Raw genomic sequence first — 114,422 nt, forward strand, 5'->3', positions numbered from 1 at the left:
GGATTGTCTCCTGGACGATGGCCGGACAGGGTCGCCTTTTACGTGTCGTCGATCTTCATATCCTTGCCGGGTTTCTGGCTCGGCATCGTGCTTGCGCTGCTGCTCTCCGTGAAGCTCGGATGGCTGCCGGCGATCGGCTACAAGGGCTTTGCCTACACCATCCTGCCGGCAATCGTGCTGGCAGTCGAACTTTCGCCAGTTCTTATCCGGACGCTGACCGGCTCGATTTCCTCGGCAATGATGATGCCGTTCATTGCAGTCGGCCGCGTGCGCGGGCTCAGCCAGCGCCGGATCATCTTCGCGCATGCGCTCCGCAACGCCTCGGTTCCGCTGCTCAATCTCCTCGGCATCCAGATCAGCGGCCTGCTCGGCGGCGTGCTCGTCATCGAATTCATCTTCGACTATCCCGGACTGGGGCTTCTGACCATCAACGCCGTGCTGCAGCGCGACTTTCCGCTGATTCAGGGCATCGCGATCGTCACCAGCGCCATCTTCGTCCTGATCAACATCGCGGTCGATCTGATCGCCACCCTGATCGATCCGAGACTGGAATACTGATGAGCGTCGCGCAAACCAACCTGAGCCTGAAGGTAACCGCGCCGGAAGCGCAGCGCGGCGCTTCGCTGTCCCGGCGGATATGGAAGGCGGCGCTCGCGTCGAACGAGTTCCGGGTCGGCCTCGTGATCTTCGCCGTACTCGGTCTCGCGGCGCTGCTCTACCCGGCCTTGAGCGGCATCGATCCCACCAAGATGAACGTTGCCGGCCGTTTGCAGTCGCCGCCCTTCCTCGGTGACAAATGGAGCTGGGCGGCACCGCTCGGCACCGATCAGATCGGTCGCGACATGCTCGTGCGCAGTCTGGTGGGATTGCGCTATTCGCTGCTGATCGGCCTGTCCACCGTGGTGGTGATGCTGATCATCGGCTGCTCGCTCGGCACGCTTGCCGGCTTTTATGGGGGCAGGATCGACATGGTGATCATGCGGATCACCGACGCGCAGCTCTCCATCCCGATGATCATCCTCGCGATCACGGTTCTCGGAGTATCGCGGCCGACGATTCCGGCGATTATCCTTGTGCTCGGGCTTTCGAGCTGGCCGGTCTATGCCCGCGTCACGCGCAGTGTCGTGATGACCGAACGCAAGAGCGAATATGTGCGTGCCGCCCAGGTCAGCGGCGCTTCGGATTTTCGCATCATGGTCTGGCTGCTCGCGCCGCTGGTGCTGCCGCCGATCATCTTCGTGTCGGTGCTCGACGTGGCGCGCATGATGATCTTCGAGTCGATCCTCGGCTTTATCGGCCTCGGCGTGCAGCCTCCAACGCCGACCTTCGGCAACATCATCTCCGATGGCAGGAAATACCTGCTCAATGCATGGTGGATTGCCACCATGCCGGGGGTGTTCCTGTGCCTTACCCTCACCAGCATCAATCTCATGGGCGCTTCGCTCGAGCGGGCCCGCAACCGGATCTACGGAGGCGTGTCGTGAACAGCAGCCCGGTCCTGTCGGTTAAAAATCTCGGCGTGGAAGTGGGCACGGGCGCCGGCGCCCGGCCTGTCCTCTCCGATGTGAGCTTCGATCTCGCTCCGCGCGAAATCGTCGGCATCATCGGGGCCAGCGGTTCGGGCAAGACCGTTCTAGCGCGAGCCCTGGTCAACTGGATCGACCCGCCGCTGCACATCTCGTCCGGCTCGGTCGAGTACAAGTCGCAGAACATCCTCGACCTGGCCGGCGGACGGATGCGCCTGCTGCGCAGGGAGATCGCCTATGTCGGTGCGAATCCCATGGGAGCGCTGGATCCCACTTTGCCGGTCGGCCGCCAGATCGTCGAGAAGCTGAGCGCCGTAGTGCCCGGCATCGATCCCTCGGAGGCCCGCAAGCAGGTCATCGACCTTCTTGGGGCGGTCCGCATTCCCTCGCCACGATTGCGTTTCGACGAGTACCCCTCGCAATTCAGCGGCGGCATGATGCAGCGCGCACTGATCGTCGACGCTTTGGTCAGCAATCCGGCTTTCCTCGTTGCTGACAATGTGACCCAGCCGCTCGACGTGACAGTCGCGGCGCAGGTCTTGCGCTTGATGCGCGAGTTGACGGAGCGTTTCGACACCGCGGTGGTGTTCGTTTCCTCTTCGCTGCCGACGGTCAAGGAGGCGGTCGATCAGGTCCTGGTGCTGTCCGAAGGCAGGATCGTTGAGCGCAACACTCCACAGCGGCTCATCGATGCGCCGCAGCATCCCTATACGCTGCAGTTGATCAGCCAGATACCGAAAATCTGGACGAGCGAAGCGGCCGCAGTTCCACGTACACCTAACGCTGCGAGGCCAACGATCAGCATACGCGACGCCACCCGCACCTACCGTGTCCGCAAACGGGGAACGTTCGCGGCCCACAGCGAGGTTCGCGCCGTGCGCAATGTCACCTTCGACGTGATGCCGGGCGAGAATTTCGGCGTGGTCGGCGAATCCGGTTGCGGCAAGTCCACGCTGATGCGGCTTCTCAGCCGCTTGGAGTTTCCCGACAGCGGCAGCGTCATCTGCAATGGAGAGGACCTCTCGAAACTGAGGGGAAAGAAGCTGCTGAAGTTCCGGCGCGATTTTCAGCTGGTGCTGCAGGATCCGTTCAATTCGCTGCCGCCGCGCACATCGATCGGCGCGATCCTGGAGGAGCCGCTGCGTGTGCACGGCATACGCAATGCGAAGGAAATTCGCGAACGCGTACTGGCGGTCATGGCCGAGGTCGAGCTTCCCGCGAAGTTTTATGATGAATTGCCGCTTGGGCTCAGTGCCGGTCAACGCCAACGCGTCAACGTCGCCCGCGCCATGGTGCTCGAGCCGAAGGTGCTCATCATGGACGAGACGCTATCGTCGCTTGACCAGACCGAGCAGTTCCGCTTGCTGGCGCTGTTCGAAAAACTGCAGGCCCAGCACGGCCTGACCTACGTCTTCATTTCACATGACCTTGCAATGGTCCGTCGCGTTTGCAACCGGGTCGCCGTGATGTATCTCGGCGAGGTGGTGGAGATCGCCCACAATGAGCGTCTTTTCTTCGATCCGGGGCATCCGTACACGAAGGCGCTGTTGAGCGCGGTCCCGACGCTGGAAGAGCGCCGTTACAAGCCGGAGGACTGCCTGCTCGAGGGAGAGCCGCCGAGCCCGATCGACCTGCCGCCGGGTTGCAGTTTCGCCAGCCGCTGTCCGCATGCCTTCGACCGGTGCCGTGCCGAGAGCCCGACGCTGACGGTGCGAAATCACGGCGAGTTGGCGGCCTGCTTTCTCGTTGAAATATCGGGGGCCCGCGCCGCCGCATGATGGACAAGAAAAGACGGGGAGGAACATACCGATGGAAGCGAAATCCGCATGAGCGATCCTGAAGATCGCTTGCAATACGCACTGGCTGAACTCGAAAGGCACGGGCGCGTATCGGTGCAAGCACTCGCGGAGCATTTCCAGGTCAGCCGGGAAACGGTACGTCGCGACCTGAAGCAACTGGAACTCGAGGGGCACCTGCGGTGCATCTATGGCGGAGGCGTCAAGCCGCGCCCGGACGCCGACGAACCCATCGCCGACCGGATGCGGCTGAACGCGCGCGAGAAGGCGCGCATCGCCGAATGCGCGGCGACTCTGCTCAGAGACCATATCAAGATCTTCGTCGACACCGGCACGACGACGCTGGCCTTCGCCAAACATCTGAGGAACTGGCCTGATATCACCGTCTACACCAACTCGCTCGATATCGTCGCGCTGCTCGCCGATGCCGGGCATCCCAATCTCGTGGCGGTCGGCGGCGACGTCAGGGCGAGCTACCGGGCCTTCATGGGTCAGGATCCGGTCGATCTCGTCACGCGGCATCTGTTCGACATCGCCTTCGTCAGCATTGCAACCGTCGATGGCAGGTTCGGCTTCATGGACCTTGGACAAGACGAGGCGAACATTCGCCGCGCGCTGCGAAAGCACTCCAAACAGTGCGTCATGCTGGCGGACAGCAGCAAGTTCGGCCGGCAGGGCTCCATCTGCACATACGAATTCCGGGACGTCGACATCCTGATCACCGACGCTCCCCTCAAGGCGGACTTCGCCGCGCAAATGGATCAGGCGCAGGTAAAGGTGCTCTATGCTTGAAATTCGCAAGGACCCGTCGGCTTTTCCCGGCATCGATGCCGAAGCCCTCCATCGGATGATGGATGAGGTTTCCGCCTTCGGCGGTGGTCCGGACGGCTCGACGACGCGACTGACCCTATCACGCGAGGATGGACTGGCACGCGACTGGCTGGCTGCATGGTTTGCGCAGGAAGGCCTGCGCCTTGAGGTCGACTCTATCGGCAACATGTACGGATTTCTCGACTGGGCCGGCAGGGATGCCCCCTGCATCATGTGCGGGTCGCATCTCGACAGTCAGCCGAATGGTGGACGTTTCGACGGCGCCTATGGAGTGATCGCAGCCTGCAGCGCGATAGAGGCGATCCGGCGCCGGGTGGCTGAAACCGGCATCACGCCGAAATGCAACTTCGTCGTCGTCAACTGGACCAACGAGGAAGGTGCGCGATTTCAGCCCAGCCTGCTTGGCAGCAGCGTCAATTCCGGCGAGGTCAACCTCGATTTTGCGCTGGCGCGTCGGGACGGTTCCGGCGTTTCGGTGGCTGAGGCGCTGGCGGAGATCGGCTATGCGGGCGACGCCGCTCGAGTCGTGCCCGACGCCTTGATCGAGATCCACATCGAAGGTTCGGCCCATCTCGAGAAGGCCGGCCTGCGGATCGGCGCATTCACCCGTTTCTGGGGCGCCGTCAAATATCGTCTCGCGTATGTTGGCCGGCAGGCCCACACCGGCCCCACACCGATGGCCGAGCGGCAGGATGCGCTGCTCGCTGCCGCCTATCTGATCGCCGAACTCAGGGACATGGCCGACAAGTCCGGTCCGGATCTGCACACCTCGGCGGCGCGGCTGGAAGTCTATCCCAATTCACCGAATGTGGTGCCGGGAGAAACGGTGATGTTCATAGAACTGCGGTCGGGAAGCGGCGAGCTTCTGGCTTCCGCCGAAGCGGAACTCAAGGAGAAGATCACAGCCTGCGCCGCGCGCGCCAACACGTCTTTCGAAGTCCGATCCATAGACCGCAGGCGAGCAGGAGAATTCGACGCGGGCTTGATTGATTTAACCGAACAGACCGCCAAATTGCTCGGGCAGACGGTGCTGCGGCTAGACACGATCGGTGGGCACGACGCTGTCAGCATGTCGGCGGTGACGCCGGCGATCGTCATCGGGGTGCCGAGCGTCGGCGGTGTCATCCACCACCCTACGGAGTTTACCACACCCGAAGACCGGCTCCTGGGGACGGAACTGCTCGCGGGGATGCTGTGGCGGTTCTGCGTTGACGGCAACATCCTGAAGAACTGAAGGACAGACAATGAAGACGCTCGGCGAAGCCTCGACCCCCGCGGAAGTTCGTGCCGAGGCGGCGCTCACTGCTGTTGTGGCCTGGACGGGAAAACAGATCGGTTATACCTCAGCTCCTCCGGGTATCGCATCGCCCTCGCATCGCGGCGTCGAAAGCGAAGCCTGGCGAGTGGCGGTCGACCAGCCGTCTCCGGCCTATTTCCTGAAGATCGTGAACTCCGACCAGAAGGCGTTCGTCGATCTGGAGGCTGTGTTTGAAGCCGCCTCCATCGCGGCCGGACTGGGCTGCACGCCAAGTCCACGGCACCTTGCGCGAGAAGCGGACGCGATCGTCTTCGATCTCCTGCCGCCCGGTTGGAAAACAGCGCGCATGGACCATCTGCGACGGGCGGACGTGATGGAACAGGTCATCGCGCTCAAAAAGGCGATCCACAGGGCGCGGCCGTTCACTTTGTGTTGGACGGTATTCGACAGGATCCGGGTGCTGGACAACGCCTGCAAAGCCGCTGGCATCGATCACCCGGACGATCTTTGGTGGATGCTCGACGGCGTCGGTGAGATCGAGCGTTCGATCACGGCTGCGGGTTACGATGTCCGGCCGAGCCACGCCGACGGCCTCGCCTCCAACGTCATGATAAGCCAGGACGGGGCGGTTCAGCTCGTCGATTTCGACGAAGCCCGCAATGTCGACCCTCTCTACGAGATCGGCATTCTACTCAACGAGACCTTTCCGTTCGAAGAAGAGATGCGGCCGGCGCTTGAGATGTTCGAAGGATCGTTCCGTCAGGCTTCCCTCGACCGGTGCCGTGCGTATGCGGCGGCCGACGATCTGATGTGGGGGCTCTGGGGGATGCTTATGAACTCGACATCGCCGCGCGGCGACATCGAGTTTCTGAAATACGCGCAGTGGCGCCTGCTGCGCTGCCGAATGGCTCTTCGCCATCCGGACTTCGAACTGAAATTGAGACGGCTTTGAGCGGCTGCATGGAGGTTCTACATGATTGAGAAGCGGCCGGGCGAGGCGGTGAGCGAAGCCGAGCGGGAGATCGAGGCCGTCATCTGTGCCGTCGAACCATGGGCCGGCCGCGATCTCCGCTACGGGCCGGTGCATGGCGGCATCAGCAATTCCAACTGGCGCGTTCGCATCGCGGGACAGTCGGGGAGCTATTTCGTGAAGGTTCCGGGCCGGGGCACCGAGATGTTCATCGATCGAAAGGCGGCGGCGGAGGCGAGCCGGCGCGCGCACTCGCTCGGTATCGGACCCGCGGTTTACGGCTATCTGGACGAACGCGGCGTCGAGATCGCCGATTTCATGGAGGGGCGGCGCTCCTGTACCAACCGCGATTTCCTCGACCCGGCTGTACGGCGCTCGGTGCTGGGTCTCTACCGGCGCTTCAACGATTCGGGCCTGCTGTCGCTGACCAAGACCGTCTTCGATATGATTGACGAGCATGTCGATCAGGTGCGCGAACTCGGAGGCGCGCTGCCCGCGGATTTTGCCTGGCTGCATCGCCAGTACGGGCTGGCGCGGGCGGCGCTCGAAGCTTCGGGTATCGACCTGGTTCCGTGCTTCAATGATCCGATGCCCGGAAACTTCATGATCGCGCCCGACCGGTCGATGATGCTGATCGATTATGAGTATGCGGCTAACAACGATCGCTGTTACGAACTCGGCATCTGGTGCGGAGAAATGTTCTTCTCCGATGCGGTCGAGGCCGAGGTCATCGAGGAATATTTCGGCAGGTTCGATCCACGGTTGAAGGCCCGCCTTGTGGTGCACAAGGTGCTCGCCGATGTGAAGTGGGGAACCTGGGCGATGGTGCAGAACGTGGTATCGGCGCTCGATTTCGATTTCTACAAATACGGGGCGTGGAAATATATGCGCGCGCGCTCGGTGATGCAGACCCCGCAATGGGTCGAGCATCTCAGGGCGGTCTGACGGGTGTGACTGGCGGAGCAATTCCGACCAGCGATATGTTACATATTTGTGATGAGCCAAAGAGGGCCGTCCGTCTCCAGCTGTCAGGTTGGAATGCAGACGGCATTGCGGTTAAGCCGCCGTGGTGATGGCCGGCATGTCTGCTGGGAGGGTTAGCGGCGGTCGTTGGCAATCAGTTTCGTCAGGCAATCACCCGCCTGGCTCTCAGGCACGCCGAGATCTCTGACACTGTCCATGTGGTTGCGGTTCGTGAGAACAAGCGACGTTGCCGGCGAACCCTGCTGCAGCAGGTTCTCTTTGAATCGATCTGCTTGCTGATGGAAAGGCGGCGTCTCATTGGCTCCGACCAGAACCGTCGCCCTGGTTTGAGGATCATGCCGATAGGCAAGAGGTGTAAACATGGCGACTTCCTCATCGGTGATTCCAATCTCGTTGGCGAGAAAGGAGTTCTGGAGTGGTTTCAAATCGTAGAGCCCGCCGAGCAGAAGAGCTGCCCGCACATTCGAAGGGGTATGCTCGCTGTTGAACAGAAACGTTGAAAGATGTGCTCCGGCCGAATGGCCGCTGACAGTCAGGTTTGCCGGGTCTCCGCCGTGGTCGGCGATATGGGCCAGAACCCACTGCTTGGCGCGGCGCACCTGGTCGACGATCGTGGCCATTCTGACCTTGGGCATCAGAGCATAGTCGACGATGGCGGCTATCGCACCGGCCTGGGTAATCGTCGTCGCCACGTATGAGTAGTCGCGCTTGGAGAACATTCTCCAGTAGCCGCCATGGATAAACATGTGCACCGGCAGGCCGCTTCTTTTGCCCGAGGGAAAGAACAGGTCGATGGTTTCGGTCTGATCCGGCCCATAGGCAACGTCGGCAGTCATTGGAATGGTTGCGCGAACGGCCTCGCTGCGGTGAACGATGTCCTGCACGATTTTGTCAAAATCCGCGACGTGGTCGCGGATGCGAAACGGATCGATTTGCACTCTTCCTCCGCTCAGATGCTGATGGCGAGGTATTTCGCCTCCATGAACTCGGCAATGCCGTGATGCTGGCCGCCCTCGCGGCCAAGGCCGCTCTGCTTCACCCCGCCGAAGGGTGCTGCCGGATCGGACATCAAGCCGCGGTTGAGAGCGATCATCCCGGCTTCGATCTTGGATGCCACCCGCATTCCACGCGCAAGATCGCGCGTGTAGATGTAGGCGGCAAGACCATATTCGGTGTCGTTGGCGCGCGCGATGACGTCGGCTTCCGTTTCGAATCTCGAGATCGGCGCCACCGGCCCAAAAATCTCCTCGTGCGCCATTTCCGCCTCGGCCGGGACGTCGCAGAGCACGGTCGGCGGATAGTAATATCCCGTTCCCGAGCCTGCCTTGCCCCCGCACAGCACCCGCGCGCCACGGGCGACAGCATCGTTGACCAGACGGTCGATCTTGTCGACGGCCTTCCTGGTGATCATCGGCCCGCACTCCGTGGCTGCGTCCGTACCAGCGCCGATCTTGAGTGCCGACATCCGCCTGGCGAGGCATTCGCCAAAAGCATCGTAAACGCCAGACTGGACATAGATGCGGTTTGCAGCCGTGCATGCTTCGCCGGCGTTGCGCATCTTCGCCACCATCGCCCCATCGACCGCCGCGTCAAGATCCGCGTCATCGAACACAAGGAATGGCGCATTGCCGCCAAGTTCCATCGAACACGAAACCACGTGCTTTGCGGCCTCGGCCAGCAGAACGCGCCCTACACCCGTCGAGCCGGTAAAAGAGAGTTTGCGCACCCGCGGATCGGCCAGCAGCGCGGCCGTCACAGGGCCGGGATTGGAGGTTGTCAGAACGTTCACCACACCTGGCGGAACGCCTGCTTCCTGGTAGAGCGCGGCAAGCGCGTAGGCCGTGAGCGGGGTCTCGCTGGCTGGCTTCAAAATTACGGTGCATCCGGCAGCCAAGGCGGGCGCGATCTTGCGCGTCGCCATGGCGGCAGGGAAGTTCCAGGGTGTGACAAGAATGCAGATGCCGATGGGCTCGTAGTCGACCACGATCCGGTTCGTGCCGGAAGGCGCCATTCCGAATTCACCGGTGATGCGAACGGCTTCCTCGGCATTCCAGCGAAAGAATTCCGCAGCATAGGCGATCTCGCCACGCGCGTCCCTGAGTGCCTTGCCGTTTTCCAGCGAGATCAGGGTTGCGAGCGTCTCGGAACGTTGCGTCATCAGCTCGAAGCAACGTCTGAGGATTTCGGAACGCTTGCGGGGTGCCGTTGTGCGCCAGCCATCGGCGGCCTTGGCCGCAGCCTCCACGGCGGCCGCGGCATCTTCGATCGTCGCATCGGGAACGGCGGCGATTACTGCCTCGGTGGAAGGGTCCACGACCTGGATTTCTTTGCTGTCGGCGGATTGCCTCCATTGGCCGCCGATATACAAGCCGTGGGAAAATCTATGGAAGTCGGCAGTGTCCTGCTCGTCCTCCAGCACCTGATGAGATATGTTCATGGCCTGCTCCTCTATTGCTCACACGACGTAGGTGGCGAGGTCGCCATCATAGGCAGCCTGGATCAGGCCCCGCATGGCTGCCAGATCGAATGGACGCGGATTGTTCTTGATGAGACGGTCAATGCCGAGCGCCTGTTCGGCCGTCCAATCGAGCTTGTCGGCGGGAAGCCCGAGCTTGGCCAGCGTAGGCGTGATCCCGATCGCTCCAAACAGCCGGCCGATCTCGTCGATCGCCGCGTCGGCCATCTCACCGGTACTCCGGTCCCCCCCGTCGAGACCAAGGGCAAGGCCGATCTCGGTCATCTCGGCGGCCGCGGCGGCCCGGTTGTACTTCATGACATACGGCAGCATGGTCGCGACACCCAGCCCGTGAGCGGTGTGGGTAAGGGCACCGACCGGATATTGCACCGCGTGCGCCGCCGCAGTTCCGGCCGTACCGAACGCACAGCCGGCTGCAAGCGCGCCCATCATCACATCGGCCCGAGCGTCCTCGTCGGCGGGGTCGCGGTATGCCTTCTCGAGACTGCGGCCAAGCAGCTTGATCGCGAGCAGCGCAAAATGATCGGTCAGCGCGCTCTTGCCAATGAAGACATGCTGTTGCGGCAGGCTGGGGTCAGTGCCGCGCCTGACGGCGGTAAAAGCCTCGATCGCATGTGTCAGCGCGTCTGCGCCCGCGATCGCCGTAAGTCCCGGGGGACATGTCATCGTCAGTTCCGGGTCGCAGATGGCGGCTGCCGCGATCAGATGCGGGCTGGAGATTCCTACCTTCATGGTGCGATCCGGATCGGAAATCACCGCGACAGGGGTCACTTCCGAGCCGGTGCCGGCTGTCGTTGGCACGGCGATCAACGGCAGCGTCGGACCGGGCACCTTGAACTCGCCGTAGTAGTCCTGGAGCAGGCCGCCGTGACTGATGAGCAACGCGGCGCATTTGGCCATATCGAGACAACTGCCACCTCCGATGCCGATCACCATGTCCGGCGCAAACTCTCGCGCCATCTCTACGCAGACGGCAACCGTGTCTCGTGGCACATCGGGCAGCACACGGTCGTGCACCAGCACATCGATCGATGCGCACTCGAGCGCCTCCAAGATCTCTGCGAAGGCGACAGTTGCGGCAAAGCGCTCGTCCGTACAGACAAGAGCGCGACGGCCCAGCCTGGCTGCAACGGTTGGAATGACATGGCGCTGGCCCTTCCCGAAGAGGATCTCACGCGGGAGCCTTACGGCAGCGAAGAGGCTCATGTTCGTCCCTCGATGATGTTGGGAGTGGAAAGCGAAAGCTCGCCGAGCTCGGCCCTAAATATCCTGTATTAAATCGTATATGATATAGGATTGTATTGAGCGAAGCATCGTGTTAGCCAGTGATCCTGTCAAGAGGCAAAGATGCAGGTCATGAACTTAAGCAATGCCCGAGAAGCCGACCCCGCTAGCGGACGCATCCAGCGATCCAACAGCCTGGTGGAGGACGTGTATGAAGCGATCTTCGCGCAACTCATGTCACTGAAGATCGCGCCTGGCTCACGGATCACCGTCGACAGTCTGGTCAAGGAACTCGATGTATCCCACACGCCAATCCGTGAAGCGCTTGGCCGCCTCGAAGGCGAAGGCCTTGTGCTGAAGACACATTTGATCGGCTACCGCGCCGCGCCGCAGATAACCAAGCGCCGATTTGACGAACTTTATGAGCTTCGCCTGCTGCTCGAGCCGCATGGGGCGGCCAAAGCAGCCGCATTGATGGATGAGGCGAAACTTGCGGTGCTTCAAGAGTCCGCAGGGGGCATGGCGCGCCGCGAAGGCAAGGATGAACGCCTGCGTTACTCAAACTTCGCGCGGCAGGACGCCATTTTCCACGACAGGATCATGGAATTTGCCAACAATGATCTCGTGCGCGAGACTCTCGCATTCCAGCACACGCACTTCCACATCTTCCGCCTGATGTTCCATTCACGCGTTACCGAGGAAGCGCTCGACGAGCATGAGGCCATCCTGGCCGCCTTCGCTGCCTCCGATCCCGCTGCGGCGGAACAGGCAATGCGCCGTCATATCGAGCATTCTCGTGATCGTTTGCTGCTGGCGTTCGATTGAGACTGTCACGATGTCCGTCACCGTCCACATCGGGAGCGCCGCCGTCAAGCTGGATGCATCGTTGATCATGCAGGTAAACGCCCGGGACATCCCGGATTCCCTTTTCTGAGACCCGCGCCGCCGGGCGAGTGCAATGCCCGCCGGACTTCCATCCACAAAACGAGGAAACCGACTATGCCAGGCAAGAAAATACTAATGTTGACCGGTGAGTTTACAGAAGAATACGAGATCTTCGTCTATCAGCAGGCGATGGAGGCTGTCGGCCACATCGTCCACGTTGTCTGTCCTGACAAGAACGCTGGAGACCTGATCAAGACGTCGCTTCACGATTTCGAAGGTGACCAAACCTACACCGAAAAACCCGGCCACTATGCTTTGATGAACAAGACCTTTTCGGAGGCGGAAAAACAGCTCGACCAATATCATGCCGTGTATTGCGCGGGCGGTCGTGGCCCCGAGTACATCCGCACGGATAAGCGCGTGCAGGCGATAGTCCGCCATTTCCACGAAAACAAGAAGCCGATCTTTACGATCTGCCATGGCGTCCAGATCCTGATCGCGGTCGACGGCGTCGTGCGTGGCAAGAAAGTGGGTGCGCTGGCTGCCTGCGAGCCGGAAGTGACCCTCGCCGGCGGAACCTATATCGACCTGTCTCCGACTGAGGCCTACGTGGACGGAACAATGGTCTCGGCAAAGGGCTGGACCGCACTTGCCGCGTTCATCCGCGAGTGCCTGAAGGTGCTGGGAACGGAAATCCGCCACAACTGAGTCAATCGGCCCGATGCATCCCAGACGGGATGCGTCGTGATTGCCAGGTCTGCCGCTACAGGCAGGGCTCGGCAGGCCTGAGATGCATCACGGCTGCGTCGGCCGCGTGGCGGCCGCCAGTGCGTCGATGTCGTCGTAGAGCGCTTGGCTGTGGTAGTAGAGCCGGTCGAAAACGGGTTGGGTGCGCCTGTAGGTCTCGGCCCATCTGGGGTCCGGCAGGATTTCGGCGCCGTAGCTCACGAAGCTCTCGGCCGCCTGTTCGACGCGCGAGAAGCGGCCGGTCGCCGTCGCGGCCATCGCGGCACAGCCGACAATGCCGCATTCGGGCTCCCGCGGAACCAGGATCGGAATGTTGAAGGCACTTGCCTTCATCTTCAGCCAGAGTTCGGTGCGCGCCCCGCCACCCGCGGCGATAACGCGCTCCAGCGGCTTGTTTGACGCGCGTTCCATGATGCGGATGTGACGCGTCATGGCAAAGGCGATGCCTTCCAGGATCGAGCGGTGCAGATGTTCCATGCCATGCCCGGCGCCCAATCCGAAGAACTGTGCGCGGGCGTTGCGATGGCGCCCCAGGCGCTCGCCGGTGAGAAAGGGCATGAAGAGCAATGCGTCGCAACCGGCGGGTGCCTCGGCGGCGCAGGCGACGATCTCGTCATAGGACAGCGCGTTGCCGTGGAAGGCGCGGCGTGCCCAGCGCATGCCGTCGCCACCGGTCTCCAGCAGCACGAATTGCGCCCAGTTGCCTTCGATCGTCGCAACGTTCGAGATTTCCGGGTCAAGCAGCGGCTTCTCTGCGATCGCCGTGATGATCGCGCCCGTGCCGGTGCTGTCGGAACCCATTCCCGGCCGACAAGCGCCTGAGCCGAGCAGTGCAACCGGATAGTCGGCGCCGCCGACCAGCACGGGGGTGCCTGACCGCAGGCCGGTGTCACGCGCCGCCTGTTCGGTGACGTGGCCGACGACATCCAGCGGGTTGCGAATTGGCGGCAACTTGGCGGCATCCAGACCCATGCGCTCGATCATCACCGGCGACCAGTCGAGCCGCTCTGGGTTCATCAGGAAGCTGCAGGACCCATCGCCAGTATCCATGGCAATCTCGCCGGTCAGCCGGTAGTTGATGTAATCCTTCGGCATGATGGCGACTGCGCTGCGGGCGTATGCGGCGGGATCGTTGTCTCGGACCCATTGCAGTTTGAAACCCGGCCATGCGGGGGTCGGCGTGTTGCCGCTTTCGGGCAGGTAGCTGTCCGGCTCATTCGCTTCCTCGAAGCGACGTACGAGATCGATGGTGCGCTTGTCGTTCCAGAGCGGCGCCGTCTCGCGCGTCAGCGCTCCGTGCGCATCGAGCAGGACCAGCCCGTGCATCTGCCCGCAGACGCAGATGGCGGAGATGCGTTCGCGGGCGCCATCGAGGCGGTCCAGCACCGTCTTGACGCTCGCTCGCGCACCCTCCCACCAATCGACCGGCCGCTGTTCGGCCCGGCCGAACTCCGGCACGATCTGGTCGTGCTCTCGCGACGCAAGTTCGAGGATATTGCCGGTGACATCGATCAGAGCGGCGCGGACGCTGCCGGTGCCGACGTCGATGGCGAGGAAAAGCTCGCCGCTCATTTCGGCAGATTCCTGAGATGGGCAAGCATGTGATCCTCTGTCTATCGGTCAGAGCAAGCGCGGCGTGACGAGAATGCGTTCCATGGCATTAGCCTTTCGCCGCTTCGATGGCGATGCGCGAAATCTTTTCGAAATCCGGCCCCGACACCGGGATCGCGATGTCGAAGACCTCTGCGATCACCTGCGTCCAACCATGCAGGAAATATGTCCAACCGTCCTCGATCTGCAACTGCTGTCGGGCCTGCTGCCGCCTTGCCTGGTCAAGGAAGATCAGGTCACCGCGATAGTTGAGATCCCAGGCAATGCCGCGCTGGGGGAACACGCCGTCATCAGTGATCGGCGAGCCTGCGGCGTCCTTGCCAAGTCCTGTCGCGTTGATCACCAGCGAGCCTGGTTTCAGCGCCGCCAACGTCTCATCATTGATCTCGGGTCTGTCTGCCAGGACATACTCGATCTCGACCGTCGACATCATCTCTCCGTGGATACGCTCGATTTCGTCGAGGCGCGGCTGCGAACGGTTGGTGACAACGATGCGCGAAGGTACGTCGGCGCCACGTTCCTTGCGCATCAGGTGCCAGGTGATCGCAATCGTCGATCCCCCGGCGCCCATCGACAGGACTTCCGCGCCGGTGTCTGCGAAGTATGCCGCCGGGACGAAACCATCTATCGCAAGGCCCGAAGAGATCGGATCCTTGGCATGGCAGATGAGTTTGCCGCCCCGCTTCGACAGGCAGCTGGTCTCGTGCATCAGGCGAGCGTGCGGATCGATCACGTCGAACAGGTCGCGCGCTGCGTTGAAGAGATCGATCTTGTGCGTGGTGACGAGCGCGCCAAGCGACAGCGGGTCGGAGTTTATGAAGGAGACGACCTCACGGTAGGCCTCCGGATCGGCATGAAGCGGAAAGTCGATGCCCTTGAGAACCGCATCCTTCAGCCCGAGGTGGCGCGCCCATGCAGGGAAAACCCGCATGATCGAACTGCTCGTCGTCGTGACACCGATAAAATAGAGTGTCGGCTGGGTAGCCGGCCGATAGCGGCTCATTTGCCGATCTCCCGGATTTCCCTCGCGCGCAGCACAGCCGCAGTAGTGCGAAGTGAAGCAGCGATCTCGAAGGGAGCCTTCATGCCGGCACCGTGCGGGATTGTTGCCCATACAGGGCGGAGATCAGCTTCGCGTCACGCGGTCGCCAATCCGGGTTGTCGACTTCCTTCCAGCCTCCATCGTCGGCGACCACGCGCGAGCGCATGCCTCCCGATTTTGCGATGATCTCGTAGTCCTGCCCTGAATCGGCCGGATAACAGAACAGCATCACCAGATCGTCTTCCCCGACATTGATCGAGCGGTGGATCCAGAAAGGGGGGACGTAACAGACGGTCTGCGCATCGACGGACAGGATCCGGACCTCGCCCTCCGGCGATTCCATCAGCATGAGGCCGTGCCCCTTCTGGCCACAGTAGATCTCGGGCCGGTCGGCCTGGTTGTGGATGTGACCGCGTGTCATGAAATACTCGTCGCCGACTTTTCCGGGCGCCATGCGCGTGACGCCGAAAATCAGATCGCCCGACTGCTCGGTCGGTCGGAACTCGGAGACCTCGTAGACGATGCGCTCGCCCCACGTCGCGCGCATGGCTTCGAAGGCAGCGGGGTCCGCGTAGAGCCCGTCCAGATCGCAGAAGCGTTTTTGGTAGCTGCCGGTTGCATTTGCCATCGCACCAGTCGACAGATCGACCTTGCATCGAATGGGCTCAAACAATCTTGTCAAAGGACTACCTCATATCGCGTTACTGTTGGCATCGGCGCTGATCTGGACTGCACCTCCTGCTTTTCGACAAGAACCACACTTGCTTTGCAGGGTACGATTTGCTCTCCCTATGCAGACCAGCTTGGAGGTTGCTGGATTATGGCAGATTTCGACTACGAAGCACACGACAGTGAATTGGGCGTTGTCGTCATGCCGCCCCCGCTTTCTTAAGCAATCCGAGAGAACCGCCTTGCTCCTCCAAGTCGCCTTCGACAAGCCTGAACACCTGGCCCTGCTCCCGCAGATGAAGGCGTTCGCCGACATTATCGAGATCGGCACGCCGTTGCTGAAACGCTTTGGCCTCTCTGCCATCACCACGGCGCGCGAGCTCTGCCCTGAAATCATGGTGTTGGCTGATACCAAGACCGTCGACGGCGGCCAGCTCGAGGCTGATATGGTATTCGGCGCCGGTGCCGCGTTCATGACGGTCCTGTCGTGTGCTTCGTCCGCCACGTACGAAGCAATAGGAAAACGTGCCGCCGCCTTCGGCGCGACGGTCATCGTCGATACCATCACCGAGTCGGGCGAGGCAGAATTGCTTCCCTTGAATGCTGTCTTTCCCGAAAGCTTCGGCTATGTCGCGGTCCACTTGCCAACGGATGCGCGGCTGGCGGGCAACACCTCCACGTCACATATCGACGCGCCGTGAGAAAGATGCACGATCGCGGCTTCCTGGTTTCGCTCGCCGGCGGGATCGGCCCCGACACGCTGGAGGCGGTGATCGCAGTCAAACCCGAAATCCTCGTGGTTGGCAGCGCCATTACAGAATCCGCAAGCCCGAAAGAGGTAGCACGATGGATTCGCGACAGATTGCCCAATCCAGGCCGTGGCTGGCCGTGGGACAGGAAATAACCGACCTTCTTGGCCGGATCGACGCCGTCGCCTTTGCAAGGCTAGTGCAGGCGTTCGATGACCCCGATCAGCGATGGTTCTTTTCCGGGCAGGGGCGTTCCGGCCTCATCGCGCAGATGGGCGCGATGCGCTTCATGCACCTTGGCCGAACGGTGCATTTCGTCGGTGAGGTATCGGCGCCGTCGATCCGCAAGGGCGATGCGCTGCTGATCATCTCCGGCTCTGGAGAGACACCGGTCAGTACAGGCTTTGCCCGCATCGCCAAGGCGGAAGGCGCCAAGATCGTTACGCTGACGCGTAAGCCGGCGGGGACCCTGGCCGGCATTGCAGATGTCACGCTGCATGTACCTGTCGAGAAATCGGAACAGTTTGGCGGCAGCCTGTTCGAGCAATCCTGCCTCATTCTGCTCGACAGCATTGTGCTCGGCTTGGCGCATCAGACTCCCGACGCGCACAAGCTGATGTTGTCCCGCCACACCAACTTGCAGTGACGCCCGTGCCGACGGTGCGAGCATCGGTGACGGGATTGTCGACGCGGTGGGATTTTCTTAGGCAAGATCGAGCGGTCTCCCGGCGACGCGCTCAAAGCCGCGCACCCTCGGGTCAGGCCCAGGGGTCACGCCCGAGGGCATCTCTTGGGCGATATGCAGTAGCCAGGAAGCTCGCTGGGCGCCTCACTTTCCGTAGCGGCAAGACACTGGACTCGCTGTGCGATGCCGATATTGTACTTGAGGAGCGTTGGTGCCGTGCTTTGGCGACGGCGACCGACGGGGAGATGCCGGCGGCTTGTTCGCAGGAACAGGTCCCCGGTCAATATGGGAGGAAGTCTGATGAGAATTGGGGCCTTTCTGGCCGGCTTTTCGGCCTTTTCTGCGCTTGTTGGCGCACCTGCCTTCGCGCAGGACAAGCCGTTTGCGGGAGTTACCGTGAACGTTATTACGCAAACCGGTGCGATTCAGGAGCCTCTACAGAGGCGCGCGCCCGAGTTCGAAGCGCTCACCGGCGCCAAGATCAATGTCATCGCGGTGCCCTTCTCGGATCTCTATCAAAAGATCCTCACCGACTGGGCGAGCGGCACCAACTCGGTCGACGCCGGCGTGTTCGCCCCGCAATGGATGGTCGACTACATCGCCGGCGGCTACCTCGAGGACCTGACGCCGCGGGTCGAGGCTGACAAGGACATCCAGCAGGAGGATGTGGGCGCGTTCTTCCGGGACTTCTCCGAGAAGTACAACGGCAAGACCTACATGATCACGCTCGATGGCGACTTCCACATGATGTACTACCGCAAGGACGTGCTGGAAGCGGCCGGCCTGGCGGTGCCGAAAACCTGGGACGAGTATCTCGAGGTCGCCAAGGCCACGCATGGCAAGGATATGAGCGGCGATGGCACGCCGGATTTCGGCTCGTGCATCGCCAAGAAGCGCAACGCGCAGAGCTATTGGTTCGTCACCGATGTGGTCGGCTCGATGACCCAGTCCAAGGGAACCAGCCAGGGCACCTTCTTCAACACCAAGGACATGACGCCGCTCGTCAACAACGACGCCTTCCGCAAGGCGCTCGACTTCCTGTCTGAATCGACCAAATACGGCCCGCCGGACGAGCTAAACCTCGATGTCAGCGACACAAGGCCGCTCTTCGCTTCCGGCCGCTGCGCGCTGAACCTCGACTGGGGTGATGTAGGCACCATCTCGATCGATCCGGCGCAGTCCAAGGTGATGGGCAAATGGGGCGCGGCGATCATGCCCGGATCCAAGGAGGTCCTGAACTGGGACACCGGCAAGCTCGAGGCCTGCACGGCAGAAAACTGCCCGCACGCGATCGACGGCGTGAACCATGCACCGTTCGCCGCCTTTGGCGGCTGGGGCGGCGGCATCAACGCGGCGGCCGATCCGAAGGTGAAGGACGCCGCCTACGCGTACTTCTCGTTCATGACGCAGCCGGCACAGTCGAATGCCGACGTCACCGTCGGCGGCACCGGCTTCAACCCGTACCGCACCTCGCAGCTCAGCTACAGCGACCTTTGGAAGAAGGCCGGCATGAGCGAGGACGAGGCTAAAGTCTACCTGGGCGCGATCAACGACAGCATGAGCAGCCCGAACATGATCCTCGACCTGCGCATCCCGCAAAATCAGAAGTACCAGCAGGTCGTGCTCGACGAGGCGGTCTCGCGCTTCCTCGCCGGCGAAATCGACAAGGAAGCGACCGTCGCGGCGGTCGAGGAAGGCTGGAATGAGCTGAACGAAGAGATTGGCAAAGACGAGCAGCTCAAACTTTACAAGGCGACTATCGGCGCCAAATAGGCGTCAAGCAATCGACCCGGCGTGGCATCGGTCCGCGCCGGGTCTCGTGCCTGCCACACTTTCCCGGGTTATGATGACCGCAACCGACACTATGCCAGAAGCTGCCGACCGCCGCAGCTGGGCCGAATGGCTGGACGGTCACTCGGGCCGGATCATGGTGCTGCCAGCCGTCGTCGTGCTTCTCTGTTTCGCGATTTTTCCGCTCATCATCTCGGCCTATCTCGCGCTTTCGCGCTTTGCACTCGCGTCGGGCGGATTCACGCTGAAATTCATCGGCCTTTTGAACTTCCGCAAGTTGCTGGTCGGCTCACAGCAGTATCACCTGCTCGGCAAGTTCGGCACGTTCGGCTTTGTCCAATGGGCTTTGCTGGCGTTGATAGCGGCAGCGCTGCTCTTTCTTCTCGCCCGCTATCTCTGGCGTGGCAGGCCGACGATCGCCGGCATGGTTGGTCGCCTTCTCGCGACGGCAACGGCTATGGCCCTGGCGGTACTTGCGCTGGCCACCATGGCGCCGGGCGGCGTGCCGGGGACCGTCGTCAACACGCTTCTCTACGTGTTCGTCGGCGTATCCGTGCAGTTCGCACTGGGGCTGGGCCTGGCGCTCCTCTGCGGCCAGCCAATCCGCGGCCGAAATTTCTTTCGCGTCCTCTTCTTCATCCCGTTGATGGTCACCCCGGTCGGCATCGCCTACACGTTCCGCATGCTCGCCGACATGCAGAAGGGCCCCTTCGCCCCGCTCGTGCGCGCTTTCGGCATCAGCGAGTGGTCATGGGCCACAGAGGCCTGGTCGGCGCGACTCATGGTGTTGGTTGGCGACACCTGGCAGTGGACGCCGTTCATGTTCATCGTGCTGCTGGCGGCCATTGAGAACCAGCCGCGCGATCAGGTCGAGGCGGCGCGGCTCGACGGAGCCAACGGCTTCCAGATTTTTCGCGACATTACCTGGCCAGCGATCGCGCCGATTGCCGCTACCGTCGTGCTGATCCGGCTGATCGAGGCTTTCAAGATCATCGACCTGCCGAACGTGCTCACCGGCGGCGGCCCTGGCCTGGCAACGGAATCGATGACGCTCCATTCTTTCATATCCTGGCGCACCCAGGATCTCGGCGGCTCGGCCGCTGTCGGCTACATGCTCCTGTTCATCTCGACCATCGTATGCGTCTCGTTCTTCAACTTCGTGGTCCGGCCGGCGCGCCGGTTCGAAGCATGAGCGCCGAGCCGCGCTCACTGGCGCGCCGGCTGTTCGAGCCGGCCTCGATCGACAGCCAGGCGCCGGTCACCAAGATCGTCACCTATGCGCTGCTGTTCCTGTGGGCGCTCGTTGTGGTGATTCCTCTCTACTGGGTGTTGATCACCTCCTTCAAGGGGCCTGGGGAGGTCGACAACGGGCCGTTCTATATCCCGTTCGTCGACTTTGCCCCCTCGCTGCAGGCATGGGATTTCATGCTCGTGCAGAATTACACACTGCGCCCTTATATGAATTCCGTCGTCGTCGCGGTGGCCAGCACGCTGCTCGCAGTCCTGATCGGCTCGCTGGCGGCCTACGCGCTCGTGCGTATCCGCTTCCAGGTGAAACTCGCCGCCGTTGCAATCTTCCTGATCCTGCTCACCGCAATCATCGTCGCAGTGGCCACTTTCGGCGTGCGGTGGGAGATCGCCATTGTCGTGGCGGCCGCTCTCTTCATCATTGCGCTGTTCACGCTCGTTGGACGCACAAAGCTTGCGGTCGGCAATAACGACATTGAGTTCTGGATGATCTCGAACCGTATCATGCCGCCGATCGTCGCCGTATTGCCGATCTACGTGATGTTCCAGCAGATGCGCCTGCTCGACACGCAGGTGGCGCTGATCGCCACCTACACCGCCATCAACCTGCCGATCGTCGTGTGGCTGACGCGCGATTTCTTCGCCGGCATCCCGCTCGACCTTGAGGAGAGCGCACAGATAGACGGAGCCTCCAAGTTTCGCGTGTTCTTCACTATCGCGCTGCCGCTGGTGCGATCCGGCTTGGTCGCGACTTTCCTGCTGGTACTGATCCTTGCCTGGAACGAGTATCTGCTGGCCCTCTTCCTCTCCAATGCCGATGCGCAGACGATGCCGGTGCTTGTATCGGCCCAGAACACGACCCGCGGTCCGCAATGGTGGAATATGTCGGTGTTGATCACCGTGATGATCGCCCCCGTGATCGTCATCTCCACCATCCTGCAGAAGCACATCGCGCGGGGGCTGCTGGTCGGCGCAGTGAAGGGCTAGTCGATATGCGGGTCACCCTGTCCGATATCTACAAATCCTTCGGCGCGGTCGAAGTCGTCAAAGGGCTCGACCTGGAGATCGAGGACGGTGAGTTCCTGGTGCTGCTCGGCCCTTCGGGCTGCGGCAAGACGACGGCGCTGCGCATGGTCGCCGGGCTTGAATCGGTGAGTTCCGGCCGCGTCCTCATCGGCGACCGCGACGTCACCCACGTTCTGCCCAAATATCGCGACGTGGCGATGGTGTTCCAGTCCTACGCACTCTATCCGCATATGACGGTTGCGGAGAACATCGCATATCCGCTGAAGCTGCGGGGCGTGCCGCGCACCGAACGCGACGCCTCCGTCCGCAGCGCCGCCGTCAAGGTCCACCTTGAGGAATTCCTCGACCGCTATCCACGGCAGCTTTCCGGCGGTCAGCGGCAGCGCATCGCACTCGCCCGCGCCATGGTGCGGCGGCCGAGCGTCTTCCTGATGGACGAGCCGCTCTCCAATCTGGACGCCAAGCTGCGCGGCCACATGCGCTCGGAGCTGAAACGCCTGCAGGCGGATCTGGGCGTGACGACGATATACGTCACCCACGATCAGATCGAGGCCATGACCTTGGCTCACCGTGTTGCCATCATGAACCGGGGTGTCGTGCAGCAGATCGCGACGCCCCGACAGATCTACGACGATCCGGCGAACCTATTCGTCGCCGGCTTCATCGGCTCGCCGCCGATGAATTTTCTCCAGGGCGAGCTGGTCCAGGGTGCGTTCGCCTGCGCAGAAGGGCGATTTGCGACCAGCGTTGCCGAAAGCCGGAAAAAGGTCACTGCCGGCCTCCGGCCCGAGGATTGCCGGGTCACGGGCGCATCGGAGGGCAAGATCGCGGCGCGGGTCTATGCCGTGGAACTGATGGGCGATCATACCTTGATCACCTGCCAATTCGGTGGGGCCACCGTAACGGTCAAGGCCGATAAATCGGCGCATTACGATATGGATGAGCCGATCGGGATCACTTTCCATGACACTGCGGTCTTCCTGTTCGATTCGGAAACCGGCACCCGCATCGGCGGCCGCGGCCGTGGAGAGGCGGCCGCGTGACTCTCGCTAATTCTCCTCCACGAACACCTCTTCGCGCTTCTTCTTGACCGCCGGCAGGAAGACGATGACGAGCACGGCGAGCGCGATGAAGAGCAGGCCGGCGCTGATCGGCCTCGTCACGAAGGTGCTCGGGTCGCCGCGCGCGAGAATCATGGCGCGGCGCAGGTTTTCCTCGAGCAGCGGCCCGAGCACGAAGCCGAGCAGCAGCGGCGCGGGTTCGCAGCGCAGCTTGGTCAGGAGGTAGCCGAGGAAGCCGAAGAAGGCGACGGCGTAGAGGTCGTAGACGTTGGTGTTGACGCTATAAACGCCGATCGAGCAGAACGCCATGATGATCGGGAAGAGCACGTAATAGGGGATCGTCAGGAGTTTAACCCAAAGCCCGATCAGCGGCAGGTTCAAGATGATCAGCATCAGATTGCCGATCCACATCGAGGCGATGATGCCCCAAAACAGCGCCGGCTGTTCGATCGCGACATTGGGGCCGGGCACGATGCCCTGGATGATCATCGCGCCGATCATCAGCGCCATCACCGGGTTGGCCGGAATGCCGAGCGTCAGCATCGGGATGAAGGAGGTCTGCGCGCCGGCATTGTTGGCCGATTCCGGTCCGGCGACGCCTTCGACGGCGCCCTTACCGAATTCCCCCGGGTTTTTCGATACGCGCTTTTCGACCGTGTAGGAGGCAAAGGCTGCAAGGATCGCACCGCCTCCCGGCAGGATGCCGAGCGCCGAACCGATGATCGTTCCGCGCACGATGGGCGCCGCCATGCGTCGAAAGTCCTCGCGTGTCGGCATCAGGCCGGAGACCCTTCGGATCAGCACGGAGCGCTCGTGCTCGTTTTCGAGGTTGCGCAGTATCTCGGCGACGCCGAAGACGCCGACCGCCACCGCGACGAAATTCAGCCCGTCGGCATATTCGCGGATGCCGAGCGTGAAGCGCGGTGTGCCGGTGTAGATGTCGGTGCCGACAATGCCGAGCAGCAGGCCGAGCACCACCATTGCCAGCGCCTTGACAATCGAGCCGTGGGCGAGCGCGACGGACGAGACAAGGCCGACGATCATCAGCGAAAAATACTCGGCTGCGCCGAATTGCAGCGCGATCGCCGTCAGCGGCGGGGCAAAGATGGCGACGAGGAAAGTAGACACCGTGCCGGCGAAGAACGAGCCAATTGCCGCGATGGCGAGTGCCGCACCGGCGCGGCCGTTCTTGGCCATCTGGTAGCCGTCGATTGCAGTGACGGCTGACGAGGATTCGCCGGGCATGTTGATGAGAATGGCGGTGGTCGAGCCGCCATATTGCGCGCCGTAATAGATGCCGGCGAGCATGATCAGGGAGGAAACCGGGTCGCCGATCTGGAAGGTGATCGGCAACAGCATGGCGATGGTTGCGGTGGCGCCAATGCCTGGCAGGACGCCGATCAGCGTGCCGAGAAGGACGCCGATCAGACAGAAACCGAGGTTTGCCAGCGACGTGGCCGTCGAAAAGCCAAGCCCGAGGTTGTCGAGGAGTTCCATGTTCAGCCCCTCACAATACCAGCCATGAGGGCAGCCACGGGCCGAAGCGCCGGAACGGCAGGCCGAGCGCATAGCTGAAGACGAGGAACGCAAACAGCGTCAGGCCGGCGGACAGCACGAGCGCGGTCAGCGGCCTCATGCGGCCGCTGGCAAAGGATGCGATCAGCGCCGTCAGGAAGATCGAGGGGATGAAGCCGAGGCCGCGCACGGTCAGGCCGAAGAAGATCGGAGCAGGGAGGATGAACAGCATGCCGCGCCAGGCTATATGCCCGATCGGCTCGCTCTCGAAGCGCACCGCCTGGATGAGGATGACGGCGCCGAGCAGGATCAGCACGATCGCCAGGACCAGCGGGAAATAGCCCGGTCCCATGCGGAAAGCAGTGCCGATTTCGAGGCCGAGCGACTGCAGCGCGAAGAATCCGCCGAGGAAGATGAACAGCGCGGCGCAGATGCCGTTGGTCGTGTCGATTGCGAAAGGTTTCATGTCGTCCTCCCAGGCCCGCGCCGCGGGCGCGCCGGTGCAGTGCGAAAACGCGGCCGAAGCGAAAACGGGGCGCTGGTGGCGCCCCGTTTCGAACCTCAGTCGGCGTACTGGCCGGCGGCTTCGATGATCGGCTTCCAGCGCGCGATCTCGCCTTCCAGCTTGGCCTTCAGCGCGGCCGGCGTCGCGTCGGCGTCGGACGACGGCTTGGTGCCGAGCTCGGCGAAGCGGGCGGCGACGTTCGGGTCCTTCAGTGCGACCTGAAGCGATTTCGACAGGCGCACGGTGACCTCGGCAGGCGTGCCCTTGGGCGCGTAGAGGCCATGCCAGATGCCGACCTGCACCTCAGGGAGACCGGCTTCCGTCGTCGTCGGGACATCCGGCAGAACATCGAGGCGTTCCGGCGAGGTCACGGCGTAGGCCTTGATCGTGCCGCCCTGGATCTGCTTGGTGGTATTGGTCGTCTGATCGCACATGATATCGACCTGACCGCCGAGAAGGTCGGTCATGGCCGGCCCGGTGCCCTTGTAGGGCACGGTGACCAGCGGAGTGCCGATCGCACTCATGAACAGCATGCCGCACAGATGCGAGGCCGCGCCTATACCGGCATTGGCGACGGTGACGGTATCCTTGTTGGCCTTGGCGTAGTCGACCAGCCCCTTCAGATCGGTCGACTCGAGGTCCTTGCGGGCGACGATGGTCATCGGCACCTCGGTGACGAGGCCGACATATTCGAAGCTGTTCAGCGTGTCGTATGCGAGCTTTCGGTACAGCGTGGCGCTTGTCGCCATACCGATGTGGTGGAGGAGCAGCGTATAGCCGTCCGGCTCGGCGTTCGCGACGCGACCGGCGCCCAGTGTGCCGCCGGCGCCGCCGACATTCTCGACGATGATCTGCTGGCCGAGATCCTTCGACATGGCTTCCGCGACGAGGCGCGTGACCGTGTCGGTCGGGCCGCCGGCCGAAAACGGCACCACGACAGTGATGGTGCGTTCGGGATAGGTTTGCGCGCCCGCAGCGAACGGATAAAGCGTGACGGCTGCGGCGGCGGCCAGAGCGGCGGCGAATTTTCTCATCGTGATTTCCTCCCAGGATACAAATTCCCAACCGTTGCCTAGAGTTCCTCTCAACACCGGCTGTGGATGGAGCAATAACTAGCGCAAGCTAGCGGATTGCAATCGGACTCAAACCGCAAACTGCTATTATACACAAGTCCGCGCGATAAGGTGGAAAGGTGCCATCGAGCCGGAGGCGGGCCGCGGAACGCCCAGTGGTCGAGACTGATGGCAAATTTAACGAGCACCGGTTGCGAACCGCCCCGCGCCCTTCTCCAGACTATGGGGTAGAGGTGGAGATCCGCTTGCTTGATGCCGAGTTGCGAATGGCATGTTCGACGCCGCGGAGTTCGGCCAATCCTTTGAGCCGCCCGATGGCCGGATAGCCGGGCTGGGCCCCACGCGTCAGGTCGTCGAGAATATCCTGGCCATGGTCGGGACGCATCGGGATGACCGCGTCCTGGCGTCCTTCCTTCTGACGCCGCGCTTCCTCGTGAAGCAGCGCCGCCACCACCGCCACCATGTCGGTGTCGCCGGCAAGATGCTCGTCCTCGTGGAACGAGCAGGGGGTGCCGGCTGCTTCCTTGCGCACATTGCGCAGATGCGCGAAGTGGATTTTGGGCCCTATCCGCCTGATCATGCCGGGCAGATCATTGTCCGGTCTTGCGCCGAGCGATCCCGTGCACAGTGTCGCTCCGTTGGCCGGGCTGTCGACTGCGTCCAGAATGTACCTGTAGTCGGCCTCGGTCGACATGATGCGCGGCAGGCCGAGCAGCGGAAACGGCGGATCATCGGGGTGGCAGCAGAGACGCAGGCCGAGGCGTTCGGCCGTAGGCACGACCTCCGCCAGGAAATCGACGAAATGCCGGCGCAGGATTGTTGCGCCGATGCGGTCATAATTTGACAGTTGAGCCGCGAGACCGTCGAGAGACGTGTCTTCGGTCGAGCCGGGCAGACCGGAATTGACGCTTCTTGCCAGAATCTTCCGCGCATCCTCATCCATCTGCGCGTATCGCCGCTCCGCCTCGGAGACGATCTCCGGTGTGTAATCGCCGAGCGCCCCTTGGCGTTTCAGGATATGGATGTCGAAGGCGGCGAAGTGGATCAGATCGAAGCGCATGGTGGTGCCGCCATGCGGCAGGCGCCAGGCAAGATCGGTGCGGGTCCAATCGAGCACGGGCATGAAATTGTAGCAGATGACCGAAATGCCGGCCCGCGCCAGGTTTTCCAACGATGTCTTGTAGTTGGCAATATGGCTGCGCCACTCGCCGACCTGCGTCTTGATCGCTTCGGAAACCGGCAGGCTTTCGACAATCTCCCAGTTCAGATCGCTTGCGCTTCCATCCGGCAAAGACGCGACTTCGCGCTGACGTCTTTCGATTTCGGCGGGCAGCCAGATGGCGCCGTGAGGAACGTGGTGAAGAGCCGTGACGATGCCTTGCGCCCCGGCCTGACGCGCATCCGCGATCGTCACCTTGTCGACCGGGCCGAACCAACGCCACACATGTCTCATTCGAACACTCCGTTAAAAGGGATCGCCATGCGGTCCTACGCCCGCGCATCCCGCCGCGGTGACCGACCCGCTGCTCCTCTTCGTGGGCTGCTATCAGATTCCGATGTATCTGACACCCATCCTGCCCGGAGGCCAACGGCGATGCTCCAACGACGCGAATGGCGATAGCGGCTGCCTCAACGAACGCCAGCGCGAAGCTCCTTGCTAGAGCAGCGCTTCGTATGCATCTCCGATCTTTTCAACTTCGAAATCCGCTGCTCTGCTCTTCAGGAGGGCGACAGAAGTGGGGTGGTCCAGCATCTCAGCCATCGCCTTTGCCAGGGCCGCGGCATCGCCGACCGGCACCAAGGCGCCGAAACGACCGTCACCGAGAATCTCGCGCGGGCCATGCGGCGCATCTGTGGAGACTACGGGGACGCCAGCAGCCATGGCCTCGACCAGCACATTGCCGAAGCCCTCGCTCGTCGAGGAAAGGACGAACAGATCGGCTGCGGCATAACAGGCCGCGGGATCGTTGACGTAGCCGGCAAAGAGCACATCGGCGGCGGTACCGGATTCCTGGGCAAAGGTGCGCAACTCGGCAGCCAGCGGACCTTCGCCGAAGATTACAAGCCGAGCGCGGCGGCCGGCGCGCAGGATAGCGAAAGCCCGCAGCAAGGTCCGATGATCCTTGACCGGCACCAGGCGCCCGGCGGTGGCGATGACCGGGCCATCGCCCATCGTCGCCAGCTTTGTCTGCCATGTATAGGAATCTTGCTGGAGCGCCGCAGCCGGTGGCAGCGGATTGTTGATGACGGCAACCTTGGATTTGGAAAAGCCGCGGGCCGCAATGTCGCGGCCGACACCCACCGAGACGGCGATGGCTTTGGTTGCGCGCGCTGCAACCAACGCGGAAAGCCAGACCGCTATTCTCGCGCCGAGGCTGCTGGAAGGCAGTGAGGCCGCCGCGTGGAAGCTTGGAAAGAACCGCGCTCGGCTTCGCGCCAAGAGAAGCGCCAGCGCCACGACCAGATTGGCAAATTCGGGGGCGCTATAGACCGCATGCGGACCAAGGCGGCTGAACAAACGTGCGCTTCGCACGATGCCTTTCAGCGTCTCCCACTTGCCGTAACCCTCGCCCCGGATGGGAAGGTCGAAATCGACAAGATGCACCGCGGGGGAGCGCAGCGCGGCGTTGGGTCCTTCAGCGTTCCAGGTAAAAAGTGTGACATCGTGGCCACGTGATGCCAATTCATTTGCCATGAGGACGAAGACACGCTCGGCGCCGCCGCCCCTGAGACTGGCAATGTGAAAAACAATGCGCTTCGCCATGCCTGGATTCAGGCTCGGCTGACGTCGATGCCTGATCGGTTCGTCGGCTGGCGCATGTCGCGAACGATGCCCATGGCAATGGCCAGCAGCATGCCCAGCGCAAAGCCGGCGAAAGCTCCCAGGCCTGCCATCAGGGGGGTGCGGGGCGGCCACGAGCGTCCCGGTGGCGGCACGGCGGTGGAAATCACCTGTACATTCGTGGTGTCGATCTGCTCGCGCTCGGTGATTTGGCGCGAGCGAGACAGGAAGCTTTCATAGACCGCCCTCCTCGAGGCGGCGTCGCGTTCCAGTTCACGCAGGGCGACCTGGGACTCGCTGTCGGTGAAAACATTGTTCTTCAGATCGTTCATCTTGGCGCTGAGAGAAGCCAATGAGGCGTTGGCCTTATCCAGGTTGGCTTTTGCGGTGCCGACCGTGCGGGCGAACTCTGCCTTGAGTTGAGAACTGACGGTCTCGAATTCTGTCCTAAGCCGGACAATCGTCGGGTGGCGCGGACCAAAGGTCATGGATTGTGAATCGATTTGCTGCCGCAGGCTATTTGCCTTGTCGCGCAGTGCTGCGAGTGCTGCCGAAACCGCGGGGTCGGGATTGGCTCCATTGACACCGGCGGCAACCAAGGCGTCGTAACTTGCCTGCGCTGCGATGACGCGCGATTGCGCCTCTCCAATTTCACTATTGAGCTGCGTCATCGTCTGCGAACTGACAAGCTGGCCATTGCTGGAGGACAGGTTGTGACTGCGCCTGTAGCTCTCGACCTTCTCTTCGGCCGCCTGCACGTCGCGCTTGAGTTGGCCGAGCCGGCCCTCAAGAGCAGCTGCGGCACGGCTGGCACCAGCAGCTTCGGCCTTGGCCAGTTCGTCCTGGAAAGCCTTCACTATGGCTTGCGAGATCAGGATCGCCTTGCCGGTGGTTTCTGCCGATACCGAGAGGGTTGTGACGAACGACGTTTCATCCGCAGCGACGCTGACCCGCTCCGCCAGGCTTTTCTGGGCGATAAGCTTCGGATCGGACTTGGCGCCACTCGCTGCAGCACCAGACGTGGAGGAGCTCTGGTCCGGGTCGAAAAACTCCGGATCCCTGGCTAGACCGAGTTCGTTCACTACCCGTGCAAGCACGTTGCCCGAGGTCAAGATGCGCTGCTTGCTGCGCGCGTTAAGTATTTGGCTGTCGACCTGGCCCGGCTGCGAGTAGAGATCGTTTTCCACAACCTGCAAATTGGCAGGATTGATGAGGATTTCTGTCGTAACGGTATAACGCTGTTTGCTCAGCAACCCATAGGCGGCGCCGATGACGCCGCCGGCCACTGCCAGCATCAATGCCAAGACGAGCCCGGCACGCAGCCAGACAAACAGGCGTCGAAAATCGAGCTCAAGGAAATCGCCGATCTTGTCGAGCGTCACCGTCGGGACAGGCTCGGGCGTGTGCGGAGTGACAGGGGCGGAGGTGCGTGCCATGACTGGGGCATCCTGTTGCAGCCTTGCCCTGCTGGCGCGCCGTGCATTGGCGATCCGCTCGAGTGCGCTGATATCGGAATCCGCTGCAGAGGGAGGGGTTGTGCCGGAAGCGGCGGACATGGTGCTAACTCTTGTTATTCGCTACGCGGGCCAGCACTACAGAAAGATCGTTAACATCTCATTTTCCAAGTTGGCATATTTTGCCGAGTCACACGCCGCGTCCGTTCGGCGGTCCCTTGAATGGATCTCGTTGGCCAGAATGCCGCTTGAATACTCGCATTTGGATGGGCCATGAGCTATCCCGCTGCCGCATCGGAACGATTGCTGTCCAGCCAGGCGCGCCGTCAGAACGCGCTGTCGATTCTGTTTTTCCTATGCGCTGCGTTGGCGTTCCTGCTCCGCTTCACGGTTTCACCGCAGATTATGAACATGGTCGTCGACTATACGGCCGACGGTGGTTCATTCTACGAGAAACTGCATTTCGGCACCTATGCTATCTTTCTGCTGCTTCCGTTCGTTCTTTTCAGCAGGCCGTTTCTGCTGCAGGGCGACGAAATTGGAATCTTCAAGGCTTTGCTGCTCTATTCTGCGCTGATTTTCGCGCTGGTGCCGTATCTGTTCATCACCGGCCGTGCGGGCTCCTCAGGGTTCATCATCGATACCTATCTGGTGGCGGGCGCCGCAGGCCTGTTGATGCTGGCCTTGAACGCGGAAGTACGGCGGGCGTTGGGAGACGTCGTGCTTGGAATGGTGATCCTCAGTGCCGTGATGGGCACGATCGAAGCGGTGACTCAACATCGATTTCTGCCTTACGGTCTCAACGAACTGCAGTTCAGGCCAATCGGGCTATCGGCGCACCCGTTGGCCCTAGGCGCGCTCTGCGCCACTGTCATCGGATTCGTACCGCTGACGCGCTGGCGCATATGGGTGCGGGTGCTGGCGATCTTCGTATTGCTCGTCGGTTGTGCTGCGTCAGGCGCTCGCGCCGCCCTGTTGCTAGCTGCCGGAGAAACCCTCATTCTGCTGATGTTCGTGCCTTGGCCGCGCCTGACCCTCAAGCATCAGCGGCAGGCCAAGTCTGTCGTGCTGCTGTTCGCCCTGGCGGCCGGCGCAGTGCTGGTGGCCATACTGTTTTCGGGCGGACTGCTGAACCGATTCGGCAACACGATCTTTGACGAAAATTTCATGGCTCGGGTGACGATCTACCAGGTGTTCGGACTTGTTAGCTGGAAAGACATCCTGTTTGGCATGAACGTCGACGACCTGCTGGCGATCGTCAACGAGAAGCTGCATCTGCCCTACATCGAGAGCGCGCCGGTGGTCATCATCATGCTCTTCGGCTTGCCCATAGCCGTGCTCTTCATCATGCTGGTATTCTGGTTCATTTTTCGGCTGCTGCGCGCGGCGCCGCTGCCGGCATGGATCGGCACCATGACGTTCCTGCTTGCTGCGCTGTCGAACAACGCGCTCTCGTCAAAATCGCCGGAGATCGCAATTATCGTGGTGCTGCTGCTTGCCTATAGAAACGCGCCGTATAGGAACCGGCCGAAGAGCACATCGTCGGCTGCGGCTGCATCCGAGCCGAAACCGGATCGGCTCGGATAAGCACAGGCTCCAGACGCGTCAGCCGGCGCTATCCACAACCTCGACGTTGCCTGCGCGATTAAGCGTGTGAATGCCCGTGCGGGCCCATGCCGGCCCCGGGCCGATCGGGCGGGGCGGCGCAAAACGGACGTCGAAATCGTCAAGCCTATCCAGCCGCATCAACCCGAGACCGCCGCCATAGGCTTTCGACCCGTTTTGCACCGGCAGAACTACGGCGTCACCCTGGCGAATAAAGGCGCCGCCGGGCCGAGCGGCCGAGTGATCGACGACGATGGGATTGAGCGCATGCGCGACCCACGGCCCGCGCAGCGAGGGTGCGGAATAGACCGTCATCGTATCCGACGCGCTGCCGTAACCGAACCGCTCCGTCCCCAACAGCCAGAAGCGCCCATCCAATTCGAGCAGCGTGGCGTCATTGAAATCCTTGTCCGTCATCAGCACGGTGTCGCGTACCCAGCGATCCGGAAACTGCGCGGCGCGGTAGAGCACAAGCTCGCGCGCCGCCCCACTTTCCGGAATCATGAAAATCTCGCCGGCCTGAGCTAACACCTGCGGATACGACAGGTGGTGCATTTCCTCCAGTACCACCCTCGGCACACCGAAGATGCCATCTTCGCCCAGCTCGGCGACAGAAATGACGCCGCGACCCGTAGCGTAGGGAAATTCCTCGACAAACAGATAGTGGCGGCCATCCCGCTCGAGGACGAATGGATCGGCATAGAATCGCTGGCCATCGTCCGGGAGGACGGTGAACGGCTTACCGTCAAGTTGCCCGGTTTCTGCGACACCTGACCCGTCGATCAGCCGATAGGCGACCTGCCAATAAAAGGGGCGCGTTCCACGTCTGAGTTTTTGCACGGCGCGATCGACCAACCCCCTGCAGAAAAAGGGCAGATAATGCCGGACAAAACCGCCGTTCCTTAGGATCGGTGCCGGGTTATCGACTACTGGCACAAGTTCGCCCGCGGAAAAACGGGCGACGCTTTGCGCAACCAGCGAGATGGCCCCAGCGAGCAGGTCGTTGCAGCTGCGAGATAGCCAGAGCCGGTCGCTGATCATCGGTCGCCCCCTGGCGACTGTGACGCCGTCGAGGCGAACGGCAAGTTCGGGCAATCGCCCGCTCGCCAGCATCTCGGCCACACCGGCGGGGAAGGTGCTGTGGCCGCAAAATTCGAGCGTCAGGACAGGCGTGCCTCGTCGAGCGGCAGTGCCGGTGAGATCGATTACAAGGTCCGCTGGACCAGAACCGCCAGACTGCAACGGCTCGGAGCGGCTTGCCAATGAGGGACCGAAGCGCCGGCTCTCCATCGCCAGCACAATATCCAGTCCGCGTGCGATCGGCGCAGGCGTCGGCGCGCGGCAGCTCGAAACCACGTGACTAGCTGCGTTCAACCGTACCAGGAGCTCATTTTCCCAGCGCCGAGATCCGATGGTGTGGCCGATAATTAAAATATTAGTCAATCGAATATGTTCTTTTTCAAGACTACTGTGCCAGGATACCTATCGGTTTAGGCTTTCATAAGAGTTACCGGGGAGAACGCGGGCTTGTCTGTTAATCATATATTAAGATTTAAGGTCACGAAGGCGGCTTCTGCAGCTAGTATAGCTCTTGTGGTGAATAATCAGCAGGTCGCGACGCCTTCTGGCGACCAGGATCAGCAATGAACGTCCTTTCACATCCGAAACTGCCGGTCAGGCAAAAATTGCTGATCGTGTTCGGCACGAGGCCGGAGGCGCTCAAATGCTTTCCGGTGGTGCGTGCCGCGCTTGCCCATCCGGGTTTAGTTACCGAGACATGCATCACCGGCCAGCATCGCGAGATGGTCGACCAGGTCATCGAACTGACCGGCCTGCCGGTGCATCACGACGTCAACATCATGCAGCCCGGCCAGACATTGTTCGACGTCACCTCGCGCGTGCTGCTGGGCATGGCCGAAGTGCTGGAGAAGGCGAAGCCCGATATCGTCCTCGTGCAAGGCGACACGACCACGGCGATGACTGCGGCTCTGGCTGCTTTCTACAAACGCATCCCGGTAGCCCATATCGAGGCAGGATTGCGCAGCCACGATATCAACTCTCCCTTTCCAGAGGAACTGAACCGCAAGATTGCCGGCGACATAGCGAAGTGGCATTTCGCGCCGACCATCCAGGCGCGCGACAATCTCATCGCCGAAGGAAAGGCTGCGAACACCATCTTCGTGACCGGCAACACGGTGATCGACACGCTGTTGCATTTTTCCGGCGCGATCGACGCCGACAAGTCGATGAGCGCCAAGCTCGCCGCCGATTTCCCGTTCCTCGATCCCGCCAAGAAAATGATACTGGTCACCGGCCATCGCCGTGAGAATTTCGACGGCGGCATCCATCGCATCTGCACGGCGCTGAAGGGGTTGGCGGTGCGCGAGGACGTGCAGATCGTCTATCCGGTCCATCCCAATCCCAACGTGCGCTCGGTGGTCAACGCAGAACTGGGTGGCGTGCCGAATATCCACCTGGTCGACCCGCAGGACTATCTGCCGTTCCTGTTCCTGCAGAAGCAGAGCTACCTGGTGCTGACCGATAGCGGCGGGGTGCAGGAAGAAGCGCCATCGCTCGGCAAGCCGGTGCTGGTGATGCGCGAGAATACCGAGCGGCCCGAGGGGATTGCGGCGGGTACCGCCCGTCTCGTCGGCACCGATATCCAAAAAATCCTGTCCAATGCCAACAGCCTGCTCGACGATAAGAATGCCTATCGCGGCATGGCGGAACGACACAACCCGTATGGCGATGGCCGGGCCAGTAACCGGATCGTTGAGGAATTGCTGCATCATGGCTGAGATCAAAACCGTTTCCGTTATCGGCATGGGCTATATCGGCCTGCCGACCTGTGCCATCTTCGCCAGTCGAGGGCTCGACGTCATTGGTATCGACGTCAACGAAGCGGTGGTCGAGAAGGTCAATCGCGGCGAAATCCACATCGTCGAGCCGGACCTCGATGGTTTGATCCAGAAGGTTGTAGCCAACGGCAAGCTTAGGGCATTCAGTACGCCGCAGCCGGCGGACGCGTTTGTCATCGCAGTGCCGACCCCGATGACCGAGGACCACAAGCCTGACGTGAGCTATGTGCTCGCGGCGGCACGAAGCATCGCCTCCGTGCTGAAGCGGGGAGACCTTGTGGTGCTGGAATCGACATCGCCGGTCGGCACGACGCGCATCATGACGGGACTGCTTGCCGAATTGCGGCCCGATCTCAAATTTCCTCTGGTGCATGGCGAAGAGGCCGATGTCCTGGTCGCCTATTCGCCTGAGCGCGTGTTGCCGGGAAAGGTCCTTACCGAGTTGATCAACAACGATCGGTCGATCGGCGGACTGTCGCGCAAGTCGTCGGAACGCACCGCAGCACTCTATTCAACCTTTGTTGCCGGCGACCTGTTCACGACCCAGGCCGAAAGCGCGGAACTGGTGAAGCTGACCGAGAACGCGTTCCGCGACGTCAATATCGCCTTTGCCAACGAGCTTGCGGCAGTGTGCCAGGATCTGTCGCTCAACGTTTGGGAGGTGATCGATCTCGCTAACCGGCATCCCCGCGTGAACATCCTGCAGCCGAGCCCGGGCGTCGGCGGCCACTGCATTGCGGTCGATCCGTATTTTATCATCGATGCCGCGCCTAACAGCACGCGGCTGATGGCTTCGGCACGCCGGATCAATTCCGAGCGTCCATTGTCGGTGGTCAGAGATATAGAAGCCTTGCTCGATCCTTCCCGCAAGCAGACGATCGCTTGTCTTGGCCTCAGCTTCAAAGCCAATATCGACGATATGCGCGAGAGTCCGGCTGTCGAGGTGGTGAAGCTTTTGTCAGATATTCCCAACCTGAAGATCATCGCGGCCGAACCCAACACAAATAGGCTGCCGCATGAACTCGAGGGTAAAGGCATCGTCTTTACCGATGCGCTTTCCGCCATCGACCAGTGCGATATCGTCGTCCTGCTGGTCGACCATCGGCAGTTTAATCTGGTTGATCCCGAAGCGCTCAAGGACAAGAAGCTCATCGACACAAGGGGTTTGTGGACCTGGCGCAAAGCACGCAAGCCCGACGCCCGCATCGAAGGCAAGAAATCAGCGCTCGAACACCTGGCACTTCCTGCAAGTGCCGAGGAGGCCGCATGAACGCGCACGACCCAGCATGGGCGCAGCATCGCCTATTGGCGTCACGGCGCCGGGAATTCCTTGGCGCGCCGATCCATGCGCTGACCATGGCCGAGACGCTGGCCATCGCCGATGAGGCGATGGCCCTGCGGCGGCCGCTGCATCATGTGGTCGTGAATGTCGCCAAGCTTGTGAACATGCGCAACAACGCCGAACTGCACGAGGACGTGGCAACGGCGGATGTAGTCAACGTCGACGGCATCGGCGTGCTTTGGGGGGCGCGTCTTTGCGGCGTCGCGCTTCCGGAGCGAGTAGCGGGTGTCGACATCATGATCAATCTGCTGAGCCTCTGCGACACGCGGGGCTACAGGCTCTTCCTCCTGGGCGCAGAACAATCCGTTCTCGATGCGGTTAGAATGCGACTTGCCAGGGATCATCCGGGTCTCGTCGTCGCCGGCATGCGCAATGGTTATTTCAAGCCGGAAGACGAGGCCGGCATCGTCGAGGCGATCAACGCCTCGGGCGCCGACTGCCTGTTGGTGGCGATGCCGACGCCGCGCAAGGAGCGCTTTCTCAAGCGCTATCGTGACGAACTCACTCCGAGTTTCGTCATGGGCGTGGGCGGCAGTTTCGACGTCTATGGCGGCAAGGTTGCCCGGGCGCCAAAACTGGTTCAAGCGGCCGGTCTGGAGTGGTTGTTTCGCGTGGCACAGGAGCCGCGACGCTTGTGGCGCCGCTACTATGACACCAACACTGCCTACGCAGCGCTGCTGTGCCGGGAGTTATGGGGCCGTCGGGGACGCCGAAAGGTCGATCTATAAGTAAGTAACGATTGCCCCCAACAAGCGGGCGGCCGCCTGGGGCTACAGCCTTGGCCCGAAGTCGGAACCGCTTTTTCTAGGACTACGGCACGGGTCTATGCGAGCCGTAGCCGCGCCCGCAGCTTGGCTATGAATTGCATCGCGGCGGCAGGATAGAACAGCCAGGTCAGCCCGAAGAAAACCACTGCGCCAGCGGTGCCGCCCGCGACGAGCGAGAAGATGGCCGGCATATCGCCGAGAAGAGCGCTGGCAAGACTGGCGGCCAGCCCCGTGCAGACCGAAATGACGATCGAAACGCCGATGTCGCGCCATGGCACCGGCACCGGCGTGAGCCGTTCGCTGATGATGATGCAGGCTAAAAGGCCTGCCAGCGATCCGCCCGCCAGCGCCAAAGCAGCGCCGACCTCCGCCATCGGAGGGATCAACAGCACGGACAGTGCGATTGTCGCCACCGAGCCGAAGGAATTGGCGATGATCAGCAGCCACGGCCGCTTGTGCGCGTGCACCACGGTGCCATAGACGAAGCTGGCGAGATTGGCACACAGCACGCTGAAGGCGATGATCGGAAAGAGCAGGCCGAAACGGCCGTGATATTCGGAGGGCAGCAGGAGCTGCGTGATATCGCTGCTGAGTGCGACCAGCATTGCTGCGACCGGCAGGCAAAGGCGCATCATCAAGGCCATCAATTGCGACAGCAGCTGGCCCGATGCCGCAGGACCGTCGTCGTCGAACCGGCTGACCACCTCGGGAAAGGCGCCCATGTTGATGGAATTGGCGACCATATCAATGGGCTGGCGGGCCAGTGCATAGGCTGCGGCGAAGATCGCCACTGCGCCGGCATCGTAATAGATCTTGAGGAATACACGCTCGGCGCTGTGCAGGCCGAAGCCTACCAGCGCCATGATGACCAGGGGCACGCCGAGGACGAAGAACTCCTTTTGGGTGAAGCGTGGCGGACCGGCAACGACGCGTCGGGATGCCATGATGCCTGCCACGATACCGGCAATCAGCACGCCGAGGCTCGAGCCGAGCGATACCGTCAGAAACGAATCTTGAAACATGACGATGGCACCGATCGGCAGCGCGAGTTGCAGCACGGCGCGCAGGAACTCGAGGGTCGAATAGACCGAATGACGCTGCTGCATCTGCAGCACCGTCAACGCGAAGCGGCCGATGGAACCGGCGATCAGGTAGCTGCAGACGGCGATCGCGAACTCGACCCAGCGCTCCGGCACGATCACTGCGGAGGCGGCCACGGATATGATCAGCGCCAGGGCCGTGCTGGCAAGCAACACCTGCCCGGCCAGCATCAGGCTGCCACGGCTGACGTCGCCTTTGCCCCCAAGCCTGAGCAAAGCGATGCGCAGCCAGTTGGTGACGGCAACGTCTGTCATTTCGCCCACGGTCACCACCAGGGTCAGCAGGCCATACTCGGTCTGATCGATCAGCCGCGTCACGATGACCAGCAGGAGCAGCGCGGAAATCCGCGTCAGCAGGATCGCCGGGGCATAGATGAGCGTGGAGCGCAGCAGCAAAGAGTTGTCCCCGGAAAATTCACCTTCGATTAACCGTCGACCGGCGGAAAATCCAGCGCGATGACGGCAAAGGGTGAACAGATTCAGTTTGAACTAACGGATTCGTCGTAAACCCTGTTTGAAACCTTTGCCTTGTCGTTCCGAATGGAGTCATGTTGCAGCGTCCGGTCCACAATCAAAAAGTCCATGTCCTTGTCGCGACGCCTTCGGGCGTTTCGGGGCAGGGTGGTATCGACCGCATCATGGGGGCGCTGAAGCAGGAGTTCGAGCGGCAGGAGATCGCCGACATCGATGTACGCTTCCTTGCCAGCCGCGGCTCGGGGCATGTCGCGTTTTCGATCTTCTATATGTTTGACTTTTGCTTGCGGATGCTCGCGGCGCGTTTGGCGAAGCGCGCCGATGTCATTCACATCAACATATCGGTTTCCGGCAGCACCTATCGCAAGATGGTGATCGCCGCCTGCGCACGGCTGCTGTCGATACCCTATGTCCTGCATTTGCATGGGGCGCAGTACGAGACATTCTGGAAAGACGATCGCAGTTTCATGAGCCGCCGCATCGAAGCTCTGTTCGAGCGTGCCGGTCGGGTGATCGTCTTGGGCAGGCTATGGCGCGACTTCGTCGCCAGCCGGGCACCGGGGGCGGCCGACAAGATTGTCATCGTTCCCAACGCCACGGCGGTTCCATCCTTGGCGCATGTCGGTGGCGGCGACCATGTGCATCTCCTGTTCCTTGGCCGCATCGGCGCCCGCAAGGGCGTCCCGCAATTGCTGGATGCGCTGCACTGCATGGAGCCGATCAAGAGCTGGCGCGCCACGATCGCCGGCGATGGCGACGTCGAGGCGGCACGGATGAGAACGGCCGAACTGGGCCTTGCCGAGCGCGTTACCCTTCCTGGCTGGGTCGGGCCTGACGAGGTCGCTTCGCTGATCGCTTCGGCGGACATTCTGGTGCTGCCCTCCTTTGCCGAAAATCTGCCCGTCTCGGTCATCGAAGGCATGGCTGCAGGTCTCGCGGTAGTGACGACGCCTGTCGGCGCCGTGGAGGACATCATCGCCAACGAGCAATCCGGGTTGCTGGTGCCGCCCGGCGATGTTGCGGCGTTGACCGAGGCGCTGACACGGCTGGTCGAAAATCCGGCATTGAGAGCCAGGCTTGGTGCTGCCGCGATGGCCGTGCATCGGGAACGGCTTGAGCTCGTACCTTTCGTCGGCGCGATCTGCGACGTCTGGAGGTCGGTCGCGTTAAAAGCTCAATCGGTCAAGCGCTGACGCCATCCTATGTAAACGTGGACGCTGAGCTTGCGCGCCGCGCAGGTGAGCCTAAGACGAGCAGCTGCGGGTCGAGCGCAATATCGATCCCGTTGGCGTCACTGCGGCGCTCCAAGCTCAAATTCGCGATGGAATATCTCCAAATTCAACAGCGCCCAAATTAGCTTTTCGTGGTCTGCGGCACCGCTGGTATGCTCCGAGACGATTTGATCAAGGTGTTTGGCGCTCAAATAGCTGCGAATGACGGACTGAGAGGAGCAAAGATGGTCGTCCACGTAGCTCCTCATTGACCCGCGAAACCATTCGGCGACGGGCACCTTGAACCCGACCTTACGGCGGTTGAGAATTTCCTCAGGAAGCATGTTGGCCATGCTGTTGCGCAAGATCAGCTTACCCTTCCGCCAACCCACCTTGTAGCGATCGGGCAATTTGCTGACGAACGCAACCAGATCGCGATCGAGGAACGGCATTCTTCCTTCGATTGAACCGGCCATCATCATCCGGTCGCCTCGTTCCAAGAGATTGTCAGGCAACCACGATGTCTGATCGAAAAACAGCGCGCGGCGAAGATGGGATGCCTTCGCGCTTGAGGAGAACGGGAAGTCGTTGCGTTCATTGCGGCAATTGGCCGGCGCACCGATGAGGCGACCGTGTTCCCGCGCTGTCATGGCCCCAAACCAGGAGATCATCCGAGTGGCAAAGTCCCTTTCGCCCGCGCTTCGGGCAAATGTATCGAACTTGGCCGATGCGCCAGGCATGGCGCGTATCAGAGGGGCGAGGACATTGTTGTGGAGCAAGGCTGGAACGAGCGACCGGTAGATTCCAGCCAGTGACTCCGCGCGATGTTTGGGATACCCGCCGAGAATCTCGTCTGCCCCTTCCCCTGTGAGCACCATCTTGACGTCCTGCGAGGCTCGCTCCGACATCAGGTAAATTGGAATGTCCGAACTTTGTGAAACAGGCGCCCCCAGATGGCGAATCAACTTGGGCAGGTGGTCAATCAGGTCGTCCGCCTCAATGACCAGTTCGCAATGATCGGTCTTGAAATGATCGGCGACGCGTCGGGCGAATGGAAGTTCACTGTAAGCCGGTTCGCTGAAGCCGACCGAAAATGTACGAATTGGCTTGTCGCTGTGCTTGGTCATCAGGGCAACGATCGCTGACGAGTCGAGGCCTCCGGAGAGAAAGGCGCCAAAGGGTGCATCGCTGCGCATTCTGATCTCGACGGAATGGTCGAGCAGTTCCAGAAATCGCCGCTTGGCGGTTTCGTCGTCGATGTCCTCGGTCAGATCGGTTTGATCTGGAGGCGTATAATAGCGCGTTTCCGTCACGGTCCCTTGCGACCAAACGGCATAGCTTCCGGGGTTGAGTTTGCGGATTTGTTTAAAAAGCGTGCGCGGTCCAGGCACGTAACGCCAGCGCAGATACTCGTGCACAGCGTCCAGATCGAGCTGCTGCGCGTTTGGCTGCGATGACAACAATGCGTTGATCTCCGAGGCAAACGACAGCAATTTTTCGCTTTCCATGAGGTAAAGGGGCTTTTTGCCGAAGGGATCGCGGCCGAGGATCAATTCGTGCCTCTGAGCATCCCAGAGCGCAAAAGCGAACATGCCGCTCAATCGGTCAAATACGGACAAGTGCCACTGATCATAAGCTCTGAGCAGCACCTCGGTATCGGAGCGCGTTCGAAAATGATGACCGAGGCCGATCAGTTCCTGGCGCAACTCGATATAGTTGTATATTTCGCCGTTGAAAATAATTCTGAGACGGCCGTCGTCGATATGCATCGGCTGATTTGAATCGGCGTTTAAGTCAATAATCGCCAGGCGGCGATGCACCAATGCCAATTGGTTCCCGCCGGTGTTCAAGTCCAAGAACTCGGTGCCTTCGGCATCGGGGCCACGATGCCGCAATGCGTTGGACATTCCGGCGGCCCGATATTGTGGGTTTTCGACTCTCGGCCCGATCCAGCCGGCAATTCCGCACATCATCTCTTCCCTGGGCGCGCGTGTTCGCGACGCTGTTTACGACGAATGTATTAAACACTTGGTTGCCGACGAACCGGATCGCCGAGAAAGCCGCCAAGGTGTTTCAAAGGCGGGGGCTTGACCGGTTCGATCAGAATCTGCCGGTCCTGAATGACGTGCCACCGACGGTTGCCGCGGAGACGGCAGCTCTTGCCGTCGCGTGATTGATCACTAGCTTGTGGCGGGGACAGGATTGGCGTTGCCGCCCGGCTGCTCATCCGTCAAGAGGCGCATGGCTACGGCAGGCCCAGTGCCCGCAACATCTCCTGGTCCGGGACCGCAGGCCCTTCGGGCCGGATGACGGTCATCCCATAGGGATTGGAGAATTCCCAGACAGACCATGGTATCGCGAAGCGTTCCGCCTGCTGGCGCACCGCCTTGAGATAGCGCAGACGGTCGGCGTCGAATGCGCCCATGCGGCCGTCCGCAGACATGAGGATCACACCGAATTCACCCATGAAGAGCCGTCGGCTTGGAATGCCATGCGCCTCCGCCCAGTCGACCGCCTGACGGAAGCTCGCCTCGAGTTGGCTCGAGCCCCAATTGTGCTCGAAATATCGGGCGATTGCTTCACGGGCCGCGACCATGTTCATCATTTGCTCGACCGGGCTCAGGCCGGCGGCGTCCATCTGCGCCTTAAGGGTTTCGGTCACCTTTTCGGGCGTACTGCTGTCGGCCGGCCAGGGCAGGCCGGAGGCGAAGGCGCCTGTCCCGTCGGGCCGCTGGTGCGTGAAACTGTGCGGCTCGTACATATGGAAGCTGTAGTAGAGGTTCGGATCGTCAAAGCCCGGGGTGAGATTGACCAGCCCGGCAATGCTGCCGCCACAGGCGCCTGTTGCGACGATGGTGAGTTCGCTGCTGACTGCGCGAATATCGCGGACCGTGTCTGCCATGATCCGCTGCCAGTCATCGCTGCCGCTCGAATCACAGGGGTAGTATGCCGGCTCGTTGTAAGGCTCGAAGGCTACCTTGTCGGTGCCAACCCTGGCCAGCATGGTGGCGACCGCCACAACCATTTCGCGATAGCTGGCAACGCCTTCGCTGTCGGCACCGTCATAGATCATCTCCATGCTGTAGGCCGGAACCTGGGTGACGCCGTGCAGGTCGAAAACCACCTTAAGGCCGGCCGACGTGACCCGCTCGACCGCTGCGGCAAGTATGTCCAGCGCCTGCTGCCGTTTGGCGCCCTCGCTGGCAAGCAGAGGGCCGGGGTCGACGCTCAGCCGGACGAAGTCGAAGCCCATCGATCGAATGCGCGCAAACACTTCGCCATCCGGCCAATCGGTGAGCGGCCTATGTCCAGCGCGCCACTCCTCCTCGCTGCGATAGGGCGGCCAACTGTAGGATCCATCGTCCTCGACCGGCGACCAGTTGAGCCATTCATGCACGCCGACGCCGCGCTGGAGCTGGATCGGCGCAGCGTTGGCGGCTATCGCCATGCCGAGCACCCACGCTGCAACCCACGCCATCCTTCTCATCGCCACTCTCCGCATCATGGTCGGAGATATTAACCGCAGGATCGGAAAAGGAGGATTGCCGTCGTGCGGCTTTTCGACAGCATGGTATATAAGAATCGAAACCTTGGCGGAGAGCGTATGAGAGTCGGCTGGTACATCAACCGGTTGCGCAGCATGGAGCCGGCCGAGGTGTTGCACCGGCTGGGCGAGCAGCGTCGAAGGATCGCTTCGCGCCGCCGCGACGACGGTTGGGAGCGTTACGCTTCGCCCCAGTTGCACCCGGTGCTGCATGCATTGCGCGATGCTGCGCTGGCTGCGACACCGGAGCAACGGCAAGCCATAGCGGCGGCGGCGCAAAACACGCTTGGGGGCCAGTTTTCCGCACTTGGGCGAACATGGCCACGGCGCGATCGAGATCGGCTGTTTCCTCCCGAGCTTTGGCGCCTTGATCCGGTGACCGGCAGGCTTTGGCCGGGTCCCGAGGCCCATACTTTCGATATCGATTTTCGCCATGGCGGCGGCCGCGGCGATGTTAAATACGTTTGGGAGATCAACCGGCTGCAGCAGTTGCCGCCACTGGGCGCCCACCTGCTTCTCGCCGGCGACGACCAGTCCCGGATGGCCATAGAGGCGGCGATCGACAGCTGGCATTCAGCCAATCCGCCGTTTCGAGGGGTTTGCTGGGCCTCCGGCATCGAAGTAGCGCTGCGAGCCATCAGCCTGATTGTCACCATGGACCTCGTCGGCGACCGATTAGGCGCGGCGACACGGCAGCAAGTGGGTGAAATACTGGCGGCAAGCGCCTATTGGCTGCCGCGGTTCCCTTCTCGATTTTCGTCCGCCAACAACCATCTCGTCGCAGAACTGGCTGGCGAGTATCTGATCGGCCTGGCGTTGGGGACCGAATCCAACGCTGTCCGCGGCGCCCTCCTGGCTGAGGCGCGCAAGCAGATTCTCGCCGATGGCGCCGGTGCCGAGCAGACCCCGACATATGCGGCCTTCACCGCCGAACTAATTTTGCTGTGCGCCGCTGCGGCACGCCAGGCCGGAACGCCGTTTCCCTCGCCCGTCGAAGCGCGTCTGGCCGCATTTGCCAATTTCGTCGCTTGGCTCTCCCCAGCTGCCGGCTTTGGCGACAACGATGAAGGTCGCGTGCTGACGCTCGGGGACGAGCCGGACTATGTCCGATCCGTCGCCGCCGCCATCCGTGGCTTTTTACAGATGCCGGGCAACGCGGCGGCGCCACACGATTTTCGGGCGCTTTTCTTTGGCAGGCCGTCGGAACCGGCACCGGCGTCGCACGGGCTGCAAACGTTCACGCAAGGCGGGCTCTCCGTCTGGCGCGGTGAGATGAATGGCCGCAGCATCGATTTGACGTTCGACCACGGCCCTCTCGGCTATCTCTCGATAGCGGCTCACGGCCATGCCGACGCGCTGTCGCTCACCTTGTGCATCGATGGCGAGCCGGTGCTGGTCGACCCCGGCACCTGGCTCTACGGTTCGGGGGGCGTCTGGCGCGACTGGTTCCGCTCGACACCGGCGCATAACACGCTGAATATCGAGGGCAAAAGCCAAAGCATCATCGCCGGGATGTTCAACTGGTCGCACAAGGCGGTTGCGGCATTGGTGGAGAGCGAGCCGGGAACGCACTGGAAGCTGCGCGCCCGGCATGACGGGTATAGAAGCCGCTTCGGTGTCGTGCATCAGCGCACCGTGACGCACCAGGCCGACGGGATCGTCGTGACCGACCAACTGCTCGGCGGCAGGCGCGTGGCCGAGGTCGTCTTTCAACTCGCAGCCGGCCTCGGCACCAACCGAGACGGAAGCACGATCATAGTGCTGCGCGGCGACGAGCCGCTGATGACCATTCGGTTTCCGGACGCTGCGGTCGACATCCGCGCCGGCGGCGGCGCACCGGGGCAGGGCGGCTGGGTTTCACCGCGTTTTGGCGCCAGGCAGCCAGCCGAACGCATCGCCTGGCACGGCGAAGTGGGCGAAGACGGAATTAAGATCCACCTCGCGGCAATCCCACCGTCGCAACGATAGCGATCGGCGCAGCAGCAGAGCGGGCCATCCGCTGTTCCGGCCGTATTCGAGATTAATTACGTTCCGACATTTAGCGTTTTGTTACGGTTGAACTGCTAATCTGGCGCAAATCCGGCATGCTTTTGCTCGTTGCAGCCGCAATAGCCACCTGGTTGCGGGCAACATGCAGTGGGTTTGGCAAGTTTTTTGCTTCGCAATTCGCCGGTAGCCATTTTACGGCCCAGGAGCCACCGCACCGATGTTTTCTGAATTCGCCAGAGTGATTGTGGAAAAGCTTTCGAACGTCAATCTGGTGACGCTCGGCCTCCTATTTCTCACGGCACTGGGGAGCGCGGTGGTCGCTTACTGGCGAACTGTCGAGCACAAGTCCCTCAGGGACTTTTTCGATTTCGCTTTCCCGGCGGAAGTCATCCTGCATCCGTCGGCGCGAGCGGATGTCCTATTTTGGGTCACAAAACGGGCGATAATGCCTTTCCTGCTCATCCCTGCCGGCGTCACCTTCGTTGCCGCCGTGGGCTATGGGACGCACCAGGCAATCGGCTGGCTCCTTGATATCCAGGCGCCGCTCATCGACGGCCCGGCCGGACCGGTGACGATCGTCATCTTCACGGCAACCATGCTGATCGCCTACGACATTTCGTACTATCTCTACCATGTCGCCCAACACCACTTCCCGTTCCTATGGGAATTGCACAAAGTGCATCATTCGGCCGAAGTGATGGTGGGAATCACCAAGGATCGGGTTCATCCGCTGGACGATCTGATGAACCGTATCTGGGATGGTATCATCCCGGGGATATGCTTCGGCATCTGGAGCCTGATCGCGCTCGATCCTGTAGAGATCGCTATCTTCGGCATCAACGTCTATGTCATTCGCAACATCCTGATGATGGACTTTGTTCGCCATACCCATTTCAAGATTTCCTTCGGCCGGTTGAACAACATCATCTTGTGTCCGCACTGGCACCAGGTGCACCACAGCATCGACCCTCGCCACTACGACAAGAATTTTGGCCTGTTGTTTTCGTTCTGGGATCGCCTGTTCGGGACGCAGTTTGTCCCGGATCCGGATGAAGACCTCAAATTTGGCCTGATAGATCGCGATGTGCGCGACTATCAATCGCTCTTTGGGCTTTACATCCTGCCGCTCAAGAAGATGGGAGGGCATGTCGCCAGACTGTTCCAGAGGCGTCTCGATGTCATCGCACAGCCACAGGATCGTTCCCCTTCATGAACACCATTGTTTCGATTGACGCTTCGAGCGCAGAGCGCCTGGAAGTTGTCCGCTCGGCGGATCGCCTGGCTGCGATCGAAGCCGATTGGATGCATCTTTGGCATCGCACCGATGGGCTGATCTTTCAGAGCCATGCCTGGATTTCGGCATGGTGGAGTACCGTAGCGGACCGTGACCAGCGCGCGCTGCGGATCGGGTTGGTCTGGAATGGTGACAGGCTCGTTGCCGTCTTTCCGATGGCGATCGGCAAGCGCAAAGGCCTGCGGTTTCTCGAATGGGCGGCCGGCAGCTATACCGATTACGGGGATATTCTCGTTGCTCCGGAATGCTCCTCATCGGCGCTGCAGGACGTATGGGCCCGGATCTGTGAAGCCGGTGGCTTCGATATTGCCTTTCTCAATCATCTCTTGCCGGGTGCGGCGGTCCGCAGAATTTTCACTCCGGATACCTCCGGCGGGATCAGGCTTCGCCCCAATCACAGAGAGGAAGTCAGCTATCGCGTCGCAGGACAATGGGAGAGCGGAGCCGCGTGGTTCGCGGAGCAATCGAAAAAGACGCGGCAGAACTATCGGCGCGGCGTCAAGACGCTGGAAGAAGCGGGGGAAATGAAATTTCGCCTGCTTGCGCCAGACGAGCCGCTACAGCCGGTACTGGACCGCCTCTCTGCCCTGAAGCGCAGATGGCTGGTGGAGCGCAAGCGTGAATCCCAACTTTTCGAAGAGGGAGCGCCGGTCCTCGCCGCACTCGTCGAGGCGCTGGCGCGCGCCGGCGTGCTGCACATTTTCGTACTTGAATGCAATGGCGCGATGGTCGCAGTCTCCATCAACTTCGTCCAGCACCACACCATGATGGCCTTCGTGACCACTTTCGATCCGGATTTCAGCCAGGCGTCGCCCGGCATGATCCTGATGATGGACTACATACGGTGGTCGATCGATCACGGCTTGGGCACGGTCGATTTCCTGTGCGGCGCAGAGTCGTTCAAGCACAAATTCGCAACGCAGGGCGTTGTCCTGCAATCCGTTCTTGGGACGCGCACGGCGCAAGGCTCGCTCGCTTCTCTTGCCGATCGTATGCGCCAGAGGGTCCGGCGTGTACGCGGGTGCGGACTGGTGCCGACAGCTTGATTTTCGGCTTGATCGGCGCCCGGAACACCGTGCCCGACAGGCAATGGCAAGTGGTGTCGTATCGCTTCCCTCGTCGGGTCGCCGGCAGCACGAACCGCTCAAAGTGCCGATTGCGTCTGAGATGGAACGACCCGCCAGACCTTGTTGCCGACATCATCCGCCACCAGCAGGGCGCCGCGACGGTCTATCGCCACTCCCACAGGACGGCCAAAGGCCTTGTCGTCCTCGCTCAGGAAGCCGGTGAGGATGTCCTGAGGCGGGCCTGACGGCTTGCCGCCGGTAAACGGCACGAAAATCACCTTGTAGCCGCTGCGCGGCTTGCGATTCCACGAGCCATGCTGGCCGACGAACGCGCCATTCCTGTATTGAGGACCGAACAGGTCGGCCGTGTTGAAGGTCAGTCCCAATGAAGCCGTGTGCGCCCCGAGCGCATAGTCCGGCTTGATCGCCTGGGCGACGAGGTCGGGCCGCTGCGGCTTGACGCGATTATCGACATGCTGGCCGTAGTAGCTGTAAGGCCAGCCGTAGAAGCCGCCATCCTTCACCGAAGTCATGTAGTCCGGCACGAGGTCGCTGCCGATCTCGTCGCGCTCGTTGACGGCGACCCAGAGTTCGCCGCTTTCCGGATTCCAGGACAGGCCGTTCGGATTGCGCAGCCCGGAGGCGAAGAGACGCGACTGCTTCGAAGCGAGATCGATCTCCAGCACTGCGGCGCGGTTCTCCTCTTCCTCCAAGCCGTTCTCGCCGACATTGGAATTGGATCCGACCGTCGCATAGAGCTTCGTGCCGTCCTGCGAGGCGGTCATGTCCTTGGTCCAGTGGTGGTTCCTCCCCGCAGGCAGGTCGACGATCTTCTCCGCCGGTGCGGTGATCTCGGTCGCGCCCTCCTGGTAGGGAAAGGCCACAATTGCATTGGCGTTGGCGACGTAGAGCTTGCCGTTAAGTAGCGTCATGCCGAATGGCGAGAACAGCCCGGTGAGGAAGGCCGTTTTGGTTTCCGCCACCCCGTCGCCATCCTGATCGCGCAGCAACGAGATGCGATTGGCGCTAGACGTTTGCGCGCCGGCCTGGCTCTGGAAGAGGTTTGTGAAGAAGCGGCGTATGCTGCGTAAGCTCTCTATGAAGAAGCTGCGTATGCTGCGTATTCTGAAGCCCTCGTCCGGCTTGGGCGGGGCATTGCTCTCGGCCACCAGCACGTCGCCGTTTGGCAGCACGTATAGCCAGCGCGGATGGTCGAGCCCGCCGGCAAACTCGTTTACTGCAAATCCCTGGGCCGCCGTCGGCTTCGTGCCCTGCGGCCATGGCGCGGCCTTGGCGACATGGACGGTCGGCAGCCAAGTCGGATTGGGCTCCGGCAGGGTCGGGTTGGGGCCATAGGTCTCCGCGATCGGAACCGTCGCCTCTTCGCGCGACAGGAAGAAGACCGCTCCGCCGGCGACGACGAAAAGAACGATCAGCATGAGAAGGGCGGCAAGCAACTTTTTCACCAGAACCTCGAAAATGTGAAAGAACGCAAACGCGCTTATCGCGTTCCGGTTGCGGATGGAGCGGCGGATAGGGCGAAGGAGGCCGCAAGCGCGCGGACGTCGTCGTCCGTGAGACCCTTCGCGGCATTGGCCATGAGATGGCCGAAGCGCGTTCCACCCCGCTTTCCCGCCGTGAACAGCCCAAGCTGTGCCTCGATATAGCGCTCGGGCTGGCCGGCGATGGAGGGATAGAGCGGGCTGCGGTCCTGTCGTCCGTGACAGCCGAGACAGGCTGGCACGCCGGCCTCCTTGATACCCCTCTCGGCGATTTCCCTGCCGCGCCGGACAAGTGCTGGATCGCCCTCGCCCCCGGGGTGCCTCGTCGGCAGGGCGGCGAAATGCTTGGCCAGATCCGGCCAGGATTGAGGCCCTGCCGCAATGGCGGGCAGGCTCATCAAGCCGCTTGCCCGACCTTCCTCGGCATAGGCACGCAGGCTTTCTAGGAGATAGGCCTCGCTCTGCCCGGCGAGAACGGGGATCGCAGGACCGCGCCCGAGACCGTCCCCACCGTGGCAGCGGCCGCAATCCGCGAGCGCCTGCCGTAGGGTTGCGGCAGCGCCTTCAGGAGGCGCAAGCCTTGCTCCATAGGCGAGGTCACGGTAGGTGGCTTCGTCCATCGACGGCAGTTCGCGCAGGAAGGCTACCATCGCCCAGACCTCGTCGTCGCGTTCCTGCGTCGGCCAGGCCGGCATGCCGGTGAAGCGCACGCCGTGTTTGACGATGCGAAAAAGTTCCGCGTCGGACCATTCGCCGACGGCCCCCGCAAGGTCAGGCGGCTGCGGCAGCATTCTCATGACGACAGGAGATCGCGGCTCGCCCGGCGCACCGTGACAGATGGCGCAGCCGCGCGCGAAATGTCCGGCGGCCGGCTGGATCGCATGACGCGGCAGAGCTTCTGGAACGTCGACCGCCAGCGCATAGGTGCGCACAGCCGATCGCATGGCGAATTGGAGAAACCATTCCGTGATCTTCCAGTGGCCGCTTGAGGCACCGACATTGAAAAAGCCGATCCAGGCGGCCAGCACCACGACGAAGGGCAGAATGGCAAGCGCGATGGCGAGCTTCTTCCAACTGATATGCATCAGACCGCCTTCCGCGGCGGGGCGGCGAGCAAGCGCGCGAAAAGCGTCACGCCGCCGGCCAGATAGACCGCTGCGCCGACCAAAAGCATGATTACGCCGCCAAGTTCCTGATCCTGCTGCGCGGAAAGCGCGACGCCGAAGCAGCTTATCTCGCCCGTCCCGTAAAGCGGCCTCGGGGTCAGCGCCAGCAGCGCCCCGAGCAAGGTCATATGGATGGACGTCAGAAGCAAGGCGAAGGCGCCGGCGGCATTGCCTGTGATGTCCGAACCGCGGCGCGGCAGGCAGGTCAGCCACAGGAACAGCCCGGCGGCGAGGAACGTGGCCTGCTCGATGGCGGTCGCAAACAGCGAGCTTTGCGCCAGCGTCCGCAAGGCCGGCGCGTGCCAGGACCAGACAATGATAAGCTCGACGAGGGAGGCGGGGAGGGCGAGGGTGAACGCCCGGTTTGCATCTGGTTTCGGGCGGAGCGGGATCCCAATCGCCATCAGCGGCGCAGCGATCGCTACCACTCCCATATGCGCCAGCATGTGCGCCGAAAACGAATCCCGCCAGGCATCGAGCAGCGGTCCGACCCAGACCAGGGCGAGGACGAGGAGACCGAGGATGAGGCAGGCGCGTCTCACCGGATACACCCCGTCAGGAACAATGCGGGCATCGCGGTGAAGATCACGGCGATGAAGCTGAGACCCGAGAGCAGCAGCGTCGCAAAGCCCTGGAACAGGGTCCGGTCGCGTCTCGTCGGATCGTCGTGCGGCGGATCGTCTGTGCCGAAGCCCCATTGCCGCCAGGCGAGCCATGCGGATAGCGCGATGAGCGAGAGGGCGATCAGAGTGGCGGCGGCGATGCCCGCGCGGACAGCGCTGAAACTCAGCCCGATAAGTTCGGGCTTAGCGCAATAGACCGCCGCGCCGATGTAGCAAACGAGGAAATGCGTAGCCCACACCACGGGCGCGGTAAACAGCGTCCAGAGCGTTTCAATCTGTTTCGGGATGAGCCGCATCGCCGCCTCACATCGCTGCCGGAAAGAGGCCAATGATGGCGAAGGTGATGACGGCGGTGACCAGCAGAAAATGCCAGTAGAGCACCACGTTGCTTAGATCCATGTCATGCTTCGGCGTCAGTCGGCCGGCCAAAGAGCGGGCCAGGCAATAGGCCTGCATTACCGTGCCGAGCGCGGCATGAGCGAGCACCCAGATCACGAGGATCCACACGATTGCAGGATAGACGTGGCGCGTCGGGTCCATGCCGGGAGACCACGGCGCGGCCAAGCCTGCGGCGGACGCGGCAACGGTGGTCAGCAGGGACGCTACCAGCAAGCCGCGCACAGTGGCCGTGGCGCCGCGCCTGTTGAACATGCGGGCCGCCACCATCAGGCCCCACGCTGCAGCGAACAGGACGGCAGCCAGCAGCGACCAGATCGCATCAGGCCCGGCAATCCCCGCGGTGAAGTCGGCATGGATCGTCCAGTAAAAGAAATAGCCGAAGACGAGGCTGGCGAAGGCCGTGCCGTCGCCCACCATGGTGATGAACATCGCCCACCAGCCGACAGAATTGGGGCCGGAGGCATAAAGCGGCAAGCTGAGGCCCAGGCCGACTTCCTTTTCCGGCTTCTCGGGGATTTCGCCAGTGCCCGTCCAGAGCCAGTAGATGACGGCGCAAAAGCAGGTGATTGCGGCCAGCGCCGTCGCAATCCACCAGTGGAAGGTAAGCGCGATGAAGGCGGCTCCGAGCGAAAGGGCCGAGACGATGGTCACATGGGAACTGCCGCCGACGCGCAGCACCTGGATGGGGTCGGCGTCGAGCACGGAGGTGACCAGTCCCTCGCGCCGTCCCTCTTCCGCGTCGGGCAGGTAACAGCGGCCATCATTGACCTCGCGCGCAAGATCCTTCTGGTCCCAGAGGGGATAGCGGCTGCGCACGATGGGTATCGAGCGGACGCCCCAGTCCTCCTCCGGCTCGGAAATCCATTCCAGCGTGCCAGCATTCCACGGGTTGAGTTCGTCGCGCGGCTCCCGGTGCTTCGGCCTGAGCACGTCGAAGACAACCACCAGCACGCCCGCGGCGAAAATGAAGGCTCCGGCCGTCGAGATCAGGTTCAGCCAATCCCAGCCGATTTCGGCCGGATAGGTGAAGACGCGCCGGGGCATGCCGCGCAGGCCGCTTAGATGCATGGGGAAGAAGCCGATGTTGAAGCCGCAGAACATCAGCCAGAAGGCGAGCCGTCCCAGACGGTCGGAGAGCTTCTTCGCGTCGATCAGCGGGTAATAGTAGTAGAGCCCGGCCACAACCGGGAAAAGCATGCCGCCGATCAGCACATAATGGAGGTGCGCGACGACAAAGTACGTGTCGTGCGCCTGCCAGTCGAAGGGTGCGAGCGCCACCATCACGCCCGTCAGTCCGCCAATGACGAAGATGGCAAGTCCTCCGGTGCCGAACAGCATCGGGGTCGAGAAGATCATCCGGCCGGCCAGCATGGTGGCGATAAAGACGAAGATCTGCACGCCCGTCGGGATCGCCACCGCCTCGGAGGCCGCCGAGAAGAAGGCCAGCGAGATCTGCGGCAGGCCTGTCGCAAACATGTGGTGTACCCACAGGCCGAAAGAAAGGAATCCCGTTCCCACTGCCGCGAGCACGATCCAGGAATAACCGACGATTGGACGCTGGGAAAAAGTCGGCACGATCATCGCCATCAGCGCGATAGCCGGCAGGAAGATAATGTAGACTTCCGGATGGCCGAATATCCAGAACAGATGCTGCCACAGCAGCGGGTCGCCGCCGCGCGCTGCGTCAAAGAACGGCCAATCGAACATCCGTTCCATCTCGAACAGGAGGTCGCCGGCGATCAGCGGCGGGAAGGCGAACAGGATCATTCCAGCAACGATCAACAGGTACCAGGCGAAGAGCGGCATCAGGTTGATGCGCATGCCCGGCGCGCGGCATTTCATGATGCCGACGATGAGCTCGACGGCAGCCGCGATCGAGGCGACTTCGATGAAGGAAAGGCCGAGCAGCCAGATGTCGGCGCCGATGCCGGAGAACTCCTTGTCGGTGGCGAGCGGCGGATACATGAACCAGCCTGCCGACGGCGCCGCGTTGAAGAAGATGGAGCCGCAGACGAAGATACCGCCGAGGACAAAGCTCCAAAAACTGAACGCCCCCAGGCGCGGAAACGGCATCTCGCGCGCGCCCAGCATCGGCGGTAGGAGGAAGATCGCGACTGCCTCGAAGATCGGCACCGCGAACAGGAACATCATCACCGTACCGTGCAGGGTGAAAGCCTGGTTGAAAAAGTCGGCCGACAGGAAGTCGTTGTCGGGCACGGCGAGCTGCAGGCGCATCAGCAGCGCGAGCGCGCCGGCGAACAGCATGAAGGCGAAAGCCGCCGAGCCGTACCAGAGGCCGATCTGGAAATTGTTCACCGAGGTCCAGTAGCGCCAGCCGGCCGGATTGGCCCAGACGGCGCGCAGCCGCTCCTCCTGCGCCTTGTATTCCTCCGGCGAGCGCTTCTTGATCGCAGCGCTCATTGCAGGCCTCTCAGCCAGGCGGCGATGGCGCGAATGTCGTCCGGCGGCAACATGTCGAAGGCCGGCATCCTGGAGCCGGGCTTGATTAGTTCGGACCGGGCGATGAAGCGGGCGACGGCGTCTTCTGTGTTGGGCAGGATGCCGGCTCCGACGGTGGCGCGGGAACCGAGATGCGAAAGATCCGGGCCGATCAGGCCGCGCGCATCCGTGCCCGCGACGAAATGGCAGGACCCGCAGCCATGGCGCAGAAACAGCGCGCCGCCGCTCGCGCCGGCGCCTTCCGCGGGAGTTGCCTGGGCGGCGAGCCAGGACCGGAATGCTTCGGGCTCCATCGCCACGGCCGAGAACGCCATCAGCGCGTGAGACGTGCCGCAATATTCCGCACAGGGCCCGCGGAAGATGCCGGGTTTCGTAGCCATAAGCGAAAGCCTGTTGGTGCGACCGGGGATCATGTCCATCTTGCCGCCGAGCGGTGGGATCCAGAAGGAATGGATCACATCGGCGCTTTTCAGGGTGAATTCGACGCGCTCGCCGACCGGCAGCCTGACCTCGTTGGCGGACGCGACCGGCGGTCCCTGAGCTGGGCGGTAGACAACTTCCCACCAGAACTGCCTGCCGGTGATTTCAATCCGCAGGCCGGCGGCGCCCGCCTGGGCGAAGGGCCGAAGGCCAGGCATCAGCCACAGTGCATAGGCGAGTAGGACACAAAGCGTGACCGACGGGAAGACCACGCCGCCCCAAAGGATGATCCTGCTGGCAGACTTTTCGGCCAGCCTGCGGCGGTTGAATAGGGCTGAATGAAGAAGCACGCCGACCACGCCCAGCCAGATGACGGCGCCACCACTTAGCATTATCCAAAACAGTATGGCTATCTGCTGCGCTTCCGCTCCCGCGGGCTCAAGTACCGACCGGGCGCCGACAAAGCCGCTCGCCAGCGATAATGACGCAGCGGACAGGCTGAAATATTGACCCATTTCCAACCCCTCCGCCGTAAACCGGCGAGAGGGGCGGAAGGTTCCGGGCAACTGAGCTTTCGAACTAGCTGCATTCGCCGTTGCTATTTGGGCAATTTTTCAACGAGTGACGAAACAATTGCGCTCGATCCTCGTTTGCCCGTCATAGTTAGCGTTAGGGCGAATGTTGGGGGCGAGCCTTGGGGTTGTCCATGCCAAAGCAGGCGACGATGAGCGCAACCGGCTTGGAAGTTTTTGACAAAAACCTGCAGACGACAAACATCTGGCTGGACGAGATCATGGCCGATTACGATAGGCGCGTTGCCTGGCATATGCTGGGAGCTGTTTGACGCACCTTGCGGGATTTGCTGCAGATCGAACTGGCTGCCAATTGGGGGCGGGGCTGCCGCTTCTCGTGCGTGGAGCCTACTATGATCGGTATCGGCCGCGTGATCTGCCGACCAGCAGCCGTTCATTGTAGGACTTCCTGCAGCGGGTGGCCGAGGAGATGAAATCCACTCGACCCGTGAATCCCGAGGATGCAACGAGATCCGTGTTCAAAGTTCTCGCCAGGCATGTCGACTTCGGCCAGTTGGTCAAGGTGAGAGACGCGTTGCCGAAGCAGATCCAGGCGCTTTGGCCCGAAAGTGTTGGAGTTTAGCAGCAGCAAGACAAAAGTCTGAGCTCTCGATACGGTTCTCAGCTGCCTCGGCCCGGCCGGTCCTTTTCCTCGCGATACAGTCGCTCAGTGGCCCGATCGCTTTCTCTGCGCTCTGCAGGCCCCCGACGGCGCCACGTGAGGAGTGCGTAAGCGATCACGATTGCTAGCAGTAGCGGGCCGCCAGCAACGACGATCAACCACATACTGTTCTCGAACATGGAACATCTCCTTCCCTCGTTGCCAGAAGGAGCGAAACCGTTGCTCCCGTCCGGTCCAGGGGTGGACAGTGCAGTGTAGATCTCTTCACCGAATGACCTGTGCGCCGCCAACTCAACTGCTGAGCGCAGGCGGCCTGGTTCATTCCTCCAGAAAACAGCTTGTTCGCGACGGGCTGTTGCACTCGGCACGCGCTGATGGAAGAATGGATATCCCTCGGAAACGTTCCATTGTGCGAGCCATTCGCTGGCTGGCTTTCAGGCGTTCACTATATCTGTCTCGACCCCTAACATCCGGTCGCAGACGCACTACGTGATGATAGGGAACCACAAAGGCTTTCCGATAGTTGAATGAAGGGCGAGAGCAACCAGACCGGCCGGGGCGAGGATACCATGCGCGAGAACCAGTCCGACGTCTTCGATCTGTTTTCGGAGATTTACACGAATGCGGCGCAGGAGGAGATAAGCATCCAGCAATATCTCCTTGCCTGCCGCGAGGATAAATCGATGTATGCCTCGGCGCCCGAACGGATGGTCGAGGCGATCGGCGAGCCTACCCTGATCGACACCAGCATGGATGAGCGGCTCGGCCGCATTTTCGCCAACAGGACAATCAAGGTCTATCCCACCTTCTCCGAGTTTTATGGTATGGAGGACACGATCGAGCGCATAGCCGGCTATTTCCGCTATGCCTCTCAAGGGCTCGAGGAACGCAAGCAGATCCTCTATCTGCTTGGCCCTGTCGGCGGCGGTAAGTCCTCGCTCGCCGAACGGCTGAAGAAGCTGATGGAGCAGCGTCCGATCTATACGCTGAAGGTGGGCGGCCAGATCAGCCCGGTTTTCGAATCGCCGCTCGGGCTTTTCAATCCTGACCGCATGGGCGACCTTTTGGAGGACAAATACGGCATCGCGCGGCGCCGGCTGAACGGCCTGATCTCGCCGTGGGCGGCCAAGCGCCTCGATGAACTGTCCGGCGACATCTCCAAGTTCAGCGTCGTGAAGCTGATGCCTTCGCGGCTGCGCCAGATCGGCATCGCCAAGACCGAGCCGGGCGATGAGAACAACCAGGACGTTTCGGCCCTGGTCGGCAAGGTCGATATACGACAACTCGAGAATTTCAGCCAATCCGATCCGGACGCCTATTCCTACAGCGGCGGCCTGAACCGGACCACGCAAGGGTTGCTTGAGTTCGTCGAGATGTTCAAGGCGCCGATCAAAGTCCTCCATCCGTTGCTGACCGCTACCCAGGAAGGCAGCTACAACGGTACGGAGAACTTCGGATCTTTTCCTTATCAGGGCATCGTCGTAGCCCATTCCAACGAGTCGGAATGGCTGCAGTTCAAGAACAACAAGAACAACGAGGCGTTCCTCGACCGCATCCTGGTGGTCAAGGTGCCGTACTGCCTGCAGGTCACCGAAGAAAGGCAGATCTACGAAAAGCTGCTGCGCGAAAGCGAGTTGGCTTCCAGTCCCTGTGCACCGGAGGTGCTGGACATTCTCAGCCGGTTCACCGTCTCGACCCGTCTGGCCGAGCACGACAATTCGCCGCTTTACACGAAGATGCGCGTTTATGACGGCGAGAACCTCAAGGACATAGATCCCAAGGCGAAGTCGGTTCAGGAATACCGCGATGCCGCCGGTGTCGACGAGGGCATGACCGGCGTCAGCACGCGCTTTGCTTTCAAGATCCTGTCGCAGACATTCAACTACGACACCAAGGAAGTGGCCGCCGATCCTGTGCATCTGATGTACATTCTGGAGGAGGCTATCAAGCGCGAGCAGTTCCCGAAGGAAACGGAGGCCGCCTATCTCGACTTCATAAAGTCGGAACTGGCGACGCGTTATGCCGAGTTCATCGGCCATGAGATTCAGAAGGCCTATCTGGAGTCCTACAGCGAATACGGCCAGAACCTGTTCGACCGCTACATCGCCTACGCCGATGCCTGGATCGAGGATCAGGACTACAAAGACCCCGATACAGGCCAGATCCTCAATCGCGAGGTACTGGACAACGAACTGTCGCAAGTCGAAAAGCCGGCCGGCATTGCCAATCCCAAGGACTTCCGCAATGAGGTCGTGAAGTTCGCGTTGCGCGCCCGGGCGAGGAACAATGGCCGCAACCCCTCATGGACAAGCTATGAAAAGCTGCGCGAAGTCATCGAGAAGCGGATGTTCGGCCAAGTCGAGGATCTGCTTCCGGTGATCAGCTTCGGCTCCAAGCAGGACAGCGTAACGGAGAAACGGCATACCGAGTTCGTGCATCGGATGGTCGGACGCGGTTACACCGAACGTCAGGTCCGCCGGCTGGTGGACTGGTACATGCGGGTGAACAAGGCGGGCTGAGTCCGGCCGGGATGGTTCCATGCCGATCTTTGTCGATCGCCGACTGAACCCGAAGGACAAGAGCCTCGGCAACCGCCAGCGCTTCCTGAAGCGTGCGCGCGAAGAGCTGAAGCGAAGCATCCGGGATCGGATTCGTACCGGCAAGATCGCTGATGTCGACAGCGAGCATGCCGTCTCGATGCCGGCGAGGGGCACAGCCGAGCCGAGCTTCAGCGATGCGAAAGACAGCGGCAAGCGGCAGCACATCCTGCCGGGCAATAAGCATTTCGCCCCGGGCGACCGGGTTCCCAAGCCCGGTCAGGGCGGCGGCGGTTCGTCTCCCGGGAAAACGGTCTCGGAGGACGATTTTCGTTTCGTGCTCTCGCGCGAGGAGGTGCTCGATCTCTTCTTCGAGGATCTCGAACTTCCCGACATGGTCAAGCTCAACCTCAAGGAGATACTTGCCTTCAAGCCGCGCCGCGCAGGGTTCGCCGCGACCGGTTCGCCGACCAACATCAATGTCGGGCGCACGATGCGAAACAGCCATGGTCGCCGGATTGCGCTCAGGCGCCCGAAGCAGGAGGAGCTTGATGCGATTGCGGAGCAACTCGCAATCCTGGAGGCAGAGCCCCAGAGCGCGGGGCCGGTACGCCAACGCATCGCAGCGTTGCGGGAAGAGCTTGAGCGACTTGAGCGCCGCCGTAAGCGGATCGCCTATGTCGATCCCGTCGACATCCGCTTCAACCGTTTTGACGCCCAGCCCGTGCCGAATGCCAATGCGGTCATGTTCTGTCTCATGGACGTATCCGGCTCGATGGGCGAACGCGAGAAGGATCTGGCCAAGCGCTTCTTCGTGCTGCTGCACCTGTTCCTGAAACGGCGCTACGACCGCACCGAAATCGTCTTTATCCGCCATACGCACGAGGCGCAGGAGGTGGACGAGGAAACCTTCTTCTACAATACGCAAAGCGGCGGTACGGTCGTTTCCACGGCACTCGAGGAGATGCGCCGCATTATCGAGCAACGCTATCCCAGCAACGAGTGGAACATCTATGCCGCCCAGGCATCGGACGGCGACAATTTCGTAACCGATTCCGAGCGCTGCATCGGCCTGATGGACGGCCAGATCATGCGCCTGTGCCAGTATTTCGCCTATGTCGAGATCATCGACGAGCGTGAGAGCCATATTTTCGGCAGCACCGACAATGGAACCTCGCTGTGGCGCGCCTACAGCGCTGTCAACCAGAGATGGCCGAATTTCCAGATGAGCCGTATCGCCAACGCATCCGACATCTATCCGGTCTTTCGCCAGCTCTTTGCCAGGCAGCCGGTCTTCCAGAAAAGCGCTTGAGGGGAGCCGATGGCGAACCAGACCGGCAAATCCGGCCAAACCAGCAAATCAGGCCAAACCAGCAAATCAGGCCAAACCAGCAAATCAGGATTGCTCTTTTCAGGGTCTGACTGGGATTTCAAGACACTGTCGCGCGCCTACCAGGCGATCGAGGCGCTCGCGATCGAAGAGCTTCACCTCGACGTCTATCCGGTGCAGATGGAGATCATCTCGTCCCAGCAGATGCTCGACGCCTATTCCTCGGTCGGCATGCCGCTGATGTATCGCCACTGGTCCTTCGGCAAGCATTTTCTCTACCAGGAATTGCTCTATCGCAAAGGCGGGCGGGGGCTCGCCTATGAACTGGTGATCAATTCCAATCCTTGCATCGTCTACCTGATGGAGGAAAACACCATGGCCCTGCAGGCCCTGGTGACAGCTCATGCAGCGCTTGGCCACAATCATTTTTTCAAGAACAATCATCTGTTCCGGCAATGGACGGATGCCAGCGCTATCCTGGGCTATCTGGACTTCGCCAAGGGTTACATTGCCCGTTGCGAGGAGCGGCACGGCGTCGCCGCGGTGGAGGCCATCCTCGATGCTGCCCACGCGCTGATGGAACAGGGCGTGTTCAGATACCGCCGACCGCCGAAGCTCTCGTCGGAGCGGCAGCGAGAAGGCGTTCGTGAGCGCCTGGAGTACGAAGAGCGTTCCTACAACGATCTGTGGCGCACGCTCCCGCCGTCGAAGGACGGGACCAAGGCCAACGAAACGGACACCGGCATCGCAGAGCGGAAGAAAACGCTCAACCTGCCCGAGGAGAACCTGCTCTACTTCCTGGAAAAAAACAGCCTGGTCCTGGAGCCTTGGCAGCGTGAAATCATCAGGATAGTCCGCGTCGTCGCGCAATACTTCTATCCGCAGCGGCAAACGCAGGTAATGAACGAAGGCTGCGCCACTTTCGTGCACTACACACTCATGAACATGCTGTTCGATCGCGGCCTGATCAATGAAGGCGCGATGCTGGAAATCCTGCGCAACCATTCGAACGTGATCTTTCAGCCAGGCTTCGACGATCCGCGTTTTTCCGGCATCAATCCTTATGCTTTGGGCCTCGACATGATGCAGGACATTCAGCGCATATCGACTGAGCCGACCGCCGAGGATCGTGACTGGTTCCCCGATATCGCCGGCAACGGCAATTGGCGCGAAACCCTGCTCGACGCGTGGGCGAACCATCGCGACGAATCATTCATCCGACAGTATCTGAGCCCCGCCCTGATGCGGAAATGGCGGTTCTTTATCCTCGCCGATGCCGCTGGCGAACCGCATTACGAAGTCGCGTCGATCCACAATGAGCGTGGCTACGAAAAGATACGCGCCGGGCTCGCCCAGAGCTACGACATCGGTGCGAGCCGGCCGGATATCCAAGTGGTGGATGTTGATCTGCTCGGTGACCGACAATTGCGGCTGGAGCACAAGGTGAAGAACGGCATCATGCTGGAGGAGGCCAGTCGCGACGCCACCCTCCGCCATATCCGCACCCTGTGGGGCTATGAGGTCAGCCTGGCGGCGATCGATGCGCAAACGGGCGGGACGCTCAACGAACGTTCGACCAGCCAAATCGGGGAGTGACCAGAACCTGGATGGCTGGCGACGGCGTCGTTCTACAGCCTGGTTTCCACTCTTGGGTCCGATGCTCTGGCCGTCGGACCCGGGAAGGTCGGTTTCGTCGGAATCTCGGATGGTGTCTCGGGAGGAATTTCGACGGGCTGCCTTTGCGGGCTGGGAACGGGATCGGGCGAAGGCGGAGGAACGCCCGGAGGCTCATCCGGCGGAGTTTCCGGCGGAGCAGGCGGCCGGGCAGGCTCAGGATTCGGATTATCCGGTATCGGCACGGGATTGTTCGGATCAGGATCAGGATCGGTCATGGGATACTCTCCGAAGCTTGCTTCACATCTCCTCCGCGCCGCGACAATCATAAATGCGCGCATGTGCTCCTCCCTGACCCTTGCCTCGTAACACGCAGCGACGCTACTTGTTCGTCCGCATCTTTTGCCTTGGATTGATCCCGCCAAGGGCGTTGGTGTCGTTCTCGACATCGCCTTCGATCGTGTTTTCGCCTTCGAGTGAGAGTTCGTCGCCTTCCTTGATCGTGCCCTTGGAGGTCCCGATACCGGGATTGTTCCTCAAATCGGCATCGCTCGGCTTTTTCCACTTTGGATGTTTGGTTCCGCTCATGGCACAACTCCTTCGAAAAGGGTCCTGTTGTAGAAAACAGCAGGGCGCGATGAATGTTCCGCCGAAACTCACCTTGATGCGGCGTTGTCGAGAGGGGCTAAAGCCCGAACGGATAGGTGTCGGGAACGCCCGGTCCCATATGCTCCGGCCCAAGCGGCGTCACCGCGACGGTTTCGTCAAACCAGACGAAGGCGTCAAACTGCCGGGAAAGAGAGGCAGCCGCGTAATGGCTGCGCAGTTCGGTTTCCGGCCGATAAATCACGCCGATGAAGCGCTCCAGCCGACGCTCCAGAAGCCGATCGCGAAGATCGTCGTCGCGCTTGATGTCGAGCAGGAAACGCGAGACGCCGCAATCATGGCACAGCCGCTCGTAGCTATCGCTATGCGAGGGCCGCACCCGCTTGATTTCCATCTCGCTGTCCCAGTCGGAGGCCGCGGCCACTGTCCCGGAATGCGTACTGAGCCCGATCAAGGCCGCCTCGTCGCCGAAACGCTGGCGGCAGAGCTGGCCGATGTTTACTTCGTCCCTGACAATCCCCATTTCGGTATAGCGTGCATCTCCGATGTGGGAGTTATGCGCCCACACGACCGCCTTGGCGTTCGGCCCGCGGGCTTCCAGCAGATGCTCGAGTGTCTCGAACATATGGGTGTCGCGCAGGTTCCAGGACTGCGCGCCGCCATAGTACATGATCCGATAGTAGCGTTCCGCGGAAGCGATCAGCCGGGCATTCTGGGTGGCATCCAGAAAATCAACGCCGTCCTGCTGCGCATAGTCGAGCTGCTTGGCAAGCAGTTCGCGGCATTGTTCAAGCACGGCCTGCTCGCATTTCTCGTAACCCGATGTGAGCGCGACGCGGCCGTAGGTGGATGGTTCGTGTTGCCAAGGCGTCAGGCAGCCATAGCGTTCACGCGCGATCTTTGCTGCCTGCGGATCGACCCGATCGAGATATTGCAGAACCGCGCCGATCGATCCGCTCATATTGTAGATGTCGAGGCCATAGAAGCCCGCCAGCCGGGACGATATCCTGATCCGCTCATTGTGTTGTCGCATCCAGTCGACAAACGCGGCAACGTCGGTGTTGCGCCACATCCAGGTGGGAAACCGCTGGAACGGCGGATCGGCGTCAGCCCGCGACGGCCGATGGCGGACGTGGCGGTCAATCGCCGCTGCGTCAGGCCAGTCGGCTTCGACCGCGACGATGGTGAAGCCGTGCTTCTCGATAAGCCTGCGGGTGATCGCCGCACGAGCCCGGTAGAACTCCGACGTACCGTGGCTCGCTTCACCAAGCAGGACGACGCGCCGGTCGCCAAACCGGTCGAACAATTCGCCGAACGCCGGATCGTCGAAATCCGGTAGCGGTTCGGCCGCTGCCGCGATCATCTCTGGCAGGCTGCGCGTGCGTGCGGGTCCGGACCGACGATCCGCGGTACGGCTGCCGCTCTCGGGCCAGCCCTGCTCGCCGATGAGCGGGACAAACCGCACGCCGCCGAAATCCTCCTCGCTGTAAGTTGCAGCGCCAGTTCGGGTGACCTTGAGAAGGCGCTGATCATGCGGTTCGTCGCCGACCGGGATGACGAGCCTGCCGCCGACGTCGAGCTGTTCCTGAAGGGCAAGCGGCGCACCGGGTCCGCCGGCGGCGACCAGAATGGCATCGAAGGGCGCTGCGTCGGGCCAGCCTTTGGTGCCATCGCCGGTGCGGACTTCGATATTGTCATAGCCAAGCTCTTCGAACCGCTGTCTCGCCGTTTCGGCCAACCCGGCGTGGCGTTCGATCGTGTAGACGCGTTCGACGATCCGGCTCATCACGGCAGCCGCGTACCCTGAGCCGGTGCCAACCTCCAGGACATGGTCGCCCGGTCCGATCTCTGCCATCTCGATCATCAAGGCGACGATGTAGGGCTGCGATATCGTCTGACCTTCGGCGATCGGCAGCGGCCCATCCTCGTAGGCGAATTCTTCAAAGCCGGGCGCGACGAAAGCCTCGCGTGGAACCTCACGCATCGCTTCCAGCACCTCGCGGTCATGGATGCCACGGCGGCTGAGCTGGACTTCGACCATTCGGTCGCGTGCATCGGGAAGATCGAGCATCTTTTGCTCCTCTTTCGAGCTGGCGGTCCTCCGCACTGATTGTCCCCCCAATCGTGCCTAACGGCTCCCCGGCGACAACCCCTCGATCGGCGTGCACTCTGCTCGGCAGCGCTTGATCTCATTTCGGCGGCTCGTCTCCTTAACCGTTGGCGAGCTTCCAGGTTCCTGCAAAAGAGCGATTGGCAGGCGCGGATGGCGGCTCCAGCCGAACTTATTTCCGTGAAAATCCTTTCTCCGAGGCGATCTCACTCCAGATATCGACGGGCGAACGCATCTGGAGACTTTTCCATGAACGACGAGGCTCAGAGAGCTGCGACCACAACAGGCCTTTATCAGGTCGATCTCATGGACCGTTATTGGCGGGCCGCGAACTATATTTCCGTTGGCCAGATCTATCTGATGGACAATCCGCTGCTGCGCGAGCCCCTGAAAGCCGAGCACGTCAAGCCGCGGCTGCTCGGCCATTGGGGCACGACACCTGGCCTCAACTTCATCTACGTCCACCTGAACCGCGTTCTCCGGGAACGCGGTCTCGACGTTCTGTTTATCTGCGGCCCAGGTCATGGCGGCCCGGCGATGGTGGCGAACACGTGGCTTGAGGGCACCTACAGCGAGATCTATCCTGAGGTCGGCCAGGGCGAAGACGGCCTGAGGAAACTCTTCCGGCAATTCTCCTTCCCCGGTGGAGTGCCGAGCCACGCTGCTCCGGAAACGCCCGGCTCGATCCATGAAGGCGGAGAACTGGGATATGCACTGGTCCATGCCTTCGGCGCGGCCTTCGACAATCCTGATCTGGTGGTCGCCTGCGTCGTCGGCGACGGTGAAGCGGAGACCGGTCCGCTCGCGGCGGCATGGCACTCCAACAAGTTCCTCAATCCGGCATCCGACGGCGCCGTGCTGCCGATCCTGCATCTCAACGGCTACAAGATCGCCAACCCGACGATCCTGGCCCGCATGGATGACGTGGAATTGCGGAGCCTGTTCGCCGGCTATGGCTACGAACCACTTTTCGTCGAAGGACACGAGCCGATTCCCATGCATCGGTTGATGGCCACGAAGCTGGACACCGCGCTGGACAGAATCCGCTCCATCCAGAAGCGCGCCCGAGCGTCGGGCTGGCAGGGAGAGCGTCCGCTGTGGCCGATGATCGTGCTGCGCAGCCCGAAGGGGTGGACCGGACCGAAGGAGGTCGACGGCAAGAAGGTCGAGGATTTCTGGCGCTCGCATCAAGTTCCGGTGTCGAACGCGCGCGGCAACGAGGCGCACCGCAAGATCCTCGAAAACTGGATGCGGAGCTACGAGCCGGAAAAGCTGTTCGACAACAGCGGGCATCTGCTTCCAGAGTTGGCGGCGCTTGCGCCAACCGGGTCAAAGCGCATGGGCGCAACCCGCTATGCCAATGGCGGATTGCTGAAGCGCGACCTCGTGCTTCCCGATTGGAAAAGGCTGGCGGTCGACGTGCCGCGTCCGGGAGGTGCCACAGCCGAGGCGACGCGGGTTCTCGGAAGCTATCTCCGCGACGTCATACGCCTGAATGCGGAGGCCAGAAATTTCCGGCTGATGGGGCCGGATGAGACGTCCTCGAACCGCCTTGACGACGTCTTCGAGGTTACGGACCGGGTCTGGACGCAGCGGATCGAGCCCTACGACGTCCAGCTCTCCCGTGACGGCCGTGTCATGGAAGTGCTCAGCGAGCATCTCTGCCAGGGTTGGCTGGAGGGCTATCTGCTGACCGGCCGGCATGGCCTGTTTTCCTGTTACGAGGCGTTCATCCACATCGTCGATTCCATGGTCAACCAGCATGCGAAATGGCTGAAGACATCCCGCGAGCTTGCCTGGCGCAAGCCGATCGCTTCACTCAATTACCTGCTGACCTCTCATGTCTGGCGGCAGGATCACAACGGCTTCAGTCACCAGGATCCGGGCTTTGCCGATTTTGTCGCCAACAAGAAGGCCGATACCGTCAGGCTCTATTTCCCGCCGGATGCCAACACGCTGCTCTGGATCACCGACCATTGCCTGAGAACCTACAACCGCATCAACGTCATCACCGCCGGCAAGCAGCCGGCGCCGCAATGGCTGTCTGTCGAAGACGCAGAAACCCACTGCAGGGCGGGGGCGGGGATCTGGGAATGGGCCGGAACGGTTGCCAAGGGCGAGGATCCGGATGTGGTGATGGCCTGCGCCGGCGACGTGCCGACACTGGAGACGCTCGCTGCCACCGACATTTTGCGTTCGGCGCTTCCAGACCTGAAGGTTCGCGTCGTCAATGTGGTCGACCTGATGACGCTGCAGTCGAATTCAAAGCATCCGCATGGCCTCATCGATGAGGATTTCGACGCGCTGTTCACGAAAACCAGGCCGGTCATCTTCGCCTATCACGGCTATCCCTACCTCATCCACCGGCTGACCTACCGACGCGCCAACCATGACAACATGCACGTGCACGGTTTTCGCGAGGAAGGCACCACCACCACGCCGTTCGACATGGTCGTACTCAATGAACTTGACCGTTTTCACCTGGCGCTCGCCGCGATCGAACGCGTGCCAGGTCTCGCCGAACGGGCGAAAAATCTTGCCGCCGAACTTCACGGGAAGCTTGCGGAACACAAGGCTTATGTCCGCGAGTACGGCGAAGACATGCCCGAGATTCAGAAGTGGAACTGGCCTGATAACAGTGCGACGAAGGTTGCCGATTGATGCGACACGCAATTCTTGCACTGAACGCCGGCTCCTCCAGTATCAAATTCGGACTATATGACCTTGAACCGTCGGCAGAACTGCAACTCGTCTCGCGTGGTACGCTGGACCTGGGCAATGCGCCGAGGCTCAGCGTGAAAGCGGCCGATGGAACAGTGCAGTGTGATCGGCCGCTTGCTGGAGACGCGCGCAATGCGGGCATCGACGCGTTGCTCGACTGGATCGAGAGCGAACTTGGCGGCAGAAAACTGGTCTCCGCCGGACACCGCATCGTGCATGGCGGGCGCGACTTCGTCGAACCCGTCCGCCTGACGCCTCACGTGATCGAGGCGTTGGACAGGCTGACGCCGCTTGCTCCGCTGCATCAGCCTCGCAGTCTCGCGCCGATCCGCACACTTGCGGCGCTGCGGCCGGATCTGCCGCAGGTCGGATGTTTCGACACAGCCTTCCATCAGACGATCGATCCGATCGTGAGCCGTTTCGCGCTGCCGCGTAGATTTGATGAGGACGGAATCCGCCGCTACGGGTTTCATGGTCTTTCCTACGAATACATCGCCGGGCGGCTCAAGGAGATAGCGCCCGGTCTTGCAGCGAAGCGGACGATCGTCGCCCATCTCGGCAACGGAGCGAGCCTGTGCGCCATGCGCGACGGAAGAAGCGTCGATACGACGATGAGCTTTTCCGCGCTCGACGGCCTGGTCATGGGCACGCGTTGCGGCGCTATCGATCCGGGGGTGCTTTTGTACTTCATCCTGGAGAGAAGTATCGCGGGGGAGGCTCTGCAGCACATGCTCTATGAGGAATCCGGGCTGCTCGGAATATCCGGCATCTCGGGCGACATGCGCACGCTGCAAGCGAGCGACGATCCCCACGCCCGCGAAGCAATAGATCTTTTTGCTTTCCGGGCCGCAAGGGAAGTTGCCGCACTCGCCAACACGTTGGGCGGCCTCGAATGCCTCGTGTTCACCGCCGGCATCGGCGAGCGCTCAGCGCCGGTCCGCAAGGCAATATGCGAAAGGCTTCATTGGCTTGGCGTGGCGATCGACGAGCCATCCAATGGCTCTCATGCCGAGATCATAAGCCGATCGGACAGCAAGGTCGAAATACGCGTCGTCGCGACTGACGAGGAGAGGATCATCGCTCGCCACACGCGCGTGCAGGGGAATGCTTGAGAACGCAATCAACGGTGCTGTTTTCCAAGAAAAGGAACCCTGCGCGCCTGCGACCGTTCCCCTGTCTGATACCAAAGGGAGAGATCCAATGGCCGAAACCCCTAACAACGCAGGCGCCTCAAAGGCGGCAAACGAAGCCCAGGAGGCGATGAAGAAGCAGATCGCTGAACTTCGCCGCGAGATCACGAAAATAAATCGGACCCTTTCCGACCGCGCCGAGGAGGCAGAGGGCTGGTACGACAGCGCCGCCGAACGGGCCTCGCGCGCAGCCCGGCAATTGCGTAGCCAGGCGCACACCGTGACTGAAACTGTCCAGCAGAATCCAGGCACAATATCTTCGGCGATGATGCTTGGCGGCGTGCTCGGTGTTGTCTTGGGAATTGTGATTGCAAAGAGTTCCGAACCTGAGCGGCGGTGGTTCTAAGGGGCAGATCACCACCCTTGCAGTGCCGAGCCTATCGGCATCAAGCATGGCTTTTGCGCTGTTGGCATCGGTTGCCATGAGCGTCGCCAACCTGACCCGCGCCACGCAAAAAGAATGCGGCGATCCACTGAACCGTGGCCGTCTACCGCGGCGTTGGGCTGTGCTGTGCAAACTGCCAAATTCAAACCCGTCACCACTAATTTCGTACAGCTCTTGTTTCATCGATCATCTTGCTGACAGTCTTCATGCACCAACTGACGGAGAAGAATATGCGGCAAGCGCTGATCGTATGGGGCGGCTGGGATGGACACGAGCCGGAAGAAGGTGCGCGCCTCGTCAAGGCGATGCTCGAAGAGGAAGGGTTTGGCGTGCGCGTCGAAACCACGACCGAGATATTCGCCGACCCGGCGATCGCCGATCTGAGCCTGATCGTCCCGATCTACACGATGGCCAAGCTTGCGAAGAACGAGGAGCTCAACCTGACAAAGGCAGTCGAGGGCGGTGTCGGCCTTGGCGGCTATCACGGCGGCATGTGCGATGCCTTTCGTGAAGCCACTGAATACCAGTTCATGTGCGGCGGTCAGTGGGTGGCCCACCCAGGCAACATCATCGACTACCGGGTCGACATCATCAGGCGCGACGATCCGATCATGAACGGCATCGATGATTTCCCGTACCGCTCCGAGCAGTACTACATGCATGTGGATCCATCGAATGAGGTGCTGGCGACCACCACCTTCTCCGGCGAGCACGCGTCCTGGATAGAAGGCGTGGTCATGCCGGTCGTCTGGAAGCGCCGGCACGGCAAGGGAAGGGTGTTCTATTCGGCACTCGGACATGCCGTCAGGGAGTTCGCGGTGCCGCAGATGCGAACGATATTTCGCCGCGGCCTGGTGTGGGCGGCGCGCTGAGAGCGCGACAGTCGGTCCTGCTGGTACTGGTCGCCACGCCAGGAATCCTGCCACGCCGTCAGAGATGGATTTGGAGCCCTGTGAAGGATGGCGCCGAACCTGAAACAAAAGCCCGCCTCGGCGGCGGGTCGTTGGCGCGAATAGGCACCGTAAACAATTTCATAGCACAGCTGCCGGCACAAACCAAGAACAAACGTGCTGCCGACAAACGCTCACGTTTCTTGCCGGAGCAAATGCCGAAGCGTTATCGCATCACCGAGCAATGCGGCGCAGGGCCAAGGCAGCGACAGTGGTGCCCGCTGCCAGAAGCGGCGGCCAGGCCTGCGGATCGCCCATGGCATGGAGCGTCAGGCCGCTGAGCAGCAGCCACAGCAGCGGGATCGCAAACAGCAGCGGCACAGGCCCGCCGCTCGCTGCAAGCAGGACGCCGAGCGTCGTGATCGCAGTCGGGTCCGGCGCGATGCCGAAGACCTCGGCGCTTGTCCATGGCCGCCGGAAAAGCGGCGGCAGGAGGGGATAGACGACGAGGCCAGCGGCCATGATCAGCAGCCCGAGCCTTGCTGCGATGTCCCGCCGCTCGAAGGCGAGGCCGCCGCGCGCGGCACCGCCGAACGCCAGCAGCAGCGCCTGCAGGCCGAAGGCCGGCGCGACATAGGCGATCGCCCAGTTGATCACCGCATAGCGGCTCGACAGGAAGGACCAGCCGACGAAGGCAAAGAGCGCGGCGAGGACGAGCGCAATCCAGAGGCCGTGGCGAGGCGGCCGCCGCAGCACGAGCAGGACAATGGCGAGGCCGGCGGCGAGCGTCAGGAGATGCAGCGGCCAGAAGGCGGCATTGGCCAACTCGAACATGCGCCAGTAGACGCGCGGCGAGAATAGCAGGAAATCTTCCAGCCGGTAGGTCCACCATTCCGACATCTAGAGATTCCGCACGTAGGCCGCCATCTGATCGCGCATGGCCGCGTCGGGGAGGGGACCAGTCGCCGCCAGCACGTTCTCGCGCACGTGTTCGACGCGGGTGGTGGCGGGGATGGCGACGGTTACGGAGGGATGCGAAAGGATGAACTTCAAAATGAACTGCGCCCAGGTCCCGGCACCGATCTCCGCCGCCCAGTCCGGCAGCGTCTCGCCTTCGAGCTGGCGCGTCAGCGCGCCTTGGCGAAACGGCCGGTTGACGATGACGGCCATCCTGCGCTCGGCCGCCAGCGGCAGGAGCCGCTCCTCCGCCTCGCGGTCGACGATGTTATAGGTGAGCTGCACGAAGTCGAGCGGATGCGCGCGCATGATTTGTTCGAACAGGTCGTGCCGTCGTCCTTCGGACGTCGTGATGCCGACATAACGGATCCGCCCGTCCGCCTTCTTGGCGAACAAGGTTTCGAGATGCGTTTCCCAGGCGACGAGGTTGTGGACCTGCACGAGATCGAAGCGCGGCACACCCCACAAGCGGCGCGACTGCTCGATCTGCGCGGGTCCGTCGGCGGCGGAGGAGGTCCAGACCTTCTCGGCGGAAAACAGCGCTTCGGGCCGGCCGAGCTTCTCGAGGCCATAGCCGATCACAGGCTGCGAGGAGCCGTACATGGGCGAGGAATCGATCATGCGGCCGCCCGCCGCGAAGAAGGCCGCCATCACCTCGGCGCACTCGTCGCGCAGCACCGGATCGTCGCCGACATTGAAGGTGATCCAGGTGCCCAGGCCCACAGCGGGAAGCATCTCTCCCGAGGAGGGCACGGCCCGCATCACCGGCGCAGGCGGCGCGCCGGGCGCGGTTCCCGGCAGCACCAGAGCCGCTCCGGAAGTAGCGGCAGCCTTCACGAACGTCCTGCGGGTGATGATCATCGTCTGCCGTCCCTGTACTCCCGACTACTTGTACTCCCGACCACAAGAATGGTTCCGGGCGATCGGCCTTCGCAAGGCTGATCGGCGGGGAGGTCGGTCTCTGGCAGCTGTTCGGAATATCGAACGCCTGCCTGAAATAGGAACGAACGGTGCAGGGCCTGGGGTGCGCCAGCCGGCCCGATTACCTGGAAATGGCTCCTGTCCTGACTTGATGGCGCTGGCGGGCATATGCCACGCAGCCGTCTACCGTGCTGACGCAGAGCGCATCGCGGTGGTTCTGCGTGTTGTTGTCGCCGGCGTAGGCGACCTCGGCAACACGGCCACCGACCATTCGGATTTGCGTGTTGCAATAGCCGCCAGGATCAACATTGAGCGATCCTCCAACCGTCGGGACCGCACCCACGGCCAAAGTTGGAATCACGACGTTGAGATTGCCGCGTTGAACGGTACGCTGATACGTCCAGATCTGGCTTCCGCCCGCATCGGCGGTGGCAGTCGGAAAGCCAGCGCACATTCGAACGTCCGCCTCGCTGAGACCGACCATCTCTTTGCGGGCTGCCGCCGTTGTGGCGTCTTCCTTTGAGAGGTTCGACGTGTCGTCAGGTGCGACGCAGGAGGACACGATCGAACTGCCGGCCAGGAGAACAACAACAAGGACAAGCGTTCGGATGCGGGAAGATATCATACCGACTGTAGTGATTTGCGCTGAGCCCCGAGAACCTAGTTAGGCAAGCAGATAATCGAGTCAACCTGCACAACTTCACGATGTCGTTTGTCATGACGCTCGGCCGACCTTGAGCCGACGGCGCCGATGCGATCGTCGCCGCGATCGAAGCCCAGATGGGCCACGCGCACGCGCCGCTATCGTGCGCGACGTAAACGAGGCGCGATGCGCCTTTTGCAGCACGTCAAGTTTCCGGAACCCCGAACTGACGCGCGACGGCCGGACACCTGCTCATGCCTGCTCTGGAAGCTTCGGCGTTATGCGACGTAAAATACGTACTTTCCTGACATCAGGCATAAACAAATGCTTTTCAGTCACACAAAATGATGAAACAATGAGATTGAGATTAGGGAAAATCCGATGCGCAACGTCAGCGGACATGGCAAGCGCCTGTCCTATTACGATTTCGGGCACACCTCGGTGTACGCCTCCCGCTTCGACCAGCGCTTCCCCTATTGTGCCTATGTGCCCGAGGACTATGACGAAGACGGCGGCAAGACCTATCCGCTGGCGGTGATCGTGCATGGCACCGAACGCGGCATGCTCGCCTACCGGGACGCCTTTGCCGACTTCGCCGAACAGAACGGCGTGATCGTGCTCGCCCCGCTCTTCCCGGCGAATATCTGTTTTCCGGGCGATCTTTCCTCTTACAAGATGCTGCGCCAGGGCGACCTCCACTACGATGCCGTGCTGCTCGACATGGTCGAGGAGATGCGCGAGCGTTATCGCATCCGCGGCGACCGTGTGCTGATGTACGGCTTTTCTGGGGGCGGCCATTTCACCCATCGTTTCCTGTTCCTCCATCCCGAACGTCTGCTGGCCGCATCGATCGGTGCGCCGGGCGTCGTGACGCTGCTTGACTTCGATCACGATTTCTGGGTCGGGGTGCGCGACTTCGAGAGAGTGTTCGGCAAGAACGTCGACCTCGACGCCATGCGCAAGGTCGCCGTGCAGATGGTGATCGGTGGTGACGATCTCCAAACCTGGGAGATCACCATCAAGCCGGAGGATGACTGGTGGATGCCCGGCGCCGATCTCGCCGGCGCGACCCGCAACGACCGGATCAGATCGTTGAAGGGCAGCCTGGAGAGACACGGCGTCGAGGTGCAGCTGGATGTCGTGCCTGGCATCGCTCACAACGACCGCGAGCTCATCGCCAAGGTCAAGGAGTTCTTTGCGCGGACATTGAATGCTGCGCCCGCCTGAAAAACTGCAGTCAACAAACTGGAGATAAAAAATGGGAACAGGATTGAGAATGGGAAGACGATTGATCCAGGTGCTGGCGGCAATCGCCGTGATGGCGTGTGCATTGCCGGCGACGGCGCAGGAGCAGCCGAAAACCGGCGGCACGCTCAAGGTTCGCATCAACGCCGACATCCGCGCCACCGACGGTCTCAGCCGAGACGCGAATACCGACACGGTGCTGCACCATATCTTTGAGACGCTGGTGGCATATCGCGCCGATCTCACAGTAGGGCCGGCACTGGCCGAATCCTGGAAAGTGTCGGACGACGGCAAGACCTATGCCTTTACGCTGCGCGACGGCGCGGCTTTCCACAATGGCGACGCCGTGACCTCATCCGACGTCAGCTGGAACTGGGATCGCCGCATGGACCCAGCCAACCAGTGGTTCTGCATTCCCTTCTTCGATGGGAGCCAGGGCCTTAAGGTCGAGCAAGTGGCGACGCCCGATCCACGCACCGTCGTCTTCACGCTGAACGCGCCGAATGCGCTCTTTTTGGCGCAGCTCGCCAGTATCCAGTGCAATGGCTGGGTCGCCAGCCCGAAGAATGTCGGCGCTGACGGCAAATGGATCGCCGATTCTGCCATCGGCAGCGGCCCGTTCACGCTGAAGGAATGGGTCAAGGGCCAGTATTTGGCGCTCGAACCCTTTCCCGACTACAAGCCGGTCAAGGAGGCGCCAAGTGGCTTTGCCGGAAGCCGTGAGGCCTATGTCGACGAGGTGCGCTTCATCGTCATCCCCGACACGGCGGCGGCGGAGACCGCGCTGTTTGCCGGCGAGCTCGACGTGCTTCCCGATCTTGAATCATCGCGTGTCGAGGAAGCCAAGTCGCGGGGCATGACGGTGCTGTCGACGCAAGGCCTGTCATGGACGGCGATCCTGCTGCAAACCAAGGACCCGCTGCTGTCGAATGCCAAGATACGCACGGCGCTGGCGCATGCCGCCGACATCAACCAGATCGCCGCCGCTCGCACCAACGGTGTCGCCACCGGAGATCCCTCGGCCGTCGCCCAGGCGAGCTCGTTCTTCGACGACGAATTCCTTAAATGGCCGGAATACGACCCGGTCAAGGCTAAAGCACTGCTGGACGAGGCCGGCTACAAGGGCCAGCCGATCAAGATCCAGACCAACACCCGCTACCAGGGGATGTATGAGAACGCGGTGCTGCTGCAGGCGATGCTGACGGCCGCGGGCTTCAACGCCCAGCTCGAAGTGCTGGATTGGGCGGCACAGCTCGACAATTACCTTGCCGGCAAATTCCAGATCCAGTCCTTCGGCTACTCGGCTCGTCTCGATCCGTCGCTGATGTATGGCGTCATCCTCGGCGACAAGGCGACCGACCCGACGGCGCAGTGGGACAGCAAGGAGGCCCTCGACCTCTACACGAGGTCGATGGCGACGACCGACCCAGCGCAACGCAAGGCGCTGTTCAAGCAGCTCCATGCCCTCATGGTAAAGGATGTGCCGATCCTTGGCCTCTATTACGAGCCATCGGTCGACGCGGTGTCGTCGAAGGTGAAGGGCTATTCGGTATGGCCGGCGGCAAACCCCCGCGTATGGGGCGTCTGGAAAAGCGAATAGCTGGCGATTGTCTGTTGCTCGAAAGATCGGAGGCGTGTTGTCCTCCGATCTTTCGTTTGAGGTACCCGGTGTGAAAACCTGACTCTTGGTTCCGGGACTGTAACCCGCTCAGGGTGGGAAGGATCCTAAACTCACCAGCTCTCCGACGGCGCGTGTGCGCCGATAGTGTTGAAAAAGTCCGCGACCGAGGCCGTAGGGCCGCGCGGAGAGAATTTCGTTCCGAAAATGAACTACCTTAGGACCTTGGTTCTAGCAATACGCCTGGCGGGAAATGCCTTTCTACTCCACGGGCATGCCCTCCCGAGCACCAGACTTTTTCAACACTTATCCGCCAGGAGCGGTCGTTCGACAGCGATCCGAGCAGCGATGGCCGTTGTGCGTGGCCGAAGTGCTTCTGACGTTTAGTATGAGGTGACGGTTGACCGTGGAGGTCTGTGACCTAGCTTTGTGACCTAGCTTAAAATTCAGGCGGACCGTCCAGAGCCGGAAATGGCGGAATGGTGCGCACCGTGGGAGAACTCTCGGGACGTTGAGATGCAGAGCTGCAAGTCGGCTTTCAGAGCCTGTGCGCCCTTGGCGACCGATAATCGGCGGCCACGGCATCTTCAAGTTTCGATTCAAATGAAAGTCAGCTGCGCCGGCCTGTCTATCAGCGCGCGACCGGCGCTCCGAGCACTGGAGGGATCTCGAAGCAAGTGACAGCTTCGAAAGCGATCGAAGGCTTTAGCCAGCACAAGGCGAGGACCAAACACCGCTTCACGAACTTGAGAATACACCCAAGAACGCACAGGCAAGGCAATGCCAAATCCTCTTGCCGAAATTTACGCAAACGACGCAGATCTCGCCATCCTGGGCGGGACAGCAACACTTGCCTCGGTGGGCCTCTATCTTGTGCTCCGGCGTATCCTTATCGCGGTGCAACGGCATCGCCTCAAATCAGATGTGAGCGAAGGCGGATCTGATCCCCCCGAGGTGGCATCTTGGGATTGGGAAAGCCCGGTCAATCTTGCAAACGAGCCTGCTTCTTCTTCTCAGGTGGCCGTGCCCTCAGACACCGCAGACCTGGACGTTCGGCGTCAGGATGCCAATTACCTTCGGTTCGGGGTGCGAATCGAGTATTTCGACGTGAGCTCCGAAGCTTGCGAGAGCTCGTCTGCGGCCCAGACCAACGCTTCCGCGACGAACATACCGCAATCCGGCCGCCCTGCGACATCGGTCAGAGAAATCGCTGGCTATATTCGTAGGCAGGTGGCGGCTAATCTTGCCGCCGTAAGTAGTCCAGTATTGAGGGCTTTGAGCCGTATGCCGACACAACTCGCCCCCGCGGAACGTGGGGAGCGAATTTGCGGGTCAGCATGGGACCAATTGGGTCATAAGGCTTCCCCGCGCAAAGTTGCTCAGTTGGCCAATCCGGCGCCTGGCGGTTTGAATGTCACAGCTCAAAGGGGAGGGTTCAGCCTGGATCCGACCATCGTAACGGCCTCCCCTCCTCGCCTTCGCAAGCCGATCGGTCTTGTGCCCCGCTTGGGCGTCGCCGCAATCTGTCTGGCCGTGCCGCTTAGCTATGCGATGACGAGACAAAACTGGGTCGAAAGCGCCCCCGCCATTTCGCGGGCCCAAGGCACGAGTGTCGACTTGCTCAGCCCGGATCTCGCGGCTGCCCGGGCGCAAGTCGGGGCAGCCGGTGGTCAGGCAGCCGCCGCAGGGGAATTGGGCGGCCAGGAGCACCGGGTGGCGGAAGGCGAACGCGCCAGGAGCGCTGCTCTGCAGGGAGCACTCCTCGAATCGCGCAAGCAGATCGATGCGCTGAGGGCAAGCATGGCAGCCTCCGACAACGCACGCGAGGAGCGATTGCGCAACGAGCTCGCGGCAGCCCGCACACTTGACGCATTGCGGCGCATAGCGGGAGATGCCCGCACAATGCTGAGCGAGGCCACCAATTATGTCTTTGCGGAGATGCCCGCTGCTTATCTGGAGCGTCAGCGAGCCGCATTGCGGGCGCGCGATCTGTCGCGAGCGCAGGCGAAAATTGAACAGCTTGAGGCCGAGGCCGCCGAAGATCGCGCCAAGGCCAAGGCTTCGCTGGCGCAAGCGAGCGGAATGCTCGACGACGAACGCCGGAAGTCAGAGAACCTTCGTGGCGACCTCGCCGAAGTGAAACTGTCCAATGCCGCACTCATGGAGCGCGCGGACGCGGCTGAGCAGGAACGGACCGGTGCAGTCACAGCGAGAGAAAGAGTGGAGCAGACCTCAGCCGAGACGGAGGGCGCGCTGGCTCGAGAACGCGCTGCAGCAGCGTCGATTCGTGAGGAGCTAAAAAAAGCTCGCCTCGAGCGCGACGCGTCTGAACAGGAACGAGCCAGAGCGGTGTCAGCGAGAGAGCGTGCCCAGCAGACTGCAACCGAGACGGCACAGGCTCTGGCACGAGAACGTGCTGCAGCAGCGTCGACGCGTGACGAGCTGCAAAAAGCTCGCCTCGAGCGCGTCGCGGCTGAACAGGAACGAGCCAGAGCAGTCTCAGCGAGAGAGCGTGCCGAGCAGACTGCAACCGAGACGGCGCAAGCGCTGGCACGAGAACGCGCTGCAGCAGTCTCGACCCATGAGGATCTCGATAAGGGTCGCCTCGAACGCGCCGCCGCCCGAGCACTTTTGGTACGGGTCACCAGGCTGAAGGAGGCTCTGGACAAGCAACGTGAAGCCAATGTTTCACTTGCCCGCGACCTGGCTGCGGCGCGCGCGGACAATGACAGGCTCAGGGCTGAGCGTCGCAGCGCGCAGGTTGAGCGGCCGCTGAAGCCGCGCTCCGGCCGCGCAGCAGCCGTTACCGGCCAGGTGAAGGCTGTCAGCCAGAAGACTGCACGTAGCAAGGTTCGCAACCCGTCGCGGATTACCCGGGTGCGTTCTCTCACGCTTCCCTATTCCCTCAGGCCAAGACACGCGACATTGGAGTGATTTCCAACGACTGCGCGGTCCTCTCGATGGCCTTCGGAACGCATTGCCTCGCACCCGCTCACGACGCCGCGGCCACTTTGGGCAAAACAAGGAGTTATGCCAGGATGAAATCACCCGTTCGAATTCATCCTGCTCTCGTCGGCGAGGAGTCTGCGCGATGCGCTATGTCAGCCCGATCACGCCGCCAGTCGCGTTCAATTCGCATTTGATCGGCGCCTGCCGCGTCTCCACCTTGCCCTGCCGTACATAGTCGATGCTGACCTCAATGGGAGCCGAGATCGTATCCGGGCTCAACTGATGTATGGCACCTGCGCTGCTGACGCGCACACTGGTCGCGCCAAACGGGGCGGCGGCCGACTCGATTGCATCATGGCAGGCGCGAACGACTTCATCCGGGACGCCCGGCAGCGCTTTGATCGGACTGACCGTTGATGGACTGTTGACGTCACTGGGTGGCTGGAGGCTGGCCGGAAGGCCGACTGACCGTCCGGCCTCTACGGACGGGACGACACTGACGGCAGTGGCGGTCGTAGTTGCCGCCACTGCCGCCGTTGCAGCGGTGCTGGTTCCATCGTCGTCCACCGGTGGACTACTGCTGGAGCCGCTGGGCTTGCCGCCAGGTCCTTTGTGCGGGCCGCCTTTTCGGCCTTCACCGTGATGGCTGCCAGCGCTATTGCCTCCGCCATGGCTGCCAGCGCTATTGCCTCCGCCACCGTGGCTGCCGGCGCTATTGCCTCCGCCACCATGGTCGCCAGCGCTATTGCCTCCGCCTCCGCCGCGCTGGCCGCCTTCTGCAGCTCCTGCGCAAGCTACCGCGATCGAGCAAACGAATGCGAAATATGCCCAGCTGGATTCGGGGGATTGACGCACGACCACCTCCATAAAGTGCGTCGGTCCAACCGTCTTTCCGCGGCATGCAGTCAGAACGGCGCAACCGCCGCCGCCCCAGGCAAACTCGCGACTAAGGCGCCCACGGAGGTAAACTAGGGGATGAATTCGGTGTATCAAGGACGCGGGTACCGGGTAGTGGCCTCGCACGGGACGCGAATTGACCGGACGGTCATGGTCAGGACCGGTCTCATGGATTGCCTCTCGATGACCATTCACCATCAAGAAGCCAGGTGCCATCGAACTCGGTAGTCCCGGCAGCCACATCGCACGATGCGATCACCGTCGTACGCGTGGCTCGCGCGCACGCAAGAACGGCGGCAAGCAAATCCCGATCCTTGCAAACATCGATATCGTCGATCAGAAGCACGGCTGCCGCTCGGACCAGCGCTCGCGCTGCCCGGATCCGGGCAGCCAGCATGGGATTGACGCTGTGAGGCGGCTCCACTCCCTGACCACATTCCGAAGCCCTAACGACCGCCACGCCGCACAGCGACGCAATGGCGACTATTTCTTCCTGGAGGGTCGCTGAGGGCGCGCCGATCGCGATGTTCTCGGCCATCGTTGCGCGTACCAGCGGGATCGTCGGAGACAAGAGGGTGATCACTCGGCGCCGGTCGCGTCGCGAGACCTTGTCGAGAGGAATGTCGTCAAGGAAAATCGCAAGACCGTTATTTTCCTCGATTCCGGCGATACTGGCAAGCAGGGCGCTGCGTGCTTCCGGTGTGTCGCCGCGAAGCAGAATCATGGCACCGGGCGCTGCCTCCAGAACACGTGACGGCTTGCCGTTCGAGCAACGAAGTTCGACGCGCAGCCGCCGGCCCACCGCCAATCGCGGCAGAGGAATCGGATCCTCAGGATCCGGAAGGACCGGCATTGCGAGGATCGACGCAATCCGGCGACGTGACTCGACATAGGCCAGCCGATAGTCGGCGGCGCGAGCAAGGTCGGAAAGTTGTGCAACCGTCAAGCCGGCAAGGAGCAGGAGAGTGCTGAACTCGCCGGCAGGCATCACCGGACCGCTCGGAGCCGCATAGGCCGCAAGGATCGCAATGATGACCGGTATGACGAAATCGCTGGATGAACGGGCGGCACCCGACCACCCGGCTCGGCGGACGAGCCACTCGTTGAGAGCCTCCGACATCCGGTCGATTTTGCGCGCGGCCGGTCCGCTTCTTCCGAAATGGGCAAATGTTGCTCGGGTGAGGACGACATCTCCGAGACGGCCGGCAAGGCGTCCCCGCCGACGGCGGCTTTCGCGAATGGCACGATGCAGGAACGGCAGGGCGACAAGGGTGACAGCGAACCAGACAAGAACGCCGGCAAACAGGAACGACGCAACGCCGGGCGCAAGCCAAAAAGCGCCAAGCACGATGAGGACAACGGAGGGTCCCGCTACAAAGAGGGAGGCGACGCCGTCCGCCAACCAGGACCTGATGGCGGAAAGGTCTGTGATCAGGCGAGTCATGACGAGGCCGAGTCGGGTGGGGCCGGCCGTCGGTGGTAGTGTGAAGAGTTGCTCGACCAGCAGCCCGCGGACCTCGCGCACATAGTCCAGCGCAAAAGCCGCCCCTTGCCGTCGTTGCAGCACCTTGAGTGAGAACAGGGTGATGCCGAGCGAAAGGCTGGCCGCACCGATCAGCCAGCCCTGACCGAGCGCCGGCCGCTCCCCGGAAACCGCCGCACCGACGATCGCGACAAGCGCGAGCGAGGTGGCGGCCTGAGCAAAGCCGTTGGCTATGAGAACCGCCAAAGCGCCCATTCGTGCGCGGGTCAGGATTCCTGGAAGGCGCATTGGGCACCTCCAGCGATCACCATCAGGCGCGGCTTCGAAATCTCGGAGACGATGCTTGCAGCAGTCGCCGGATCGGTGAGTTCCTCGACACCATAGACGGGGACGTTGGCAACGCCAGCCTCTCTCCGTGCCAGTGGCGAGCGCGTCAGCAGCCCACTGATCCCGAGCACGTCGTGGCCGAGGTCGCGCAGCCGTTCGCAGCCAGCAACCGCCCCCATCGCATCTCCGGCGGCAAACAGCACACCGCTGGTCAGCTTCCGGAATTCCAGAGACTTCGACAGAGCGGCCGTCTCAGGCTGGAATAGTCCGTCCGCGACCTCCAGGACCGCGATTTCTGCTCCGGCAGCGGCAAGAGAGTTGAGCAACTGCTGCGCGCCCTGCACGAGGGCATCGATCGGAGCAAGGTAGGTCGTGGCAAAGCCCGCATCGGTGAAATCGAGCGCGGCGCATGCTCCGGCATCCACCATGGCCCAGAGGTCATTGCCGGCGCCGGTTCCGGTCACCTTTGCCGCACCAACCGCGAAACCTGCCTTGACAAGTCCGTGCACGAGGCTTGCAGCTGTCGTCGTCTTGCCCGAATTCATAGAAGTTCCGTAGATAACGATTGCCGGCGGCGTGAGCCGCGCCGGCTGCGGCGCGACCGCAAAGTCAGCAGCGTTCAGAACGCGGCCGCTCAAATCGGTGACGAGGCCGAGCGGCACGATCGCGGTCGGAAACATAGTTTTGTCGTGCCACGCCGTCGCCCGCGAGGCCACTCCGCCTGCCGCCACCATATGGCACGGCCCGAGATCTCGCGGCACGATCGCCTCGAACTGATCGGGGGCGTAGCGGTTGCCGTAGGCCAGGACGATTTCGTCCGTTGCGGCAAGTGCCGCCTTGCGCCCCGAGAGCAGCTCGACTGCCTTATGGTGACCGAGCGCCTCAATCCGCGCGAGCACCAGGTCGCCTGCCTTCGGTTCGGCGGGAGGCGGAAGCAACATCTGCATGCGCTCGACGGGTACACGGCGGGTCGTGAAAGCCCGTTTGGCCTTGGCAATGCGTGCGGAGTCGAGAATTTCCATAGTGGTCTCCTCAATAGGCGCCCGAGGGGCGCGATGCGGGAGGGAGAACGTGGACGAACCAGGATTATTCTCGGCGAAGTTGCAATTTTTTCCGCGTTTTCAGAAGGCTCAGCCGGTCGGGTGTCTGCTTAGGATTCGATTTTGTACGCCGACGAATGCTTGGGGCAAAGGCGGTATTCCGTTTCGAGTACCAAGCGTCAGGTTTTGACCGCTAGCGCCATGACGTGCCGCCCTCCGGCATCGAAAGCTGGAAGAAGGTCAGGCTTCGTTCAAGGTGACCTGGTCGCCCAGCCTGATCTTGCCCGGCTGCACGACCTGGCAGAGCGCGCCGAAGCCGCCTTCGCCATGGCGCGCTATGGTTTGCAGCACTGCCGGTTCGAAGGCAAGATCGCCTTGCGCCAGCGCCGTGAAGGTGCAGCGCGCACAAGGCTCCGAAATCACGATCCGTGCCTCGCCGATGGAAAGCACTTTCCCAATGATCTGCTGCTCGACGAAACCGTCCTGCGAAGCGTCGGTTTCGATCACGATATTGGGCCGGAACCGCCTGGAATCCACTTGCGACGGATCCAGAACCAGGCCGGCAAGCCTGTCCATCGAGGCTGACGTGACGATATGGATGTCGGCGCGCTGATAGCGTGGCGCGATATGATCGTGGGCTTGCGAACCGAACGGGACATGTGGGTGCAGCGCCGCCGGGAAATCAAGTAAGGCCGAAACCAGCTCGCCTGCGAAGCTGGAGCCGGCATCGATCCAGGAGCCATCGTCCAATCCGATTTCCGGCCTGTCGCCCCGCAGCCTTGCAAGAAGGTTCGGCAGCGGCCGCCAATGTTTTAGCTTCTCCGGCGCGGCAACAATTCCGTCGCGCCGGTCGACGACGCCCCAGATCCGGTCGCCCGGAATCCCGCCTTCCGCAAGCTCCGTCCCGTCCAGCCCTTCGCCGCCCATCGAACTGACGGGATATCGCCAGATTTCCTTGATATGGCCGAACGGCGTCATGGTGCGGAGACGAGCCGTGTCGCTGTCATTGCGCCACTGCCTTACGTGCGCCCGCGCCGTCGGCGAAACGGCGATCGATCAGCATCGCCGCATCGAGAAGGGCGCGCGTATAGGCGTGGCGCGGCCGGTCGAAGACGTCGTCGCGGTCGCCGATCTCGACGATCCTTCCCTCCTGCATGACGGCGACCCTATCGGCAACCAGCTCCACCGCACCCAGATCATGCGAGACGAACAGACAGGCGAAACCGTAGCGTTCCTGCAACGACCGGATCAGGAGCAGGATCTGTTTCTGCACCGTCATGTCCAGCGCCGAAACCGGCTCGTCGGCAACGACGAAGGCCGGTCGCCTGACGATCGCCCGCGCGATCGCGACGCGCTGGCGTTGCCCGCCTGACAGCTGATGCGGGAAACGCCCGAGAAGGTCGCGCGCCAGTCCCACTTCCTCGATGACCTCATTCATGCGCGCGGTCCGCCGCTTGCGATCCAATTCGGTGTCGAGCTTCAACGGCTCGGTGACGATTTCCGCAATGGACTGGCGAGGGTCCAGCGAGGAATAGGGGTCCTGGAAGACGATCTGCATGTCGCGACGCTGCAATCGCGTGTCAGCCGGTCGTCCACTTGCAATCGCCTTGCCAAGAAACGAGATCGTTCCGCTGGACGGCCTGACGAGGCCGACAATGGCGCGACCGAGCGTCGTCTTGCCGGAGCCCGACGCGCCGACCAACGCCAGGGTTTCGCCACGCCGGATGGTAAGGTCGACGCGGTCTACGGCGCGCTTCGGCTGCGCGCGCGCAAACAGCCTGGGACGGCCCGGGTAGTCGATGACTACATTGCTGATCTCGACCAGGGGCGGGCCGTTGACGGATCTTCTCGATCCGCCGGCGCTGCGCTTGGGAAGCGCATCCACCAACCGCCTGGTATAGTCGTGCTGCGGTGCGTGAAGGACCTGGGTGCTGCTTCCCTGTTCGACCGCCTTGCCTTCGCACATCACCGTCACGTTGTTCACATAGTGCGACACCATGCCGAGGTCGTGGCTGATCAGCAGGACGGCGGTTCCATTCTCCCGCGTCAGCTCGACCATGAGGTCGAGCACGTCGCGCTGCACCAGCGTGTCGAGCGCCGTGGTCGGCTCGTCGGCGATCAGCAGGCGCGGCTTGAGCAGCATGACCGATGCCAGCATGATGCGTTGGCGCATGCCGCCCGAGAATTCGTGCGGATAGGCCGCAAGGCATTTGCCGGGATCCTTGATCTGGATCCTCTCCAGCATCGCCAGCGAGCGGTCCTTGATCTCGGCGCGCGACATGTCGCGATGCAGGCGAAGCCCTTCCGCCATCTGCTCGCCGATGGTGACGGCGGGATTGAGCGAGACCATCGGCTCCTGGAAAACCATGCCGATCTGTGCACCGCGTATCTGGCGCAGTGCCTTTGCGGCAAGGCCGGTGAGCTCCCGTCCTTCGAAGCGGATGCTGCTGTCAGCGGTCGTGACCAGCGGGGCAGGGAGCAAGCTCAGGATCGAGCGGGCCGCCATCGTCTTGCCCGAACCGGATTCACCGACCAGCGCCAGCATGTCGCCAGAGGCGAGATCGAAATTCAGCTCGTCGACGATCCGCTTTCCCGATGGTCCCACCGAGATCGACAGGTTGCGCACTGAAAGCATCGTGTTGTTGTCCCCGGCCGGCACGAGCATCTTTCCAGCACCTATATATTCGGGTCGAGCCAGTCGCGCACCGCGTCGCCCAGCATGTTGATGCCGAGCAGCGTGATCGAGATGCAGAGACCCGGAAGGATAATCAGATGCGGCGCCTGGCCGATATAGGGTCGCGCCGTCGATAGCATGTTGCCCCAGCTGGGCGCCGGAGGCGGGACGCCCAGTCCCAGAAAGCTCAGCGCGCTTTCCGACAGGATGATCCAGCCGAACATGGTGGTGGCGAGCACGATGATCGGGGCAACGCAATTGGGCAGCACATGCCGCGCCATGGTGATGATCTCGCTATTGCCCATCACGCGCGAGGCCTCGACATATTCCCGCTCGCGAATGGACATCACGGAGGCCCGCACCACGCGCACCACGATCGGCATGTAGGCAAGGCCGAGCGCAACGATGATGCCCTCGCGGCTGGCGCCGATCACCGCCATCAGGCCGAGCGCCAGAAGCAGGCCAGGGAAGGCGAGGAAGGCGTCGTTGACCATCATGATGGCGCGATCGACCCAGCCCCGCAGGAAACCGGCGAGAACGCCGAAGAGGGTGCCGGTGATCAATGCGAAGGCGACCGTCGCAAAAGCGATCCAGGCGCTGGTCCGCGCGCCGCTGGCGAGGCGGCTGAGCACGTCGCGGCCGAATTCGTCGGCGCCGAGCAGGTGCACAGGCGAGGGCCCGCTGAGGCGCGACGGCAGATCGAGCTTGAGCGGATCGAAGGGCGCGATCCACGGACCGAACACGGCCAAAAGGATCAATGCCCCGGTGACGGCGATCCCGAAGATCGCGTTGAATTTCAGACCGGGCCGGCCGAGCGCACGGGCGATCATGCGGTAACCCTCGGATCGAGCAGCGGGTAAATCAGGTCGACGAGAAGATTGACCGCGACATAGATGAAGGCGACGAACAGCATCGATCCCTGAATCACGGGATAGTCGCGGGCATAGATCGCGTCGACCAGCAGCCGGCCGAGGCCGGGAATGGTAAAGACGGTCTCGATGACGACGATGCTGGAAAGCAGGCTGCCGAGCACCAAGCCAATCAGGGTCAAGGTGGGCGCGAAGGCATTCTTGAAAGCGTGGCGCCACATCACCGCGCTTTCCGAAAGCCCCTTTGCCCGCGCATGGGTGATGTATTCCAGGCGCGCCACCTCGATCGTGCTGGCCCTGGCCATGCGCGCAATCGGGCCGGACTCGACGAGCACCAAGGTGACCACGGGCAGGATCACATACAGAGCGGCTTGCGCGAAGTCGCGGCTGAAGGGTACGTAGCCGACGACCGGCAGCCAGCCGAGATAGAGGCCGAAGATCAGCATCAGCATCAGCCCCAGCCAGAAACTGGGGATCGAGAGCAGGATGGTCGAGGTGGCGACGACCGTGACGTCGCGGAGACTGTCCTGCTTCCAAGCAGCCAGCATTCCGGCAGGCACGGCGATCGCCGAGGCGACAATCACGGCGAGAAAGACGATGGTCGAGGAGACGGCGAAACGATCGAGGATGAGCGGCAGCACCTCTTGCCCGCTGCCGATCGAGCGTCCGAAATCGCCTGAAAGGACGTTGCCGGCCCAGATCAGATATTGCACCACCACCGGCTGGTCGAGCCCCATCTGATGCCGCATCGCATCGACCTGTCCGGGCTGCGCGAGCTCGCCCAGCATCAGCGTCGCAGGATCGCCCGGAATGAAGCGCATCATCACGAAGACCGCGACCGAGACCAGGATGAGTGTCGGTACGGCGCTGGCGAGGCGGGTCAGGACAAAGCGGACCATCGTTTCTCCTGTGCTGATATCGAAGGTCTCTCCCGTGCGGGCACTGCCTTCTCCGCCCGCTCGAGGATCTCGTCTTCGATGGTGAGTTCGTAGCGGGTGAATTCACGGTTCTTGGCCGGCAACGGCGCGATCTCCATGACGCCGGCGGCTGGTTCGAAGACGATCATCGCCACCGTCGCCGAGAGATTGCCGCCTTCCTTCCTGATCTGCGGGCGACACACGCTGAACGGCGAAGCGAAGTTGTCGAACAGCGCTTCCTTCAGGTCGTCGATGGTTATGTCTCCATGCCGCGCCGACAGGTGCCGGCGCACGCGGTGGTCGCGATAGAGACTGTCCGGCACGTCGCGAAGTCCGGTTTCGCGCAGCTTAGACAACGCCACCGGGCTCTGCCAGTGATTGGCGTGGACGATCATGTCGTTGTCCGGATAGATGGTGAAGACCTCGTCCGGGGCGCATTCGAAATTGGCCGTGAACCCTTCGGCGGTGCTCAGGATCATGTTGTTGGAACCGGATTTCGGCGTCGTCGCCACCACCTTGATGGCATGGGCGAAATGCTGCGCTTCAAGAGCCCGGCGCCGGATGAAGGGAAGCGGAATTCCGATCCCGCGATAGTCGCGGTCCGATTCGAGATAGTTCGCGGTGATGCCGATACCGGCCGAGTTGAAGCCGCTGCGCGCCAGTCCGCCGGCTTCGGTGAAGGTGAGGAGGTCCGGCCCGTCCGTTCGCCGGATGCGCAACACCACCGAGGTCTCGGCGCATTCGGCCTTCCAGTCCCAGTTCTGGCCATGGATGAGCCTGCCGTTCCGGGTTGCCTCCGGCAGGATCGCCGCGCCCGTGCAGCCGTCGGGCTCGTCGTCGGAAATGCCTTTCTCGCGCCGGGCGAGCTGCAGGATTTCGGTACGCGCATTGACCAGGACGATCGAGGACAGGTCGACATTCGCGCCTGACGCAATTCCTTCCATTTCCTCGACGAGATCGGGCGCCCATTGCCGCAAGCGGGGCAGGAAGATGCCGGAGAACCGCCCGACATCGTCCCGCCTGAAGCCGAAACGGTCGAGCTGCGCGGCATAGAGCGCCACCGAAGCGCCGATGCGCCCGCGCGCCTGTTCGCCATAGGCCATGCCGCGCGCTCTCGGCGCTCCATCGATCTCGACAAGCGGAAATGGTGCGACTGTTGTCATCAAGCGGAAGCCTCAAACTGGTGTGAGTCCGGATAATAATGCATTTTGATTGAATGAAAAGCAGGAAAATTCGCTAGATTGCCAGTTCGAACTGCGTGGCGCATATCTATAATGCGAACGCTTGAGGAAGTGGATATGACCGAAACGATGATCGACCGGCCGGCACGCAGCGAGGCGGCCAGTCCACTGCAGATCGATCTGGCGCGGCGGATCCTGGAGCGGATCAGGGATTCAGGCTGGACGGTCGGAACCCGCGTCTCGGTGCCGGACCTTGCCCGCACGTTCGGCGTTTCGCGTTCCCCCGTCAGCGCGGCGCTGGAACTGCTGGTCGCCCAGGGCATCTTAAGTCCCTTCGAGACGAGGGGGCTGCAATTGGCGCGCGATGTCGCCGACCTCGACCCGGAGGATATCCTGCCCAGCTCTCCGCTCGAGGAGCTTTACCGCAGGATGATGCGGGAGCGCGCGCTTGGCCAATTGCCCCAGGAGGTGTCCGAGGCGGAATTGATGCCGCGCTATCAGGTGTCGCGCGGCGTCGTGCGCAAGCTCCTGCTCCGCTTTGCCGCCGAAGGGCTGGTGCAGCGCCTGCCGGGGCATGGCTGGCGTTTCGCCGACACACTTGTCGGCGAGGACGCCTACCGGGAAAGCTATGAATTCCGGATGGCCGTCGAATGCGCGGCGCTGCGGTCGCCCATGTTCAATGCGGGTCCTCAGCAGCTGGCGCCTGTCCGGCGCGCTCACGAGCGCATCCTGGCGATCGTGTCGACGGGCAAGACACTGATCGGCGGCGACGAATGGTTCCGGATCAATGCATCCTTTCACGAAGGACTCGCGGCCTGCTCCGGCAACCGGTTCCTGGCCGATGCGGTGCGCCAGCAGAACAATCTGCGCCGGTTGCAGGAATCAGCGGGTTTCGAGGAATTGCCGGCGGAACGCATCGAGCAGTCCTGCCGGGAACATCTGGCCATTCTCGATGCCGTCGAAGCGGGCGAGATCGAATGGGCCGAGGCGCTGCTGCGCCAGCATCTACGGCAGGCCTCCGAGTTCGCTTCGCCACAGCGCTCGATCTGATGCCTGCCGGCGACGGCATCGCGCATGCTGGCCACTCGGCCGCGCATGCCCCGACATCCGGCACTGAGCGATCTGGAACGAGCGTCTCCCCGATCGCTTGACGCCAACCCGCTCCGTCAAATGTCGGGATTGGATGCTTTAGGACCGATTTTCAGCGGCGCATCATTTTCATCCGGATTGGGGACGGGAGCTTCGTCGGGAAGTCTGTCCGGATCCGGCTCACGTACAGGCTTCGGTTCAGGAAATGGCGGTGGCGTGGGCGCCGGAGTGGGCGTTGGTTCGGGAGTGGGAAGAATGGCCATGGTGTGATTTCCTTCCGCTCGCTGCACTCTGCCTTGGCGGGTCGCCGACGTCCGCCGGATTTTTGACGCCTACCCGTTTCGACCGGTTTCGCTCTACGGGCCGATGCACGCAGAACGACCACGCTTGCCTATGGTTCCGATGGGAGCCTCCGATGACCCCGCAGGCATCGAGCGCTCATGGCAGGACGGTGCCGTCAGAAAAGTGATCGAATGGTCCGCGCATAAGGGCCTTGTCGGCGTCGTGGAGCGCCATAATTTCCATTTCAGGGTGGGACGAACTCACCTACTGAATAGGAGGCGGCCGTGAAGCACCAGACACTTGACCAACTGCATACCGTTGCCGACGTTCACGCCGAAGCAACAGACCTCGTAGCGACCCGAAGCCAGCGTCTCGAACGTTGGGCGAAACTGCTGGAGAAAAATCCCGATCGGCGTCTCGAAGCGCTGACGGGCACCGAATATAAGTCCCCTGAGATACGCGAAAAAATGCGTTACAACGACTCGCCTCTCACGGTTGCCTTCGAGGACCCAATCTTTCGTGCGCAAGGCTTGAGAGACGACACCTACGGTGAAGCCAGGCGCTTCTTCGAACTGACTGACTGGCAGTTGCACGAAATTGTCTGCCACTGCCATGTCGGCGCCACGATACGAGCGCGATGGGCTGCCTCTCGCGTCCGTGCGGCAATGTCCGAGAGGTTCGGTTTCTTCGCCTGGCTGCGAGGAACATTCATGCATTGACGCTAGGGCATTCACGCTGCCGGCATTCACACTAGGGGCCGGCATGTTCGGGTGATGGAGGCGGCGAAGCGATTTTCACGCCTCGCATCAGTGGTCGTTGATGTGCGGATATGCCGTTCGGCGGCGATCCGCCATCGGCGAAGATACAATGCGCCTCGATACGACAGGCATGGGCTGATTTCAGTCGGCGGGCGCCGTGTAGCGGCGATGGACCGCTTCCGCGATGGCGGCGCGGCTTCTATGCGGATCGAGACTCTCGTCATCCTCGATGACAGCCGCTTCCTCCGCAAGTCCCTTGTCCTTGACCTGATCGCGGAACCAGGCCGAATAGTCGCCCGCGCGCAAGTGATGCTCCCAGGTGCGGTCGTCGATCCCCTCGGCGATGTGGAGGAACATCATGAGATTTTGCGCTTTCAGGTTGAGCTTGCCGTCCGCGCCGCGGAAATAGAAACTATTGTCGCCAAGATCACCCTCGGCATACTTGCGGATATGGCGCTTGCGTTCCTGCCGGGGACGCTCGATCGAGATCGGTCTTGCGGGATCGCCTGTCGACCGGTTCCAATACAAGACCTTGTTTTCCGGTGGCGGCACGACGCCCTGCGGCACGTCTTCGCCTATTGCGCCACAGAAGCTTTCGACGACCTTGTCGGCTTCCGGGCCAAGAGCCAGCACCGTATCGACACCTGCCAGCACGTCCCGCGAAACCAGATCGGGATGAACTGTGACCAGAATGGTCGCCGAAAGGCTTTTTGGAAGCGCAAAGGATGTGCCATCCCGCGCATGCGGCAACAGGTGGTGTGCTTCGTCGATGATCAGCCAGTGCGGGCGTCCGGTGCGGGCGCGAAGCGCGGCAAGCTCCGGCAGCAGCTTGGCGAAGGCGTTTGGCCGCTCCGCGGTCTTGATCCCGAGCATGTTGACGGCGACATTGTTGGACGGTTTGGACAAGAGGTCGAAGATTTCGCGCGAGCTCGGCGGGCTTTTGGCGTCGCCAACCACCAGCACGTCCTCCAGTTCCTCGTAGTCGCCCTCCGGGTCGAGCACGCAAAACTGGAAGCCTTGCTCGACGAAGCGTTCGGTCAGGGCGGTGGCGAGGGTGGATTTCCCGATCCCCGACGTGCCGGCCAGCAGCACGCCGCCGCCGCGCGGTGAAAGGTGCATCACCGCGCCCGACCCGTCGTCCGCGCCAATCTCAATGCGTTGCCGCGCCGTGTCCAGCAAGGCGGCGTCATGCGAGATGAGGCCCTCAATCAACTCCCTCACGCCCGCGCCGCGGGCACCATTCGTCACGTGGCCCGCCGTCTCCCTTACCTTCGGCAGTGCATTGGCGACTGCAACTCCGAAGCCGACGGCGCGCAGAAAGGCATGGTCGTTCTCCGCATCGCCGATGCCGACGACATTGTGGGCAGACAATCCCAGATCCTCGAGGGCAGCCGCAAGACCGGTCGCCTTGTTGACTCCGCTCGGCAGCACCATGACGGCACCCTTGTTGAAGATGATCTCCAGCTCCAGGCCAAGGTCCTTGATCACTTCCAGCACGATGGTTTCGTTGGGCTCCCTGGTGGCGACGACGGAACGTCCTATCGACAGGGGCGCGATCTTGCGGATCATCAGCCTGTCGACGAATTCCGCCGGAGGCGCAGGCGCCAGGATGCGCTCCTCCTTCGAAGCCGGCGTGTAGACGAGCGCGCCATTTTCGGCGACGACCTTGTCGAAAATGCCAAGCTCCGGGAAAACGCTTTCGAGGTCGGCAAGCTCGCGACCGGTGACCATTATCAACTTGCGGCCGGTTTCCTTCAGCCGCCCGAGCGCGGCACGGGTGGCATCGGAAACGATCCCGTTTTCCGCGAGCGTGCCGTCGTAGTCAGTGGCTAGTGCAAGAGCATACATTGAACTGTCCGTTGGTAGTCCGAAGCTGACCCGAGAAGCTTTCTCGCCGAACTGAGCGGAAAGCCATCTGCTCCAGTGACTTTGTCTTGGCTGATCGGTTCAAACGGCGCTGGCTGCCGATTGTTCCCGGCGGCAGAAGGCAAGAGTCGCTGAGGCCTTGCTTTTGCTTAAGCATTTCCAAACCGGTACCCGCTTGCTAGCCGACAATCCTGAATCCGTTCGGCTCCTGGCCGGGATCGACGTCTTGGGTTTTCACGCTGGAGACCGACGCCCCGGTCGGCCCTTCCCACAACCGGTTCATCATCGTCGAAACCGCGCCCTCGGCTCCGACGATCAGTGCCGTTACGGATCCGTCATCCTCGTTGCGAACCCATCCGGACAGACCGAGCTTCTCGGCTTCGGTCCGTGTCCACACGCGAAAAGAGACGCCTTGCACCCTTCCACTCAGCCTGACGCGTACCGCTTTGCGCCCGTCCTCCATGGTCACCTCCGTGCAGCTGGTTTGTCCACACCTTCAACTCACTAGCGGCGAAAAAGGCTCCGCCTTGTCGGCAACGGAACCATGGGGCGGCGGCTTTGTTTAAAGACGGACAGTTGCAAGTTGCGGGTGCCTCGGAGCCACGATTTCATGACCAACGATTCTCCAAAGGGACGCGCCATCCCGGCATCGGTTCCGACGATCGACGCAAAAGCGGAGCCAACGCTTCGCTACGCCGAGGCCGAGGTATTCTACACCGAGGCGATCCGCGAGCTTGCCGCGACGGACATTCCCTTTCTTGTCGCCGGCACCTACGCGGTGAGCGCCTACACAGGGGTTACGCGCCAGACGAAGGATCTCGACATTTTCTGCAAGGCCGGCGATTACGCCCGCATTCTCGCTCATTTCAAGCAGGCCGGTTATGCGGTCGAGATATTGGATGACCGGTGGCTCGGCAAGGTCTTCAAGGGCACGCATTTCTTTGACGTCATATTCGCCTCGGCGAACGGAACCATGCCTGTCAGCGACCTGTGGCTGGAGCACGCAAGGCAAATCGATTTGCTGGGCAGTCGGGTGCGGATCGTCGGTCCGACCGAGCTTATCTGGTCCAAGTGCTTCATCCAAGACAGAGGCCGCCATGACGGCGCCGACGTCGCTCATACAATCCTCAAGGCGCAGGATCAGATCGACTGGCACCGGCTGCTTTCCTACCTCGAAGTTCATTGGGAGGTGCTGTTGATGCAGCTTCTCAATTTCCGATGGATCTATCCGAGCGAGCGCGATCATGTACCGGCCTGGCTGCTCGACGAATTGCTTGACCGTCTCGCCAAGCAGAGGGAGCTGCCCACTCCCCGAATGAAGATCTGCCGCGGACGGCTGCTTTCGCCGACTGACTACGAGATCGACGTCAAGGAATGGGGCTTTGCCGGCGTCGGTGGAACAGGAGAATTTCGTGATGGCTGAGAAGGGCATAACCGCCAAGGCAAGGGTTGGGAACGGCGACACGGTGAGGATTGCGGCTGTTGGCGACTTGCACGTGCAGGAAGACGCCGAGACCTCTTGTCGTGATCTCTTCGGCGAGGTCTCGCGCGAAGCGGACGTCCTCGTTCTCACTGGCGACCTCACCAATCTCGGCAGGCCCCGAGAGGCCGAAATCCTTGCTGAGGATTTGCGCGCCTGCGCAATCCCGGTCGTCGCCGTGCTCGGCAACCATGACTATGAATCCGGTGCGGTCGAGGACGTCGCCCACATCCTTCGGCAGGCAGGCGTCCATCTTCTTGACGGTCAGACGGCGGAAATCAAGGAGGTCGGCTTTGTCGGCGTGAAGGGTTTCATTGGCGGTTTTGGATCACGCATGCTCGGCTCGTTCGGCGAGCCGGCGATCAAGGCGATGGTCGCTGAAAGCGTCAGCGAGTCGATGCGGCTCGAAAACGCAATGCGGCAGGTTCGCACCAATCGTACGCTCGTCGTCCTGCACTACGCTCCGGTCGTCGAGACAGTCGCTGGCGAGCCATTGGAGATTTTTCCGTTCCTAGGCTCGTCGCGCCTGGCGGAGACGATCGATCGGTTCAAGGTCAGCGCCGTGGTGCATGGCCACGCGCATCGCGGCGTCTATGAAGGTCGCACGCCCGGCGGTGCCCCGGTATATAACGTCGCCATGCACGTGGCGAAGCCGACCGGCCGTCCTTACGCCTTGCTCGAAATCTGAAACGCCCTGTGGGTGGTCAGCGGTCGATCTCGCCGAACACGATATCGAGCGACCCGATGATCGCAGCGACATCGGCGATCATGTGCCCCCGCGACAGAAAATCCATCGCCTGCAAATGGGCAAAGGACGGCGCCCGGATCTTGCATCGATACGGTGTATTGCTGCCGTTCGACACCAGATAGACGCCGAACTCGCCCTTCGGCGCCTCCACCGCGGCGTAGACCTCTCCTTCGGGCACGCGAATACCTTCCGTGTAGAGTTTGAAGTGGTGGATCGTCGCTTCCATTGAGCGCTTCATCGACGCCCGCGGCGGCGGCGTGATCTTCTGGTTCGGGATCGCGACCGGCCCGCGGCCTTCGGGCGATCTCAATTTCTCCAGGCATTGCTTCATGATCCGGACCGATTGGCGCATTTCCTCCATGCGGACGAGATAGCGGTCATAGCAGTCGCCGTTCTTGCCGATCGGAATGTCGAAATCCATCTCGGGGTAGCATTCATATGGCTGTGCCTTGCGCAAATCCCATGCCGCTCCCGACCCGCGCACCATGGGGCCGGAGAAGCCCCAGGCCCAGGCGTCGTCCTGCCCGATCACACCGACATCGACATTGCGCTGCTTGAAGATGCGGTTGCCGGTGAGCAATTCGTCGAGGTTGTCGCAGACCTTGAGGAACGGGTCGCAGAAAGCCCAGATGTCGTCCAGAAGCTTCGCAGGCAAGTCCTGATGCACGCCGCCGACCCTGAAATAATTAGCATGCATGCGGGCGCCGGAGGCGCGCTCGTAGAAAACCATCAGCTTCTCGCGCTCGGCGAAACCCCAGAGCGGCGGGGTGAGCGCGCCGATGTCCATGGCCTGTGTCGTAACGTTGAGGAGATGCGACAAGAGCCGGCCGATTTCGCAAAAGAGAACACGGATGAGCTGTCCGCGCTTCGGGACCGAGATTTCGAGCAGCTTCTCGGCGGCGAGGCAGAACGCATGCTCCTGGTTCATCGGCGCCACGTAATCGAGCCGGTCGAAATAGGGCAGGGCCTGCAGATAGGTCTTGTACTCGATAAGTTTTTCCGTGCCGCGGTGGAGCAGGCCGATATGGGGATCGGCGCGGTCGACGATCTCGCCGTCCAGTTCCAGCACCAGCCGCAGAACGCCGTGAGCAGAGGGATGCTGCGGCCCGAAGTTGAGGGTGAAGTTGCGAACTGCTGCTTCGACCATGACGGTGTTCCCGCCGTACTGGGTTCTTACGGCCGAAGCCGAATGCTCCGGCCGCCACGCCCGGACCGCCGATCAGGTCGTTGTCTGGATGATCAGCGTCAGCGTGCCATTGCCATCGATGTTGGCGGCGACAACTTGCGAGGAATCCAGGCCGCTCGCCGCCAGCGCCGTTGCTGCCTGCGGCGACGCATCGATCGAGCTCTGCAGGGTAAGCAGATCTTCAACGCTGGTCTGGGTGATCACGGCCTCGGCTTGTGTTTTGAGCTCCGGAGGCAAATCCTCGAGGGCGACGATTGCAATGCCAGTAAAGTTCTGGTCGGTGAAACCTTGATCCGGCACGGCTTGGTCGGGCAGGGCCTGGTCAGGCGGCGTCTGGTCAGGCGGCGTCTGGTCGGGCAGGGTTGGACCGGGCAGGGCTTCCGGGGCAGTGGGCGCGATTTGGGGAAGCTGCGGGTCGGTGGATTGCGCGTGGATCGGCTGCGCCAAGGCCAATCCCGAAAGGGCGGCAATCGTCGTCAACATGCGCATGATCGTTCCTTCCGTTTTCCGGTTTGCTCGGGGAGGATCACTTGGTGACCACACAACCATTGTGCCGGATTATGGTTCCCGGTCCGTCAAGGATAAGGCCGTCGGTGAGTACTTGCGTCAGGCCGACGCTACGCAACGGCGAATCGATCGATGACCCATGGCCATGTCCAGTCGCCCTGGCGGCGGGCGACCTCGGCGGTTACGCTGCCATCGGGAAGGCGGGTTGGCGTGAGTGCGAAAATCTCCGCTGATAACAGGCGGGGACTGATTTTCCGGCCACAAATTTTCAGTCCGTTGCGGTGATGTCCCGCGAAGAGTGCCCGGATCGCTTCGCGGCCCAGCGTCAGTCGCCCCTCACCGCTGTCGACGACGGCATGCGGCTCAAAAAGCGCGGCCATGTCGTCGACGTTTCCCACCCACTGCCGGGAAATCAGCAGGCGCTCCAAATCCTGGGGCTCACGCGCCGGCTCACGGCCTGGCTCATCGGTCATGGCGACAATCCGCCGAAGTCCCCAGTCTCATCAACTAGAGGCTCTCATCAACTAGAGGCTACAGGTTCTCACGAACTGCAGGCTGCCGCGAAGGCCTTGGCGGCTTGGGCACTGCCCTTGAGGGAGACATCGTAGGTGGATTCGCCGCCAAGGTTGATGTGAAGACTGCTTCCGGATGCGATCCAGCTCAAGAGGGGGTCCTTGGCGCTGGCCTTGAATACCGGCATTGCGACGCCAAGCTTGTCGTCGATCACGCCCCGGCCGACATAGAGCCCCGAGCCGGACCGCCTGAGATGCCGACCGTGACATAGCTGCCGTCCTTCAGCCATTTCAGGGTGTTGGTCAGGGAAACCTGGATTTCCCCTGATGATTTGACACAACTGGCGACGAAGTCCCGATCGTCGGTTTCCCCATGCGTCAGAACGATCGGACCGCTGGCGTCCACAGACCAATTCTTGCCGGCATCCGCGGCCTTCGCCGCGTCGGAGTCATCTGGCGGGGAGCTGCTTTCCGGTATCGGCGAGACCACTTCGAATTTGAACGCCGTCGGCTTTCGCAGGTCCGGCGAAAGCGTGCAATCGAAGCGAATATTGGACCAGCCCTTGTCGTCCGAAAGGCTGCCCAGACCCGACAAGCGGTTGTCTTGGAGCGTGAGCGGCTGTTCGCTTCTGCTGGCACTGGCGTCGACCGTGCCCAAGAAGAATCGTGTCCGAACCGAGCCTTTCTGGCCCGAACCTTCCTGGAAAAACTGCGCTCCACCCTCGCAGGCCCATACGGCACGTTGCAGGTCGTTGGAATTCTTCGACAGATCGGCTGGCAGCGTTGGAGCCTCGGCAGCGAAGGCAATCGTTGAGGCCGACATAAGTGCTATCTGAATCGTTGCTAATATTGTTCGCTTGGTCATGTTCACTTTGGTCTCTCATCTTCACGTTGCAGCGAATGATGGTCGCCACGCCGTTATTATCTATCGATGTTCTGTACCAAAGCGTTCTATTCTTCGTTAAAGTTTGTGGCAAGACGAGATATCGCGGTCAGCAACGCGCCATTCGGGGGCGCCGGCGTGGCGCCGGTGGCTACGGCTGTCATTAAGGAAGTCGGCGATCCTTGCAGCCAACTTCGCCGAGGCGAAGGTGAGCAGCCGGTCGTGATGGACGACGGGCTCGCCGGTCTCATTGTCCCAGATCTCGAACCGGCAGCTTGGGTTCGGTATGGCTTCGAAACGGTTCTTCATATCGATGGTCCCGGTCGTTTGGTTGCCTTGGGCGGTCTACGGCGCCTGGGCCGTGCGGACGCGCTTTCGCAGGCGCTGTTGGCAAACAGCAGAAGGTCGGCCCTGGCCCACAGCAGGTAACAGGCAAGCAATGTCAGCGGCGCGGCAACAAGGGCAGGGGAACCGCCCACCCACACCTCAGGAAAGGCGGCGCCCATCGACAGCGCCGCCGCGAGCATCGCGGGCAGGCGGCTGGCCAGCACCGCGCTGCGGAAAGGATCGGGCCAGCCGGCCACCCGGGCGCGCAGGCGCCGGGCCTGTAGGCAGCGCTGCCGAATTTGCCGAGCGCGTGCAACAGTCCGGCGGTCGCGGCCAGCACCGGCTGGCCGAACAGGAACAGCGCTATGCCAAGCCCGATGGCGCCGATCCCCGATAGGAGATCGGCGAGGCGGTTAAAAGCCGGATCGGGGACGTCCCGCCTGGCCCAGGCGCGGTGATAGACTTCGCCGCTGCAGAAGAAGACCAGCGTCGCCAGCGTCAGCGCCACCGCACCGCTGCTGCCAGCGAAATAGTCGAACAGGCCGGTGCCGCCCATGCCGGACCCTTGGGGGGCGGTGAGCTGGATCGTGAGGCCCATCACCAGCCCGAGCGCGTTGCCAAGATTATAGTAGCCGCCAGGACCGGTCATACGCGCCCGGATCGCCGCCACAAATCGTGAAAGCGCCTCCGCGGTCCGGCCAGAAGCCGCAGCCTTCGGTTTCGCGTCAAAACTCGACGGTTCGAAGGACAAGAGATCGGCCAGCGCCGAGGCAGTGCGCCATTCGGATAGCGCGTCGTCCCGGCGGAATGGCCCGTGATCGTTGTCGAGCCGCATCGGATCCTCCTCGTCATGGAGCCGACGGTTCCGGAGAGCTTGAGGCCTCCGGTAATCGGCTGTGATCGACGGACCCAGGTTCTGCGACCCCGACTTACGGATGGCTTACGTGCGTTTTTGGCTATGCTTTTAGCAGCGGGCACGCTCGCTCGATGTCGCCTTCGGCGCGAGGCGCTGCGCGACATGGTCGGCGATCGCCAGGCTTGAGGTCAGGCCGGGCCTCTCGATGCCGAACAAATTGACGAGGCTCTCCACGCCGTGCACCGCCGCGTCCTGGATGACGAAGTCGGCATTGGCTTCGCCGGGACCGGAGAGCTTCGGCCGGATGCCGCTATAGGCCGGCTGCAGGCTGCCATCGGCGAGGTCCGGCCAGTATTTGCGGACCTCGTCGTAAAAGCGCTCGCCACGCGCTGGATCGACGCGATAGTCGAGTTGATCCGTCCATTCGACGTCAGGCCCGAAGCGGGCGACGCCGTCGAGGTCGAGCGTCAGATGCACGCCGAGCCCGCCGGGTTCGGGTATGGGATAGACCAGTCGCGAGAACGGCGCCCGGCCGGCGACCGAAAAATAATTGCCCTTGGCGTAGCGTAGTTCTGGCACGAATTGCCGGTCGAGCCCGTCAAGCGAGCCGGCAAGTGCCGTGGCGCCAAGCCCGGCGGCGTTGATGAAGCGCGCGGTGGCGATTTCAAAGCCGCCGCTGGTGCTGTCGACCGTGTCGAGCACGATGCGCCCACTCTCGATGCGGCCGGCGACGATGCGGGTGTTGAGGCTGAGTGTCGCCCCGTGCTTCTCGGCGTCGCCCAGCAGCGCCAGCATCAGGGCGTGGCTGTCGATGATGCCGGTTGCGGGAGACAAAAGGGCCGCCGTGCATCGCAGTTTCGGCTCCAGCCTGCGCGCCTCGGCGGCGGTTAAGGGCGTCAGGTTGCCCGCGCCGCAAGCAGAGGCGTTGGCCAGGATGAAAGCGAGCACCGGCTCCTGTCCGGCATTCGTGGCGACGATGAGCTTGCCGCAGCGCGCATGCGGCACCGCCCGCTCCTGGCAATAACGGTAGAGCTTTTCCCGGCCTGCCACGCAGAGCCGGGCCTTCAGCGATCCGGCCGGATAGTAGATGCCGGCATGGATGACCTCGGAATTGCGCGAGCTAATCCCGGTGCCGATGGCGTTCTCGGCTTCGAGGATCAGGGTGTCCATGCCGCGCTGCGCCATCTCGCGCGCGATCGCGAGGCCGACGACCCCGGCGCCGGCAACGATGCAGTCGACGCGGTCCATGATCAGGCCACCTCAGCCTTGTTGTTGTGCCTGCTGGTGAGCATTTCAACGATAACGACCCGGCGATGCGCACAGACGGCTTCGCGCAGGTCCTCGCGTTCTGCGGCCTCGAAGCTGAAATTCTGCATGTCTATGTCCATCCGCCAGCCCTTCCCGAAAGGGCTTGACACCCTTACGAGAAACAGATGCATCAAACAGCATAATGCAAGAGGCGATGCGCGCCGAACGGCGGCAGGACCCACGTCCCGGCATGCAGGACAGGAACCATCATGGACGCTCGACCGAATTCTCCCGAAGCTCGCGACATCAGCTACCACTTGCACGCCTACACCAATGCCCGCAAGCATGAGGAGGCAGGGCCGCTCGTCATCGAGAAGGGCGACGGCATCTATGTCGAGGATCTGGCCGGCAACCGCTACATCGAGGCGATGGCCGGGCTTTGGAGCGTCGCGGTCGGCTTCTCCGAGAAGCGGCTGGTGGACGCGGCGGTGCGCCAGATGTCCAAGCTGCCTTACTATCACGACTTCGGTTCCAAATCGCATTCGCCGCTGATCGATCTCGCCGAGAAGCTTGTGCAGATGGCGCCAGTGTCGATGAGCAAGGCGTATTTCACCAATTCCGGCTCCGAGGCCAACGATACGGCCATGAAGATGATCTGGTACCGGTCCAATGCGCTCGGCCAGCCGGCACGCAAGAAGATCATCAGCCGCAATCGCGGCTATCACGGCGTCACCATTGCCGCGGCAAGCCTGACCGGCCTGCCCAACAACCACATTTCCTTCGACCTGCCGATCTCCAATGTGCTGCACACGTCGACGCCGCACCACTGGCGCGAGGCGCTGCCTGGCGAGAGCGAAGAGCAGTTTTCGAGCCGGCTTGCCGACGACTTGGAAAAGCTGATCCTGGCCGAGGGCCCGGAAACCATCGCCGCCTTCTTCGGCGAACCGATCATGGGCGCCGGCGGCGTCATCGTTCCGCCGGCCGGCTACTGGGAGAAGATCCAGGCGGTGCTGTCGAAATACGACATCCTGCTCGTTGCCGACGAAGTCATCTGCGGCTTTGGCCGAACCGGCGAAATGTTCGGCTCGCAGACCTTCGGTATCCGGCCCGACATCATGGTGCTGTCGAAACAGATCTCTTCCTCCTACCTGCCGATCTCGGCCCTGCTGATCAACGAAAAAGTTTTCGAGCCGATTGCCGACGAAAGCAATCGCATCGGCACCTTCGGCCACGGCTTCACCGGCGGCGGCCATCCCGTTGCGGCCGCGGTCGCGTTGGAGAACCTGAAGCTGATCGAGGAGCGCGATCTCGTCGGCAATGCGCGCACGGTCGGCGCGCATATGCAGAAGCGCCTGCGCAAGTTCGCTTCGCACCCGCTTGTCGGCGAAGTGCGCGGCGTCGGCCTGATCGCGGCGGTCGAACTGGTCGGCGACAAGGCGGACAAGACGCCGTGGGAGACGGCCGGCGCGCTGGGCGGGCTCGTCAACGGTTTCATGCAGCAGAACGGCGTCATCTCGCGCAACATGGGCGACGCGCTGGCCTTCTGCCCGCCGCTGATCATCACCGAGCCTCAGGTCGATCGGATGATCGACGCGTTTGAAAGATCGCTCGAAGCCGCGGTCAAGCAGGTCGGACCTGAAACCTGAAACAAAAAACTGCCTCGGCGGACTGCTATGCCTGCTCGGGCCGCTGACAGCGCGTTCGGCTAAGGTTGCAGGTCGGGTTAAGGACGAACTTTAGGAACTAGTGCTAAAGACCTGTTTCCGTGTTCCAAAACGGGTGTGGTCGTCAAAGTCTTCGCGACCGGACATCTTGCTCGATTGGGTCGAACAATGAGAAGCCAACTTCGTTTCATTATGCATACGGATGACGAGGCTGCTCTGGTAACCGAACTTTTGCGCGATCCGGCTATCCTGTTCGTCGATGGCCCGCGGTGGAAGACGGTCACGCCCCCAACCACTCGAGACATTTCTGCTATCGGCAGCTACTGCATGATCTGGTCTCCCGAGGACCTGCCACGGCTTTCAGCGGAGTTCATTCAGGCACAGAACGATTGGTATTGCCGTGATGAGAATTCCACGATTCAATTCCTGCGATGCAAGATGACCGAAACAGTCATAGTGGAGGGCAGTTTCGCGATCTCGACGGGCCCTGCGGAAGCTAACGCCGCGGCCAACGTCGAACGCAGGTACAAGTTCCTGTGCCGTGCAATCAAGAGAACCTACCGGAACTCGGTCGTTCAGTGGCGCAATCCGCGACGGCCGGACGCACCGGCCGGACCATCCAGGTCAGCAAACCCAAGTGCGCCCGACCGGTCGCTGTGGGTTGGACCAGCGGCGATGACGTGGATGGCTGGCCATGCTGATCGACGGGTCAAAACCTTCCTCACTGGTTTTGTGGAGGGAGCGATAATCGAACCGGGCTGATGCACTGCTTTCTACCCACACGCGATGCGGGCAGACCTCGACTTCGTGTGGGGAACGTAGCGCTCGGCGACGCTGACGGAACTCATCAGGACAGGGCCCGCTCGCCGTGAGGCTGGAACATTCCCGGCGCTGATGGCAGCCGACGCTGTTCGTCGAAACGGACGCATCATCGAGCGTCGAAGGCGAAACCGCGATCTTAGTCCAACGTCATGAAACAGGACCGCGACCCGATCGGCCCGCTCTCTCCGCCAGAGGCGCGGGTGTTCATTTGTTCGGCCGGTGCGGCGGTCCGCTTGGGGGCGGAGATTGAAAATCTGCGGCGGTGTGTCGAGTACAGCGATGGGCTGCCTGGACAGCCGGCGCCTACCTTTCGGATGCTCTAAGGCTCCGCGCCGCCTCATCGAGTGCCAGCGGATCGTCACCGAGGCGGTCGATGAGGTCTTGAGCTTGGTCGCCGGTGATGCCTGTTCTCATCGCCAGCGCTTCCGCTGCCTCAACATCCGATTGACCAGCGGCGCGGTTGCCTGTCTTCACTCGGCTTCGGGTCTGCGTGGGAGCTGGCACATCGGCACCAGATATTGCCAGTGGGCGAGCACCAAGCGAGCGGACTTCGTTCTCGATTTCGACAGTCGCCTGATTCCAATGGCGCTCCTGCAGACCGTGCGTCTGGCCTTCTCGTTCCCAGATCTCATATGCGCGGCGCCGAATGCGTTCGTGTTTGTCGTCTGACATGGTCGTTCCTCCTTGTAGGTTTTCACCCAACGCGAAGGAGCGTCGGAACGATCCCACCCTGCAAGCGATTTCGGACAAAACAGGGGAAGGCTGGCTTCCGGAAGACCATGCCTGCGGCGTTGCGATGCTGCGATGCTTTAGGTGGCCCGGAGCAAATCCTAGTGCGGTGCTCGAGAGCAAGTCGTCCATCGCGCTGAAGGGTGCAGCATTGTTCTCCGTATGGAAAACGGGTTTGAGGAGAAAGTTCGGCTCCTGCAGCACGATGCCAGACTAAATTAGAGCTGGCCATTGCTTGAACATCGTTCGCGCAGCTGCTACGTCGCCCATATCGACAGGGGCGCTCCGTATTGCCGGGGCTGAGATGGAAGGTGCAAGCCTTCGGTCCCTCAAGCTGATCTGGGTAATGCCAGCGGAGCGAGGCGACTATGTTTTCAGGTGCACAGATTTCCCTGTATCCGATGTGCGATGATTTCGTCGGCGTCATCCTCAAGGCAATTTCGGCGATGGATTTCTATCGGCCAAATTTCCGCATTGAGACCGACGACATCTCGACGCTGATCGTCGGCCCGCCGGAACAGCTTTTTCCGGCCATACGCGATCTGTTCGCCTCGGCGGCGGCAAGTGGTGTGCATTGCGTGTTGTCGGCGACGGTGTCGCGTGGCTGCCCTGGCGAGCCTGACGATCCGATCTGCACACCGATTTCCGGCACCAGCCACGAGCTGTCCCTGGCCGAGCGCATCGGCGCGGCGCGGGCGCATGTCGACGGTGCGAAAAATCTCGGACAAGAGGTCGCCGCGCAGTTCTCGCTCTATCCGCTCGGCGAGGGCCACCACATGGACGAGATCTACGGCTGCATCGACTTCCTCAAGGCCTCGGGGGTCTTCGACAGGTCGAAGAATTTCTGCACGAAGCTGAGGGGCGACGCTGGACCGGTGTTCGCGACGCTGTCGGAAGCTTTCCTTCGCTTCGGCGCGCCGCAAGGCCATGTCGCGCTCGACCTTACCGTGTCGGCGAACAGCCCGAGCCCTCGTTAGCCTTGGCTGTCAACGGGTTGCAGCGAGATCCGAGACGGCATCCGGAACGACCACCAGCTTGCCGACGAAATCCTTGGCAATGAAATCCGCCTGGGCGCGGTGGAAATCGGAGAGCTTGTAGACGCCGCCGACCAGCGGTCGGATCTTCTTGTCCTCGATGTAGCGGACGATACGGCGGAAATCGTGTCGCGTGCCCTGACTGGACCCGTGCAGCTGCAACTGCTTGAGATACATAGTGCGCAGATCGAGCTGCACGACCGGGCCGGCAATCGCGCCGGCCGTCGTGTAGCGACCTTCGGGCCTGAGGATGCGCAAGAGGTCGTTGAACATGGCGCCGCCGACCAGGTCAGCAACCACGTCGATCGGCCGGCCCTCGGTCGCTGCGTTCACGGCGGCGGGCAGGTCGGCGATGCCACGAGTGATCACCGCTTCGGCCCCGATGTCGAGCACCGCCTGTTCCTTGCCCTTGCCGACGACGGCATAGGGGATGGCGCCGCGCGCCCGCGCCAGCTGCACGATGCCCGAGCCGACGCCGCCAGAAGCGCCAGTGACCAGCACACGCTCGCCAGCTCTTAGTGCGGCACGTTCCAGCATCTGTTCGCCTGTGAGATAGGCGCAGCAGAAGGTGGCAAGTTCGACATCGGTCAGGTCGGTAGCGACGACATGGGCATTTTCCGCCGGCACGGCCTGGTACTCGGCATAACCGCCGTCGCGGCCGTGGCCCATATAGTCGATGTCGGCGAGTGAATCATCGTCGCGGTTGTAGATGGAGAAATCGACCATCACCCGCTCGCCGATACGGTCCGGCGAGACGCCATCGCCGACGGCGACGATGTGGCCGACCGTGTCTGTGCCCTGGATGCGCGGGAAAGTCAGCGTGTTGCCTTGGCGGCGCCAAGTCGATACCGCGGCAGCATCTTCCTCCGTGCCATAGGCGCCCTGACGCACCCAGACATCCGTGTTGTTCATGCCGCAAGCGGTGACCTTGACCAGGACTTCACCTAGGGCGGGCGAGGGCACTTTCACGTCGGTGCGGTAGACGAGCTTTTCCGGCCCGCCGTGACCGGTCAGCTGCACGGCGGCCATGGTGGCGGGGAGGGTTTTGGTCATGGCGTTCATGTCGATCTTCAGATGTTTGCAAACACGCTTTTCACCGCATCGGCCGTCTTCGAGACGATGATGTCGGCCTCTTCGCGGGTGAGGCAGAGCGGCGGCGCAAAGCCGAGAATGTCGCCCTGCGGCATGGCGCGGCCGATGACACCGCTTGCGGCGAGGGCGGTTGCGACCTGCGGCCCGATCTTTTGCGATGCATCGAAGAACACGCGATCATTTCTGTCGGCGACGAACTCGATTGCCGCCAGCATGCCGTCGCCGCGCACCTCGCCGACGTTTTTGTGGCCGCCGACGGCTTTCGCCAGTTCGGCACGGAAATAGGCGCCTGTCTCGGCGGCGTTGGTCACCAGGTCCATCTCGTCGATCAGTTCGAGGTTGGCGACACCGGCGGCAACGCAGATCGGATGCGCTGAATAGGTCCAGCCATGGCCGAGCGAGCCGAGCTGGTCGGAACCCTGCACCAGCACCTGCCAGACCTTGTCCGAGACGATGACGCCCGACAGCGGCGCATAGGCCGAGGTCAGGCCCTTGGCGATGGTGATCAGGTCGGGCCTGATGCCGTAATGGTCGGAGCCGAACATGGTGCCCAACCGGCCGAAGCCGGTGACCACTTCGTCGGCGACCAGCAGCACATCGTACTTCTTCAGAACCGCCTGGATCTTTTCCCAATAGAGGGCGGGCGGCGGCACGATGCCGCCGGTGCCGAGGATCGGCTCGCCGATGAAGGCGGCAACCGTGTCCGGGCCTTCAGCCAGGATCATCTCTTCGAGCTTGTCGGCGCAGTGTTGGGAAAACTGCTCCTCGCTCAGCGAGCGGTCGGCACGGCGGAAATAGTAGGGCGCCTCGGTGTGCAGGATCGGCGCACGCGGCAGGTCGAAAGCGTTGTGGAACAGGTCGAGCCCGGTCAGCGACCCCGTCATGACGCCGGAACCGTGATAGCCGCGCCAGCGCGAGATGATCTTCTTCTTCTCCGGCCGGCCGAGCACGTTGTTGTAGTACCAGATCAGCTTGATGTTGGTTTCGTTGGCGTCGGAACCGGAAAGGCCGAAATAGACCCTCGACATGCCTTGCGGGGCGCGGTCGATGATCATCTTGGACAGCGTGATCGACGCCTCGGTGCCGTGGCCGACATAGGCGTGGTAATAGGCGAGGTTCTTGGCTTGCGCGGCGATGGCGTCGGCAATCTTCTGGCGGCCATAGCCGACATTGACGCAATAGAGTCCGGCGAAGGCATCGATGCTCTTGCGGCCATTGTTGTCCCAGATGGTGACGCCTTCGCCGCCGGCGATCACGCGGGTCGGGCTCTCGCCGCGCGCGTGCGTGCCCATATGGGTCGAGGGATGGAAGAAGTGGTCGCGGTCCCAGGCGGCGAGTTCGTTGGACTGGTCGAGCATCTTTTTTACTCCTGAGAAAAGTGTCGGGCGCGGTTCTAGGCCACGTCCAGGCAGAGATATTTGAGATCGGTAAAGGCTTCGAGCCCGTGGCGCGAGCCCTCGCGGCCGATGCCGGACTGTTTGACGCCGCCGAAGGGGATCGGCGCGCCGGTGATCTTCACGCGGTTGATGGCAACCATACCGTAGTCGAGCGCGCGGCCCATGCGCAATTGGCGGCCGCCGTTCTCGGTGACGACATAGGCGACAAGCCCGTATTCGGTGGCGTTGGCGCGGGCGACGGCTTCGTCTTCGCTATCGAAAGGCGTCACGGCGGCGACCGGACCAAAAGTTTCCTCGCGCATGATCAGCGCGTGGTCGGTGACATCGGCGAGCAGGGTCGGGCGGTAGAACAGCGGTCCTGCAGAATCGCGTTTGCCGCCGGTGAGGCAGCGTGCGCCATGGGCGAGCGCATCGGCGACCTGCTCCTCGACCTTCTTGACCCCGCGCTCATGCATCAAGGGCCCGATGTCGGTGTCATCAGCCAGGCCATTGCCGGTCCGCAGCGTCTCGATGCGGCTGGCGAAGGCGGCGCAGAAACGATCGTAGATCGGGCGCTGGACATAGATGCGGTTGGCGGCGAGGCAATCCTGGCCGGAAGTGGCGAATTTGGCATCGACGGCTATGGTCACAGCCTTGTCGAGATCGGCGTCGGCGAAGACGATCAGCGGCGCGTGGCCGCCAAGCTCCATCACCAGCCGCTTCATCGTCGGCGCACTTTGCGCGGCGATCAGCCTGCCGATCTCGGTCGAGCCGGTGAAGCTCATGGCCCGGACGCGAGCGTCTTCGCACATCCGCCCAACGATGGTCGAAGCCTTGCCGGTGAGAATGTTGAAGACGCCTGCCGGCAGGCCGGCGCGTTCGCCGAGCTCGGCCAGCGCCAGTGCCGACAGCGGCGTTTCCGACGAAGGGTGCGCGACGATGGTGCAGCCGGCGGCAAGGGCGGCCGCCGCCTTGCGGGTCAGCATGGCCGCGGGAAAATTCCACGGGGTGACAACGCCGACGACGCCGAGCGGCTCGCGCCGCACCATCATCTCGGCGTTTGGCAAGTGGCTGGTGACGCTTTCGGCGTTGAGGCGTTTTGCCTCCTCGGCATACCACTCGACGAAGGAGGCGGCGTAGTCGATCTCGCCAAGCGCTTCCCTAAGCGGCTTGCCCTGTTCGAGCGTCATCAACAGCGCCAGATCATCCTTGGCAGCGATGATCAGATCGAACCATTTTCGCAGAATTCTCGCGCGTTCCTGTGGGAGAGCCGCGCGCCAGGCGGGAAAGGCGCGGGAGGCCGCGTCGATCGCCTTGCTCGTCTGCCTGCTATCGAGCGCGGCAACCCAGGCAACGGTGGTGCCTGTGGCAGGATCGATCACCTCGAAGCTCTCGGCGGCTTCACTCGCAGTCCAGTGGCCGTCGACATAGGCGAGTTCGCGCAGCAGCCGGCGGTCGGCGAGGCGGTCAAGCGCTTCATGGCGCTGTGGGCGGGTAAAATGCGCGGACATGTTCGAGGTCTCCCGGTTCGGAGTGATATGGGAAGACTATCCGCGTGCAGCAGACAGAGAGGCTGTCTGGGCACCCGCCCGTAGAGAGATTGTCTCTATTGCATCGCTCGGGCAGACGATCTCTCTAGGGTCAGGACGCCGGCAACAAATCCGCCACCGGCAAGGCCATCTCCTCCTTCACCGTCTTGGTGACGATGTAGGTAAAATAGCGGTCGATGCCGATCTCGCGTTCGAGCAGGACGTCGACCAGCCGCTGGTAGGCGTCGATGTCGCGCGCCATCACTTTCAGCAGATAGTCGACGCCGCCGCCCACCGACCAGCAGGCGACGATTTCGGGGACGTCGCGGATGACGCGCTCGAAGCGGTCGAAATCGGCCTGGCGGTGGCTGGCCAGCGTCACCTCCATCAGTACGGTGGCGACCGGCGCGACGGCGCGCATCGCAACTTTGGCGTGATAGCCGGAGACGATGCCGGCCTTTTCGAGCTTGCGCAGCCGCATCCAGCACGGCGTCGGCGACAGGCCCACCTTGTCGGCGAGCGCCAGCTTGGTGATGCGCCCGTCGCGCTGGACCACGTCGAGGATTTTGAGGTCGATCTGATCGAGTTTCAATGCGGCCATGAGCGTCTGCTTTTTTCTTGCCCGACACCATGACGGCGCATTATTTCGATTGTCAATTGCACTGATTTCGATCTCTAATAAGTCATGACATTATGGCGTCCAGATCCCGCGCTCATCCGGCGGCCGGCCTATCAATCGCTCGCCGACCAGTTCGCGCGCGCGATCCATGATGGGCGGCTGGCCAACGGCGCGCGGCTGCCGACGCATCGCCGGCTGGCCGACGAATTGAAGCTTTCGGTGCAGACGGTCAGTCGCGCCTATGAGGAACTGATCCGCCGGGGCCTGGTCTCCGGCGAGATCGGCCGCGGCAGCTTCGTGCAGACGCAGCGCCGCGAGCCCGAGCCGCCATACCTGCCGGAGCGTCTTGGCGAGGTCATCGACCTCTCCATCCTGAAGCCGGTTTGCGAGCCGATGCATCTGGAGCGGCTGAAACAGGCGCTGGGCTGGCTTGCCGAGAACCTGCCGTCGAGTTCGGCGCTGTCGTTCCGGCCGAACATGGTGTTCCCGCGCCACCGCGCGGTGGCGGTCGAATGGCTGCGGCTGTGCGGTCTCGATGTATCCGCGCAGAATGTCAGCCTGACCAACGGCGCCACGGCCGGCATGACGGTGGCACTGATGAGCGTGGCGCCGCCCGGTTCGACCGTCGCCACCGAGGCGATCGGCCACCATACGCTGATCCCGCTGGCGCGCTATCTCGGCTTCAACCTCGAGGGCCTGCCGATCGACGATAATGGCCTGATCCCGGAGGCGCTCGACGAGGCGTGCCAGCTTTCCGACATCCGCGCCGTATTCGTGCAGCCCTCGGTGATCAATCCGACCGCAACGCTTATGGGCGCCGCGCGGCGCGAGCAAATCGCCGCGGTGGCGCGCAGGCACGACATCGCCATCATCGAGAACGACGTGCTCGGCCCGCTGGTCGAGGGTCGTCCGCCGCCGGTCGCCGCCTTCGCGCCCGAGCGCACGCTCTACGTCACCTCCTTCACCAAGATCGTGGTGCCAGGCCTGCGCATTGGTTATCTCGCGGCGCCCGACCGCTATGTCGCCGCCGTCGCCAACCGGCATCTCGTCTCCAACTGGATGGCGACGCCGCTGGTGGCGGAGATCGCGACAAAATGGGTGACCGACGGCACGGCGATGGAGCTTGTCGGCTGGCAACGTTCGGCACTGCGGCGGCGGCAGGAGATTGCCGCTCAGGTGCTTGCCGGGGTCGACTATCGTGTCCATCGCGACGGATTGCATCTGTGGCTGCGGCTACCCGGCGACCGCGCCGAGGAGAGTTTCGTCTCGCAGGCCCGTTTGCAGGGCGTGGCGATCGCGCCAGGCACATCCTTCCGTATTTCCCAGGAGCCCTGGCAGCCGGCAGTGCGCATCTCGCTGGGCTCGACTACCGAGGAGGAACTGCGCGCCGGCCTGAGCGTTGTCACCAAACTTCTGCTCGGCGATCCGGAGCATCTCCTGCTGGCGATCTAGGCAAAGATCGCCGCGGAATTGTGCGGAACCAGAAACATTGTCATGAGTTTATTTTCCTGATTGACATGATTTGGCGCGTTCCGCATCGTTGAAGGCACCAAGCTTCTCCAGCAACGGGGAATTCATTGTCCGCGCCCATCATCAAGATCGACGGCATTTCGAAAAGCTTCGGCACCTTCAAGGTGTTGGACGGCCTGTCGATGCAGGTCATGCCGCGCGAGAAGCTGGCGCTGATCGGCCCATCCGGCTCGGGCAAGACGACGATCCTGCGCATCCTGATGACGCTGGAGAGGATCGACAGCGGCCACATCCAGATCGACGGCGAGCAGCTCTACCACATGGAGCGCAACGGCCAGTTGCTGCCCGCCGACGAACGGCATCTGGCAAGAATGCGCCAGAAGATCGGCATGGTCTTCCAGCTGTTCAACCTGTTTCCGCACAAGAGTGTCATCGACAACGTCACGCTGGCGCCGATCTTGACCAAGGGCATGCCGCGCGCCGCCGCCGAAAAACGGGCGATGGAACTGCTCGACATGGTCGGCATGGCCGACAAGGCGAAAGCGATGCCGGCGCAGCTCTCCGGAGGGCAGAAGCAGCGCGTGGCGATCGCCCGGGCGCTGGCGCTGCAGCCCAGGATCATGCTGTTTGACGAGGTGACATCGGCGCTCGATCCGGAACTGGTCGAGGAGGTGCTGAACGTGTTGTGGCGGCTCTGCTCCGAGACAGACATGACCATGCTGCTCGTCACCCATGAAATGGGTTTTGCCCATGATTTCGCCGACCGGGTGCTGTTTTTCGACCGCGGGAAGATAGTCGAAGAAGGCAAGCCCGACGAGATTTTCCGCAACCCCAAGCAGGAGCGCACGCAAGGCTTCCTGAAGAAGATCATCGCGGCCGGACATCGCGTCTGACCGCCATGCCAAGGCGGCGAAGCCGTCCTCAAGGGGCGGCGAAGCCGTCCCGTAGAACGACCAAACCAAGAAGAGAAGCAAGGAGTTGGGAACAATGAAGAAACTTGGCATTCTGGCCGGCGTGGCCGGTGTTGCACTAACCGCAATTCTGGCCGCCTCGACCGCGGGATCGGCCGACGACAGCAAGCTCGAAGAGCTCAGGGCACAGGGCTTCGCCCGCGTCGCCATTGCCAATGAGCCGCCCTACACGGCGGTTGCGGCCGACGGCAAGGTTTCCGGCGCGGCGCCCGATGTGGCGCGTGAAATCTTCAAGCGCCTCGGCGTCAACGACATCGTCGCGTCGATCTCGGAATATGGCGCCATGATTCCCGGCCTGCAGGCCGGCCGTTTCGACGTCGTCACCGCCGGCCTGTTTATGAAGCCGGAGCGTTGCGCAGCCGTTGTCTATTCGGAGCCGGTGCTGTGCGACGCCGAGGCGATGCTGGTAAAGAAGGGCAACCCCAAGGGCTTCAAGAGCTACGAGGATGTCGCCAAGGATGCCACCGCGACGATCGGGGCGCCGGGCGGCGGCACCGAGGAGAAGCTGGCGCTCACCGCTGGTGTGCCACGTGACCGCGTCATCGTCGTGCCGGACGGCCAGAGCGGCCTGAAGATGCTGCAGGACGGCCGCATCGACGCCTATTCGCTGCCAGTGCTGTCGATCAATGATCTGGTCAAGAAGGCCAACGACCCGAACCTCGAAGTTGTCGCTCCGGTGGTCGGCGCGCCGGTCTATTGCGACGGCGCAGCCTTCAAGAAGGGCGACGAAGCGCTGCGCGACGCCTACGACGTCGAGTTGGCCAAGCTGAAGGAGTCCGGTGAATTCGCCAAGATCATCGAGCCTTACGGCTTCTCGGCAGCGGCAGCGATGTCGACAAGCCGCGACAAGCTCTGCTCGGCAAAGTAGGCGTCCTTTTCCTTCTCCCCGTTCACGGGGAGAAGGTGGCTCGAAGGGTCGGATGGGGGCAGCGCCATAGTTTGGTTGGTTCGCGCCGCCCCTCATCTGCCTGCCGGCATCATCTCCCCGTGAACGGGGAGCAGGACGCTGGAAACAACGTCTCGCTAGACATTCAACGCGGGAACTCTCGACCCAATGACCCAATGGTCCGGCTATTTCGGCCTGATAATGCAGGGAGCGCTTGTTACCATCGAGCTGACGCTGATGGGGTCGGTGCTTGCCCTGGTCATGGCGTTTCTCGCCGGGCTGGGGCGGCTGTCGCGTTTTTTCGCCATTCGGGCGCTGGCCACCGCCTATATCGAATTCTTCCGCGGCACCTCGATCTTCGTGCAGCTGTTCTGGGCCTATTTCGTGCTGCCCTTCATCGGCATTTCGCTGACGCCGCTGCAGGCGGGCGTGCTGGCGCTCGGCCTCAATGTCGGCGCCTATGCGGCGGAGGTGGTGCGCGGCGCCATCCAGTCGATCGGCCGCGAACAGTACGAGGCCTGCACCGCGCTTAATCTCGGCCGCTGGCAAGGCATGCGCCATGTCATCCTGCCGCAGGCGCTGCTGGTCATGCTGCCGACCTTCGGCAACAACGCCATCGAATTGCTCAAGGCCACCGCCGTCGTTTCGCTGATCTCGCTCGCCGATCTGACCTTCCAGGCGCAGGTGGTGCGCTCGCAGACCGGCAACACGCTGGTGCCGTTCACCACCATTCTCATCATCTATTTCGTCCTCGCGCTGATCATTTCCTGGGGCGTGAGATCGCTGGAACGCCGCATGGCGCGCGGTCTCGACGGGGTGCGCGTATGATGGATCGGGCCTCATAATGGAGTGGGATTGGAATTTCGTCTGGGAGATCATGCCGACGCTGATCCAGGGCGTGAAGATCACCATCCTGGCGACGCTGCTCGGCTCGGTTCTGGCCGCGATCGTGGGGCTGGCCATCGCGCTGGCGCGGCGCTCGCCGAACAAGGGCTTGTCGCGCACCGTCGGCTTCCTCGCCGAATTCATTCGCGGCACGCCGCTTTTGGTGCAGCTCTATTTCATCTTCTACGTGCTGCCCGATGTCGGTATCCTGCTGCCGCCGCTGGTGGCCGGCGTCATCGGCCTCGGCCTGCATTACGGCACCTACACGGCCGAAGTCTATCGCGCCGGTATCGAGAATGTGCCGCGCGGCCAATGGGAAGCCGCCAAGGCCTGCAATCTGAACGCCAGGCAGACCTGGACCCACATTATCATGCCGCAGGCGATTCCGCCGATGATCCCGGCGCTTGCCAACTACTTCATCGCGATGTTCAAGGAGACGCCGCTGCTGTCGGCGATCACCGTGCTGGAACTGATGAACCAGGCGAAGAGCGTCGCCAACACCTATTACCGCTATGTCGAGCCGATGACCTTGGTCGGCGCCTTCTTCCTCGTCATCAGTCTTTTCTCGGTCGTGCTGCTACGCTGGCTGGAACGCCGTTACGGCAAGATCGAGAGGTAGTCTTCATGAAAAACTCGCCCGAGATCAGACTGACGCCGACACGGCCGGGGCTCGACGCGCGTCCCCTGGAAAAGCGCGTCGGGTTGATCATCCTTGCGACCGACCATACGACCGAACCGGATTTTCGCCGCATGGTGGCGAGCGACCGGATCGGCGTTTATGTCGCGCGCATTCCCTACGCCAATCCGACGACGCCGGACAATTTGCGCAAGATGCAGCCGTCGCTTACGGCGGGCGCGGCGCTCATCCTGCCCGATGAGCCGCTCGACGCGATCTGCTATTCCTGCACCTCGGCCTCCGTGGTCATCGGCGATGCCGAGATCGAGGCGGCGGTGCAGGCGGCCAAGCCCGGCGTGCCGGTGGTTACGCCGCCGATGGCAGGCGTGCGTGGCTTGAAGGCGCTGGGCGCCAGGACGATCAGCATCCTTACTCCCTATACGGTCGAAACCAGCCGGCCGATGGCGGCCTATTTCGCGGCGCATGATTTCGAGATCGCCGGCTTCACCTGTCTCGGCTTCGAGGACGACCGCGAGATGGCGCGGATTGCGCCTGCGTCGCTGGTCGATCTGTCGCTCGATGCGATGGACGAAAAAGCCGACGCGCTGTTCGTCTCCTGCACTGCGCTGCGGGCAGCACTTGCCGTGGTCGGCATGGAAGAGGCGATCGGCCGTCCGGTCGTCACCAGCAACCAGGCGACGGCCTGGAACTGTCTGCGGCTTTGCGGGGACGACGAGCCGCGTGCCGAATTCGGCCGTCTGATGACGCTGCCTTTGAATTGATTGCAAAGCAAAGGTCATGACCGCGAACGACGTCACCCTCTCCGATATCCGCGCGGCGCGCGAGTGCATCGCAGCTAAGGTCGAACGCACGCCGACCGCGCTTTCTCCGAGTCTTTCCGGGCTCTTGGGTGCGCCTGTTTATCTCAAGCTCGAACATCGGCAGACCACCGGCAGCTTCAAGCTGCGCGGCGCCTCGAATGCCATCGCGTCGCTGAACGCCGAGGAGAAGGCGCGAGGCGTGGTCGCCGCCTCGACCGGCAATCACGGGCGGGCGCTGGCTCATGCGGCGAAGCTCGAAGGCATGCGCGCGACGATCTGCATGTCGCGACGGGTGCCGCAGAATAAGCTCGATGAAATCCGTCGGCTTGGCGCCGAGATCCGCATCGTCGGCAACAGCCAGGACGATGCGCAGCAGGAGGTCGACCGGCTGGTCGCGGAAGGGGGGCTGGTCATGCTGCCGCCCTTCGACCATCCTGGTATCATCGCCGGGCAAGGCACGCTCGGGCTGGAGATCATCGAGCAGGTTGCGGACGCCGCTTTGGTGCTGGTGCCGCTGTCCGGCGGCGGACTGGCAGCGGGTGTCGCCGCGGCCGTGAAGGGCGTCAGTCCGAGCACGAAGGTCATCGGCGTTTCGATGGCGCGGGGTGCCGCGATGAAGGCGAGCCTCAATGCCGGACATCCAGTTTTGGTCGAGGAACTGCCGACGCTGGCGGATTCGCTTGGCGGTGGCATCGGCCTCGATAACCGGCTGACCTTCTCGATGTGCCGCGACCTGCTCGACGACGTGATCCTGCTCGACGAGGGCGAGATCGCCGCCGGCATCCGCCATGCCTATGAACAGGAGCGCGAGATCGTCGAAGGCGCCGGCGCGGTTGGCATCGCCGCCGTGCTGTCCGGCAAAGTCAGGGCGAGCGGCCCCACGGTGCTCATTCTGTCGGGCCGCAACATCGACATGACGCTGCACAGGAAAGTCGTTTGCGGCGCAGCAATTGAGGAGAACGCCGCATGAGCCGAATGACGATACTCACCGAAGCCGAATTGCGCGCGATCGTGAAGCTCGATCTCGATGCCGTCGCCTGCGTCGAGAATGCGTTCCGCGCGCTTGCCACCTTGCCGGTGGCGATGCCGCCGATCCTGCGGCTCGACATTCCCGAGCATCGCGGCGAGGTCGACGTGAAGACCGCCTATGTGCCTGGGATCGACGGTTTTGCCATCAAGATCAGTCCCGGCTTCTTCGACAATCCGAAGCTCGGCCTGCCCAGCGTCAACGGCATGATGGTGCTGCTGTCGTCAAAAACCGGGCTGGTCGATGCACTGCTGCTCGACAATGGTTATCTCACCGACATCCGCACAGCGGCGGCCGGAGCGGTCGCGGCTAAACACCTTTCGCGGCCGGACTCCTCGATCGCCGCGATCTTCGGCGCCGGCGTCCAGGCTGGACTGCAGCTCGAGGCGCTTATGCTGGTGCGGCCGATCGCCGAGGCCCGCATCTGGGCCAGGGACGCCGCCAAGGCCGAGGCTGCGGCGGATGCATTGCGCGAAAGACTAGGCATCGCCGTGCGCGCCGACCCCGACGCGGCAAATGCGGCCGCCGATGCCGACATCATCGTCACCACGACGCCGTCGACCGAGCCGCTGATCAAAGCCGGCTTCGTCTTGGCCGGCCAGCACATCACCGCTATGGGCTCGGACGCCGAGCACAAGAACGAGATCGCTCCGGCGATCCTGCGCATGGCCGATCTCTACGTCGCCGACAGCGCGAAACAGACGCGGCTGCTGGGCGAACTGCACCATGCCATCGCGGCGGGCGTGATGGCGGCCGATGCCGAAGTGACCGAACTCGGCCAGATCATCGCCGGCGAAAAGCACGGCCGGCGCTCAGCCAGCGACATCACCATCGCCGACCTGACTGGCACCGGCGTCCAGGACACGGCGATCGCCACGCTCGCCCGTGACCGTGCGCGGGCGCGGAATGCCGGGACTATTTTCGAAAGCTGATGCTGGCCGCAAGGCCCAACAAACGAGGACCAAGAACAATGCAGCCCAATCTCAAATTCTCGCGCGGCGAATATGGGGATCGCCTCGCCAAGACACGGAAGGCCATGGAGGCCAAGGGTGTCGATCTCCTTATTGTCAGCGATCCGTCCAATATGGCCTGGCTGACCGGCTATGACGGCT

Annotated in this window: 102 protein-coding genes, 1 pseudogene and 1 riboswitch (2 of these 104 cut by a window edge); of the genes and pseudogenes, 51 read left to right on the forward strand and 52 right to left on the reverse strand. The window is 62.2% G+C overall.

The genetic code is table 11. The features are described from left to right. The 7 genes in view from ACWTU7_RS04675 to ACWTU7_RS04705 are tightly spaced (at most 48 nt apart) and all read left to right on the forward strand, a layout consistent with a single transcriptional unit that may run on beyond the window. A protein-coding gene (locus ACWTU7_RS04675) for an ABC transporter permease (RefSeq protein WP_287337603.1) crosses the window boundary here: on the forward strand, positions 1-558 show its 3' portion. It extends 423 nt beyond the left edge of the window; 558 of the gene's 981 nt are visible here — the last part of the coding sequence; its start codon lies off the left edge, out of view; it ends in the stop codon at positions 556-558. Further along, positions 558-1,484 carry an ABC transporter permease gene (locus ACWTU7_RS04680; RefSeq protein ID WP_455837720.1) on the forward strand — a complete coding sequence of 309 codons (927 nt, stop codon included), beginning with the start codon at positions 558-560 and terminating at the stop codon, positions 1,482-1,484. The genes ACWTU7_RS04675 and ACWTU7_RS04680 overlap by 1 nt, the downstream gene beginning before the upstream one ends. Further along, a complete protein-coding gene (locus ACWTU7_RS04685) occupies positions 1,481-3,304 on the forward strand; it encodes an ABC transporter ATP-binding protein (RefSeq protein WP_455837719.1) in 1,824 nt (607 codons plus the stop codon). The genes ACWTU7_RS04680 and ACWTU7_RS04685 overlap by 4 nt, the downstream gene beginning before the upstream one ends. Before the next feature lie 48 nt (positions 3,305-3,352). After that, positions 3,353-4,114 carry a DeoR/GlpR family DNA-binding transcription regulator gene (locus ACWTU7_RS04690; protein ID WP_029350429.1) on the forward strand — a complete coding sequence of 254 codons (762 nt, stop codon included), beginning with the start codon at positions 3,353-3,355 and terminating at the stop codon, positions 4,112-4,114. Next, the gene (locus ACWTU7_RS04695) at positions 4,107-5,387 is read left to right on the forward strand and encodes an allantoate amidohydrolase (RefSeq protein ID WP_455837718.1); all 1,281 of its coding nucleotides are present in this window, start codon (positions 4,107-4,109) and stop codon (positions 5,385-5,387) included. The genes ACWTU7_RS04690 and ACWTU7_RS04695 overlap by 8 nt, the downstream gene beginning before the upstream one ends. A 10-nt stretch (positions 5,388-5,397) precedes the next feature. Next, positions 5,398-6,363 (forward strand): aminoglycoside phosphotransferase family protein, encoded by a 966-nt coding sequence (locus tag ACWTU7_RS04700; protein ID WP_287329965.1) that lies wholly within the window; start codon positions 5,398-5,400, stop codon positions 6,361-6,363. Between the two features lie 21 nt (positions 6,364-6,384). Next, the gene (locus tag ACWTU7_RS04705; RefSeq protein WP_455837717.1) at positions 6,385-7,326 is read left to right on the forward strand and encodes a phosphotransferase; all 942 of its coding nucleotides are present in this window, start codon (positions 6,385-6,387) and stop codon (positions 7,324-7,326) included. Positions 7,327-7,478: 152 nt separating this feature from the next. Here the strand turns inward: ACWTU7_RS04705 and ACWTU7_RS04710 are convergent, their stop codons facing one another. From ACWTU7_RS04710 to ACWTU7_RS04720, 3 genes are read right to left on the reverse strand one after another with little or no spacing between them, the layout of a single operon-like run. Then, positions 7,479-8,303: an alpha/beta hydrolase gene (locus tag ACWTU7_RS04710; protein WP_455837716.1), complete on the reverse strand. Its 825-nt coding sequence runs from the start codon at positions 8,301-8,303 to the stop codon at positions 7,479-7,481. A gap of 11 nt (positions 8,304-8,314) precedes the next feature. Beyond that, positions 8,315-9,802: an NAD-dependent succinate-semialdehyde dehydrogenase gene (locus ACWTU7_RS04715; RefSeq protein ID WP_455837715.1), complete on the reverse strand. Its 1,488-nt coding sequence runs from the start codon at positions 9,800-9,802 to the stop codon at positions 8,315-8,317. A gap of 18 nt (positions 9,803-9,820) precedes the next feature. After that, positions 9,821-11,047, reverse strand: a complete 1,227-nt coding sequence (locus ACWTU7_RS04720; RefSeq protein ID WP_455837714.1) for an iron-containing alcohol dehydrogenase — start codon at positions 11,045-11,047, stop codon at positions 9,821-9,823. Between the two features lie 141 nt (positions 11,048-11,188). Here ACWTU7_RS04720 and ACWTU7_RS04725 point away from each other — a divergent pair, with 141 nt between their 5' ends. Together ACWTU7_RS04725 and ACWTU7_RS04730 are read left to right on the forward strand one after the other, a co-directional pair. Then, complete coding sequence (locus ACWTU7_RS04725; RefSeq protein ID WP_287085804.1) at positions 11,189-11,890, forward strand: GntR family transcriptional regulator; 702 nt, start codon at positions 11,189-11,191, stop codon at positions 11,888-11,890. Between the two features lie 174 nt (positions 11,891-12,064). After that, positions 12,065-12,658 carry a DJ-1/PfpI family protein gene (locus ACWTU7_RS04730; protein ID WP_065009308.1) on the forward strand — a complete coding sequence of 198 codons (594 nt, stop codon included), beginning with the start codon at positions 12,065-12,067 and terminating at the stop codon, positions 12,656-12,658. An 87-nt stretch (positions 12,659-12,745) separates the two neighbouring features. On the opposite strand, the gene ACWTU7_RS04735 is transcribed toward ACWTU7_RS04730, so the two are convergent. The 3 genes from ACWTU7_RS04735 to ACWTU7_RS04745 all read right to left on the reverse strand — a co-directional run bounded on the left by ACWTU7_RS04735 (position 12,746) and on the right by ACWTU7_RS04745 (position 16,032). Then, positions 12,746-14,269, reverse strand: coding sequence for a xylulokinase (locus ACWTU7_RS04735; protein ID WP_455837713.1), 1,524 nt, complete (start codon positions 14,267-14,269; stop codon positions 12,746-12,748). A gap of 88 nt (positions 14,270-14,357) precedes the next feature. Beyond that, entirely contained in the window at positions 14,358-15,311 is a 954-nt protein-coding gene (locus ACWTU7_RS04740; RefSeq protein WP_455837712.1) for a shikimate dehydrogenase family protein, read from the reverse strand. A gap of 79 nt (positions 15,312-15,390) precedes the next feature. Continuing rightward, positions 15,391-16,032, reverse strand: a complete 642-nt coding sequence (locus tag ACWTU7_RS04745) for a glucose-6-phosphate isomerase (RefSeq protein WP_455837711.1) — start codon at positions 16,030-16,032, stop codon at positions 15,391-15,393. 229 nt (positions 16,033-16,261) lie between these two features. On the opposite strand from ACWTU7_RS04745, the gene ACWTU7_RS04750 reads away from it, so the two are divergent. The 6 genes from ACWTU7_RS04750 (at position 16,262) to ACWTU7_RS04775 (ending at position 22,561) form a co-directional block, all read left to right on the forward strand. Beyond that, positions 16,262-16,720, forward strand: coding sequence for an orotidine 5'-phosphate decarboxylase / HUMPS family protein (locus ACWTU7_RS04750; protein WP_455837710.1), 459 nt, complete (start codon positions 16,262-16,264; stop codon positions 16,718-16,720). A 145-nt stretch (positions 16,721-16,865) separates the two neighbouring features. After that, complete coding sequence (locus ACWTU7_RS04755) at positions 16,866-17,414, forward strand: SIS domain-containing protein (RefSeq protein ID WP_455837709.1); 549 nt, start codon at positions 16,866-16,868, stop codon at positions 17,412-17,414. 339 nt (positions 17,415-17,753) lie between these two features. Then, the gene (locus ACWTU7_RS04760) at positions 17,754-19,226 is read left to right on the forward strand and encodes an ABC transporter substrate-binding protein (protein ID WP_051695713.1); all 1,473 of its coding nucleotides are present in this window, start codon (positions 17,754-17,756) and stop codon (positions 19,224-19,226) included. A 91-nt stretch (positions 19,227-19,317) separates the two neighbouring features. Then, positions 19,318-20,436, forward strand: coding sequence for a carbohydrate ABC transporter permease (locus ACWTU7_RS04765; protein ID WP_455837708.1), 1,119 nt, complete (start codon positions 19,318-19,320; stop codon positions 20,434-20,436). Further along, on the forward strand, positions 20,433-21,479 hold the full coding sequence (locus tag ACWTU7_RS04770; RefSeq protein WP_455837707.1) for a carbohydrate ABC transporter permease: 1,047 nt from the start codon (positions 20,433-20,435) through the stop codon (positions 21,477-21,479). The genes ACWTU7_RS04765 and ACWTU7_RS04770 overlap by 4 nt, the downstream gene beginning before the upstream one ends. Before the next feature lie 5 nt (positions 21,480-21,484). Further along, complete coding sequence (locus ACWTU7_RS04775) at positions 21,485-22,561, forward strand: ABC transporter ATP-binding protein (RefSeq protein WP_029350466.1); 1,077 nt, start codon at positions 21,485-21,487, stop codon at positions 22,559-22,561. Positions 22,562-22,567: 6 nt separating this feature from the next. Here ACWTU7_RS04775 and ACWTU7_RS04780 read toward each other — a convergent pair whose 3' ends face one another. The 6 genes from ACWTU7_RS04780 to ACWTU7_RS04805 all read right to left on the reverse strand — a co-directional run bounded on the left by ACWTU7_RS04780 (position 22,568) and on the right by ACWTU7_RS04805 (position 30,010). After that, the gene (locus ACWTU7_RS04780) at positions 22,568-24,076 is read right to left on the reverse strand and encodes a tripartite tricarboxylate transporter permease (protein ID WP_455837706.1); all 1,509 of its coding nucleotides are present in this window, start codon (positions 24,074-24,076) and stop codon (positions 22,568-22,570) included. A gap of 10 nt (positions 24,077-24,086) precedes the next feature. Then, a complete protein-coding gene (locus ACWTU7_RS04785) occupies positions 24,087-24,560 on the reverse strand; it encodes a tripartite tricarboxylate transporter TctB family protein (RefSeq protein WP_287329948.1) in 474 nt (157 codons plus the stop codon). A gap of 95 nt (positions 24,561-24,655) precedes the next feature. Continuing rightward, positions 24,656-25,633 carry a tripartite tricarboxylate transporter substrate-binding protein gene (locus ACWTU7_RS04790; protein WP_455837705.1) on the reverse strand — a complete coding sequence of 326 codons (978 nt, stop codon included), beginning with the start codon at positions 25,631-25,633 and terminating at the stop codon, positions 24,656-24,658. Positions 25,634-25,892: 259 nt separating this feature from the next. Then, positions 25,893-27,125 carry a mannonate dehydratase gene (gene uxuA, locus ACWTU7_RS04795; RefSeq protein ID WP_455837704.1) on the reverse strand — a complete coding sequence of 411 codons (1,233 nt, stop codon included), beginning with the start codon at positions 27,123-27,125 and terminating at the stop codon, positions 25,893-25,895. Between the two features lie 204 nt (positions 27,126-27,329). After that, positions 27,330-28,436 (reverse strand): glycosyltransferase, encoded by a 1,107-nt coding sequence (locus ACWTU7_RS04800; protein WP_455837703.1) that lies wholly within the window; start codon positions 28,434-28,436, stop codon positions 27,330-27,332. Positions 28,437-28,444: 8 nt separating this feature from the next. Further along, complete coding sequence (locus ACWTU7_RS04805) at positions 28,445-30,010, reverse strand: GumC family protein (protein ID WP_455837702.1); 1,566 nt, start codon at positions 30,008-30,010, stop codon at positions 28,445-28,447. Positions 30,011-30,181: 171 nt separating this feature from the next. Between ACWTU7_RS04805 and ACWTU7_RS04810 the strand changes: the two genes are divergently transcribed. Next, positions 30,182-31,495: a VpsF family polysaccharide biosynthesis protein gene (locus ACWTU7_RS04810; RefSeq protein WP_455837701.1), complete on the forward strand. Its 1,314-nt coding sequence runs from the start codon at positions 30,182-30,184 to the stop codon at positions 31,493-31,495. 18 nt (positions 31,496-31,513) lie between these two features. On the opposite strand, the gene ACWTU7_RS04815 is transcribed toward ACWTU7_RS04810, so the two are convergent. Next, a complete protein-coding gene (locus tag ACWTU7_RS04815) occupies positions 31,514-32,956 on the reverse strand; it encodes a glucosamine inositolphosphorylceramide transferase family protein (protein ID WP_455837700.1) in 1,443 nt (480 codons plus the stop codon). Between the two features lie 200 nt (positions 32,957-33,156). On the opposite strand from ACWTU7_RS04815, the gene wecB reads away from it, so the two are divergent. Genes wecB through ACWTU7_RS04830 form a run of 3 tightly spaced genes read left to right on the forward strand, consistent with a single transcriptional unit; the run spans position 33,157 to position 36,441 of the window. Next, positions 33,157-34,311 (forward strand): non-hydrolyzing UDP-N-acetylglucosamine 2-epimerase, encoded by a 1,155-nt coding sequence (gene wecB, locus ACWTU7_RS04820; RefSeq protein ID WP_455837699.1) that lies wholly within the window; start codon positions 33,157-33,159, stop codon positions 34,309-34,311. Continuing rightward, positions 34,304-35,641, forward strand: a complete 1,338-nt coding sequence (gene wecC, locus ACWTU7_RS04825) for a UDP-N-acetyl-D-mannosamine dehydrogenase (protein WP_455837698.1) — start codon at positions 34,304-34,306, stop codon at positions 35,639-35,641. The genes wecB and wecC overlap by 8 nt, the downstream gene beginning before the upstream one ends. Next, positions 35,638-36,441, forward strand: coding sequence for a WecB/TagA/CpsF family glycosyltransferase (locus tag ACWTU7_RS04830; RefSeq protein WP_455837697.1), 804 nt, complete (start codon positions 35,638-35,640; stop codon positions 36,439-36,441). Before wecC ends, ACWTU7_RS04830 begins: the two co-directional genes overlap by 4 nt. Positions 36,442-36,536: 95 nt before the next feature. Here the strand turns inward: ACWTU7_RS04830 and ACWTU7_RS04835 are convergent, their stop codons facing one another. Further along, positions 36,537-37,976 (reverse strand): lipopolysaccharide biosynthesis protein, encoded by a 1,440-nt coding sequence (locus ACWTU7_RS04835; RefSeq protein WP_455837696.1) that lies wholly within the window; start codon positions 37,974-37,976, stop codon positions 36,537-36,539. Positions 37,977-38,128: 152 nt separating this feature from the next. On the opposite strand from ACWTU7_RS04835, the gene ACWTU7_RS04840 reads away from it, so the two are divergent. Continuing rightward, positions 38,129-39,247, forward strand: coding sequence for a glycosyltransferase family 4 protein (locus tag ACWTU7_RS04840; RefSeq protein WP_455837695.1), 1,119 nt, complete (start codon positions 38,129-38,131; stop codon positions 39,245-39,247). 98 nt (positions 39,248-39,345) lie between these two features. On the opposite strand, the gene asnB is transcribed toward ACWTU7_RS04840, so the two are convergent. Then, complete coding sequence (gene asnB / locus ACWTU7_RS04845; protein WP_455837694.1) at positions 39,346-41,172, reverse strand: asparagine synthase (glutamine-hydrolyzing); 1,827 nt, start codon at positions 41,170-41,172, stop codon at positions 39,346-39,348. Between asnB and ACWTU7_RS04850 the strand changes: the two genes are divergently transcribed. After that, positions 41,160-41,438, forward strand: coding sequence for a hypothetical protein (locus tag ACWTU7_RS04850; RefSeq protein WP_455837693.1), 279 nt, complete (start codon positions 41,160-41,162; stop codon positions 41,436-41,438). The two genes, asnB and ACWTU7_RS04850, sit on opposite strands and share 13 nt — an antisense overlap. Positions 41,439-41,510: 72 nt before the next feature. Here the strand turns inward: ACWTU7_RS04850 and ACWTU7_RS04855 are convergent, their stop codons facing one another. Then, positions 41,511-42,752: a glycoside hydrolase family 5 protein gene (locus tag ACWTU7_RS04855; protein WP_287337637.1), complete on the reverse strand. Its 1,242-nt coding sequence runs from the start codon at positions 42,750-42,752 to the stop codon at positions 41,511-41,513. A 117-nt stretch (positions 42,753-42,869) separates the two neighbouring features. Here ACWTU7_RS04855 and ACWTU7_RS04860 point away from each other — a divergent pair, with 117 nt between their 5' ends. The 3 genes from ACWTU7_RS04860 (at position 42,870) to ACWTU7_RS04870 (ending at position 47,138) form a co-directional block, all read left to right on the forward strand. After that, positions 42,870-44,777 (forward strand): heparinase II/III family protein, encoded by a 1,908-nt coding sequence (locus ACWTU7_RS04860; protein WP_455837692.1) that lies wholly within the window; start codon positions 42,870-42,872, stop codon positions 44,775-44,777. Positions 44,778-45,015: 238 nt separating this feature from the next. Then, the gene (locus tag ACWTU7_RS04865; protein ID WP_455837691.1) at positions 45,016-46,011 is read left to right on the forward strand and encodes a sterol desaturase family protein; all 996 of its coding nucleotides are present in this window, start codon (positions 45,016-45,018) and stop codon (positions 46,009-46,011) included. 236 nt (positions 46,012-46,247) lie between these two features. Next, positions 46,248-47,138 carry a GNAT family N-acetyltransferase gene (locus ACWTU7_RS04870; RefSeq protein ID WP_455837690.1) on the forward strand — a complete coding sequence of 297 codons (891 nt, stop codon included), beginning with the start codon at positions 46,248-46,250 and terminating at the stop codon, positions 47,136-47,138. A gap of 98 nt (positions 47,139-47,236) precedes the next feature. Here ACWTU7_RS04870 and ACWTU7_RS04875 read toward each other — a convergent pair whose 3' ends face one another. From ACWTU7_RS04875 to coxB, 6 genes are all read right to left on the reverse strand, one after another. Then, positions 47,237-48,598, reverse strand: a complete 1,362-nt coding sequence (locus tag ACWTU7_RS04875) for a PQQ-dependent sugar dehydrogenase (RefSeq protein WP_455837989.1) — start codon at positions 48,596-48,598, stop codon at positions 47,237-47,239. A gap of 62 nt (positions 48,599-48,660) precedes the next feature. Then, entirely contained in the window at positions 48,661-49,746 is a 1,086-nt protein-coding gene (locus ACWTU7_RS04880) for a c-type cytochrome (RefSeq protein ID WP_455837689.1), read from the reverse strand. Then, positions 49,746-50,369, reverse strand: coding sequence for a cytochrome c oxidase assembly protein (locus tag ACWTU7_RS04885; RefSeq protein WP_287112566.1), 624 nt, complete (start codon positions 50,367-50,369; stop codon positions 49,746-49,748). The genes ACWTU7_RS04880 and ACWTU7_RS04885 overlap by 1 nt, the downstream gene beginning before the upstream one ends. Further along, positions 50,366-50,746, reverse strand: coding sequence for a hypothetical protein (locus tag ACWTU7_RS04890; protein ID WP_455837688.1), 381 nt, complete (start codon positions 50,744-50,746; stop codon positions 50,366-50,368). Before ACWTU7_RS04890 ends, ACWTU7_RS04885 begins: the two co-directional genes overlap by 4 nt. A 7-nt stretch (positions 50,747-50,753) precedes the next feature. Further along, positions 50,754-53,270, reverse strand: a complete 2,517-nt coding sequence (gene ctaD, locus ACWTU7_RS04895; protein WP_455837687.1) for a cytochrome c oxidase subunit I — start codon at positions 53,268-53,270, stop codon at positions 50,754-50,756. Continuing rightward, the gene (coxB, locus tag ACWTU7_RS04900) at positions 53,267-54,244 is read right to left on the reverse strand and encodes a cytochrome c oxidase subunit II (protein ID WP_455837686.1); all 978 of its coding nucleotides are present in this window, start codon (positions 54,242-54,244) and stop codon (positions 53,267-53,269) included. Before coxB ends, ctaD begins: the two co-directional genes overlap by 4 nt. A gap of 209 nt (positions 54,245-54,453) precedes the next feature. Between coxB and ACWTU7_RS04905 the strand changes: the two are divergent. The 4 genes and pseudogenes from ACWTU7_RS04905 (at position 54,454) to ACWTU7_RS04920 (ending at position 60,386) form a co-directional block, all read left to right on the forward strand. Further along, positions 54,454-54,884: pseudogene (locus tag ACWTU7_RS04905) on the forward strand (DUF2267 domain-containing protein). A gap of 608 nt (positions 54,885-55,492) precedes the next feature. Beyond that, positions 55,493-57,442 (forward strand): PrkA family serine protein kinase, encoded by a 1,950-nt coding sequence (locus ACWTU7_RS04910; protein WP_029350511.1) that lies wholly within the window; start codon positions 55,493-55,495, stop codon positions 57,440-57,442. 19 nt (positions 57,443-57,461) lie between these two features. Further along, positions 57,462-58,772 (forward strand): YeaH/YhbH family protein, encoded by a 1,311-nt coding sequence (locus tag ACWTU7_RS04915; RefSeq protein ID WP_029350513.1) that lies wholly within the window; start codon positions 57,462-57,464, stop codon positions 58,770-58,772. Between the two features lie 9 nt (positions 58,773-58,781). Then, entirely contained in the window at positions 58,782-60,386 is a 1,605-nt protein-coding gene (locus ACWTU7_RS04920) for a SpoVR family protein (RefSeq protein WP_455837685.1), read from the forward strand. A gap of 399 nt (positions 60,387-60,785) precedes the next feature. Here the strand turns inward: ACWTU7_RS04920 and ACWTU7_RS04925 are convergent, their stop codons facing one another. Beyond that, entirely contained in the window at positions 60,786-60,992 is a 207-nt protein-coding gene (locus tag ACWTU7_RS04925; protein WP_455837684.1) for a hypothetical protein, read from the reverse strand. Between the two features lie 97 nt (positions 60,993-61,089). Then, positions 61,090-63,081 (reverse strand): protein-L-isoaspartate(D-aspartate) O-methyltransferase, encoded by a 1,992-nt coding sequence (locus ACWTU7_RS04930; RefSeq protein WP_455837683.1) that lies wholly within the window; start codon positions 63,079-63,081, stop codon positions 61,090-61,092. Between the two features lie 288 nt (positions 63,082-63,369). Between ACWTU7_RS04930 and ACWTU7_RS04935 the strand changes: the two genes are divergently transcribed. The 4 genes from ACWTU7_RS04935 (at position 63,370) to ACWTU7_RS04950 (ending at position 68,288) form a co-directional block, all read left to right on the forward strand. Next, on the forward strand, positions 63,370-65,781 hold the full coding sequence (locus tag ACWTU7_RS04935; protein ID WP_455837682.1) for a phosphoketolase family protein: 2,412 nt from the start codon (positions 63,370-63,372) through the stop codon (positions 65,779-65,781). Continuing rightward, positions 65,781-66,953, forward strand: a complete 1,173-nt coding sequence (locus tag ACWTU7_RS04940) for an acetate/propionate family kinase (RefSeq protein ID WP_455837681.1) — start codon at positions 65,781-65,783, stop codon at positions 66,951-66,953. Before ACWTU7_RS04935 ends, ACWTU7_RS04940 begins: the two co-directional genes overlap by 1 nt. Continuing rightward, on the forward strand, positions 66,946-67,377 hold the full coding sequence (locus ACWTU7_RS04945; protein ID WP_455837680.1) for a hypothetical protein: 432 nt from the start codon (positions 66,946-66,948) through the stop codon (positions 67,375-67,377). The genes ACWTU7_RS04940 and ACWTU7_RS04945 overlap by 8 nt, the downstream gene beginning before the upstream one ends. 269 nt (positions 67,378-67,646) lie before the next feature. Further along, on the forward strand, positions 67,647-68,288 hold the full coding sequence (locus ACWTU7_RS04950) for a ThuA domain-containing protein (RefSeq protein WP_455837988.1): 642 nt from the start codon (positions 67,647-67,649) through the stop codon (positions 68,286-68,288). 252 nt (positions 68,289-68,540) lie between these two features. On the opposite strand, the gene ACWTU7_RS04955 is transcribed toward ACWTU7_RS04950, so the two are convergent. The 3 genes from ACWTU7_RS04955 to ACWTU7_RS04965 form a co-directional block, all read right to left on the reverse strand. Then, positions 68,541-69,206, reverse strand: a complete 666-nt coding sequence (locus ACWTU7_RS04955) for a DUF6064 family protein (protein ID WP_455837679.1) — start codon at positions 69,204-69,206, stop codon at positions 68,541-68,543. Further along, positions 69,207-70,124, reverse strand: coding sequence for an aldo/keto reductase (locus ACWTU7_RS04960; protein WP_455837678.1), 918 nt, complete (start codon positions 70,122-70,124; stop codon positions 69,207-69,209). A gap of 181 nt (positions 70,125-70,305) precedes the next feature. Beyond that, positions 70,306-70,746, reverse strand: coding sequence for a hypothetical protein (locus ACWTU7_RS04965; RefSeq protein ID WP_455837677.1), 441 nt, complete (start codon positions 70,744-70,746; stop codon positions 70,306-70,308). 462 nt (positions 70,747-71,208) lie between these two features. Between ACWTU7_RS04965 and ACWTU7_RS04970 the strand changes: the two genes are divergently transcribed. The 3 genes from ACWTU7_RS04970 (at position 71,209) to ACWTU7_RS04980 (ending at position 76,624) form a co-directional block, all read left to right on the forward strand. Further along, positions 71,209-72,054 (forward strand): hydrolase, encoded by an 846-nt coding sequence (locus tag ACWTU7_RS04970; RefSeq protein WP_029350534.1) that lies wholly within the window; start codon positions 71,209-71,211, stop codon positions 72,052-72,054. 49 nt (positions 72,055-72,103) lie between these two features. Next, entirely contained in the window at positions 72,104-73,672 is a 1,569-nt protein-coding gene (locus ACWTU7_RS04975) for an ABC transporter substrate-binding protein (RefSeq protein WP_455837676.1), read from the forward strand. A 798-nt stretch (positions 73,673-74,470) separates the two neighbouring features. Next, positions 74,471-76,624, forward strand: a complete 2,154-nt coding sequence (locus ACWTU7_RS04980; protein WP_455846495.1) for a hypothetical protein — start codon at positions 74,471-74,473, stop codon at positions 76,622-76,624. Between the two features lie 162 nt (positions 76,625-76,786). Here ACWTU7_RS04980 and ACWTU7_RS04985 read toward each other — a convergent pair whose 3' ends face one another. The 8 genes from ACWTU7_RS04985 to ACWTU7_RS05020 form a co-directional block, all read right to left on the reverse strand. Then, positions 76,787-77,206: a hypothetical protein gene (locus ACWTU7_RS04985; protein WP_455837674.1), complete on the reverse strand. Its 420-nt coding sequence runs from the start codon at positions 77,204-77,206 to the stop codon at positions 76,787-76,789. A gap of 496 nt (positions 77,207-77,702) precedes the next feature. Then, the gene (locus ACWTU7_RS04990; RefSeq protein WP_455837673.1) at positions 77,703-79,307 is read right to left on the reverse strand and encodes an ABC transporter transmembrane domain-containing protein; all 1,605 of its coding nucleotides are present in this window, start codon (positions 79,305-79,307) and stop codon (positions 77,703-77,705) included. Further along, the gene (locus ACWTU7_RS04995; RefSeq protein ID WP_455837672.1) at positions 79,286-80,368 is read right to left on the reverse strand and encodes a hypothetical protein; all 1,083 of its coding nucleotides are present in this window, start codon (positions 80,366-80,368) and stop codon (positions 79,286-79,288) included. Before ACWTU7_RS04995 ends, ACWTU7_RS04990 begins: the two co-directional genes overlap by 22 nt. Positions 80,369-80,626: 258 nt before the next feature. After that, positions 80,627-81,364, reverse strand: a complete 738-nt coding sequence (locus ACWTU7_RS05000; protein ID WP_455837671.1) for an MOSC domain-containing protein — start codon at positions 81,362-81,364, stop codon at positions 80,627-80,629. A 25-nt stretch (positions 81,365-81,389) separates the two neighbouring features. Continuing rightward, positions 81,390-83,021: an ABC transporter ATP-binding protein gene (locus tag ACWTU7_RS05005; RefSeq protein ID WP_455837987.1), complete on the reverse strand. Its 1,632-nt coding sequence runs from the start codon at positions 83,019-83,021 to the stop codon at positions 81,390-81,392. 41 nt (positions 83,022-83,062) lie between these two features. Beyond that, positions 83,063-83,890: an ABC transporter permease gene (locus tag ACWTU7_RS05010; protein WP_095518826.1), complete on the reverse strand. Its 828-nt coding sequence runs from the start codon at positions 83,888-83,890 to the stop codon at positions 83,063-83,065. After that, positions 83,887-84,828, reverse strand: coding sequence for an ABC transporter permease (locus ACWTU7_RS05015; protein WP_029350549.1), 942 nt, complete (start codon positions 84,826-84,828; stop codon positions 83,887-83,889). The genes ACWTU7_RS05010 and ACWTU7_RS05015 overlap by 4 nt, the downstream gene beginning before the upstream one ends. Then, positions 84,810-86,009 (reverse strand): C45 family autoproteolytic acyltransferase/hydolase, encoded by a 1,200-nt coding sequence (locus ACWTU7_RS05020; RefSeq protein ID WP_287350823.1) that lies wholly within the window; start codon positions 86,007-86,009, stop codon positions 84,810-84,812. The genes ACWTU7_RS05015 and ACWTU7_RS05020 overlap by 19 nt, the downstream gene beginning before the upstream one ends. Positions 86,010-86,144: 135 nt before the next feature. Between ACWTU7_RS05020 and ACWTU7_RS05025 the strand changes: the two genes are divergently transcribed. After that, entirely contained in the window at positions 86,145-87,077 is a 933-nt protein-coding gene (locus ACWTU7_RS05025; protein ID WP_455837670.1) for a GntR family transcriptional regulator, read from the forward strand. 116 nt (positions 87,078-87,193) lie between these two features. Here the strand turns inward: ACWTU7_RS05025 and ACWTU7_RS05030 are convergent, their stop codons facing one another. Then, positions 87,194-87,379 (reverse strand): hypothetical protein, encoded by a 186-nt coding sequence (locus ACWTU7_RS05030; RefSeq protein ID WP_036267210.1) that lies wholly within the window; start codon positions 87,377-87,379, stop codon positions 87,194-87,196. A 303-nt stretch (positions 87,380-87,682) separates the two neighbouring features. Here ACWTU7_RS05030 and ACWTU7_RS05035 point away from each other — a divergent pair, with 303 nt between their 5' ends. Further along, positions 87,683-88,117, forward strand: coding sequence for a hypothetical protein (locus ACWTU7_RS05035; protein ID WP_082982175.1), 435 nt, complete (start codon positions 87,683-87,685; stop codon positions 88,115-88,117). A gap of 180 nt (positions 88,118-88,297) precedes the next feature. On the opposite strand, the gene ACWTU7_RS05040 is transcribed toward ACWTU7_RS05035, so the two are convergent. Both ACWTU7_RS05040 and ACWTU7_RS05045 read right to left on the reverse strand, forming a co-directional pair. Next, on the reverse strand, positions 88,298-90,004 hold the full coding sequence (locus ACWTU7_RS05040) for an HAD family hydrolase (protein WP_455837669.1): 1,707 nt from the start codon (positions 90,002-90,004) through the stop codon (positions 88,298-88,300). 196 nt (positions 90,005-90,200) lie between these two features. Then, the gene (locus tag ACWTU7_RS05045; RefSeq protein ID WP_455837668.1) at positions 90,201-90,485 is read right to left on the reverse strand and encodes an acylphosphatase; all 285 of its coding nucleotides are present in this window, start codon (positions 90,483-90,485) and stop codon (positions 90,201-90,203) included. Between the two features lie 147 nt (positions 90,486-90,632). On the opposite strand from ACWTU7_RS05045, the gene ACWTU7_RS05050 reads away from it, so the two are divergent. Together ACWTU7_RS05050 and ACWTU7_RS05055 are read left to right on the forward strand one after the other, a co-directional pair. Beyond that, positions 90,633-91,445 carry a nucleotidyltransferase family protein gene (locus ACWTU7_RS05050; RefSeq protein ID WP_029350560.1) on the forward strand — a complete coding sequence of 271 codons (813 nt, stop codon included), beginning with the start codon at positions 90,633-90,635 and terminating at the stop codon, positions 91,443-91,445. Further along, positions 91,438-92,190: a metallophosphoesterase family protein gene (locus ACWTU7_RS05055; RefSeq protein WP_029350563.1), complete on the forward strand. Its 753-nt coding sequence runs from the start codon at positions 91,438-91,440 to the stop codon at positions 92,188-92,190. Before ACWTU7_RS05050 ends, ACWTU7_RS05055 begins: the two co-directional genes overlap by 8 nt. 16 nt (positions 92,191-92,206) lie before the next feature. Here the strand turns inward: ACWTU7_RS05055 and ACWTU7_RS05060 are convergent, their stop codons facing one another. The 9 genes from ACWTU7_RS05060 to ACWTU7_RS05100 all read right to left on the reverse strand — a co-directional run bounded on the left by ACWTU7_RS05060 (position 92,207) and on the right by ACWTU7_RS05100 (position 97,897). Beyond that, entirely contained in the window at positions 92,207-93,397 is a 1,191-nt protein-coding gene (locus tag ACWTU7_RS05060; RefSeq protein ID WP_287337686.1) for an NADH-quinone oxidoreductase subunit D, read from the reverse strand. Positions 93,398-93,469: 72 nt separating this feature from the next. Next, a complete protein-coding gene (locus ACWTU7_RS05065) occupies positions 93,470-93,883 on the reverse strand; it encodes a hypothetical protein (protein ID WP_455837667.1) in 414 nt (137 codons plus the stop codon). Between the two features lie 170 nt (positions 93,884-94,053). Next, complete coding sequence (locus ACWTU7_RS05070) at positions 94,054-94,416, reverse strand: hypothetical protein (protein ID WP_455837666.1); 363 nt, start codon at positions 94,414-94,416, stop codon at positions 94,054-94,056. A gap of 68 nt (positions 94,417-94,484) precedes the next feature. Further along, positions 94,485-94,670, reverse strand: coding sequence for a hypothetical protein (locus ACWTU7_RS05075; protein WP_455837665.1), 186 nt, complete (start codon positions 94,668-94,670; stop codon positions 94,485-94,487). Further along, positions 94,667-95,326, reverse strand: coding sequence for a hypothetical protein (locus tag ACWTU7_RS05080; protein ID WP_455837664.1), 660 nt, complete (start codon positions 95,324-95,326; stop codon positions 94,667-94,669). The genes ACWTU7_RS05075 and ACWTU7_RS05080 overlap by 4 nt, the downstream gene beginning before the upstream one ends. Before the next feature lie 90 nt (positions 95,327-95,416). Beyond that, positions 95,417-95,647 carry a hypothetical protein gene (locus tag ACWTU7_RS05085; RefSeq protein ID WP_455837663.1) on the reverse strand — a complete coding sequence of 77 codons (231 nt, stop codon included), beginning with the start codon at positions 95,645-95,647 and terminating at the stop codon, positions 95,417-95,419. A gap of 133 nt (positions 95,648-95,780) precedes the next feature. After that, positions 95,781-96,500 carry a hypothetical protein gene (locus ACWTU7_RS05090; protein WP_455837662.1) on the reverse strand — a complete coding sequence of 240 codons (720 nt, stop codon included), beginning with the start codon at positions 96,498-96,500 and terminating at the stop codon, positions 95,781-95,783. A gap of 129 nt (positions 96,501-96,629) precedes the next feature. Then, the gene (locus ACWTU7_RS05095; RefSeq protein ID WP_455837661.1) at positions 96,630-97,769 is read right to left on the reverse strand and encodes an NAD(P)/FAD-dependent oxidoreductase; all 1,140 of its coding nucleotides are present in this window, start codon (positions 97,767-97,769) and stop codon (positions 96,630-96,632) included. Between the two features lie 2 nt (positions 97,770-97,771). Then, a complete protein-coding gene (locus tag ACWTU7_RS05100; protein ID WP_455837660.1) occupies positions 97,772-97,897 on the reverse strand; it encodes a hypothetical protein in 126 nt (41 codons plus the stop codon). A gap of 141 nt (positions 97,898-98,038) precedes the next feature. Between ACWTU7_RS05100 and ACWTU7_RS05105 the strand changes: the two genes are divergently transcribed. Then, complete coding sequence (locus ACWTU7_RS05105; protein ID WP_455837659.1) at positions 98,039-99,415, forward strand: aspartate aminotransferase family protein; 1,377 nt, start codon at positions 98,039-98,041, stop codon at positions 99,413-99,415. Between the two features lie 186 nt (positions 99,416-99,601). Further along, positions 99,602-100,195 (forward strand): hypothetical protein, encoded by a 594-nt coding sequence (locus tag ACWTU7_RS05110; protein WP_287337695.1) that lies wholly within the window; start codon positions 99,602-99,604, stop codon positions 100,193-100,195. Between the two features lie 363 nt (positions 100,196-100,558). Here the strand turns inward: ACWTU7_RS05110 and ACWTU7_RS05115 are convergent, their stop codons facing one another. Further along, a complete protein-coding gene (locus ACWTU7_RS05115) occupies positions 100,559-101,116 on the reverse strand; it encodes a DUF2934 domain-containing protein (protein WP_455846499.1) in 558 nt (185 codons plus the stop codon). A 134-nt stretch (positions 101,117-101,250) separates the two neighbouring features. Continuing rightward, positions 101,251-101,362, forward strand: a riboswitch (TPP riboswitch). Between ACWTU7_RS05115 and ACWTU7_RS05120 the strand changes: the two genes are divergently transcribed. Then, positions 101,353-101,961, forward strand: coding sequence for a YkoF family thiamine/hydroxymethylpyrimidine-binding protein (locus ACWTU7_RS05120; RefSeq protein ID WP_455837657.1), 609 nt, complete (start codon positions 101,353-101,355; stop codon positions 101,959-101,961). Its footprint overlaps the riboswitch before it by 10 nt. Positions 101,962-101,970: 9 nt before the next feature. Here ACWTU7_RS05120 and ACWTU7_RS05125 read toward each other — a convergent pair whose 3' ends face one another. The 4 genes from ACWTU7_RS05125 to ACWTU7_RS05140 all read right to left on the reverse strand — a co-directional run bounded on the left by ACWTU7_RS05125 (position 101,971) and on the right by ACWTU7_RS05140 (position 106,607). After that, positions 101,971-103,080: an alcohol dehydrogenase family protein gene (locus ACWTU7_RS05125; RefSeq protein WP_455837656.1), complete on the reverse strand. Its 1,110-nt coding sequence runs from the start codon at positions 103,078-103,080 to the stop codon at positions 101,971-101,973. Positions 103,081-103,088: 8 nt separating this feature from the next. Next, positions 103,089-104,468: an aminotransferase gene (locus ACWTU7_RS05130; RefSeq protein ID WP_455837655.1), complete on the reverse strand. Its 1,380-nt coding sequence runs from the start codon at positions 104,466-104,468 to the stop codon at positions 103,089-103,091. Positions 104,469-104,503: 35 nt separating this feature from the next. Beyond that, a complete protein-coding gene (locus ACWTU7_RS05135; RefSeq protein ID WP_455837654.1) occupies positions 104,504-105,997 on the reverse strand; it encodes an NAD-dependent succinate-semialdehyde dehydrogenase in 1,494 nt (497 codons plus the stop codon). A gap of 130 nt (positions 105,998-106,127) precedes the next feature. Next, entirely contained in the window at positions 106,128-106,607 is a 480-nt protein-coding gene (locus tag ACWTU7_RS05140) for an Lrp/AsnC family transcriptional regulator (RefSeq protein WP_164759662.1), read from the reverse strand. A gap of 93 nt (positions 106,608-106,700) precedes the next feature. On the opposite strand from ACWTU7_RS05140, the gene ehuR reads away from it, so the two are divergent. The 9 genes from ehuR to doeA all read left to right on the forward strand — a co-directional run. Continuing rightward, positions 106,701-108,086 carry a MocR-like ectoine utilization transcription factor EhuR gene (ehuR, locus tag ACWTU7_RS05145; RefSeq protein ID WP_065006647.1) on the forward strand — a complete coding sequence of 462 codons (1,386 nt, stop codon included), beginning with the start codon at positions 106,701-106,703 and terminating at the stop codon, positions 108,084-108,086. 125 nt (positions 108,087-108,211) lie between these two features. Further along, entirely contained in the window at positions 108,212-108,997 is a 786-nt protein-coding gene (gene ehuA / locus ACWTU7_RS05150) for an ectoine/hydroxyectoine ABC transporter ATP-binding protein EhuA (RefSeq protein WP_065006648.1), read from the forward strand. Between the two features lie 94 nt (positions 108,998-109,091). Further along, entirely contained in the window at positions 109,092-109,943 is an 852-nt protein-coding gene (gene ehuB, locus ACWTU7_RS05155) for an ectoine/hydroxyectoine ABC transporter substrate-binding protein EhuB (RefSeq protein WP_455837653.1), read from the forward strand. A 186-nt stretch (positions 109,944-110,129) separates the two neighbouring features. Next, on the forward strand, positions 110,130-110,789 hold the full coding sequence (gene ehuC / locus ACWTU7_RS05160; RefSeq protein ID WP_455837652.1) for an ectoine/hydroxyectoine ABC transporter permease subunit EhuC: 660 nt from the start codon (positions 110,130-110,132) through the stop codon (positions 110,787-110,789). A 16-nt stretch (positions 110,790-110,805) separates the two neighbouring features. Beyond that, positions 110,806-111,465 carry an ectoine/hydroxyectoine ABC transporter permease subunit EhuD gene (gene ehuD / locus ACWTU7_RS05165; protein WP_455837651.1) on the forward strand — a complete coding sequence of 220 codons (660 nt, stop codon included), beginning with the start codon at positions 110,806-110,808 and terminating at the stop codon, positions 111,463-111,465. A 5-nt stretch (positions 111,466-111,470) separates the two neighbouring features. After that, positions 111,471-112,244 carry an ectoine utilization protein EutA gene (gene eutA, locus ACWTU7_RS05170; protein WP_029350595.1) on the forward strand — a complete coding sequence of 258 codons (774 nt, stop codon included), beginning with the start codon at positions 111,471-111,473 and terminating at the stop codon, positions 112,242-112,244. Between the two features lie 16 nt (positions 112,245-112,260). Further along, positions 112,261-113,253 carry a hydroxyectoine utilization dehydratase EutB gene (gene eutB / locus ACWTU7_RS05175; RefSeq protein ID WP_455837650.1) on the forward strand — a complete coding sequence of 331 codons (993 nt, stop codon included), beginning with the start codon at positions 112,261-112,263 and terminating at the stop codon, positions 113,251-113,253. After that, on the forward strand, positions 113,250-114,242 hold the full coding sequence (locus ACWTU7_RS05180; RefSeq protein WP_455837649.1) for a cyclodeaminase: 993 nt from the start codon (positions 113,250-113,252) through the stop codon (positions 114,240-114,242). Before eutB ends, ACWTU7_RS05180 begins: the two co-directional genes overlap by 4 nt. Positions 114,243-114,280: 38 nt before the next feature. Beyond that, positions 114,281-114,422: the beginning of an ectoine hydrolase DoeA gene (doeA, locus tag ACWTU7_RS05185; RefSeq protein ID WP_455837648.1), read on the forward strand. It continues 1,037 nt past the right edge of the window; 142 of the gene's 1,179 nt are visible here — the first part of the coding sequence; its start codon is at positions 114,281-114,283; the stop codon falls past the right edge of the window.

Source organism: Mesorhizobium sp. BHscii (assembly GCF_053848065.1).

Bases quoted from the DNA above. Each gene is read 5' to 3' on its own strand.
- ACWTU7_RS05070 (WP_455837666.1), bottom strand. From the start codon at position 94,416: ATGACCGATGAGCCAGGCCGTGAGCCGGCGCGTGAGCCCCAGGATTTG.
- ACWTU7_RS04865 (WP_455837691.1), top strand. From the start codon at position 45,016: ATGTTTTCTGAATTCGCCAGAGTGATTGTGGAAAAGCTTTCGAACGTC.
- ACWTU7_RS04760 (WP_051695713.1), top strand. From the start codon at position 17,754: ATGAGAATTGGGGCCTTTCTGGCCGGCTTTTCGGCCTTTTCTGCGCTT.
- ACWTU7_RS04930 (WP_455837683.1), bottom strand. From the start codon at position 63,081: ATGCTCGATCTTCCCGATGCACGCGACCGAATGGTCGAAGTCCAGCTC.
- ACWTU7_RS04875 (WP_455837989.1), bottom strand. From the start codon at position 48,598: ATGCTGATCGTTCTTTTCGTCGTCGCCGGCGGAGCGGTCTTCTTCCTG.
- ACWTU7_RS04915 (WP_029350513.1), top strand. From the start codon at position 57,462: ATGCCGATCTTTGTCGATCGCCGACTGAACCCGAAGGACAAGAGCCTC.
- ACWTU7_RS05030 (WP_036267210.1), bottom strand. From the start codon at position 87,379: ATGGCCATTCTTCCCACTCCCGAACCAACGCCCACTCCGGCGCCCACG.
- asnB (WP_455837694.1), bottom strand. From the start codon at position 41,172: ATGTCCAACGCATTGCGGCATCGTGGCCCCGATGCCGAAGGCACCGAG.
- ACWTU7_RS05095 (WP_455837661.1), bottom strand. From the start codon at position 97,769: ATGGACCGCGTCGACTGCATCGTTGCCGGCGCCGGGGTCGTCGGCCTC.
- ACWTU7_RS05040 (WP_455837669.1), bottom strand. From the start codon at position 90,004: ATGTATGCTCTTGCACTAGCCACTGACTACGACGGCACGCTCGCGGAA.
- ACWTU7_RS04890 (WP_455837688.1), bottom strand. From the start codon at position 50,746: ATGCGGCTCATCCCGAAACAGATTGAAACGCTCTGGACGCTGTTTACC.
- ACWTU7_RS05130 (WP_455837655.1), bottom strand. From the start codon at position 104,468: ATGCTCGACCAGTCCAACGAACTCGCCGCCTGGGACCGCGACCACTTC.
- ACWTU7_RS05005 (WP_455837987.1), bottom strand. From the start codon at position 83,021: ATGCTTTCAGTGCGCAACCTGTCGATCTCGGTGGGACCATCGGGAAAG.
- ACWTU7_RS05115 (WP_455846499.1), bottom strand. From the start codon at position 101,116: ATGGACGACTTGCTCTCGAGCACCGCACTAGGATTTGCTCCGGGCCAC.
- wecB (WP_455837699.1), top strand. From the start codon at position 33,157: ATGAACGTCCTTTCACATCCGAAACTGCCGGTCAGGCAAAAATTGCTG.
- ACWTU7_RS04735 (WP_455837713.1), bottom strand. From the start codon at position 14,269: ATGAGCGGCGAGCTTTTCCTCGCCATCGACGTCGGCACCGGCAGCGTC.
- ACWTU7_RS05045 (WP_455837668.1), bottom strand. From the start codon at position 90,485: ATGGAGGACGGGCGCAAAGCGGTACGCGTCAGGCTGAGTGGAAGGGTG.
- ACWTU7_RS04715 (WP_455837715.1), bottom strand. From the start codon at position 9,802: ATGAACATATCTCATCAGGTGCTGGAGGACGAGCAGGACACTGCCGAC.
- ACWTU7_RS04920 (WP_455837685.1), top strand. From the start codon at position 58,782: ATGGCGAACCAGACCGGCAAATCCGGCCAAACCAGCAAATCAGGCCAA.
- ACWTU7_RS05120 (WP_455837657.1), top strand. From the start codon at position 101,353: ATGTTTTCAGGTGCACAGATTTCCCTGTATCCGATGTGCGATGATTTC.
- ACWTU7_RS05135 (WP_455837654.1), bottom strand. From the start codon at position 105,997: ATGTCCGCGCATTTTACCCGCCCACAGCGCCATGAAGCGCTTGACCGC.
- ehuC (WP_455837652.1), top strand. From the start codon at position 110,130: ATGACCCAATGGTCCGGCTATTTCGGCCTGATAATGCAGGGAGCGCTT.
- ACWTU7_RS04755 (WP_455837709.1), top strand. From the start codon at position 16,866: ATGGATTCGCGACAGATTGCCCAATCCAGGCCGTGGCTGGCCGTGGGA.
- wecC (WP_455837698.1), top strand. From the start codon at position 34,304: ATGGCTGAGATCAAAACCGTTTCCGTTATCGGCATGGGCTATATCGGC.
- eutB (WP_455837650.1), top strand. From the start codon at position 112,261: ATGACCGCGAACGACGTCACCCTCTCCGATATCCGCGCGGCGCGCGAG.
- ACWTU7_RS04855 (WP_287337637.1), bottom strand. From the start codon at position 42,752: ATGAGAAGGATGGCGTGGGTTGCAGCGTGGGTGCTCGGCATGGCGATA.
- ACWTU7_RS04880 (WP_455837689.1), bottom strand. From the start codon at position 49,746: ATGCATATCAGTTGGAAGAAGCTCGCCATCGCGCTTGCCATTCTGCCC.
- ACWTU7_RS05015 (WP_029350549.1), bottom strand. From the start codon at position 84,828: ATGGTCCGCTTTGTCCTGACCCGCCTCGCCAGCGCCGTACCGACACTC.
- ACWTU7_RS04730 (WP_065009308.1), top strand. From the start codon at position 12,065: ATGCCAGGCAAGAAAATACTAATGTTGACCGGTGAGTTTACAGAAGAA.
- ACWTU7_RS04960 (WP_455837678.1), bottom strand. From the start codon at position 70,124: ATGATCATCACCCGCAGGACGTTCGTGAAGGCTGCCGCTACTTCCGGA.
- ACWTU7_RS05085 (WP_455837663.1), bottom strand. From the start codon at position 95,647: ATGAAGAACCGTTTCGAAGCCATACCGAACCCAAGCTGCCGGTTCGAG.
- ACWTU7_RS04995 (WP_455837672.1), bottom strand. From the start codon at position 80,368: ATGGAAATTCTCGACTCCGCACGCATTGCCAAGGCCAAACGGGCTTTC.
- ACWTU7_RS05110 (WP_287337695.1), top strand. From the start codon at position 99,602: ATGAGAAGCCAACTTCGTTTCATTATGCATACGGATGACGAGGCTGCT.
- ACWTU7_RS04790 (WP_455837705.1), bottom strand. From the start codon at position 25,633: ATGAGAAAATTCGCCGCCGCTCTGGCCGCCGCCGCAGCCGTCACGCTT.
- ACWTU7_RS05055 (WP_029350563.1), top strand. From the start codon at position 91,438: ATGGCTGAGAAGGGCATAACCGCCAAGGCAAGGGTTGGGAACGGCGAC.
- ACWTU7_RS04940 (WP_455837681.1), top strand. From the start codon at position 65,781: ATGCGACACGCAATTCTTGCACTGAACGCCGGCTCCTCCAGTATCAAA.
- ACWTU7_RS04910 (WP_029350511.1), top strand. From the start codon at position 55,493: ATGCGCGAGAACCAGTCCGACGTCTTCGATCTGTTTTCGGAGATTTAC.
- ACWTU7_RS05025 (WP_455837670.1), top strand. From the start codon at position 86,145: ATGACCGAAACGATGATCGACCGGCCGGCACGCAGCGAGGCGGCCAGT.
- ACWTU7_RS05100 (WP_455837660.1), bottom strand. From the start codon at position 97,897: ATGCAGAATTTCAGCTTCGAGGCCGCAGAACGCGAGGACCTGCGCGAA.
- ACWTU7_RS05105 (WP_455837659.1), top strand. From the start codon at position 98,039: ATGGACGCTCGACCGAATTCTCCCGAAGCTCGCGACATCAGCTACCAC.
- ACWTU7_RS04700 (WP_287329965.1), top strand. From the start codon at position 5,398: ATGAAGACGCTCGGCGAAGCCTCGACCCCCGCGGAAGTTCGTGCCGAG.
- ACWTU7_RS05050 (WP_029350560.1), top strand. From the start codon at position 90,633: ATGACCAACGATTCTCCAAAGGGACGCGCCATCCCGGCATCGGTTCCG.
- ACWTU7_RS04775 (WP_029350466.1), top strand. From the start codon at position 21,485: ATGCGGGTCACCCTGTCCGATATCTACAAATCCTTCGGCGCGGTCGAA.
- eutA (WP_029350595.1), top strand. From the start codon at position 111,471: ATGAAAAACTCGCCCGAGATCAGACTGACGCCGACACGGCCGGGGCTC.
- ACWTU7_RS04740 (WP_455837712.1), bottom strand. From the start codon at position 15,311: ATGAGCCGCTATCGGCCGGCTACCCAGCCGACACTCTATTTTATCGGT.
- ACWTU7_RS04810 (WP_455837701.1), top strand. From the start codon at position 30,182: ATGAGCTATCCCGCTGCCGCATCGGAACGATTGCTGTCCAGCCAGGCG.
- ACWTU7_RS04695 (WP_455837718.1), top strand. From the start codon at position 4,107: ATGCTTGAAATTCGCAAGGACCCGTCGGCTTTTCCCGGCATCGATGCC.
- ACWTU7_RS04970 (WP_029350534.1), top strand. From the start codon at position 71,209: ATGCGCAACGTCAGCGGACATGGCAAGCGCCTGTCCTATTACGATTTC.
- ehuR (WP_065006647.1), top strand. From the start codon at position 106,701: ATGACATTATGGCGTCCAGATCCCGCGCTCATCCGGCGGCCGGCCTAT.
- ACWTU7_RS04975 (WP_455837676.1), top strand. From the start codon at position 72,104: ATGGGAAGACGATTGATCCAGGTGCTGGCGGCAATCGCCGTGATGGCG.
- ACWTU7_RS04770 (WP_455837707.1), top strand. From the start codon at position 20,433: ATGAGCGCCGAGCCGCGCTCACTGGCGCGCCGGCTGTTCGAGCCGGCC.
- ACWTU7_RS05010 (WP_095518826.1), bottom strand. From the start codon at position 83,890: ATGATCGCCCGTGCGCTCGGCCGGCCCGGTCTGAAATTCAACGCGATC.
- ACWTU7_RS04830 (WP_455837697.1), top strand. From the start codon at position 35,638: ATGAACGCGCACGACCCAGCATGGGCGCAGCATCGCCTATTGGCGTCA.
- ACWTU7_RS04800 (WP_455837703.1), bottom strand. From the start codon at position 28,436: ATGGCGAAGCGCATTGTTTTTCACATTGCCAGTCTCAGGGGCGGCGGC.
- ehuB (WP_455837653.1), top strand. From the start codon at position 109,092: ATGAAGAAACTTGGCATTCTGGCCGGCGTGGCCGGTGTTGCACTAACC.
- ACWTU7_RS04925 (WP_455837684.1), bottom strand. From the start codon at position 60,992: ATGAGCGGAACCAAACATCCAAAGTGGAAAAAGCCGAGCGATGCCGAT.
- ACWTU7_RS04785 (WP_287329948.1), bottom strand. From the start codon at position 24,560: ATGAAACCTTTCGCAATCGACACGACCAACGGCATCTGCGCCGCGCTG.
- ACWTU7_RS05000 (WP_455837671.1), bottom strand. From the start codon at position 81,364: ATGACGCCGTTCGGCCATATCAAGGAAATCTGGCGATATCCCGTCAGT.
- ACWTU7_RS05090 (WP_455837662.1), bottom strand. From the start codon at position 96,500: ATGCGGCTCGACAACGATCACGGGCCATTCCGCCGGGACGACGCGCTA.
- ACWTU7_RS04780 (WP_455837706.1), bottom strand. From the start codon at position 24,076: ATGGAACTCCTCGACAACCTCGGGCTTGGCTTTTCGACGGCCACGTCG.
- ACWTU7_RS04860 (WP_455837692.1), top strand. From the start codon at position 42,870: ATGAGAGTCGGCTGGTACATCAACCGGTTGCGCAGCATGGAGCCGGCC.
- ACWTU7_RS04850 (WP_455837693.1), top strand. From the start codon at position 41,160: ATGCGTTGGACATTCCGGCGGCCCGATATTGTGGGTTTTCGACTCTCG.
- ACWTU7_RS04765 (WP_455837708.1), top strand. From the start codon at position 19,318: ATGCCAGAAGCTGCCGACCGCCGCAGCTGGGCCGAATGGCTGGACGGT.
- ACWTU7_RS04945 (WP_455837680.1), top strand. From the start codon at position 66,946: ATGCTTGAGAACGCAATCAACGGTGCTGTTTTCCAAGAAAAGGAACCC.
- ctaD (WP_455837687.1), bottom strand. From the start codon at position 53,270: ATGAGCGCTGCGATCAAGAAGCGCTCGCCGGAGGAATACAAGGCGCAG.
- ACWTU7_RS05020 (WP_287350823.1), bottom strand. From the start codon at position 86,009: ATGACAACAGTCGCACCATTTCCGCTTGTCGAGATCGATGGAGCGCCG.
- ACWTU7_RS04950 (WP_455837988.1), top strand. From the start codon at position 67,647: ATGCGGCAAGCGCTGATCGTATGGGGCGGCTGGGATGGACACGAGCCG.
- ACWTU7_RS04870 (WP_455837690.1), top strand. From the start codon at position 46,248: ATGGCGATCGGCAAGCGCAAAGGCCTGCGGTTTCTCGAATGGGCGGCC.
- ACWTU7_RS04935 (WP_455837682.1), top strand. From the start codon at position 63,370: ATGAACGACGAGGCTCAGAGAGCTGCGACCACAACAGGCCTTTATCAG.
- ACWTU7_RS04705 (WP_455837717.1), top strand. From the start codon at position 6,385: ATGATTGAGAAGCGGCCGGGCGAGGCGGTGAGCGAAGCCGAGCGGGAG.
- uxuA (WP_455837704.1), bottom strand. From the start codon at position 27,125: ATGAGACATGTGTGGCGTTGGTTCGGCCCGGTCGACAAGGTGACGATC.
- ACWTU7_RS04990 (WP_455837673.1), bottom strand. From the start codon at position 79,307: ATGCGCCTTCCAGGAATCCTGACCCGCGCACGAATGGGCGCTTTGGCG.
- ACWTU7_RS04720 (WP_455837714.1), bottom strand. From the start codon at position 11,047: ATGAGCCTCTTCGCTGCCGTAAGGCTCCCGCGTGAGATCCTCTTCGGG.
- ACWTU7_RS05125 (WP_455837656.1), bottom strand. From the start codon at position 103,080: ATGAACGCCATGACCAAAACCCTCCCCGCCACCATGGCCGCCGTGCAG.
- ACWTU7_RS04840 (WP_455837695.1), top strand. From the start codon at position 38,129: ATGTTGCAGCGTCCGGTCCACAATCAAAAAGTCCATGTCCTTGTCGCG.
- ACWTU7_RS05180 (WP_455837649.1), top strand. From the start codon at position 113,250: ATGAGCCGAATGACGATACTCACCGAAGCCGAATTGCGCGCGATCGTG.
- coxB (WP_455837686.1), bottom strand. From the start codon at position 54,244: ATGGGTCAATATTTCAGCCTGTCCGCTGCGTCATTATCGCTGGCGAGC.
- ehuD (WP_455837651.1), top strand. From the start codon at position 110,806: ATGGAGTGGGATTGGAATTTCGTCTGGGAGATCATGCCGACGCTGATC.
- ACWTU7_RS04680 (WP_455837720.1), top strand. From the start codon at position 558: ATGAGCGTCGCGCAAACCAACCTGAGCCTGAAGGTAACCGCGCCGGAA.
- ACWTU7_RS04955 (WP_455837679.1), bottom strand. From the start codon at position 69,206: ATGTCGGAATGGTGGACCTACCGGCTGGAAGATTTCCTGCTATTCTCG.
- ACWTU7_RS05060 (WP_287337686.1), bottom strand. From the start codon at position 93,397: ATGGTCGAAGCAGCAGTTCGCAACTTCACCCTCAACTTCGGGCCGCAG.
- ACWTU7_RS04725 (WP_287085804.1), top strand. From the start codon at position 11,189: ATGCAGGTCATGAACTTAAGCAATGCCCGAGAAGCCGACCCCGCTAGC.
- ACWTU7_RS04805 (WP_455837702.1), bottom strand. From the start codon at position 30,010: ATGTCCGCCGCTTCCGGCACAACCCCTCCCTCTGCAGCGGATTCCGAT.
- ACWTU7_RS04980 (WP_455846495.1), top strand. From the start codon at position 74,471: ATGCCAAATCCTCTTGCCGAAATTTACGCAAACGACGCAGATCTCGCC.
- ACWTU7_RS04690 (WP_029350429.1), top strand. From the start codon at position 3,353: ATGAGCGATCCTGAAGATCGCTTGCAATACGCACTGGCTGAACTCGAA.